Source organism: Flavobacterium chungbukense, assembly GCF_020805785.1.
GTDB classification, from domain to species: Bacteria; Bacteroidota; Bacteroidia; order Flavobacteriales; family Flavobacteriaceae; genus Flavobacterium; species Flavobacterium chungbukense.
Map to the genome: position 1 here is coordinate 1 of NZ_JAJGZV010000008.1, position 115,343 is coordinate 115,343.

Annotated in this window: 113 protein-coding genes, 4 tRNA genes, 1 pseudogene and 1 riboswitch (1 of these 119 running past the window's edge); of the genes and pseudogenes, 65 read left to right on the top strand and 53 right to left on the bottom strand. The window is 32.4% G+C overall.

The features are described 5' to 3' along the window. The first annotated feature begins 631 nt into the window (after positions 1-631). The 12 genes from thrS to LL966_RS18730 all read left to right on the top strand — a co-directional run bounded on the left by thrS (position 632) and on the right by LL966_RS18730 (position 12,518). Positions 632-2,578: a threonine--tRNA ligase gene (thrS, locus tag LL966_RS18675; RefSeq protein WP_229355325.1), complete on the top strand. Its 1,947-nt coding sequence runs from the start codon at positions 632-634 to the stop codon at positions 2,576-2,578. Positions 2,579-2,600: 22 nt separating this feature from the next. Beyond that, positions 2,601-3,152, top strand: coding sequence for a translation initiation factor IF-3 (gene infC / locus LL966_RS18680; RefSeq protein WP_317207159.1), 552 nt, complete (start codon positions 2,601-2,603; stop codon positions 3,150-3,152). A gap of 127 nt (positions 3,153-3,279) precedes the next feature. Further along, complete coding sequence (gene rpmI, locus LL966_RS18685) at positions 3,280-3,477, top strand: 50S ribosomal protein L35 (protein WP_026727505.1); 198 nt, start codon at positions 3,280-3,282, stop codon at positions 3,475-3,477. 176 nt (positions 3,478-3,653) lie between these two features. Continuing rightward, a complete protein-coding gene (gene rplT, locus LL966_RS18690) occupies positions 3,654-3,998 on the top strand; it encodes a 50S ribosomal protein L20 (RefSeq protein ID WP_035649542.1) in 345 nt (114 codons plus the stop codon). A gap of 139 nt (positions 3,999-4,137) precedes the next feature. Beyond that, positions 4,138-4,710 carry a Crp/Fnr family transcriptional regulator gene (locus LL966_RS18695; RefSeq protein WP_229355327.1) on the top strand — a complete coding sequence of 191 codons (573 nt, stop codon included), beginning with the start codon at positions 4,138-4,140 and terminating at the stop codon, positions 4,708-4,710. Between the two features lie 79 nt (positions 4,711-4,789). Beyond that, the gene (locus LL966_RS18700) at positions 4,790-5,224 is read left to right on the top strand and encodes a carboxymuconolactone decarboxylase family protein (protein ID WP_229355329.1); all 435 of its coding nucleotides are present in this window, start codon (positions 4,790-4,792) and stop codon (positions 5,222-5,224) included. A 167-nt stretch (positions 5,225-5,391) separates the two neighbouring features. Beyond that, positions 5,392-7,116, top strand: coding sequence for a tetratricopeptide repeat-containing sensor histidine kinase (locus LL966_RS18705; protein WP_229355331.1), 1,725 nt, complete (start codon positions 5,392-5,394; stop codon positions 7,114-7,116). A 66-nt stretch (positions 7,117-7,182) separates the two neighbouring features. Next, positions 7,183-8,883: a tetratricopeptide repeat-containing sensor histidine kinase gene (locus LL966_RS18710; RefSeq protein ID WP_229355332.1), complete on the top strand. Its 1,701-nt coding sequence runs from the start codon at positions 7,183-7,185 to the stop codon at positions 8,881-8,883. Positions 8,884-8,907: 24 nt separating this feature from the next. Then, positions 8,908-10,659 carry a tetratricopeptide repeat-containing sensor histidine kinase gene (locus tag LL966_RS18715; RefSeq protein ID WP_229355333.1) on the top strand — a complete coding sequence of 584 codons (1,752 nt, stop codon included), beginning with the start codon at positions 8,908-8,910 and terminating at the stop codon, positions 10,657-10,659. 9 nt (positions 10,660-10,668) lie between these two features. Beyond that, positions 10,669-11,337, top strand: a complete 669-nt coding sequence (locus LL966_RS18720; RefSeq protein ID WP_229355334.1) for a response regulator — start codon at positions 10,669-10,671, stop codon at positions 11,335-11,337. A gap of 141 nt (positions 11,338-11,478) precedes the next feature. Continuing rightward, entirely contained in the window at positions 11,479-11,646 is a 168-nt protein-coding gene (locus tag LL966_RS18725) for a hypothetical protein (RefSeq protein WP_229355335.1), read from the top strand. A 68-nt stretch (positions 11,647-11,714) separates the two neighbouring features. After that, complete coding sequence (locus LL966_RS18730) at positions 11,715-12,518, top strand: endonuclease/exonuclease/phosphatase family protein (RefSeq protein ID WP_229355336.1); 804 nt, start codon at positions 11,715-11,717, stop codon at positions 12,516-12,518. On the opposite strand, the gene LL966_RS18735 is transcribed toward LL966_RS18730, so the two are convergent. The 10 genes from LL966_RS18735 to tgt form a co-directional block, all read right to left on the bottom strand. Continuing rightward, complete coding sequence (locus tag LL966_RS18735) at positions 12,519-13,778, bottom strand: asparagine synthetase B (RefSeq protein WP_229355338.1); 1,260 nt, start codon at positions 13,776-13,778, stop codon at positions 12,519-12,521. Between the two features lie 350 nt (positions 13,779-14,128). Continuing rightward, positions 14,129-14,794, bottom strand: coding sequence for a response regulator transcription factor (locus LL966_RS18740; RefSeq protein ID WP_229355339.1), 666 nt, complete (start codon positions 14,792-14,794; stop codon positions 14,129-14,131). 118 nt (positions 14,795-14,912) lie between these two features. Next, positions 14,913-15,704: a sensor histidine kinase gene (locus LL966_RS18745; protein ID WP_229355340.1), complete on the bottom strand. Its 792-nt coding sequence runs from the start codon at positions 15,702-15,704 to the stop codon at positions 14,913-14,915. A 30-nt stretch (positions 15,705-15,734) separates the two neighbouring features. Next, positions 15,735-16,211, bottom strand: coding sequence for a hypothetical protein (locus LL966_RS18750; protein WP_229355341.1), 477 nt, complete (start codon positions 16,209-16,211; stop codon positions 15,735-15,737). Positions 16,212-16,354: 143 nt separating this feature from the next. After that, a complete protein-coding gene (locus tag LL966_RS18755) occupies positions 16,355-16,732 on the bottom strand; it encodes a hypothetical protein (RefSeq protein ID WP_229355342.1) in 378 nt (125 codons plus the stop codon). 133 nt (positions 16,733-16,865) lie between these two features. Beyond that, complete coding sequence (gene dnaB, locus LL966_RS18760; protein ID WP_229355343.1) at positions 16,866-18,410, bottom strand: replicative DNA helicase; 1,545 nt, start codon at positions 18,408-18,410, stop codon at positions 16,866-16,868. Positions 18,411-18,550: 140 nt separating this feature from the next. After that, positions 18,551-19,504: an acetyl-CoA carboxylase carboxyltransferase subunit alpha gene (locus LL966_RS18765; protein ID WP_229355344.1), complete on the bottom strand. Its 954-nt coding sequence runs from the start codon at positions 19,502-19,504 to the stop codon at positions 18,551-18,553. A gap of 112 nt (positions 19,505-19,616) precedes the next feature. Continuing rightward, entirely contained in the window at positions 19,617-20,507 is an 891-nt protein-coding gene (locus tag LL966_RS18770) for a DMT family transporter (RefSeq protein ID WP_229355346.1), read from the bottom strand. Continuing rightward, the gene (locus LL966_RS18775; protein ID WP_229355347.1) at positions 20,494-21,582 is read right to left on the bottom strand and encodes an LptF/LptG family permease; all 1,089 of its coding nucleotides are present in this window, start codon (positions 21,580-21,582) and stop codon (positions 20,494-20,496) included. The genes LL966_RS18770 and LL966_RS18775 overlap by 14 nt, the downstream gene beginning before the upstream one ends. A gap of 65 nt (positions 21,583-21,647) precedes the next feature. After that, positions 21,648-22,778, bottom strand: coding sequence for a tRNA guanosine(34) transglycosylase Tgt (gene tgt / locus LL966_RS18780; RefSeq protein WP_179006428.1), 1,131 nt, complete (start codon positions 22,776-22,778; stop codon positions 21,648-21,650). A gap of 234 nt (positions 22,779-23,012) precedes the next feature. Between tgt and LL966_RS18785 the strand changes: the two genes are divergently transcribed. From LL966_RS18785 to LL966_RS18795, 3 genes are all read left to right on the top strand, one after another. Beyond that, positions 23,013-23,318: a hypothetical protein gene (locus LL966_RS18785; RefSeq protein ID WP_229355349.1), complete on the top strand. Its 306-nt coding sequence runs from the start codon at positions 23,013-23,015 to the stop codon at positions 23,316-23,318. A gap of 228 nt (positions 23,319-23,546) precedes the next feature. Continuing rightward, positions 23,547-24,398, top strand: coding sequence for a transketolase (locus LL966_RS18790; protein ID WP_229355351.1), 852 nt, complete (start codon positions 23,547-23,549; stop codon positions 24,396-24,398). Between the two features lie 85 nt (positions 24,399-24,483). Then, entirely contained in the window at positions 24,484-25,437 is a 954-nt protein-coding gene (locus LL966_RS18795; RefSeq protein ID WP_229355353.1) for a transketolase family protein, read from the top strand. A 146-nt stretch (positions 25,438-25,583) separates the two neighbouring features. Here the strand turns inward: LL966_RS18795 and LL966_RS18800 are convergent, their stop codons facing one another. After that, positions 25,584-26,786, bottom strand: a complete 1,203-nt coding sequence (locus tag LL966_RS18800; RefSeq protein WP_229355354.1) for an FKBP-type peptidyl-prolyl cis-trans isomerase — start codon at positions 26,784-26,786, stop codon at positions 25,584-25,586. A gap of 80 nt (positions 26,787-26,866) precedes the next feature. On the opposite strand from LL966_RS18800, the gene LL966_RS18805 reads away from it, so the two are divergent. Both LL966_RS18805 and LL966_RS18810 read left to right on the top strand, forming a co-directional pair. After that, positions 26,867-27,256, top strand: a complete 390-nt coding sequence (locus tag LL966_RS18805) for an RNA-binding S4 domain-containing protein (RefSeq protein WP_229355356.1) — start codon at positions 26,867-26,869, stop codon at positions 27,254-27,256. Between the two features lie 149 nt (positions 27,257-27,405). Then, complete coding sequence (locus LL966_RS18810; RefSeq protein ID WP_229355358.1) at positions 27,406-27,906, top strand: phosphoribosyltransferase domain-containing protein; 501 nt, start codon at positions 27,406-27,408, stop codon at positions 27,904-27,906. Here LL966_RS18810 and LL966_RS18815 read toward each other — a convergent pair. Next, positions 27,898-28,416 (bottom strand): shikimate kinase, encoded by a 519-nt coding sequence (locus LL966_RS18815; protein ID WP_229355360.1) that lies wholly within the window; start codon positions 28,414-28,416, stop codon positions 27,898-27,900. The genes LL966_RS18810 and LL966_RS18815 overlap by 9 nt on opposite strands. 126 nt (positions 28,417-28,542) lie before the next feature. Here LL966_RS18815 and LL966_RS18820 point away from each other — a divergent pair. The 3 genes from LL966_RS18820 (at position 28,543) to LL966_RS18830 (ending at position 28,853) form a co-directional block, all read left to right on the top strand. Beyond that, positions 28,543-28,615, top strand: a tRNA-Lys gene (locus tag LL966_RS18820). 40 nt (positions 28,616-28,655) lie between these two features. Beyond that, a tRNA-Lys gene (locus tag LL966_RS18825) sits at positions 28,656-28,728 on the top strand. A 42-nt stretch (positions 28,729-28,770) separates the two neighbouring features. Beyond that, positions 28,771-28,853: transfer RNA gene (locus LL966_RS18830), tRNA-Leu, on the top strand. Positions 28,854-29,083: 230 nt separating this feature from the next. Here the strand turns inward: LL966_RS18830 and LL966_RS18835 are convergent. The 3 genes from LL966_RS18835 to LL966_RS18845 all read right to left on the bottom strand — a co-directional run bounded on the left by LL966_RS18835 (position 29,084) and on the right by LL966_RS18845 (position 31,086). Then, entirely contained in the window at positions 29,084-29,824 is a 741-nt protein-coding gene (locus LL966_RS18835; RefSeq protein WP_229355363.1) for a DUF2695 domain-containing protein, read from the bottom strand. A gap of 207 nt (positions 29,825-30,031) precedes the next feature. Further along, a complete protein-coding gene (locus tag LL966_RS18840) occupies positions 30,032-30,487 on the bottom strand; it encodes a DMP19 family protein (protein WP_229355365.1) in 456 nt (151 codons plus the stop codon). A 140-nt stretch (positions 30,488-30,627) separates the two neighbouring features. After that, positions 30,628-31,086: a DMP19 family protein gene (locus tag LL966_RS18845; protein ID WP_229355367.1), complete on the bottom strand. Its 459-nt coding sequence runs from the start codon at positions 31,084-31,086 to the stop codon at positions 30,628-30,630. 460 nt (positions 31,087-31,546) lie between these two features. On the opposite strand from LL966_RS18845, the gene LL966_RS18850 reads away from it, so the two are divergent. Together LL966_RS18850 and LL966_RS18855 are read left to right on the top strand one after the other, a co-directional pair. Beyond that, entirely contained in the window at positions 31,547-32,422 is an 876-nt protein-coding gene (locus tag LL966_RS18850) for a hypothetical protein (protein WP_229355369.1), read from the top strand. Between the two features lie 157 nt (positions 32,423-32,579). Beyond that, positions 32,580-32,652: transfer RNA gene (locus LL966_RS18855), tRNA-Lys, on the top strand. A 19-nt stretch (positions 32,653-32,671) separates the two neighbouring features. On the opposite strand, the gene LL966_RS18860 is transcribed toward LL966_RS18855, so the two are convergent. Together LL966_RS18860 and LL966_RS18865 are read right to left on the bottom strand one after the other, a co-directional pair. Then, positions 32,672-33,331, bottom strand: coding sequence for a hypothetical protein (locus LL966_RS18860; RefSeq protein WP_229355371.1), 660 nt, complete (start codon positions 33,329-33,331; stop codon positions 32,672-32,674). Between the two features lie 5 nt (positions 33,332-33,336). After that, the gene (locus LL966_RS18865) at positions 33,337-33,855 is read right to left on the bottom strand and encodes a nuclear transport factor 2 family protein (protein WP_229355373.1); all 519 of its coding nucleotides are present in this window, start codon (positions 33,853-33,855) and stop codon (positions 33,337-33,339) included. A 163-nt stretch (positions 33,856-34,018) separates the two neighbouring features. Between LL966_RS18865 and LL966_RS18870 the strand changes: the two genes are divergently transcribed. From LL966_RS18870 to LL966_RS18900, 7 genes are all read left to right on the top strand, one after another. Next, positions 34,019-34,519, top strand: a complete 501-nt coding sequence (locus LL966_RS18870; RefSeq protein ID WP_229355376.1) for a tetratricopeptide repeat protein — start codon at positions 34,019-34,021, stop codon at positions 34,517-34,519. 212 nt (positions 34,520-34,731) lie between these two features. Further along, positions 34,732-35,631, top strand: a complete 900-nt coding sequence (locus LL966_RS18875; RefSeq protein WP_229355378.1) for a MerR family transcriptional regulator — start codon at positions 34,732-34,734, stop codon at positions 35,629-35,631. A 39-nt stretch (positions 35,632-35,670) separates the two neighbouring features. After that, complete coding sequence (locus tag LL966_RS18880) at positions 35,671-37,137, top strand: phytoene desaturase family protein (protein ID WP_229355380.1); 1,467 nt, start codon at positions 35,671-35,673, stop codon at positions 37,135-37,137. Between the two features lie 3 nt (positions 37,138-37,140). Next, positions 37,141-37,980 carry a phytoene/squalene synthase family protein gene (locus tag LL966_RS18885; RefSeq protein WP_229355382.1) on the top strand — a complete coding sequence of 280 codons (840 nt, stop codon included), beginning with the start codon at positions 37,141-37,143 and terminating at the stop codon, positions 37,978-37,980. A gap of 204 nt (positions 37,981-38,184) precedes the next feature. After that, entirely contained in the window at positions 38,185-38,625 is a 441-nt protein-coding gene (locus tag LL966_RS18890; RefSeq protein WP_229355384.1) for a sterol desaturase family protein, read from the top strand. 38 nt (positions 38,626-38,663) lie between these two features. Further along, positions 38,664-39,131 carry an SRPBCC family protein gene (locus tag LL966_RS18895; protein WP_229355386.1) on the top strand — a complete coding sequence of 156 codons (468 nt, stop codon included), beginning with the start codon at positions 38,664-38,666 and terminating at the stop codon, positions 39,129-39,131. A gap of 252 nt (positions 39,132-39,383) precedes the next feature. Then, a complete protein-coding gene (locus LL966_RS18900; RefSeq protein WP_229355388.1) occupies positions 39,384-40,679 on the top strand; it encodes a cryptochrome/photolyase family protein in 1,296 nt (431 codons plus the stop codon). Between the two features lie 247 nt (positions 40,680-40,926). Here LL966_RS18900 and LL966_RS18905 read toward each other — a convergent pair whose 3' ends face one another. Beyond that, positions 40,927-42,231: an ABC1 kinase family protein gene (locus LL966_RS18905; RefSeq protein ID WP_229355390.1), complete on the bottom strand. Its 1,305-nt coding sequence runs from the start codon at positions 42,229-42,231 to the stop codon at positions 40,927-40,929. Next, the gene (locus LL966_RS18910) at positions 42,231-42,890 is read right to left on the bottom strand and encodes a TetR family transcriptional regulator C-terminal domain-containing protein (RefSeq protein WP_229355391.1); all 660 of its coding nucleotides are present in this window, start codon (positions 42,888-42,890) and stop codon (positions 42,231-42,233) included. Before LL966_RS18910 ends, LL966_RS18905 begins: the two co-directional genes overlap by 1 nt. 98 nt (positions 42,891-42,988) lie before the next feature. Here LL966_RS18910 and LL966_RS18915 point away from each other — a divergent pair, with 98 nt between their 5' ends. Then, positions 42,989-43,900: a TIGR01777 family oxidoreductase gene (locus LL966_RS18915; RefSeq protein ID WP_229355392.1), complete on the top strand. Its 912-nt coding sequence runs from the start codon at positions 42,989-42,991 to the stop codon at positions 43,898-43,900. Between the two features lie 2 nt (positions 43,901-43,902). Here LL966_RS18915 and LL966_RS18920 read toward each other — a convergent pair whose 3' ends face one another. From LL966_RS18920 to rmuC, 4 genes are all read right to left on the bottom strand, one after another. Then, on the bottom strand, positions 43,903-44,469 hold the full coding sequence (locus tag LL966_RS18920; RefSeq protein WP_229355393.1) for a YceI family protein: 567 nt from the start codon (positions 44,467-44,469) through the stop codon (positions 43,903-43,905). 240 nt (positions 44,470-44,709) lie between these two features. Continuing rightward, positions 44,710-45,105: a VOC family protein gene (locus tag LL966_RS18925; protein ID WP_229355394.1), complete on the bottom strand. Its 396-nt coding sequence runs from the start codon at positions 45,103-45,105 to the stop codon at positions 44,710-44,712. Positions 45,106-45,141: 36 nt separating this feature from the next. Then, entirely contained in the window at positions 45,142-45,690 is a 549-nt protein-coding gene (locus LL966_RS18930) for an acyl-CoA thioesterase (protein WP_229355395.1), read from the bottom strand. A gap of 193 nt (positions 45,691-45,883) precedes the next feature. Further along, positions 45,884-47,257 (bottom strand): DNA recombination protein RmuC, encoded by a 1,374-nt coding sequence (gene rmuC / locus LL966_RS18935; RefSeq protein WP_229355396.1) that lies wholly within the window; start codon positions 47,255-47,257, stop codon positions 45,884-45,886. A gap of 187 nt (positions 47,258-47,444) precedes the next feature. On the opposite strand from rmuC, the gene LL966_RS18940 reads away from it, so the two are divergent. From LL966_RS18940 to LL966_RS18960, 5 genes are read left to right on the top strand one after another with little or no spacing between them, the layout of a single operon-like run. Beyond that, entirely contained in the window at positions 47,445-48,320 is an 876-nt protein-coding gene (locus LL966_RS18940) for a protease complex subunit PrcB family protein (protein WP_229355397.1), read from the top strand. Between the two features lie 7 nt (positions 48,321-48,327). Continuing rightward, positions 48,328-48,726 (top strand): hypothetical protein, encoded by a 399-nt coding sequence (locus LL966_RS18945; protein ID WP_229355399.1) that lies wholly within the window; start codon positions 48,328-48,330, stop codon positions 48,724-48,726. A gap of 51 nt (positions 48,727-48,777) precedes the next feature. Continuing rightward, on the top strand, positions 48,778-49,329 hold the full coding sequence (locus tag LL966_RS18950) for an RNA polymerase sigma factor (RefSeq protein ID WP_317207157.1): 552 nt from the start codon (positions 48,778-48,780) through the stop codon (positions 49,327-49,329). Further along, entirely contained in the window at positions 49,326-50,957 is a 1,632-nt protein-coding gene (locus LL966_RS18955) for a hypothetical protein (protein ID WP_229355402.1), read from the top strand. The genes LL966_RS18950 and LL966_RS18955 overlap by 4 nt, the downstream gene beginning before the upstream one ends. A gap of 43 nt (positions 50,958-51,000) precedes the next feature. Continuing rightward, positions 51,001-51,528 carry a MepB family protein gene (locus tag LL966_RS18960; RefSeq protein WP_229355403.1) on the top strand — a complete coding sequence of 176 codons (528 nt, stop codon included), beginning with the start codon at positions 51,001-51,003 and terminating at the stop codon, positions 51,526-51,528. A gap of 49 nt (positions 51,529-51,577) precedes the next feature. On the opposite strand, the gene LL966_RS18965 is transcribed toward LL966_RS18960, so the two are convergent. From LL966_RS18965 to LL966_RS18975, 3 genes are all read right to left on the bottom strand, one after another. Next, positions 51,578-54,991 (bottom strand): T9SS type A sorting domain-containing protein, encoded by a 3,414-nt coding sequence (locus tag LL966_RS18965; protein ID WP_229355404.1) that lies wholly within the window; start codon positions 54,989-54,991, stop codon positions 51,578-51,580. A gap of 304 nt (positions 54,992-55,295) precedes the next feature. Beyond that, on the bottom strand, positions 55,296-56,048 hold the full coding sequence (locus LL966_RS18970; RefSeq protein WP_229355405.1) for an SDR family NAD(P)-dependent oxidoreductase: 753 nt from the start codon (positions 56,046-56,048) through the stop codon (positions 55,296-55,298). Between the two features lie 157 nt (positions 56,049-56,205). Beyond that, the gene (locus tag LL966_RS18975; protein WP_229355406.1) at positions 56,206-56,580 is read right to left on the bottom strand and encodes a hypothetical protein; all 375 of its coding nucleotides are present in this window, start codon (positions 56,578-56,580) and stop codon (positions 56,206-56,208) included. A 215-nt stretch (positions 56,581-56,795) separates the two neighbouring features. Between LL966_RS18975 and LL966_RS18980 the strand changes: the two genes are divergently transcribed. The 3 genes from LL966_RS18980 (at position 56,796) to LL966_RS18990 (ending at position 58,085) form a co-directional block, all read left to right on the top strand. Continuing rightward, a complete protein-coding gene (locus LL966_RS18980) occupies positions 56,796-56,939 on the top strand; it encodes a hypothetical protein (protein ID WP_229355407.1) in 144 nt (47 codons plus the stop codon). A gap of 46 nt (positions 56,940-56,985) precedes the next feature. Next, positions 56,986-57,567: a pseudouridine synthase gene (locus LL966_RS18985; RefSeq protein WP_229355408.1), complete on the top strand. Its 582-nt coding sequence runs from the start codon at positions 56,986-56,988 to the stop codon at positions 57,565-57,567. Positions 57,568-57,629: 62 nt separating this feature from the next. After that, positions 57,630-58,085, top strand: coding sequence for a tRNA (cytidine(34)-2'-O)-methyltransferase (locus tag LL966_RS18990; RefSeq protein WP_229355409.1), 456 nt, complete (start codon positions 57,630-57,632; stop codon positions 58,083-58,085). 111 nt (positions 58,086-58,196) lie between these two features. Here the strand turns inward: LL966_RS18990 and LL966_RS18995 are convergent, their stop codons facing one another. The 4 genes and pseudogenes from LL966_RS18995 to LL966_RS19010 form a co-directional block, all read right to left on the bottom strand. Beyond that, positions 58,197-58,973 (bottom strand): ABC transporter ATP-binding protein, encoded by a 777-nt coding sequence (locus tag LL966_RS18995; protein ID WP_229355411.1) that lies wholly within the window; start codon positions 58,971-58,973, stop codon positions 58,197-58,199. Positions 58,974-59,068: 95 nt separating this feature from the next. Then, a pseudogene (locus LL966_RS19000) lies at positions 59,069-59,482 on the bottom strand (GxxExxY protein). 144 nt (positions 59,483-59,626) lie between these two features. Next, positions 59,627-60,655 (bottom strand): iron chelate uptake ABC transporter family permease subunit, encoded by a 1,029-nt coding sequence (locus LL966_RS19005; protein WP_394799467.1) that lies wholly within the window; start codon positions 60,653-60,655, stop codon positions 59,627-59,629. Position 60,656: 1 nt separating this feature from the next. Beyond that, positions 60,657-61,799, bottom strand: a complete 1,143-nt coding sequence (locus LL966_RS19010; RefSeq protein WP_229355412.1) for an ABC transporter substrate-binding protein — start codon at positions 61,797-61,799, stop codon at positions 60,657-60,659. A gap of 93 nt (positions 61,800-61,892) precedes the next feature. Here LL966_RS19010 and LL966_RS19015 point away from each other — a divergent pair, with 93 nt between their 5' ends. The 7 genes from LL966_RS19015 (at position 61,893) to LL966_RS19045 (ending at position 69,258) form a co-directional block, all read left to right on the top strand. Continuing rightward, a complete protein-coding gene (locus LL966_RS19015; RefSeq protein WP_229355413.1) occupies positions 61,893-62,255 on the top strand; it encodes a DUF5522 domain-containing protein in 363 nt (120 codons plus the stop codon). Between the two features lie 73 nt (positions 62,256-62,328). Further along, positions 62,329-62,835 carry a bifunctional adenosylcobinamide kinase/adenosylcobinamide-phosphate guanylyltransferase gene (gene cobU, locus LL966_RS19020; protein ID WP_229355414.1) on the top strand — a complete coding sequence of 169 codons (507 nt, stop codon included), beginning with the start codon at positions 62,329-62,331 and terminating at the stop codon, positions 62,833-62,835. A gap of 117 nt (positions 62,836-62,952) precedes the next feature. Beyond that, a complete protein-coding gene (cobT, locus tag LL966_RS19025) occupies positions 62,953-64,632 on the top strand; it encodes a nicotinate-nucleotide--dimethylbenzimidazole phosphoribosyltransferase (protein ID WP_229355415.1) in 1,680 nt (559 codons plus the stop codon). 140 nt (positions 64,633-64,772) lie between these two features. After that, positions 64,773-65,570: an adenosylcobinamide-GDP ribazoletransferase gene (locus tag LL966_RS19030; RefSeq protein ID WP_229355416.1), complete on the top strand. Its 798-nt coding sequence runs from the start codon at positions 64,773-64,775 to the stop codon at positions 65,568-65,570. Next, positions 65,555-66,088, top strand: coding sequence for an alpha-ribazole phosphatase (gene cobC / locus LL966_RS19035; protein ID WP_229355417.1), 534 nt, complete (start codon positions 65,555-65,557; stop codon positions 66,086-66,088). Before LL966_RS19030 ends, cobC begins: the two co-directional genes overlap by 16 nt. A 69-nt stretch (positions 66,089-66,157) precedes the next feature. Then, positions 66,158-66,359, top strand: a riboswitch (cobalamin riboswitch). Between the two features lie 27 nt (positions 66,360-66,386). Then, positions 66,387-68,222 (top strand): TonB-dependent receptor plug domain-containing protein, encoded by a 1,836-nt coding sequence (locus LL966_RS19040; RefSeq protein WP_229355418.1) that lies wholly within the window; start codon positions 66,387-66,389, stop codon positions 68,220-68,222. 4 nt (positions 68,223-68,226) lie between these two features. Next, positions 68,227-69,258 (top strand): YncE family protein, encoded by a 1,032-nt coding sequence (locus tag LL966_RS19045; protein ID WP_229355419.1) that lies wholly within the window; start codon positions 68,227-68,229, stop codon positions 69,256-69,258. A gap of 66 nt (positions 69,259-69,324) precedes the next feature. Here LL966_RS19045 and LL966_RS19050 read toward each other — a convergent pair whose 3' ends face one another. Continuing rightward, complete coding sequence (locus tag LL966_RS19050; protein ID WP_229355421.1) at positions 69,325-70,770, bottom strand: S41 family peptidase; 1,446 nt, start codon at positions 70,768-70,770, stop codon at positions 69,325-69,327. Positions 70,771-70,935: 165 nt separating this feature from the next. On the opposite strand from LL966_RS19050, the gene LL966_RS19055 reads away from it, so the two are divergent. From LL966_RS19055 to LL966_RS19070, 4 genes are read left to right on the top strand one after another with little or no spacing between them, the layout of a single operon-like run. Continuing rightward, positions 70,936-71,445 (top strand): RNA polymerase sigma factor, encoded by a 510-nt coding sequence (locus LL966_RS19055; RefSeq protein WP_229355423.1) that lies wholly within the window; start codon positions 70,936-70,938, stop codon positions 71,443-71,445. Further along, entirely contained in the window at positions 71,432-71,905 is a 474-nt protein-coding gene (locus LL966_RS19060; RefSeq protein WP_229355424.1) for a hypothetical protein, read from the top strand. The genes LL966_RS19055 and LL966_RS19060 overlap by 14 nt, the downstream gene beginning before the upstream one ends. Before the next feature lie 18 nt (positions 71,906-71,923). After that, positions 71,924-72,451, top strand: a complete 528-nt coding sequence (locus tag LL966_RS19065) for a DUF4252 domain-containing protein (protein WP_229355425.1) — start codon at positions 71,924-71,926, stop codon at positions 72,449-72,451. Continuing rightward, a complete protein-coding gene (locus tag LL966_RS19070) occupies positions 72,452-72,991 on the top strand; it encodes a DUF4252 domain-containing protein (protein WP_229355426.1) in 540 nt (179 codons plus the stop codon). It begins immediately after the preceding gene. A gap of 455 nt (positions 72,992-73,446) precedes the next feature. On the opposite strand, the gene carB is transcribed toward LL966_RS19070, so the two are convergent. Together carB and rpmH are read right to left on the bottom strand one after the other, a co-directional pair. Next, a complete protein-coding gene (gene carB, locus LL966_RS19075; protein WP_229355428.1) occupies positions 73,447-76,302 on the bottom strand; it encodes a carbamoyl-phosphate synthase large subunit in 2,856 nt (951 codons plus the stop codon). Between the two features lie 145 nt (positions 76,303-76,447). Continuing rightward, positions 76,448-76,609 carry a 50S ribosomal protein L34 gene (gene rpmH, locus LL966_RS19080; RefSeq protein ID WP_008464848.1) on the bottom strand — a complete coding sequence of 54 codons (162 nt, stop codon included), beginning with the start codon at positions 76,607-76,609 and terminating at the stop codon, positions 76,448-76,450. Positions 76,610-76,777: 168 nt separating this feature from the next. Here rpmH and LL966_RS19085 point away from each other — a divergent pair, with 168 nt between their 5' ends. Continuing rightward, positions 76,778-77,293, top strand: a complete 516-nt coding sequence (locus tag LL966_RS19085) for a DUF2892 domain-containing protein (RefSeq protein ID WP_229355429.1) — start codon at positions 76,778-76,780, stop codon at positions 77,291-77,293. A gap of 221 nt (positions 77,294-77,514) precedes the next feature. On the opposite strand, the gene LL966_RS19090 is transcribed toward LL966_RS19085, so the two are convergent. Both LL966_RS19090 and LL966_RS19095 read right to left on the bottom strand, forming a co-directional pair. Continuing rightward, a complete protein-coding gene (locus tag LL966_RS19090; RefSeq protein WP_229355430.1) occupies positions 77,515-78,015 on the bottom strand; it encodes a hypothetical protein in 501 nt (166 codons plus the stop codon). 168 nt (positions 78,016-78,183) lie between these two features. Beyond that, on the bottom strand, positions 78,184-78,840 hold the full coding sequence (locus tag LL966_RS19095; RefSeq protein ID WP_229355431.1) for an alpha/beta hydrolase: 657 nt from the start codon (positions 78,838-78,840) through the stop codon (positions 78,184-78,186). 291 nt (positions 78,841-79,131) lie between these two features. On the opposite strand from LL966_RS19095, the gene LL966_RS19100 reads away from it, so the two are divergent. Continuing rightward, positions 79,132-79,434, top strand: a complete 303-nt coding sequence (locus LL966_RS19100; protein WP_229355432.1) for a GNAT family N-acetyltransferase — start codon at positions 79,132-79,134, stop codon at positions 79,432-79,434. Here the strand turns inward: LL966_RS19100 and LL966_RS19105 are convergent. The 3 genes from LL966_RS19105 to LL966_RS19115 form a co-directional block, all read right to left on the bottom strand. Continuing rightward, entirely contained in the window at positions 79,431-80,861 is a 1,431-nt protein-coding gene (locus LL966_RS19105) for an anion permease (protein WP_229355433.1), read from the bottom strand. The two genes, LL966_RS19100 and LL966_RS19105, sit on opposite strands and share 4 nt — an antisense overlap. A gap of 23 nt (positions 80,862-80,884) precedes the next feature. Further along, positions 80,885-82,033 carry a porin gene (locus tag LL966_RS19110; RefSeq protein WP_229355434.1) on the bottom strand — a complete coding sequence of 383 codons (1,149 nt, stop codon included), beginning with the start codon at positions 82,031-82,033 and terminating at the stop codon, positions 80,885-80,887. Between the two features lie 237 nt (positions 82,034-82,270). Beyond that, on the bottom strand, positions 82,271-83,905 hold the full coding sequence (locus LL966_RS19115; RefSeq protein WP_229355436.1) for an ABC-F family ATP-binding cassette domain-containing protein: 1,635 nt from the start codon (positions 83,903-83,905) through the stop codon (positions 82,271-82,273). A 231-nt stretch (positions 83,906-84,136) separates the two neighbouring features. On the opposite strand from LL966_RS19115, the gene LL966_RS19120 reads away from it, so the two are divergent. Next, positions 84,137-84,580 (top strand): PepSY-like domain-containing protein, encoded by a 444-nt coding sequence (locus LL966_RS19120; protein ID WP_229355438.1) that lies wholly within the window; start codon positions 84,137-84,139, stop codon positions 84,578-84,580. A 291-nt stretch (positions 84,581-84,871) separates the two neighbouring features. On the opposite strand, the gene LL966_RS19125 is transcribed toward LL966_RS19120, so the two are convergent. Together LL966_RS19125 and LL966_RS19130 are read right to left on the bottom strand one after the other, a co-directional pair. Beyond that, a complete protein-coding gene (locus LL966_RS19125) occupies positions 84,872-86,047 on the bottom strand; it encodes a GlmU family protein (protein WP_229355439.1) in 1,176 nt (391 codons plus the stop codon). A gap of 159 nt (positions 86,048-86,206) precedes the next feature. Continuing rightward, the gene (locus LL966_RS19130) at positions 86,207-86,461 is read right to left on the bottom strand and encodes a type B 50S ribosomal protein L31 (RefSeq protein WP_111363726.1); all 255 of its coding nucleotides are present in this window, start codon (positions 86,459-86,461) and stop codon (positions 86,207-86,209) included. A 246-nt stretch (positions 86,462-86,707) separates the two neighbouring features. On the opposite strand from LL966_RS19130, the gene LL966_RS19135 reads away from it, so the two are divergent. The 5 genes from LL966_RS19135 (at position 86,708) to LL966_RS19155 (ending at position 92,929) form a co-directional block, all read left to right on the top strand. Beyond that, entirely contained in the window at positions 86,708-87,241 is a 534-nt protein-coding gene (locus LL966_RS19135) for a DUF4199 domain-containing protein (RefSeq protein ID WP_229355441.1), read from the top strand. 26 nt (positions 87,242-87,267) lie between these two features. Next, a complete protein-coding gene (locus LL966_RS19140) occupies positions 87,268-88,224 on the top strand; it encodes a glycosyltransferase family 2 protein (RefSeq protein WP_229355442.1) in 957 nt (318 codons plus the stop codon). Positions 88,225-88,310: 86 nt separating this feature from the next. Next, positions 88,311-90,038 carry a phospho-sugar mutase gene (locus LL966_RS19145; RefSeq protein WP_229355444.1) on the top strand — a complete coding sequence of 576 codons (1,728 nt, stop codon included), beginning with the start codon at positions 88,311-88,313 and terminating at the stop codon, positions 90,036-90,038. A gap of 234 nt (positions 90,039-90,272) precedes the next feature. After that, positions 90,273-92,102 carry an ABC transporter ATP-binding protein gene (locus LL966_RS19150; protein ID WP_229355446.1) on the top strand — a complete coding sequence of 610 codons (1,830 nt, stop codon included), beginning with the start codon at positions 90,273-90,275 and terminating at the stop codon, positions 92,100-92,102. A gap of 125 nt (positions 92,103-92,227) precedes the next feature. Continuing rightward, a complete protein-coding gene (locus tag LL966_RS19155; RefSeq protein WP_229355448.1) occupies positions 92,228-92,929 on the top strand; it encodes a DUF2971 domain-containing protein in 702 nt (233 codons plus the stop codon). A 185-nt stretch (positions 92,930-93,114) separates the two neighbouring features. On the opposite strand, the gene LL966_RS19160 is transcribed toward LL966_RS19155, so the two are convergent. Genes LL966_RS19160 through LL966_RS19175 form a run of 4 tightly spaced genes read right to left on the bottom strand, consistent with a single transcriptional unit; the run spans position 93,115 to position 98,668 of the window. Further along, positions 93,115-93,834 carry a CREC-EF hand family protein gene (locus tag LL966_RS19160; protein ID WP_229355450.1) on the bottom strand — a complete coding sequence of 240 codons (720 nt, stop codon included), beginning with the start codon at positions 93,832-93,834 and terminating at the stop codon, positions 93,115-93,117. Positions 93,835-93,864: 30 nt separating this feature from the next. Then, positions 93,865-94,515, bottom strand: coding sequence for a hypothetical protein (locus LL966_RS19165; RefSeq protein WP_229355452.1), 651 nt, complete (start codon positions 94,513-94,515; stop codon positions 93,865-93,867). Beyond that, the gene (locus LL966_RS19170) at positions 94,512-96,977 is read right to left on the bottom strand and encodes a TonB-dependent receptor (RefSeq protein ID WP_229355453.1); all 2,466 of its coding nucleotides are present in this window, start codon (positions 96,975-96,977) and stop codon (positions 94,512-94,514) included. The genes LL966_RS19165 and LL966_RS19170 overlap by 4 nt, the downstream gene beginning before the upstream one ends. 11 nt (positions 96,978-96,988) lie before the next feature. Beyond that, positions 96,989-98,668: a M23 family metallopeptidase gene (locus tag LL966_RS19175; RefSeq protein ID WP_229355454.1), complete on the bottom strand. Its 1,680-nt coding sequence runs from the start codon at positions 98,666-98,668 to the stop codon at positions 96,989-96,991. 180 nt (positions 98,669-98,848) lie between these two features. Here LL966_RS19175 and LL966_RS19180 point away from each other — a divergent pair, with 180 nt between their 5' ends. The 3 genes from LL966_RS19180 to rny all read left to right on the top strand — a co-directional run bounded on the left by LL966_RS19180 (position 98,849) and on the right by rny (position 101,206). Continuing rightward, complete coding sequence (locus LL966_RS19180; RefSeq protein ID WP_229355455.1) at positions 98,849-99,139, top strand: hypothetical protein; 291 nt, start codon at positions 98,849-98,851, stop codon at positions 99,137-99,139. Between the two features lie 4 nt (positions 99,140-99,143). Beyond that, positions 99,144-99,437, top strand: coding sequence for a cell division protein ZapA (locus LL966_RS19185; protein ID WP_057117751.1), 294 nt, complete (start codon positions 99,144-99,146; stop codon positions 99,435-99,437). Between the two features lie 209 nt (positions 99,438-99,646). Continuing rightward, positions 99,647-101,206 carry a ribonuclease Y gene (gene rny / locus LL966_RS19190; protein WP_091497308.1) on the top strand — a complete coding sequence of 520 codons (1,560 nt, stop codon included), beginning with the start codon at positions 99,647-99,649 and terminating at the stop codon, positions 101,204-101,206. A 68-nt stretch (positions 101,207-101,274) separates the two neighbouring features. Here rny and LL966_RS19195 read toward each other — a convergent pair whose 3' ends face one another. The 5 genes from LL966_RS19195 to LL966_RS19215 all read right to left on the bottom strand — a co-directional run bounded on the left by LL966_RS19195 (position 101,275) and on the right by LL966_RS19215 (position 105,936). After that, positions 101,275-102,723: a PAS domain-containing sensor histidine kinase gene (locus tag LL966_RS19195; RefSeq protein ID WP_229355456.1), complete on the bottom strand. Its 1,449-nt coding sequence runs from the start codon at positions 102,721-102,723 to the stop codon at positions 101,275-101,277. Positions 102,724-102,945: 222 nt separating this feature from the next. Continuing rightward, a complete protein-coding gene (gene xerD / locus LL966_RS19200) occupies positions 102,946-103,842 on the bottom strand; it encodes a site-specific tyrosine recombinase XerD (RefSeq protein ID WP_229355457.1) in 897 nt (298 codons plus the stop codon). A gap of 101 nt (positions 103,843-103,943) precedes the next feature. Further along, positions 103,944-104,525 carry a porin family protein gene (locus tag LL966_RS19205; RefSeq protein WP_229355458.1) on the bottom strand — a complete coding sequence of 194 codons (582 nt, stop codon included), beginning with the start codon at positions 104,523-104,525 and terminating at the stop codon, positions 103,944-103,946. Positions 104,526-104,669: 144 nt separating this feature from the next. Next, on the bottom strand, positions 104,670-105,248 hold the full coding sequence (locus tag LL966_RS19210; protein WP_229355459.1) for a porin family protein: 579 nt from the start codon (positions 105,246-105,248) through the stop codon (positions 104,670-104,672). Positions 105,249-105,429: 181 nt separating this feature from the next. Next, entirely contained in the window at positions 105,430-105,936 is a 507-nt protein-coding gene (locus LL966_RS19215; RefSeq protein ID WP_229355461.1) for a porin family protein, read from the bottom strand. A 282-nt stretch (positions 105,937-106,218) separates the two neighbouring features. Here LL966_RS19215 and LL966_RS19220 point away from each other — a divergent pair, with 282 nt between their 5' ends. The 3 genes from LL966_RS19220 (at position 106,219) to LL966_RS19230 (ending at position 109,953) form a co-directional block, all read left to right on the top strand. Further along, positions 106,219-106,776: a porin family protein gene (locus LL966_RS19220; protein ID WP_229355463.1), complete on the top strand. Its 558-nt coding sequence runs from the start codon at positions 106,219-106,221 to the stop codon at positions 106,774-106,776. 125 nt (positions 106,777-106,901) lie between these two features. Further along, positions 106,902-107,315 carry a type II 3-dehydroquinate dehydratase gene (gene aroQ / locus LL966_RS19225; RefSeq protein WP_229355465.1) on the top strand — a complete coding sequence of 138 codons (414 nt, stop codon included), beginning with the start codon at positions 106,902-106,904 and terminating at the stop codon, positions 107,313-107,315. A gap of 148 nt (positions 107,316-107,463) precedes the next feature. Then, positions 107,464-109,953, top strand: coding sequence for a DUF5686 and carboxypeptidase regulatory-like domain-containing protein (locus LL966_RS19230; RefSeq protein ID WP_229355466.1), 2,490 nt, complete (start codon positions 107,464-107,466; stop codon positions 109,951-109,953). A 223-nt stretch (positions 109,954-110,176) separates the two neighbouring features. On the opposite strand, the gene LL966_RS19235 is transcribed toward LL966_RS19230, so the two are convergent. The 4 genes from LL966_RS19235 to LL966_RS19250 all read right to left on the bottom strand — a co-directional run bounded on the left by LL966_RS19235 (position 110,177) and on the right by LL966_RS19250 (position 113,634). Further along, the gene (locus LL966_RS19235; protein ID WP_229355467.1) at positions 110,177-111,055 is read right to left on the bottom strand and encodes a cation diffusion facilitator family transporter; all 879 of its coding nucleotides are present in this window, start codon (positions 111,053-111,055) and stop codon (positions 110,177-110,179) included. A gap of 148 nt (positions 111,056-111,203) precedes the next feature. Further along, complete coding sequence (murA, locus tag LL966_RS19240) at positions 111,204-112,517, bottom strand: UDP-N-acetylglucosamine 1-carboxyvinyltransferase (protein WP_229355468.1); 1,314 nt, start codon at positions 112,515-112,517, stop codon at positions 111,204-111,206. A 91-nt stretch (positions 112,518-112,608) separates the two neighbouring features. Next, the gene (locus LL966_RS19245) at positions 112,609-113,334 is read right to left on the bottom strand and encodes a DUF4290 domain-containing protein (RefSeq protein WP_229355470.1); all 726 of its coding nucleotides are present in this window, start codon (positions 113,332-113,334) and stop codon (positions 112,609-112,611) included. A 3-nt stretch (positions 113,335-113,337) separates the two neighbouring features. Then, the gene (locus tag LL966_RS19250; RefSeq protein WP_066033683.1) at positions 113,338-113,634 is read right to left on the bottom strand and encodes a DUF493 family protein; all 297 of its coding nucleotides are present in this window, start codon (positions 113,632-113,634) and stop codon (positions 113,338-113,340) included. Between the two features lie 387 nt (positions 113,635-114,021). Here LL966_RS19250 and LL966_RS19255 point away from each other — a divergent pair, with 387 nt between their 5' ends. Continuing rightward, a complete protein-coding gene (locus tag LL966_RS19255; protein WP_229355471.1) occupies positions 114,022-114,933 on the top strand; it encodes an alpha/beta hydrolase family protein in 912 nt (303 codons plus the stop codon). A gap of 246 nt (positions 114,934-115,179) precedes the next feature. Continuing rightward, positions 115,180-115,343, top strand: the 5' portion of a protein-coding gene (locus tag LL966_RS19260) for a hypothetical protein (protein ID WP_229355472.1). Its footprint extends 43 nt past the window's final position; the window shows 164 of its 207 coding nt (coding positions 1-164); the start codon lies at positions 115,180-115,182; its stop codon lies beyond the right edge, outside the window.

The window sequence follows — 115,343 nt, forward strand, 5'->3', positions numbered from 1 at the left end:
GCGGGTGCAAAAGTACCACCTTTATTTACATCTGCAAGCGTTTTCTTTCTATAATTTCCATATTTTTTAAAACTTTTTCCTAACTCACTGATAACAGATTATTTACAGAACCACTTTTTTTATGCATGTGTAAGATTTTTCATCATTGAAGTGCTTTTTCCTTATTTTTCGGTACTTTCCTGATGCAGTTTTTGAGGAATTTTTATTCTTAATGGCTGTTTTCTGCACAGATTCATCTTCTGAAAACAGACGCCATAGCCCCGATGGAAGCGGAAATCCTTTTTAAGGCGGGGTTCGCCGCAAAAAGATTACCTCGTCAGTTCGCTATTGCTCGTGTGCAGCGGATAGCGGGAAACAGCTCCTTACAATTGCAATAATGAAATTTCAAATTCCACATGCATCACAAAAAGGGCCTCAACTTCGATTAGCCTCATAACCGAAATGCTCATACTTATATCGCTATAGAATGTTTTCACTATATATATGTACAAACCTGCCAGGCTAAACAATGAAAATCACACCTATTATAATAATACGGAAACTACTCTTATATATAATAGAGTAAACTTCTACATATATATTGTATGTATTTTTGTAATCATGTATATTTGCATTCACAAAATTATAAACAATGATCAAGATTACTTTACCCGATGGGTCAATTAGAGAGTTCGCTTCGGGCGTAACTCCAATGGAGGTCGCTAAAAACATTAGCGAAGGTTTTGCAAGAAATGTTATTTCTGCATCTTTTAATGGTACAACTATTGAAACCGAAACTCCATTGACGACCGATGGTAATCTTATATTATATACTTGGAATGATGCTGAAGGCAAGAAAGCTTTCTGGCATTCGACTTCGCACGTAATGGCACAAGCTCTTGAAGAATTGTACCCTGGAATTAAATTAACTCTTGGACCTGCAATTGCTAACGGTTTCTATTATGATGTTGATTTTGAAGATCAGAAAATTTCTGAGGCTGATTTTAAAAAGATTGAAGAGCGCATCCTTGAAATTTCAAGAGGAAAATACGATTTTAAAATGCGTCCCGTAACTAAAACAGAAGCTTTAGAAATGTATAAAGACAACGTTTACAAAACTGAATTGATTTCTAATCTTGAAGACGGAACAATTACTTTTTGTGATCATGCTACTTTTACTGATTTATGCCGTGGTGGACATATTCCGAATACTGGAATCATCAAAGCAGTAAAAATCATGAGTGTAGCTGGTGCTTACTGGAGAGGCGATGAAAAAAACAAACAGTTGACTCGCGTTTACGGAACTTCTTTCCCTAAACAAAAAGATTTAACTGAATATCTTGAACTTCTTGAAGAAGCAAAACGTCGTGATCACCGTAAATTAGGAAAGGAACTAGAATTGTTTGCTTTCTCTCAAAAAGTAGGTCAAGGTTTACCTTTATGGTTACCAAAAGGCGCTGCGCTTAGAGAGCGTTTAGAACAATTTTTAAAGAGAGCTCAAAAGAAAGCTGGTTACGAACAAGTTGTGAGTCCACATATTGGGCAAAAAGAACTTTACGTAACTTCTGGACATTACGCTAAATACGGTGCTGATAGTTTTCAGCCAATTCATACTCCTGCGGAAGGTGAAGAGTTTTTATTAAAACCAATGAACTGCCCTCACCACTGTGAGATTTACAATGTTCGTCCTTGGTCGTATAAAGATTTACCAAAGCGTTATGCTGAATTTGGTACTGTATATAGATATGAACAATCTGGCGAATTACACGGTTTAACTCGTGTTAGAGGATTTACTCAGGATGACGCACATATTTTCTGTACTCCAGAACAATTAGACGAAGAGTTTAAAAAAGTAATTGATCTTGTACTATATGTATTTTGTTCATTAGGTTTCGAAAACTTTACAGCTCAAATTTCTCTGAGAGATCAGGAAAATAGAGAAAAATATATTGGTACAGACGAAAACTGGGAAAAAGCAGAGAATGCTATCATCAACGCAGCTAAAGACAAAGGCCTTAATACTGTTGTTGAATATGGTGAAGCCGCATTTTATGGTCCGAAACTTGATTTCATGGTAAAAGATGCATTAGGAAGACAGTGGCAGTTAGGAACAATTCAGGTAGATTACAATTTGCCTGAGCGTTTTGATTTGACTTACAAAGGTGCTGATAATGAATTACATCGACCTGTAATGATTCACAGAGCTCCTTTTGGATCTATGGAACGTTTTATAGCAATTTTACTTGAACATACAGCAGGAAATTTCCCACTTTGGCTAATGCCAGAACAGGCTATAATCTTGTCTTTGAGCGAGAAATACGAAAATTATGCTAAAAAAGTTTTAGATTTGCTAGAAAATCACGAAATTCGCGCCCTAATTGACAATCGAAACGAAACAATCGGCAAGAAAATTAGAGATGCAGAAATGCAGAAAATTCCATTTATGCTGATTGTAGGTGAGGAAGAAGAGAAAAATGGCACAATTTCTATTCGTCGTCACGGACAAGAAGGAAAAGGTAATATTACCGTTTCTATCGAAGAATTTGCTTCGATTGTAGACGAAGAAATAAAAAAGACATTAAAAGTATTTACAGTTTAACTTAAATTAGAAAGTCATAGCAATAAGAAGCAACAGAGGTTTTCAACCTCGAGTAGAAAAAAAAGATGCACACAGAATAAATAACCTTATTCGTGGCGTACAAGAAGTAAGATTAGTAGGTGAAAACATCGAACCAGGTGTTTTTAAGCTTGCTGATGCTTTACGATTGGCAGATCAATTTGAATTGGATTTGGTTGAAATTTCACCAAATGCTGAGCCGCCAGTTTGTAAAATCATGGATTACAAGAAATTTGTTTACGAACAAAAGAAAAGAGACAAAGCTTTAAAGGCTAAATCTTCTCAGGTTGTTGTAAAAGAAATTCGATTTGGTCCTCAGACTGACGAGCACGATTACGAATTTAAAAGAAAGAACGCCGAAAAATTCTTAAAAGAAGGAGCTAAATTAAAAGCTTTCGTATTCTTTAAAGGTCGTTCTATTATTTATAAAGATCAAGGTCAAATTTTATTGTTGCGTCTTGCTCAAGATTTAGAAGAACACGGTAAAGTTGAAGCTATGCCTGTTTTAGAAGGGAAGAGAATGATTATGTTCATTGCTCCGAAGAAAAAAAAATAATTATTTGCTATAAGCAGTAAGCTTTAAGCTTTATGCAAAACATTAAAAATTTGCCTAAAGCTTAAAGCCTAAAGCCTAAAGCTTAGAAAAAATAAGTAAGTAAGAATAAATTAAAACACTAGGAAAAATGCCTAAAATGAAAACAAAATCTAGCGCTAAGAAACGTTTTAAAGTTACTGGCTCTGGAAAGATTAAAAGAAAGCATGCTTTTAAAAGTCACATCTTGACTAAAAAATCTAAAAAACGTAAATTAGCTTTGACACACTCAGCGCTAGTTCACCAAACAGATATGAAAAGCATCAAACAACAATTAAGAATTATCTAATAAGCCTAAAGTTAGAAAGTCTTAAAGTCAAAAGTAATTTTTCTTTCGACATTTGACCTTCGACATTAGACTAAAGATTTTCTTTAGGTTAAAAAATTATTTATATAACCTTGGAGTATGGCTTTAAGTTCCTTTGATTTAATTCAGGACGCCTGCTACAAAAACACATTAAAATTATGCCAAGATCGGTAAATTCAGTTGCTAAAAGAGCAAGAAGAAAAAAAATAATGAAGCAAGCCAAAGGTTTCTTTGGAAGACGTAAAAACGTTTGGACAGTTGCTAAGAATGCAGTAGAGAAAGCAATGTGCTACGCTTACCGCGATAGAAAACAAAACAAAAGAAATTTCCGTTCTTTATGGATTCAACGTATTAACGCTGGAGCTAGATTAGAGGGAATGTCTTATTCTCAATTCATGGGGAAAGTTAAAGCTAACGGAATCGAATTGAACCGTAAAGTTCTTGCAGATTTAGCTATGAACCACCCAGAAGCTTTCAAAGCTATTCTTAATAAAGTAAAATAAACGTTTTATAAACTCAATTTAAGATTACTTACTTATATAGAAAAACCATCCGTTAACACGGATGGTTTTTTGTTTTTATTAAATATCAAAATAACCATAACATCAAAAAGAACTACATTTACAAAAAGTAAACAAACCCATGCAAGACGCCGTAATAAAACACATTCAAAAGTTTATTAATCTTGAACCTTCAGAAATTGCTTTATTGGAATCAAGTTTAACTACTTCACAAATTAAGAAGAAAGACCATGTTTTAGAAGAAGGTCAAATCTGCAATACAATGTATTTTATTGTAAAAGGCTGTATGCGCCAATATATTATTAATTCTAGAGGAACAGAGCAAACACTTCAATTTGGTGTAGAAAATTGGTGGATAACAGATTATTTAAGTTACCACAACCATACAACTTCTCATTTCTATATTCAAGCAGTCGAAACAACTGAGGTAATTGCACTGGAAAAAACAGTCTTAGAATCCATCCTAATTAAAATTCCAAGTCTTGAAAAATACTTTAGAATTGTCGCTCAAAAGGCATTCGGCGCTGCTCAGATGAGAATTAAATTTTTGTTTACCATGTCAGCTGAAGAGCGATATAATCATTTCAAAAATCAGCAACCTGATTTTGTACAACGTGTTCCGCAATATATGCTTGCCTCCTATTTGGATTTTTCTGCAGAATTTATGAGCAAAATAAGAGCTGGAAAAGTCTAATTTGTATTTCTTGAAGTAGTTCAAGTTTTTAAAAGTATTGATTACTGACCTTTGTAATGAACTTTTAAAACATATAAAAATGAAATCAAGAATTATTATCCCGAATGTTGCCCCAGAGGCTTATAATGCATTATTAAGTTTAGAAAAGTATATTTCCTCAACTTCATTAACTCCAGTTCATAAAGAATTAATCAAAATCCGTGCTTCTCAAATTAATGGTTGTGCATTTTGTATCAATATGCATACTTCAGATGCGAGAAAACATGGTATTTCTGAACAAAGAATTTACCTAACAAGTGCGTGGCGTGAAGCAGATGTTTACACTGAAGATGAAAAAGCAATCTTAGCCCTAACAGAGCAAGTAACTTTAATTGGCAATCACGTTTCTGATGAAGTTTACCAAAATGCAGCACAATTATTTGATGACAAATACCTCGCTGAAATTATTCTTGCCATCATTACGATTAACTCTTGGAACAGACTTGCAATTACAACTGGATTGAGAGCTGTATAATTTTATAAGGATAAATTTACAACTTAAAAATACTCTAAAGCCCTCGTTTACAAAGGGCTTTTTGTATTTATCTCTAAATGAGAATCAAAAAAATCCTGTTTTAAAAATAATTAAAAATACCGTATTTATACTCTTTTGAGATTTCTAGAAATATTTATTTTTGGCGCATGATACCAAAAAGAATACCTTTTTCCTTTTACCTACTAGTCGCATTTTTAATACTTTTCTCTTGTCAGAAGAAAAAAAATATTTCAGAAATAAAGACTAACAACAAAGCTGAAATTGACAGGTTAATAGCTATTGCAGATACTTTATTTGATAAAAATAAATTTGATAGTGCTTTTTATTATTACAACGAAGCTACAACCATAAGTTCACCTTCAAGAAATGCTGAAGATTATATAAGTTCTCTAAACCGAATGGCAATTATCCAAGAAACGCATGGAGATTATACCGGAAGTGAGACTACCATTAGCAAAGCACTGCCCTACACCAACTTGGTCAAAAACCAACTTCATATCTGGAATGTATATACAACATTAGGACATAATTACTTAAATACATTTGATTATAAAAATGCCCTTTTATACCATAAAAAAGCATTGAATTTGAATGTAAAACCATGGGAAAAATTAGTCTCAAAAAATAACATTGCAGTTACATTAATTCAGAGTAAAAAATATAATGAAGCTCTTGATCTTCTGTTGCCTTTAGAAAGTAAAGAAGAAGTTACTAAAAATCAAGAATTTTATGGTGCTTTATTAGACAACATTGGAATGTGTTATCTACATATGAACAACTATGAAATTGCTTTAGATTACATGCAAAGAGGTTTAGAAGTTAGAAAAAAGCTCCAAACTCCTTTTGGTATAGGAAAAAGCTATATCCATCTTTCAGAATTATATGAATTTAAAAATCCATCTCTCGCAAAGAAATATATGATTTTGAGCTACAAGGAATTCAGCAAAATAAATCATATTGAAGGACGATTATCAGCTTTAAAAATGATAATTAAAAATAGTTCTAGTACTGAACTTAAAACGAACTCCGATATTTATATCAAATTAATTGATAGCACATCTGAAATTACTCAAAAAGCTAAAAATCTATTTGCCAGAATAAAGTATGACTCTAAAAAAGAAAAAGAAGAAAATCTTAGATTAAAAACTTATAAAGCAGAGAATGAATTAAAACTTGAAAGACAAAAAAACAGAAATATTATTTCATACATCATCATTGTTATTAGTCTATGCTTAATTTTAATTTTATATTATTATCTGACTTCTAAAGCAAACCGCGAGAAAATTGAAGCTGCATACAATAGCGAAACTCGAATTTCTAAAAAATTACATGACGAATTAGCAAACGACATTTACCATACAATGGCTTTCGTCGAAAATAAGAACTTATCAGTAGCAGAAAACAAAGAACAACTATTAAATAATTTAGATGCTATTTATTCTAGAACGCGAGATATTTCGAAAGAAAGCTGCACCATTATAACTGATCAGAACTATATTTCATCTTTAAAAGAGATGATTTCTGGCTTCAGCACTTTAAATATTAATTTAATTCTAAATGGACTTGACAGCATTTCATGGGACAAAGTCAACAAACATAAAAAAATTACGATTTACAGAGTTTTACAGGAACTTCTTGTAAATATGCGAAAATACAGTGAAGCTTCATTGGTAGGCATTAGCTTTAAACAAACCGAAAAAAACATTTTAATTAATTATACTGACAATGGAAAAGGTATTAATACCGAAAAAATTATATTCAAAAATGGGCTTTATAATGTAGAACATCGAATTCATAAAATAAAAGGATCACTAGATATTACTTCAAGTCCAAATGAAGGATTTAAAGTATTTATCAAACTTCCTATATAATCACAGAATTACTTTTCAAAATCCCAAATGAAAATTTCTCCTTTAACCAAAATTTTGTTCTTTTTAATGACTTTACTTTTTCTTATCGCTTCTTGCGAAAAGAAAAAACAGGTCTATTCTAAAAAAACAGAAAATACAGCTGAAATATATCAATGGGTAAAAAAAGGCGAACAATTAAGCAGTTCTTTTCAGGACGATAGTGCCGTTTTTTGTTTTAATAAAGCACTTTCGCTTTGTGTTCCTAAAAAAGATTATGCCAATCAATACGTTTATATTTTAAGACAGAAAGGAAGTATTTATAATAGAATCGAAGACTTTTACACAAGTGAAAGTATTGCTTCGAAAGCACTTCCGTATTTAAAGTACACTTCAAGGCCTCGATTTTCGCAGATGATTTACAAATTAATAGCCGATAATTATTATGGAATGTACGATTATGACAATTCGTTAATATATCATCAAAAGGCATTAAAAACTGCTATTTCTCAATTTAGAAAAGCACAAATAAAATGCGACATAGCGTTTATTTATCTGCAACAAAAAAAATATTCAGAGGCAATAAATCTGTTAGAAGAGCTGGCGAAGAAAAAAGCGGAAGACAAAACCGATTCTTTAAATACTGAGTATCAACATGCTTTTGTATTATATAATTTAGGACTTTGCTACCTGCGAACTGATAACCCCAAAAAAGCTTTAGATAATCTCAATAAAAGCTTAAATATAAATCTGAAGGCGAATGATGAATCTTACGTTGTTGGTAATTATCATTCACTTTATTTGTACTACAAAAAATACAACAATCCTACACTCAAAAAATTTTATGCGCAGAAAGGATATTTTGCTGCGACCAAAGCAAAGTCATACGAATTAAATGCTTTAGGAGAATTAATAGAAGCAGAAGAAGGCAAAAACCTAAAAAAATATATAGATCTGTACATCAAACATACCGACAGCTTAATTATAAGTAAGAAAAAGGCAAAAAACCAATTTGCGACTAAAATATATGATTCGCAAAAAGATAAAGAAGAAAATTTAGAACTTAAATCACGAAAAGCTGAAAATGAAGTGCAACTTCAAAGACAAAAAAACAGAAGTTTCATCTCCTATATTGTAATTTCTGCAAGTATTGTCAGCTTAATGTATTTAGCTTTTTACATAACTACAAAAGGAAAAAGAGAAAAAAACGATATTGTTTTAAAAAGTGAAATGCGAATTTCAGGCAAATTACAAGATGAGCTTTCCAAAAAAGTGTATCAAACTTTTCTTTTCGCGCAAAATAATGACTTGGATCATTTAGATAATAAGGAAAAACTGCTTTCTAGTTTAAATGATATTTATACCAAGACTAGAAATATATCTAAAGAAAACAGCCCAATCTTGACAAACGAAAGATATGTTTTTGGCTTGAAAGATATGATTTCTGAATATAAAACTGAAAACATAAACATTTTATTGAATGGATTTGATTCGATTCTATGGAATACAATCGACAAAAATACAAAGATAGTTCTTTATAGAATTTTGCAAGAACTATTTCAGAACATGAAAAATCATAGTAATGCGAATCTTATTAGTGTGGCTCTTAAATCGCAGAATAAAACTTTAAATCTAACTTATACAGATAATGGCGAAGGAATAAGAACTAACAAAATCATTTTTAAAAAGGGATTACAAAATGTAGAAGACCGAATCAAATCTGTAAAAGGACAAGTTGATATTTTATCTTTAGATCATGGTTTTAAAGTAATTATAAAACTACCAATATAAATTTCAAAATTGCTTTAAATCAAAATGAAAATTTCTCGAGTTATTAAAATTTTATTTATAATTTTTACTTTCCTTCTTATCACTTCTTGTGAAAAGAAAAGGGAAAAAATTGTATCTAAAATCGACAATACCGCAGAAATAAAAAGACTAACTGCTATTGCTGATGAAGATTTTGACAGAAATGAATATGCAAAAGCTTATAAAAACTATCAAATCATATTACAACTTTCTGATCCAGAAAAAAACAGAATTGATTATGTAGATGCATTAGTTTCTATTGCGCTCATACAGCAATTTGAAGGTAATTATTTAAAAAGTGAAATCACAGCAACGAAGATTCTTCCTCATCTTAAACACCTAAAAAAACCAAGGTTTGCATGGGAAACTTATAAAATTTTTTCAGACAATTATTTAGCAACAAAAGATTATGAAAATGCACTTATTTATGCAAAAAAAGCATACGATTTAAATGCTAGCCCAAGAAGAGAAGCAAATGCTTTGGCCAATATAGCATTGGTTTACATGCATACAGGAGAGCACAAAAAAGCTATAAAAATTTACAATAAAATCACCACTAGCGGCTATTATGCAGAAAAGAAAAAAGCTAACACTTTAGAAGGTTATGAATTGATTGATTATGGAATAATGATAAGCAATATAGGCATTTCGTATTTTCAATTGCAAGATCCAAGAGCTATAGATTATTTTAATCAAGCCCTAAAGATCAGGCTTAAAACCAATGATCGACAAAATCTGCCAGATAGTTATTGCAATCTCTCTGATTATTATCTGGACAAAAATCCTCGTTTAGCAAAAAAAAATGCTGAAACTGCTTATAAAATAGCTTGTGAAACAAATACTTACAGCGAAAAAAAATATGCTTTGGTATGCTTGGTACGAACAAGCAACGGAAGTGATTTAAAGAAATACACCAATCTTTATATCAAATTTACCGATAGCATGAATAAATCAAGATTGACAGAAAAAAATCAATTTGCCAATATAAAATACAATTTTAAAAAAGATATAGATGAGAATTTACAGCTCAAAACTCAGAAAACTCAAAATGAGCTACAATTAGAAAGGCAGAAAAATAGAAGTTACATTTTATATGTTATCATATTCATAAGTGTTTTTAGCTTAGTTTTTTTAGTTTTTCACATCACTATAAAAGGAAAAAGAGAAAAAGACCACATTGCCTTTAAGAGTGAACTGCGTATTTCTCAAAAACTTCATACGGAATTAACCAATGAAGTTTTTAAATTGTTTAGTAAAGTTCAGAATTCTGACATTGAAACAGCGGGCAATAAAGAAGAAATACTAAATAGTTTAGATCATATTTACGCCAAAACACGAAAGATTTCTAAAGAAAATAGTACCATACTAACCAATCAAAACTATGTTGACGGCTTTAAAGAAATGATTTCTGAATATGCTAATAGTAATTTGAGCATAATCATAAATGGCATTAATAGCTTTTCATGGTCTTCAATTGATCGAATTAAAAAAATTACGGTCTTTAGAATTTTCCAGGAATTATTTGAAAATGTTCAAAAGAACAATAATGCCTCTTTAGTGAGTATTAGTTTTAAAAAAGATAAAAAAAACATTCAAATAACCTACATCGATAACAGTACAGAAATCAAGGAAGAGTCTGTCAATTTAAAAAAAAGACTACAAAATGTGGAAAACCGTATTAAAACAATAAAAGGAACTCTTAATTTTGAATCAAATCAAGAAAGTGGTTTTAAAATAAGTTTCACATTCCCATTATAAAACGACAATATGTTTAAGAAAGTTTTAGTTGCAGAAGATTTAGACAGTATAAGTATTGCAGTGGTACAAGTACTAGAAGACCTAAAAGTTCCAGTAATACACCATGTAAAATACTGTGACGAAGGTTTGCTTAAAATAAAAAAAGCAGTACTCGAGAATGAACCTTACGATCTATTAATTACTGATTTATCATTTAAATTAGATCATAGAAAAGCAAATCTTACCTGCGGAGATGACCTTATTGAGGCTGCCAATAAAGTGCAACCCAACCTAAAAAAAATTGTTTTTTCTATCGAAGACAAAAGTTACCGCATTAAATCTCTTTTTAATGATTTGGGTATTAATGCTTATGTTTCTAAAGGAAGAAATAGTATTACGGAATTAAAAAATGCTATTGAATCGACATTCAATAATGAGGAAAAAATACTTTCTTCAGATTTGTCTTTTTCATTTAATGATAAAACTTTAATAGAAATAGAATCTTATGATATCTCTATCTTAAAACTTTTATCGCAAGGATACATTTTAGAAAGCATTTCAAAAGAATTTAAAAATTTATCTATTACCCCAAATGGTACAAGCAGTATAGAAAAAAGAATCAATAAGTTAAAAATATATTTTAAGGCTAATAATAATGTCCATTTAATTGCAATTGCAAAAGATTTTGGGCTAGTATAATACTATTTCCTTACGGTTTCCCGTAAGGAAATACCACTTAATGAATTTAAATTTGTTACATCTATTGACCTACAAATGAGACCAAAAAATAAAACGGCAACGCTTTTGTCAAAAATTAACACAACTCAAAATAAAATCGTTATGAAAACAATGTTTCTTTGTCTTTTTTTATCTATCAGTTTTGCTTTTATTTCAGAAAAAACAGGCTGGCTCGAAATTGATTGGAAAATAATATTTATTCCGGCATTACTAGTTCTGCAAATTATTATAATTGGAACTGCCTTAAAAAATAGATATAAAAAACACTAATTAATCTTTATAAGACTGAAATTACAGGAACGAAAAATGCCTATATTTGATTTTATTTAAATTTTTGCATGAAAAACGTTCTCAGCCTTTTCTTTCTATTAATTACTTTTTTATCTTTTGCACAAACCAAAATTCTGTCTTGGAATTTGGAAAACTTAGGCAAATCAAAAACAGAATCTACCTTAAATTATATTGCAAAAAAAGCTTCGGCTTATGATATAATTGCAATACAGGAAGTAGTTGCTGGAAATGGAGGTGCTCAAACAGTTGCTAAACTTGCGCAAGTATTAAATGAAAAGGGATTTAAATGGGAATATAAAATTAGTGACCCTACCACAAGCAGCAGTTATAAGACTGAACGCTACGCCTTTATTTGGAAAACAAGTAAAGTTAAACTAAAAAGCCAACCTTGGCTGGAGAGAATATACCATTTAGAAATTGATCGAGAACCTTATTTTGCAACGTTTGAAATCAATAAAAAGAGTTTTACGCTGGTCAATTTTCATGCTATTACCAAAAAGAGACAACCAGAAACCGAAATCAAATATTTTAAATTTCTGCCTGCAGCATATCCAAATTTAAATCTAGTTTTCTTAGGAGATTTTAATTGTCCTGAAACACATTCCGTTTTTAATCCACTAAAAAAAATGGGATACGACTCTGTTTTAAAAAATCAAAAAACTACTTTAAAACAAAAATGTAAAAACAATATTTGTCTAGCATCTGAATTTGATAATATATTTTACAAAACCTCTACTCTAAAAGTACTTAATTACGGCGTAATTAAATTTTATGAAGATTTTGAATCCCTTCAAGAAGCTCGAAAAGTTTCAGATCATATTCCGATCTGGTTTGAGTTTACTTTAAATTAATTATGTTTTAAGTTTCTTTTTTCTAGCTGCTGGAAATAAAACGTTATTCAAAATCAATCGATAACCTGGTGAATTAGGATGTAAATCTAAAACAGTCGGCGGATCTCCAACTTGATGCTGAAAATCTTCTGGATCATGTCCTCCAAAAAAAGTAAACATCCCTTTTCCTTTTTCTCCATGAATATAACGAGACTCGCCATTTAATTCGCAGGTTCCCATAATCAGGACATTAGATTTTATCAGCGAAGTATCAAATGAAGTAGTTTGCCCCATAAAGCCTTTGACCAATTGCGTATGGTTCTGGCAAAGCATACTCGGAATCGGATCCCATTTGGCAGAAAATTCCATTAATGTAAAATAATCTTTCTCCATTGCGATACGTCTTTTAGTCGTCATATCGATATCTGAGAACTCATACACTTCAGGCCTTCTTTCTAAGGTAAAATTTTTAAACGCAAATGAGTTATTGAAATTTAGTTTTGACTGATAATTAGATTCGCTAGGATCTCCATCAAACATTGTCTCGCAAATATCAACTCCATCTGCCGCAAGCGATATATCAAAGCTATCTGTAGCAGAGCACATTGCAAACATAAAACCTCCTCCAATTACAAAATCTCTAATTTTTTTTGCTACAGCACCTTTTTCTTGAGAAACTTTAGCATATCCTAATTTTGCGGCTAATGCTTCAGAATCTCTTTTTTGATCAATGTACCAAGGTGTGTTTTTATAAGCCGCGTAAAATTTTCCATATTGCCCTGTAAAATCTTCATGATGCAAATGCAGCCAATCGTACATAAGCAATTGATCACTTAAAACTTCCTCATCGTATATTGGAGTAAATGGAATTTCAGCATAAGTCAAAACCAAAGTTACAGCATCGTCCCAGGGCTGTTTTCCTTTTGGCGTATAGACTGCAATTTTAGGAGCTTTTTCCAAAATTACTGATTCCATATTTTGAGAAGGACTCGAAATTTCATTTAGAATTTCGGTTTGTTCACTATCTGAAATAACTTCAAAACTAACACCGCGTATTTTACATTCTTTTCTAATTTCTTCGACATCTGGAAGTAAAAAAGAACCTCCGCGATAGTTTAAAAGCCAGCTTGCTTTATAATCATGACTTAAACACCAATATGTTATGCCGTAAGCTTTTAAATGATTTTGCTGTGTTGATTCGTCCATCGGAAGCAAAATATATGATGCACGAAGATTAAATGTAATTAAAAGTATAAAAATGTAGAATAAACTCTTACTCATCCTGAAAATTATTTTAGTAAAGATATAAAGGAAGAATTTAAAAAAAGAATTGCAAGAATCTTTTCTGTTATTATAGAATGTTAAATCTAAAAACAGGGGTAAATACCTGATTTACAATACCTGAAAAAACAGGTAAAAACACCTATAGTGTCATTAAATATTCTATATACATTTGCTATCCCAAGTCATCAAACTAATCAATGTAAAAAACAAACCACCATGAAGTTTAATGATAATAACAATCAAGAAAAGGGTATGAATGTAATTCAAAAAATAGGTCTATGCGTTTTAGTATTAACAATTATAGTGTATTATGTACTGTCAATCCAGTTTTTGACAGCATAAATTCTTTAAATTGTTAAATCTGCTAATTCGTTTTGAATGGCATAGACAACTAAGCCCGCAATATTGCGCGATTCTGTTTTAAGCAGAAGATTATTTCTGTGCCCTTCAATAGTTCTAGGACTTAAAAAAAGCTGTTCTGCAATTTCAGCAGTGGTTTTCTGCTGGCAGATTAACTGAAGAATTTCTATTTCACGAGGTGAAAGAAAATTAGTTTCTAACCCACCTCTCGAGTTTTTAGGAGAAACTATAGTATCCTGAATTGTTTTTAGAACATTTTCATTGTAATAAAAACCTTTTGAAGCTACTTCATTAATAGTAAGAATCAAATCTTTTGGAGTAGTATTTTTTATTAAATAAGCAACGGCACCAACCTGAATCATATTGGCTACAAAAGACTTCGTATCATAGCTTGTCAATGCAATAATCTTAATCTCCGGAAACGATTTCCTGATAATTTTTGTGGCCTCGACACCATTTAGAACAGGCATCTTCAAATCCATAATAATTATATCGGGTTTAATTTCGTTATTACCTAGTTGAGTAATAAGTTCATCTCCATTCGAAGATTCAAAGAGAACATCTATATTGTCTTCTCTTTGCAATAAAAAAGAAATTCCTTTTCTAAACAAAATTTCATCATCGACTAGAGCAATTTTAATAGCGGGATTCATCTTATTTTGATTTTGATCGTTTGTTTTGGTCTGCCGAATTTACAAAATTATGCTATACAAAAAACTTGATTGGCTTATTTTATTGACTAAACACTTGTTAAAAATCGTTTGATTGATATTAGAAGGTAAAATTGACCGCTATTCCATTATCAATTTCTGATGTAATTTTAATAGTACCTTCCAAAAACGATATACGGCTGTCAATATTTTTCATTCCAAGACCTTTTTGATTTTCTGCATTTGTACTATCAAATCCAACTCCATTGTCCTCATAATTACAAGTATTTACTCCATCTTTTTGAGTGAATGAAATCCATAATTCTGTTGCTTTTCCGTGACGAAGAGAATTGTTCATCAATTCTTGTAAAATTCTAAAAACATGCAAATGCCTGTCAATATCTTTATCATCAAAATCGATATCATTTTTATAATGCGTCTTAACCGATTTACTGGTTTCAAATTCTTCGCATAGTTCTTCTATCCCAGCATTTAATCCAAATTTCTCAAAAACTGGAGGTAACAAGTTATGCGCTATTTTTCTAGAATTATCTAATGCTTTTGTTGTTAAATTGATTATGTTCTCTGTTATTTCTGCTGTTTCTGATTCAGTAAGATTTGGAGCAGTAAGCAAATGACTGTTTAGTGAAACGATATTTAACTTTGAACTAATATCATCATGCAGATCTTGTGCAATTCTTTTACGTTCTTCTTCTTGTGTAAAAATAATGGCATGCAATTGTTCTTTCTGATATTGTAATATTAAATCTTTCTTTTCTAATTCTTTCTGAATAATTTTCTTTCTAGAAAAATAAAAGAACACAATTAAGACTACCGACAAAATCATTAAAAAAAGTGAAGTGTACAAAATAATTGCAACAATTTCTTTTTCTGGTAATGAATGTACATCCATATGTTTGTGAAATAATTCTAAGTATTCGGTTTATTTTGAGAAACTCTTTTTCCATTCATACAAAATGAAAAAATAATAAATGATAATTAAAAAAGCATTAAGCTCCCAACTCAAAAATTTAAATTCGTTACTCAAATTATGAGTTAAATTACCAATAAAATAAAGCACTGTACTTGCCAACAAGTAAAATACCACCCCGATACTTGCGTAATAATAGCTTTTACTTTCGGTTAGCATATTGTAGAAATGAATTAGCGCATAAACCACAATAAGCAATGATGTCAATGCAATTGCAAACAGATTAAAACGTAAAAATTGGCTCCAATCCATCATAAATTGTACCGCCAACACAAGCAATGCAACAATAAGACTAATTCCGACAAATCTTTTTTGGCTTTTTAATGCAAATAGCGAATTATAAAACAATCCTAATAAGATTAGCTGACCAATAATAAATACATTCGACAAAAATAAATTACTCATGTGCAGGTGATACATTATCTCCATTGAATATTGCATTAAAGCAGAAAATGCAAGATAACATACAAATAGACCATTTACATTTTTCTTTCTAAAAAAACTAAATGAATAGAAAATCAGGTTAATTAATAAAATTAAATAACCTGAATATATCAAAAAATCAGACATTCTTATGGATTTAAAGGACTTTCTGGATCTCCATAAGGTGGAACTGGACGAGTACCGTCATAAACCAATGGTACGCCACCTTCAACACCTTCTCCTTTTTCTTCTTTGAATACGTCAACATAGATTTGTTTTTCAGCGTCCCATTTTGCTCCAACAAGTATTAAAGTTTGTTCTCCAGCTTTATTGATTCCTTTGTAAGCACGAACAGCCTGAATATCCTGATTCATAACTAACTTTAAAGATTCTAAAGGAATTAAATAACCATCAACTTGTTTTTTTCTTCCTTCTTCAGTCTGAATGGATTTACGGTATTTGTCTGCCCACACAATACCTTCTGACAACGGGATTTCAACACTTCCTAAATCTAATTTTTCACTCATAATTTAATTTGTTATTGGTTAATAATTTAAAAATTCGTTGGTTCAAAATTTGGTTACGCTAAACTAGTCATTTTTATTAAAGAATTAACTTTCGAGCAAAAAAAAAGCCCTAAAATAAGGCTTTTAAATTTTATTAGAATGGAACATCACTGTCGTCATCATCGTCGTTTAGATTGCTTCCAAAAGCTTCATTTGCGGAAGGCAGATTATTGGTAATAAACGGATTATCATCATGATTCATTTTTGAAGGCAAATCATCATAGTTACCCGAAAATTCGTCAAGATTATCAAATTTTCCTAAGTGTCCCAAAAATTTCAAACGAATATTTTCAATACCACCATTACGGTGTTTTGCAATCATAATTTCGGCCTGACCAGCAGTTGGCGAAGCTTCTTCATCATCCCATTCTTCAATTTTGTAATATTCTGGTCGGTATAAAAACGAAACGATATCGGCATCCTGCTCAATTGCTCCAGATTCACGAAGATCCGATAGTAAAGGACGTTTACTAGAACCACGCGTTTCTACAGCACGCGATAACTGAGAAAGTGCAATAACCGGAACGTTAAGTTCTTTTGCCAAAGCTTTTAAGTTTCGGGAAATGGTTGAGATTTCCTGCTCACGATTTCCTCCACCTTTACCATTTCCTCCAGCAGTCATTAACTGCAAATAATCGATAATAATAATTTTAATACCATGTTGCGATGCTAAACGACGGCATTTTGCTCTTAAATCGAAAATAGAAAGTGAAGGTGTATCATCAATAAATAAAGGTGCTTTCTCTAAATCTTTTACTTTAGTACTCAGCATTGTCCATTCATGAGCCTCTAATTTACCCGTACGCAATTTTTCTGAAGACAATCCTGTTTCAGAAGAAATAAGCCTTGTAATTAACTGAACAGATGCCATCTCCAAAGAGAATAATGCTACTCCATGCCCATATTGGATAGCAATATTTCTTGCCATAGAAAGTACAAATGCTGTCTTTCCCATCGCCGGTCTTGCCGCAATAATAATTAAATCACTTGGCTGCCATCCAGAAGTAAGCTTATCCAGATTATGAAAACCAGTTTCTACACCACTTAATCCCTCTTTTTTAGAAATTTCTTCAATTTTCTTTTTAGCTTGTAAAACTAAACTTTGTGCCGTTTCGGAGCTACGCTTGATATTTCCTTGTGTAACTTCGTATAATTTAGATTCTGCCTGATCCAATAAATCAAAAACGTCTGCACTATCATCATATGATGCTTCAATAATTTCTGAAGAAATGCGGATTAAACTTCTTTGAATAAATTTTTGAAGAATGATACGCGAGTGAAATTCGATATGCGCCGAAGAAGCAATTTTCTGCGTAAGCTGAATTAAATAAAAATCTCCTCCCGCTAAATCCAACTTTCCGTTTTTCTTTAACTGAGTCGAAACTGTTAAGATATCAATTGGCTGAGTTTCGGTAAAAAGTTGTAAAATCGCTTCAAAAATATGTTTGTGTCCGTCTTTGTAAAAAGCATCGGGTTGCAAAATATCAATTACATCATCTACCCCTTTTTTATCAATCATCATTGCACCAAGCACAGCTTCCTCCAAATCAAGAGCTTGTGGTGGCAATTTTCCTTTTTCTAAATTGATAATTGTGGTTTTGTCGACCTTTACAGGACTAAAGTTTTTGAAATTTTCCATAAAGCGAAAGTAGCAAAATTTAAAAAAAATATGCTATCGAGTTATAACTAATAATTGTTTATAAATATATTTTTTTTGTTCATAACCAAAAAAAAATCCGAAACGGTAAGGCTTCGGATTGTAAGTTGTTTTTTATGAATTTACTCCTTATACTCGCCCATATTACTGTATTTGTCCATTCTCTGGGCAATTAAGTCAGCTGTTGATAAGTCTTTCAATTCATTATATCCTTTAGTGATGTATTCTGCTACTGTTTTAAAAGTAGTTTCTCTGTCATAGTGCGCTCCACCTAGTGGTTCAGGAATAACATCATCAACTAATTTTTGTTTTTTCATGTCAGAAGAAGTCAATTTTAAAGCATCTGCTGCACGTTCTTTATATTCCCAGCTTTTCCATAAGATAGAAGAGCAAGATTCTGGAGAAATTACAGAATACCAAGTATTTTCTAACATATAAACTTTGTCTCCAACACCAATTCCTAAAGCTCCTCCCGAAGCACCTTCACCTACAATGATAGTGATAATTGGCACTTGCAGACGAACCATTTCGAAAATATTTCTAGCAATTGCTTCACCTTGTCCTCTTTCTTCCGCTTCTAAACCTGGATATGCACCCGGAGTGTCTACTAAAGTTAAAACTGGAATCCCAAATTTCTCTGCCATTTTCATCAAACGCAAAGCTTTACGATATCCTTCTGGATTAGCCATACCAAAATTACGGTATTGACGTGTTTTGGTATTAAAACCTTTTTGCTGACCTACAATCATAAACGATTGACCGTTTATTTTACCAAGACCGCCAACCATCGCTTTATCATCTTTAAAACCTCTGTCTCCATGAAGTTCTAAAAAAGTATCTCCACAAATTGCTTTGATATAATCTAAAGTGTAAGGTCTATTTGGATGTCTTGACAATTGAACTCGTTGCCAAGCCGTAAGGTTTTTATAGATATCTTTCTTCGTTTGCTCTAATTTTTTGTTGATTTCCTGACAAGTAGGCGTTACATCAACATTAGATTCTTTCCCAATAACAACACACTTTTCTAACTGTTCTTCAAGTTCTTTAATGGGAAGCTCAAAATCTAAATATTCCATGGATTTTTGAATTTTGTTTGTAAATCGAACCGCAAATATAAAAATATTATATCATTGGTATAAATTATTTGTTCTTAAAATAGAATAATGTAAAATAAAAATAAGGAAACTATTACAAGTTTTCTTTCTTATTCTGATAATGTTTAAAAACACCATTTAGAATAACTGTGATAATAATTATGACTGCTCCTATATAAAATTCAACACTCATTTTCTCTTTTCCGCCTAAGATAAAATACGCCAAAACGATTCCGTAAACTGGCTCTAAATTAGTGGTTAACATCACTGTATATGGAGTCAATCGCTGCATTACCTTTACCGAAGCGGTAAACGCGTATGCGGTACAAACTGAGGCTAAAATCAATAATAAAATCCAGTTGTTTAATGACATTTGGAAGAATTCTGGAGTAAATTTTCCTTGAAATAAAAAATAAACAGAAATAAATGCCACACCAGCACCAAACTCGTAAAATGTAATCACAGAAGGCTCATGATCTGAAATCAATTTTCCATTCATTAGCGTAAACAAAACTCCTAGAATTATCGCTGCCAAAGCATAATATACACCTGTCAGGTATTTAATTTCGACTTGTAGAATCAGGCCTAAACCGGCAATAATGACCAATCCGAAAAAGACTTCATACCATAATACTTTACGTCCGTAGAATAAAGGTTCTAATAACGAGGCAAAAAAAGCGCCTAAAGAAAATATGGAAAGTGTAATAGAAACGTTGGAGACATGAATTGCTTTGAAAAAGAAAATCCAATGCAAAGCAATTAGCAAACCAACAAAAATCAATTTAAAAAGTTCTTTTATAGGAACCTGAAAAGATTGTTTTTTATAAATAATGAATCCGCCCAGAAAAATTAAAGCAAGAAGCATTCTAAACCAAACCAGATTATCGGCGTCAATAGTAATTAAAGCGCCTAAAATGGCTGTGAAACCCCAGATAAAAACAATTAAATGAAGATTTAAATAACTTTTTAAATTATCGTTTCGCATTACGTAATAAGTAAACTGCTAAAATTCCGAAAACAATATTCGGAAACCAAACAGCTAATAAAGGTGAAAAGGTAGATTTTTCGGCAAGTGTACCAAATATTTTATCGAAAAACACGAATGAGAAAGCAATTGCAATACCAATTGCCAAGTTCGTTCCCATTCCGCCACGGCGTTTCATAGAAGAAACGGCAACAGCAATTATGGTTAAAATAAATGCAGAAACCGGTACACTGTATTTTTTGTAAAGAACAACCAAATATGTGTTTATATTTCCCGAACCTCTTTTTCTTTCTTTTTCAATAAAATCAATTAATTTGCCTAAAGTCAAAGTTTCGGCTATGTAGACTACTGGAGTCAAATCGGCAAGCTCAAATTTAAAGGCAACGTTTTTTTCAGGAACTTTTTCAATTACATCATTTAATTCACCAAGAGTTCTCTTTGTGTAATCGTATAAAACGTAGACTTTTTTCTTAGGATCCCATTTAATGCGGCTTGCAGTAATTTTATACGTTAATTTTTCTTTCTCAAAATGTTCTAATGAAAAATTAAAAGCCGTTTTTGATTCCTCATTAAAACTATTTACAAAAATAAAATCATTATCATTAATTTGCCTGTAAACATTGGTATTCTCACCGCGCATGAGCTCCTTTCCGTTTCCTTTCAAATAAGTATATCGAAAATTATTATATCCTTCACTAGCAGCAGGAACGATAAAAAATCCCATTAATAGCACAAAAACAGAAACAATTGTCGCTCCAATTATATAAGGGCGTAAGAATCGAGTATACGAAATTCCAGAACTTAATACTGCAATAATTTCAGTATTATTAGCCAATTTTGAAGTAAACCAAATTACCGATAAAAACAAAAATATCGGAAAAAGCGAATTGATAAAATAGATTGTAAAATTATAATAATAGAACGCAATATCTCCAAACGGAATCTTGTTTTCCAGCATTTTATTCACTTTTTCAGAAACATCAATTACGATTCCGATTGGTGCAAACAAAAGCAACATCACAGAAAAAGTTCCGAGATATCTTTTTAAGATGTATTTATCTATTATTGACAACATAAAGTTTAACCGTTTATTTTGTTTAATCGTTTAACCGAATAAACGATTAAACAATTAAACCTATTTTATAGTCTTTGACTCATATTTTTAACCATCATTTCTTTCCATGGTCTAAAATCTCCGGCTAAGATATGTTTTCTAGCTTCACGAACCAACCACATGTAAAAACCAAGATTATGTATCGTAGCAATTTGTTTTCCTAAATATTCGTTAGCAGCAAATAAATGACGCAAATACGCTTTAGAATACTCGGTATCTACAAAAGTATGTGCCATTTCATCTATCGGAGAAAAATCAGCTTCCCACTTTTTATTTTTGATATTGATTGTTCCGTTTGCTGTAAACAACATTCCGTTTCTCGCGTTACGCGTTGGCATAACACAGTCAAACATATCAATTCCTAACGCGATATTTTCTAAAATATTAATAGGAGTTCCAACACCCATTAAATAACGAGGTTTATCTTCTGGAAGAATTTCGCAAACAACCTCTGTCATTGCATACATTTCTTCAGCTGGTTCACCAACAGAAAGTCCTCCGATTGCATTTCCTTGCTGACCTGAGTTGGCAATATATTCAGCCGACTGACGACGAAGATCTTTATAAGTACTTCCTTGAACAATCGGGAAAAACGTTTGCTCATAACCGTATTTATAAGGAACTTTTTCTAAATGATTGATACAACGATCCAACCAACGATGCGTCATATGCATTGAACGCTGCGCATATCTGTAATCACAAGGATAAGGCGTACATTCATCAAAAGCCATAATAATATCGGCTCCAATGGTACGCTGAATTTCCATTACATTTTCTGGAGTAAAAAAATGATAAGAACCATCAATATGCGATTTGAACTTTACTCCTTCTTCTTTAATTTTTCTGTTTGAAGAAAGGGAATAAACTTGGTATCCACCAGAATCAGTCAAAATATTACGATCCCAATTCATAAATTTATGCAATCCTCCCGCTTTTTCAAGAATTTCCGTTTGCGGACGTAAATACAAATGATAGGTATTTCCAAGAATAATATCTGGATTAATCTCTTCTTTCAATTCACGCTGATGCACACCTTTTACAGAAGCAACAGTTCCAACGGGCATAAAAATAGGAGTCTCTATAACTCCGTGATCTGTAGTAATACTACCCGCTCTAGCTTTAGACTGCGGATCTTTTTGTAATAAATCAAACTTCATCTGTTTCTTTTTTCAGTCGGCAAAGATAGTTTAATTTCAGGGAAATTTTATTAATTAGAAAATTTGTGAATGAGAAAATTAGCTAATATTTTCTTAATTTAAAATTCTTCGATTTCCAATTAAATGTAAAAACTACAATATCAAACCAACAAAATGTAACATTGCAAAATTCTGTAATTCGTAATTTTAGATAAATAAAAACAATACATTCTCACAACTAAAAGTATAGAAATCATGATAAACGCTGACGAAAAATTAGACCAAATTAAAGATGATCAAATCGAAAGAAATATAGAAAAAATGGATTATCCAGCTAACGAAGATATTTATAACCAAGAAGATAAATTAGAAGATATTGATCCCGAAGGTATTTCTGGCGAAAGAATCATCAATGAAGACAATAATCACGAATGGAAACAAAACAGTGATAAAATCGGAAACGATCTTGATGTCCCAGGTTCTGAACTAGATGACGAACAAGAAGATATCGGATCTGAAGACGAAGAAAATAATTTCTATAGCGAAAGCGATACGAAATAAATCAGTGTTACTTCTACAAATAAAATACAAGTCCTTCTTATCGAAGGACTTTTTTATTTTTAAACTAAATCGCTTTTATTCAAAAAAGGCTCATTTAAAATTATTTTTCTCATTTCAGCAAAAAAACAGTAAAAAATTTAACAATTGAAGCAAACTAAAGCAAAAAATGATTTGTCTTCCCGCAAAATAACCTTTACTTTTGCTTCAGTTTAAACTTTTACATATAAAATGAAGCCTAACACACAACAATTAAGCGATTTAACGATCCAAGTAAGAAGAGATATTCTTAGAATGGTACATGCTGTAAACTCTGGACACCCAGGTGGTTCATTAGGTTGTACTGAATTTTTGGTAACACTATATCAAAATATTATGGACCGTAAAGAAGGTTTTGATATGGACGGAATTGGAGAAGATTTATTCTTCCTTTCAAACGGACACATCTCACCTGTATTCTATAGCGTTTTAGCAAGAAGCGGTTATTTTCCAGTTTCAGAATTGGCTACTTTTAGATTATTAAACTCTCGTTTACAAGGACATCCAACAACTCACGAAGGTTTACCTGGAGTTCGTATTGCCTCTGGTTCATTAGGACAAGGTTTATCTGTAGCTCTTGGAGCAGCGCAAGCTAAAAAATTAAACGGAGACAATCACTTAATCTACACATTACACGGAGACGGAGAATTGCAAGAAGGTCAAAACTGGGAAGCAATTATGTACGCATCTGCTAAAAAAGTAGACAATATTATTTCAACAATTGACCTTAACGGAAAACAAATTGATGGTACAACTGACGAAGTTTTACCAATGGGAAGTATTCGTGCTAAATTTGAAGCTTTTGGCTGGGATGTTATCGATATAGAAAAAGGAAACGATATTGACGCAATTCTTGCAGGTTTAAATGATGCTAAATCTAGAACAGGTAAAGGTAAGCCAGTTTGCGTTTTATTACATACTGAAATGGGTAACGGAGTAGACTTTATGATGCACACACATGCTTGGCATGGTAAAGCTCCAAACAACGATCAGTTGGCAGCTGCTTTAGCACAAAACGTTTCTCCAGATCAAATCGACTATTAAAAAAGCATTAAGTTTCAGTAATCAGTTTCCAGTTTAAAAAACTCAGAAACTCAGCACCTTAAACTTAGCATCTCAAAAGAAAACAATGAAAAAATACGAAAATACAGGAAGTAAAGATACCCGTTCAGGTTTTGGAGCGGGAATGACTGAATTAGGTCAGAAAAATGAAAATGTTGTAGCATTATGTGCTGATTTAATTGGATCATTAAAATTTGATGAATTCAAAAAAAATCACCCAGAGCGTTTTTTCCAAATCGGAATTGCAGAAGCTAACATGATCGGAATTGCCGCAGGTTTAACAATCGGAGGAAAAATTCCTTTTACAGGAACTTTCGCTAACTTCTCTACAGGAAGAGTTTACGACCAAATTCGTCAATCTGTTGCTTATTCAGATAAAAACGTAAAAATTTGTGCTTCTCACGCTGGTTTAACTTTAGGAGAAGATGGAGCAACTCACCAAATTTTAGAAGATATTGGTTTAATGAAAATGCTTCCAGGAATGACTGTAATTAATACTTGCGATTACAATCAAACTAAAGCTGCAACTTTGGCATTAGCAGATCATCACGGTCCTGCTTATTTACGTTTTGGACGTCCAGTTGTACCTAACTTCACTCCTGCAGACGAGCCATTCGTAATCGGAAAAGCAATCTTATTAAACGAAGGAACAGATGTAACAATCGTTGCAACTGGTCACTTAGTTTGGGAAGCTTTAATCGCTGCTGAAGCTTTAGAAGCAAAAGGAATTTCTGCAGAAGTAATCAACATCCATACAATTAAACCTCTAGATGAAGAAGCTATTCTAAAATCGGTAGCTAAAACCAGATGTGTAGTTACTGCAGAAGAGCACAACTATCTTGGAGGTCTTGGAGAAAGCATTTCAGGAGTATTAGCATTAAACAATCCAACTCCACAAGAATTTGTAGCAGTACAAGATAGCTTTGGTGAATCTGGAACTCCTGAGCAATTAATGGAAAAATACAAATTAAACAATCAAGCAATTGTTGAAGCTGTAGAAAGAGTAATCAAAAGAAAATAATTTTTACATTTTCCTACTTATAAAAAAACCTCGAAAAGCAATTTTCGAGGTTTTTTATTTGGATTAAAATCAATCCAACAAAAATTCAAGACATAAAAAAAACCTCGAAGTTTTAATTCGAGGTTTTCTTTATAAAATATCTGAAATTATTTCTTTTGATATGGATAAGTGTTATCCAAATAAATTCTTTTTCTGCCTGGTGTTGTATAGTCTTCAGGAACAAATGAACGAGGATTCGTAATTGATTCTTCAAGTTTATCATTCTTAAGTGGACCTGTTGGCCTTCTAGGAACACCCCAAATTTCAGTTTCGTCATAATTTGGAGTAGCAGGATTATCTCCAATTGGGTCGTACGGATAATATTTACTTAAACCTGAAAAAGCGGCATCTGCTGGCTTTGTAACTTCGTAACGCGTTAAGAAACCATCATTATCATCATCATGATCTAAGAAATCCGGAATACCATCTCCATCGCTGTCATCTGGATTTGTTGGCGCATTAGGATACAAAGTGGTATTTCTAAAATCACGAACATAACCATCTCCATTGATATCTTCTTGGTAATCATAAATACCATCTGGATTTTCTAATAATTGACCATTAGAATAACCATTATTTTCATGATCCATTCTTTTGAAGTCGTACAATTTAATACTAAAAATTAAAGGCGAATATGCCGGAATTGTACTTGCAGATGGCGGTGAAGAATAATACCCTAAACCTGAAGGAATAAACAACACTCCAGCACCAAAATCTTTATAGCTTGCCGTACCATCAGCATTGTATGTTGTTGTTCCGGTTTTAAATTGAGGAAAAATTTCACTCCAACCCATAATTGTGCCATATAAATCTAAACTTCCTTTAGGAAACACCACTTGTTCAAAAAACGTAGTAGTTAAATGAGACGGCTCTGTATCTGTTTTTTCAACACGTTTTAAATACTGCCCATAATATGAAGTTACAACTCCATCTGTATTCATTGGCGAAGTACCAACACCTTCTCTTATAACCAAATAGTACATTTTATATAAGATTCCATGATAATCAACATTTCTAACCAATAACTTAGGAAATGAAGCGTTGTTTAAATAAGACATTATAGGAGTTTGTGTCGCAGGATCGGTAATTTTAGTAAAAGTAACATCCTGATCGGTTTGCCCTCCTGGATTCTGAGTTACTGTTATATAATTAGTGTTTAAATATTCTTCAATATCTGCATTATCTGTATTAAATTGTTCTTGGTAATCCCTTAAAGGAACTACTACTGCTTCGTCATCATCCTTTTTATTACAAGAAACGATGGCAATACCAGCAAGTAATAAAACAAAATAATATTTAAATTTATTCATTATTATCTTTTTTTTTAGGTGCGCAAGATACAATATTGATTTATTTTTGTAAAGAATTTAACTTCTATTTTAGAAAAATTATGAGAATCGATAAATACTTATGGTGCGTTCGATATTACAAGACCAGAAACATGGTTACAGAAGCTTGTAAAAAGAATCACATCACTGTAAATGGGCAGGTTGCAAAACCGTCAAAAGAAGTTTTTCCTACAGACAGAATTACTTTTAGAAAAGATCAGATTACACAAATAATTACAGTTTTGGATATTCCGGAAAGTCGCGTTGGCGCAAAACTTGTAGACATCTATCGCAAAAACGAAACTCCGCCGGAAGCGTATGCTCATTTAGAATTATTAAAGCTATCTAAAGAACATTACCGTAAAAGTGGAACTGGTCGCCCAACGAAGAAAGACAGAAGAGATATTGACGAATACGGAAATGAAATTTTTGATGAAGATGATGAAAATTAAATTTCAACATTTAAATTTCAAATTCCATCAATCAAAACCCTAAAATTCGAATTCACAATTTAAAAATTGAAAATTTCATCATTAAAATTGAAATTTGGTTTTTATATATTGGAATTTAAATTAATTATATTAGCAAAAAAAAATCCACCATGAGCAGTAATATTATCTTAACACATCAGGAAATCGAACATAAAATAAAACGTATCGCTTACCAAATTTACGAGACTTTTGTAGACGAAGATGAAGTTGTTATTGCCGGAATTGCTACTAACGGCTTTGTTTTTGCCGAAAAAATTGCTTCGGCACTTAGCAGCATCTCAACTTTAAAAGTTTCAATCTGCGAAGTAACTGTAAACAAACAGAATCCACAAGACGCTATACAAACCTCATTGACTACCGATGAATATAAAAACAAAGGACTTGTTCTGGTAGACGATGTTTTAAACTCAGGAACTACTTTAATATATGCTGTGCGTCATTTTTTAGATGTTCCGCTTAAAAAATTCAAAACAGCGGTACTGGTTGACCGAAACCATAAAAAATACCCTGTAAAAGCAGATTTTAAAGGAATCTCTCTTTCGACATCATTATTAGAACACGTACAAGTTGTTTTTAATTCTGAAAATGGCGATTACGCTTCTTTAAGCTAAAATTTCTAAAATATCCTGAACCGTTTCTTCGACAGACCTATCGTCTACTACAACTTTATGCTGTGCCTGATTATAGTAATAACTTCTGTCGAATAAATGTTTCGCAATAAACTCCTTCATTTCCTCCTCATTCATATGAGCAATTAAAGGACGTTTGCTTTTATTATAAACCAGTCTATTATACAAAGTATCAATTGATGCCTTTAAATATACAGAAGCAACATTATCTCCTTTTAGTAATTCATGATTATTAGCATAACATGGCGTTCCTCCACCTAACCCAATAATTATGTTTTCTGGAGAGTTTAGTAATTCTACAAACATTTCGTGTTCTAATTTTCTAAAATACACCTCTCCATGTTGAGAAAAAATCTCGTTTATAGATAAATTTGCTCTTTTTTCGATGCATTCATCCAAATCTAAAAACGGAATTTTGGTAATTTTTGACAAATTTTGGGCGATTGTAGACTTTCCGCAACCCATATAACCTAACAAGACAATTTTTCTCATATTAATAAAACCTTACAAACTAAGCAATTGGAGATTTTTCCAAAAAAAAGACAAATTTATGATAAAATTGCTTGGAAACTTCAAAAAAAACTCCTTATATTTGCACCCGCATTCAAGAAATTAAATGACTCGATAGCTCAGTCGGTAGAGCACATCACTTTTAATGATGGGGTCCTGGGTTCGAGCCCCAGTCGGGTCACAAATTTTGTGATTAACAAATTAAATTTCTTGAACGCAATGACTCGATAGCTCAGTCGGTAGAGCACATCACTTTTAATGATGGGGTCCTGGGTTCGAGCCCCAGTCGGGTCACAAAAAGGTCGAGTAATTTATTACTTGACCTTTTTTATTTTAGGCCATGTGGAGAAACGGTAGACTCGCCATCTTGAGGGGGTGGTGCTCGCAAGGGCGTGAGGGTTCAAATCCCTCCATGGTCACATAAAAAAAGAAAAGCCTGAGAATATAGATTCTCAGGCTTTTTTTATGGTTCGAAAATTTTTAAGATTTTCTTCTAGTTTTGAAAACACCTATGTTTAAAGGAGATTTTGGTTCGAACCCCATCATGGATCTATTACGTTTTACGATTCTATTTCAGGTTATAAAGTTAAGGTTTAGTTTCCAGCCTATTATCCAAATCCGTTGCAGTAGCTGTTAGCGGTAGTTATTTTCATTCAGTCTTTATGTGACTTATCAATTTTTCAAGTTCTTTTATGTCACCCTTGTGTCTGCTCAATTCAGTAGTCATTTTTAAGAACCATTTTTCAGTAGATTTTCTAATGCACCAAATTTTCACCGGTGTCCAGTCTTTTGTTTTTACTAAAATAGCAAAATAGTTTTCAAATTCCATTCGTTCAACTGTTAGGTGGTCAAGATTGTAACTTAATTCCGTTTCTCTTATCCATAGGTCTGTCCAAAATTTATCATTGTCCAATTGAGTAATAGGAAAATCACAAGCTAAACCTGCAACGCAACTATCGCTTTTACCAATCTGAAAATTATAAATTTTGCTGTTTCCTAAAATTGTCTCTGTCAAAGTCCAAGGTGATGGAATTTTGTCGATAGAAAAACCAAAATCAGTTTTCAAACCATTTAGTTTTTGCTTCTTAATTTGGTTTGTTGGATAAGTTTTTTTTATCGGCAGATTTAGATAGTCAAATAAATCTTCCACGTTTGCTAAAACTTCACAGTCGCAACCACCTCCGTTGTCCTCCAACCAGTCAATTACATCAATTGCATTCACAACAACATTTTTGTCTAAAAACTTCTTTGTCAATATAGTTGTGTGGTCACAACCATATTGGCTTAATTCAACATCTAAAAAGTCAAACAGTTGAGAGAATATGTTTTCGTCAATTGGTAATCTTTTTTTAAACTCGACTAATTCTTTTTCAGCAAGTTGATTCTGCATTTCTTTGTGTTTCGCTTTGTCCATTGTTGGTTCTGTATAATTACCGCTAGCGTTCTGGCGCTAGGCTAGGTTGGGGAATAAAGAAGCGAGATTTTTCGGTTAAACACAAATTTTCCAAATACAAAACCATCTTTAAATTTAACCTAAAACCCCAATCTCGCCAAACGGCTGTTAGCTGTAGTGGCTTTTGTGCGTTCAGTTCTGTATTCACTTTATTATTTCGTCTAGATGCGCTTTAACATAGTTAATCCTTAATTCACCGTAATGATTCAATTCATAAAACCTGTCATCGAGAGTATCAAAATGAGGATTTCGGTTATGTGCATAAAGCCCTTTGTCTCTTAAATAAATTTCTTTTGATCTAATCGCAAGTTCAAGAAATTCGGTTGCCCCAAATTCACGTAATCCATCAATTGCGTCGTCAATATATTCATCTTCGTTATTCAAGTAAAATTGGTCAAAACCGCCATTGAAAACTTCATTATCAAGAATATTAGTCGATACAACTCGCTTTTGCATTTGATTAAGAGCCTTTTCGTCAAATTTGATTGTGAACAAATAGTCAGCTACTTCAAAGTCAAAATCGTCGCCAGATAGAGTTTTAAGTTTTTCCTTCAGGTGTAATAAATTAATCTTCATATGTTGGTTTTTCTGCGATGCCATTACAGCTAACGTTCTGGTACTACAGCGGGTTTAGTACTAAATTAATCCCTATTTTCGGATTTGCCAAATCATCCCAAATACAAAACCATCTTTCCATTAAGCCAAATGCCCAAATCCGTTGTAGTGGCTGTTATGCAACGTTATTCTTCTGTTAGATTTCCGTCTTTATATTTGTAAAACTGGGTGTCAAGTTTGTTTAGTTTGGCGCTTATTTTGTCGTCATATAATTCTTCAACTTCTCTTCTTCTTAGCTTTTCTATAAAATCATTTTCAGATATATGATTCGGATTGATTAGGTTAATTGCACTTTCAAGAAGTTTAGCAGTTTCAACTTTTCCGTTTTTCTTTAACGCTTTTAAAGTTTCATAACAATTTTGACCTGAATTTATAAAGTATTGATTAAAGCCTCCATTATTAACTTCCATTTCTAATTCTTCAATGTTTGCTTTTGGATTTAGTTTTTCAACTTCTGTTCCTTTTAGTTGATTTTTTACATTTTCATAAGTGTCAACTTTTCCGCTTTCAGAAGAATTCTTTTGTGCGCAACTTGAGAAAGTCAATAGTAACATTAAAAATTGAATTTTAATCAAATGTTTCATAAAAGCAGTTTTTTATAATGTTGCCACTAACTAGTATATACTACTGACAACATCAGACTTATCATCCCAAAATTGGTAGATATGTCTGACAAGGGTCAGGGTTAATTTATTATCAAATATATAATAATAAACTTATAAATAATCAAGAGAACTTTTAATTCGTTGAATGCTTTTTAGTACTACCATGGATATAAAATTCAGTGGACTTGGTTCTTTATTGAATCAACGTAAACATGTCTAACAAAAAGTAATTTTAACTTCAAATCACAAAATTAGGCATCATTTAAATTTTTTATATCCTCTAATAAATGGTTCGAATTCTGTACCGTCAAGGTCACATCATTAAGTCTTTTAAAAGAAAAACGCCTTTACAATAGGGCGTTTTTTTTATTAATTTAGTTTCCCAGATTTCTACTCTATTCCCACATCGGTAATTACTCTAAAAACTAAGCTTAATAATATGAACAAAGCGATAAAACGAATAATTTCAATCTTAATATTTGCTATTATTCCTTTGAAACTTTTTGCAAGTCCGCAAATGCCTGACTTTATAATTTATAAAAAAGACACTATTGCAACTTACAACCTTATACTCGAAAAATATCTCCAAAAGATAGACAGCGCAAATACCAACACCTTATTCGGATTAAGTTTTCGAAATAATTCTTCTTTTAATTGCTGGAGAGGTTATCAAGCCATTTATAAAATAGAAAAGGATAGTTTATTTATTGTAGACATAATTAATTGCGGTGAATTAATTAATAAAAAAATTGATAAGACCCAATCTTTAGAAAAACTCAAATCCATCTTTGGTGAAAAATTAAGAAATAACAAAGTCTATATTGATTGGTTTGATGGCATTTTAAATTTTCCACAAACAAATGACATATTGAGATGGGATGGTGTTTTTTATAAAATATTTGAAAAAGAAAAACTTATTACCATTTCAAACGGAATTATTTTAAAAACCGAAGATGTCAGCAATTATATTGATGACCCAAAAAAATTAGACAGAAGAGACAAGATAAAGCTTTCTGATATTTTATTTGAAAAACTTAAAAAAGAAAAATGGAATAATAAAAATGGTTTTGACTGTGGAAGTAAATATTTTGTAACAATTGATCAAAATGGAACTATTTCAAAAGTACGAATGGCCTACACAGATAAAGAACTTGAAGAATTTTTTGAAAAAGATGAAATAAACTTTTGCACAAACAAAATACGCAATGCTTTAAAATCTTTAAAATTTGACATCATAAAAGACAAAGGAAAACCAATATCGGAGGATATATTTATCGAAATTTTAATAAAAGACAACGGTATTATTGAAAATTGAACTCATTAAAAAACGTATTTCAAAAAAAACACAAACTTTATCACGCTGTAAAATAGACGCTTATAATTTTTATTGAAATTTATTATAAAATCATTTCAAAAAAGGGCTTACAAGCTAAATAAAGTCCTTATATTTGCACCCTCATTGAAGAAATGAAGACTCGATAGCTCAGTTGGTAGAGCACATCACTTTTAATGATGGGGTCCTGGGTTCGAGCCCCAGTCGGGTCACAAAAGGTCAAGTATTAATTTACTTGACCTTTTTTATTTTTTCATGATCGTTGTTTGATAACGAATTTTTCGTTTCTGCAAATTTCATTATTCTGTTTCGGCAATACGCTTCAATTTCGAAAGCATACGGAATACTTCCGATATTTATCTTCGTATTAGAAAACACCTTTTTACCATTACGAGTAATGTAGACACCAGTTTTTAGTTTAAAAATCAAGTTGCCATCTTGTTCATCTCCAAAGGCCTCAATATCCTCTGTAAAATCTTCCCATAGAAAAGATGTCACTTTTTTCCAACTGTAACGGATCATTCTGCTTTCTGTTCCAATATAATATCCACCTGATTTAAATAAACCGAAAAAACCCAACAGTCCAGTCACTATTCCTGGCAATAAAAAAACACAAAACATGATAAACAAATTTTTCAATGGAGACAAATCATCAGGACAAACTTCTGTCTGAATCCCGTCTATAGAAATTGTACTACATTCTCCGCTAAATAACTCCCAGACAAAACCTGAAAATATCAAACAAATAACCAAAATCCAAAAAACACCAAAACCAATAACCGACAAACAATTTCTAATGGGTTGCTCCTTTTTCGCTTTTACAAGAAACACTATTTTTTCATTTCCAATTGCATCTTTCAACACATCTGGAACGGTAATATTTTCAATCATATCTTTTAACTCTTATGATCAAAACTTAAAACTTCTTTTAAAATCCAATCATTGTTCAGCAAAAGATATACATGTGTAAATTTCGCTTCACTGGTAAAAATATCTTCTTTATTGGCTTCTCTTAAATAAAAATCATGAATTCCAGTCTGAACAACACCATAAAGTTTGCCGTTATTATAGAGTGGATAAACCTCTAAACTCTCTGATTTTACTTTTCGAATTGGCTTTTGAGAACCGCCTGAACAAATATTTCTTTTCACATTTTCTAAAAAAGTTTTCTTATCCTGAATACCTCCTTGATCATGATAAAAAACCAAATCTGAATGAATTGCTTTTTGTAGAAAAGCAATATCACAATCATTAAAACTTTTAGCAAAAAAAATGCTATCGTGTTTTTTCATAGTCAAAAACAATTCAGAATCTTTTGACACTTGCGCCAATAGACCAACCGGAATAGCAAGTAAAAATAATAAGAGTAGTTTTTTCATTTCAATTTCTATTAGTGATTGGTTTTCAATTATCACAAATCCTTTTTAAAAGTAACATAATTATATATTCCATTTACAAAAACAGCATTCCTCTTTTTTTCAATTTACTAACTTTAATTTTATCGAGAAGATACTCCTACAAAACAAAACTTTCTTAAATTCGTCTGGAAATAATTAATCACTAATCCCAAATTAGTTTATGAAAAACCTACTATTATTGTCATTTCTAATGATGACATGCTCAATCTGGGCACAATCTGCCACTGCTTATTTTGATAAAGCCATGAAAAAAGCGGAAGCAGGAAACACCAAAGGCGCCATCGCTGATTACACCAAAGCGATCAATATGAACACCAAATTTGCGGAAGCCTATTACAATAGAGGTGTGGCAAAATTCAAATTAAACGATTTAAAAGGTGCGCAAACCGATTTTAGCAAAACTATCGAGTTAGACAGCATGAATGCAGATGCCTTTACAGGAAGAGCTAATGTCAATTACAAATTACAAAATTTTCAAGGTGCAATTGAAGACTGCACTTCTTCTTTAGGCCTAAATCCGAAAGATTATATTGCTTACAATTTAAGAGGTCTTGCTTACAACAACATAGGAGACAAAAAGAATTCTTGTAAAGATTTTTCTAAAGCAATAGAACTAGGCAGTCAAAGTGCTATTAAAAATAAAGCAACTTTCTGTAAATAATTTCATTAAAGATAAACAGTCTGTACAGTTTTTTTTAACTTACAGATTGTTTATTTTTTACCAAAGTAATAATTTTCTTAAAAAAAAGTATACTTATATTATCTTAAAAATATATTTTAAGTACTAAAACCGCCGAATCTCTATCTTTTTAATTTAGTTTTAAGGTGACATCTAAGATTTTGTTTTACATTTGTTGACCTTAATTGCGAAAAATGATAAACAATATTAAAACTGTTTTCAGTATTAAAGACCTAGAGAACTTATCTGGAATTAAAGCACATACCATTCGTATCTGGGAAAAGAGATATAATGTTCTTGAGCCAATGCGTACTGACACCAATATCAGATTTTACAATCTACAGAATCTACAGAAGCTGCTAAATATTACGTTATTACACGAATATGGTTACAAGATTTCTAAAATAGCAACTTATCCAGAAGAAAAAATACCGCAACTAGTACGTGAAATAATTTCAAAGAAAAATTCGCAAAACTATGCCATTACCTCTTTTAAAATGGCAATGATGAATTTTGACCAAGAACTTTTCTTCAACACTTTTGACTGGCTTATTTCAGAAAAGACTTTTAAAGAAGTTTTCAAAGAGCATTTCTTGCCTCTTTTAAAAGAACTTGGTTTATTGTGGCAGTCAGAAACAATCACGCCGGCAAATGAACATTTTATGAGTCATTTGATCAAGCAGAAAATATTGATTTACACTGAAGCTCTTCAAATTAGAAAGCCTACCAAAACAGATCGAATTTTTGTATTATCGCTTCCGTTAAATGAAATTCATCAAATTGGATTATTGTACCTGCAATACGAAATTCTAGATAAAGGATACAAAACTATTTATTTGGGAGAAAGTATGCCAATTGAGAATTTACAAGACTTGACCAAACAATTTGAGAACATAACATTCGTTTCCTTCATGACAATTCAGCCTGATAGAAGCGTAATCAATCAATATGTAAAATCGATGGGGCAGAAATTATTGCAAAAGAACAATGAAATCTGGCTTATGGGTCAAATGGTTGAACATATCGATCAAAAAGGTTTAAACGAGAGAATTCGAATTTTTGATTCTATGGAAGAAACTATTAACATGATCTAATTTTATTTTGTTTAAGTTTTTTCTATATTTGTTAAACAAATGAGAAAAACTATCCAAATAATAGGTTCTGGCTTCTCTTCATTGGCAGCCGCATGTTACCTTGCCAAACAAGGAAACGATGTTACTATTTACGAAAAAAACCAAACTATAGGAGGCCGCGCCCGACAATTTAAAAAAGACGGTTTTACTTTTGACATGGGTCCGAGCTGGTATTGGATGCCAGATGTTTTTGAACGTTTTTTTCAGGATTTTAATAAAAAACCTTCCGATTATTATGAGCTTATAAAATTAAATCCTGCTTATAGAGTATATTTTGGGATCAATGATTTTATTAGCATTTATGATAATTTAGAAGAAATAAAATACACCTTTGAGACCATAGAAAAAGGAAGCAGTCAAAAACTTCAAAATTTTATTGATCAAGCCAAAAGCAATTATGATATCGCGATTAAAGATCTAGTATATCGTCCTGGAATTTCTCCTCTCGAATTAATTACAAAGGAAACAGCATTAAAACTCAATCAATTTTTTAATAATGTAAGTTCCGATATCAGAAAGAATTTTAAAAACGAACGCCTGATTCAAATTTTAGAATTCCCTGTTTTATTTCTAGGAGCAAAACCAACCAAAACTCCTTCATTTTATAATTTCATGAATTACGCCGATTTTGGTTTAGGAACCTGGCATCCGAAAACTGGAATGTTTGATGTAGTTCGAGGAATCGAGAAATTAGCTTTGGAGCTTGGCGTAACGATTAAAACCAATTCATTAATTGAAAAAATAATAGTTGAAAACAAAACCGCAAAAGGTATTGTAGTTAATGGCGAAACTATCGAAGCAGATATTGTTTTAAGCGGCGCCGATTATCAGCATTCTGAAACTTTGCTTGAAAAAGAGCATCGTATGTATGCTGAAAAATATTGGGAAAGCAGAATTTTTGCCCCTTCTTCTCTCCTATTTTTTGTTGGTTTTGATAAAAAAATAGAAAACATCTCGCATCACGCTTTATTCTTTGACGTCGATTTTAATCAGCATGCAGCTGATATTTACGATAATCCTAAATGGCCTGATGCTCCATTATTTTATGCCAATTTCCCTTCTAAAACTGATAAAACTGCAGCTCCAGACGGAATGGAATCAGGCTTTTTCTTAATTCCGCTTGCCCCTGGAATTGAAGATAATGAAACCATAAGAGAAGACTATTTTGAAAAGATAATCACTCGTTTTGAAGAACTTACGCAACAAAAAATAAAAAATAATATTATCTTTAAGAGAACATTCTGTAAAAATGATTTTGTAACAGATTATAATGCCTACAAAGGAAATGCTTACGGAATGGCGAATACATTATTGCAAACGGCTTTTTTAAGACCAAAATTAAAAAGCAAAAAAGTCAAGAATCTGTTTTTTACAGGACAGTTAACTGTTCCTGGCCCAGGTGTTCCTCCAGCTTTAATTTCAGGAAAACTAGCAGCTGAATTAATTCAAAAATCATTAAGATCTTAAAAAATGAAATCATTATTCGACGCCGTTTCTTTCAAATGCAGCAAATTAGTAACTAAAAGTTACAGTACATCTTTTTCGCTTGCTGTAAAAATGCTTTCACCAAGCATTCGCGATGCCATTTACAGCATTTACGGATTTGTTCGTTTTGCTGACGAAATCGTAGATTCATTTCATGAATATGAAAAAGAATATCTCATCGATGATTTCGAAAAAGAGTATTATAAAGCGATGGAATTAGGTATTAGCTTAAATCCGATTCTAAATTCGTTCCAACACACTGTAAAAGAATATAATATAACTGATGATCTAATTCAAGCATTTTTAAAAAGCATGAAAATGGATCTGATAAAATCCAATTATCAAACACAAACAGAATACATTGACTACATCTATGGTTCTGCTGATGTTGTTGGATTAATGTGCCTTAAAGTTTTTGTTTCAGGAAAAGAACACAAATACGAACAATTGAAAAACGAAGCCATGCGTTTGGGTTCTGCTTTCCAGAAGGTCAATTTCTTAAGAGATTTAAAAGACGATAATCTGATTTTAAACCGAACTTATTTTCCGGGAATCAATTTGAATAATTTCAGTGAAGATTCTAAAACACAAATTATTAAAGAAATTGAAGAAGATTTCAGAATTGCGTATCAAGGAATTGTAAAACTCCCGATGGAAGCTAAATTCGGCGTTTACACGGCTTATGTTTATTATAGAAAATTACTCAAAAAATTGAAAAACACTCCGTATTATGAAATTGGAAATTCAAGAATCCGCGTTTCTAATTACACCAAAGCCGGACTTTTAGCACAATCTTTTGTGACTTACAAGTTAAAGCTTGTATAAAATCAACATATAGTTTGTCATTTCGACCGAAGGGAGAAATCACACTAGTTAATCACCAAAAATTGGTTATTCACATTGTGGAGTTCCGTGTGCAATTTCTCCCTTCGGTCGAAATGACAAAAATGTTTTGAGTCAATCTTTTATAATCTAAAGCTAAACTTAAATACAATTAAATAATACTTTTAATAATTCAATCTTTTAAGAATGATTTCTTTTTTAATATTTCTAGGCGTTTTTCTATTCATGGAGTGTGTTACGTGGCTTACGCACAAATATGTTATGCACGGATTTATGTGGTATTTTCACGCCGATCACCATCAGCCGAAATATGAAAATACGTTTGAACGTAATGATATTTTCTTTGTCATTTTTGCGATTCCGAGTATTGTCTTATTTTATTTTGGCGTTCAAGGCGGATTCAATTATTTATTTTTCGTTGCCTGTGGCATCACTCTTTATGGTGTTTGCTATTTCTTGATTCACGATGTTCTAATTCATCAGCGTTTTAAATGGTTTAAAAACACTAAAAATAAATACCTCATCGGACTTCGAAAAGCACACAAAATCCATCATAAACATTTACAAAAAGAAAAAGGAGAATGCTTCGGAATGCTGTTCGTTCCTTTTAAATATTATAAGATGTAAAACTCTTTAGTTTTTCTTCTAAAAAAGACTTTAAGAACATGAAATTATACAAGATAGTAACTGTACAAAATATAAATGCAAGTGTAGAAGATTGCTGGGATTTTTTCTCAAGTCCAAAAAATCTGCAGACTATTACGCTCGATAATATGAATTTTGAAATTCAGGATTACGATAACAAACGCATGTATCAGGGACAGATTATTACCTACACTTTAAAACCGCTTCTCGGAATAAAAGTTTCATGGGTTACCGAAATTACAGCTTGCCAAGAAAATGAGTATTTTGTAGACATTCAACAATTTGGCCCTTATAAATTATGGCATCACAAACACTTTTTTGAGCGTACTGAAGATGGCGGAACTAAAATGACAGACATTGTTCATTATGCGCTTCCATTCGGAATCTTAGGCCGAATCATGAACAGCTTGGTCGTAAAAAACAAACTCAAAAGCATTTTCGATTACCGATACAACAAAATCGAGGAATTATTTAATTCTAAAAAATAAGCCACAGATTTCAGAGATTAACACAGATTAAAATAAAAATTTAAACATATAGAAACATAGATTTTAAGTCCACAAAAAGGCGTTTCACTTGCATAAATACATCCCGAAGCTTCGGGACTATGTGTTAGAAACTAGTTTCTTTTTAAATTCTTCAAAAGAAAAAGAAATCTATGTTTCTATGTGTTAAGAAAAATAGACCAGAGAATAAAAAATCATTTAAATCCCAATAATCTGTGGCAAAAAAAACAAACAATGACAAAACAAAAAGTTAGCCTTTTCTGGTTCAGACGCGATTTGCGTTTAGAAGATAATACAGGATTATTTCATGCCCTGCAATCTGATTTTCCAGTAATTCCATTATTCATTTTTGATGAAGATATTTTGGAGCATCTCCCAGAAAACGATGCAAGAGTAACTTTTATTTACGATTCACTCCAAAAAATAAATTCAGAATTAAAGAAACTTGATTCTTCTATCTTAATCAAAAAAGGAAAAACAAAAGACGTTTGGAAATCGCTTATTGACGAATTTGATATTCAAAATGTATTTTTCAATAAAGATTATGAGCCTTTTGCTATAAAACGTGATACATTAATTTCTTCCTTATTGAAGGAAAATAAGATCGAAAGTTTTTCATACAAAGATCACGTAATCTTTGAAGAAAAAGAAATCACGAAAGCAGACGGACTTCCATACACCGTTTACACACCATATAAAAACAAATGGCTGGAGAAATATCGCCTTTCAGGTTCGGCTCCAGAATATGATTCAGTTCCGTTTCAATCTAATTTTGCAAAAAAGCAATTCAATTTTCCTGATTTGTCTGAAATTGGTTTTGAAAAAAGCACAATTGAAGTACTTCCTCACAACTTAACACAAATTGCCCATTATAAAGAAACAAGAGATTTTCCAGCATTAGACAGTACTTCTTATCTTTCGCCGCACTTGCGTTTTGGAACAGTTAGTATTCGAAAATTAGTGAATTGGGCCAACAGAAAAAATCAGACCTTTTTAAGCGAATTGATTTGGAGGGAATTTTTTATTCAAATTTTATTCAACTTTCCAAATTGTGTCAATCATAATTTTAAACCAGCTTACGACGGCATTCAATGGCGAAATAATGAAGAAGATTTCAAGCGTTGGTGTTCTGGAACGACGGGATATCCAATGGTCGATGCAGGAATGCGTCAATTAAACGAAACTGGTTATATGCATAATCGTGTACGAATGGTGGTGGCAAGTTTTTTATGCAAACATTTACTAATTAACTGGCAATGGGGAGAAGCGTATTTTGCTGAAAAATTATTAGATTTTGAATTGGCATCTAATGTCGGAAATTGGCAATGGGCAGCCGGAACAGGTTGCGATGCCGCGCCGTATTTCAGAGTTTTTAATCCGGAAATTCAGCAAAAGAAATTTGACGAAAAAGGAGCCTACATCCGTAAATGGATTCCTGAATTTGATTTTGGTTATAATGAACCAATGGTTGATCATGCTTTTGCAAGAGATCGTGCAATTGCGACTTATAAAGCAGGGATTTTGAAATAGGTAATTTTGGTTCAGGTTTCAGGTTGAACACAACTTTTGTCTTCCTGAGCGAAGTCGAAGGATCGCATGCTTTGTCCATACCGTGTGTCTTCAATTTACTGTCCTTCGACTTCGCTCAGGATGACAAATTAGGCAAAAAAAAACTTTGTCAAAGTTTAAAAATTTGACAAAGTTCTATACGTAAAGTTCATCAACTTGCAAACTTTACCCGAGAGCTATGCTCTAGGCGAAGCAAACAAATAAGCCTTTAATATTTCAAATAATTATCAACTACGATTTTAGCTTTCAAATCGAACATTAAATTGTACAAACCAAAGAAAGTACGGTTCATATAGATGAAATGCTTAGAACCACGGTTTCCGTTCATTTTTTTCAAGTTTGTATCTGCTGAGAAACGTTTTCCTAATTCGGCGATTGCGTTAAAGAATTCTTCGTCGGCAAAATCGAAAGTTTCATTTTGAAAAGGTTTCGTAAAAAGCGATAACAATTCATGAAACATTTCGGTGAAATATTCAATTTCAGCAGGTGTATCGTCTGGTCGAAGAATTTCCAATTCAAACAATTTATCATTAAAAAGTTTTGCGTCGGTAATTACATTTTTATTAATTAATTCGAAATAAGGCGTGTAAAATTCTTCTGGAATCTGTTTCATACAGCCAAAATCTAAAGCGATTAGTTGGTTTTGTTCGTCAACCAAAAAATTTCCTGGATGCGGATCTGCGTGTACTTTTCGTAAAACATGAATTTGGTACATATAAAAATCCCAAAGTGCCTGCCCTATTTTATCGCCAACTTCTTGATCTACGGTTTTTGCTGTAAATTCAGAAAGATGAATTCCAGTCATCCAATCCATTGTGATGATTTTCTCTGATGAAAACTCCGGATAGTAATTTGGGAAAGTGATATTCTCTATTTTATTACATGCTTCTACAACTTCCTGACTTTGTTTTAATTCTAACAAATAGTTGGTTTCTTCAATTAGTTTATCCTCAACTTCTTTAAAGTATTTATCAGAGTCTTTTCCCTGCAGATTAAACATTCTAATCGCAATTGGTTTTACCAAAGCCAAATCTGACGAAATACTATTGGCAACGCCTGGATATTGAATTTTAACAGCTAGCTTTTTGTCATTTTTCTTTGCCAAATGCACTTGTCCAATACTTGCCGCATTTACTGAATTAGGATTGAATTCATCAAAAATTTCATAAGGCGTTTTACCAAAATTGGTTTTGAATGTTTTTAAAACCAAAGGAGCTGAAAGCGGCGGAACAGAAAACTGTGAAAGTGAAAATTTCTCCACATAAGCCTGCGGTAGAAAGTTTTTATCCATACTCAACATTTGCGCCACTTTTAATGCGCTTCCTTTTAAGCTTTTTAGACCGTCATAAATATCCTCAGCATTGTTTTCGTTCAATTTATCACGGCTCAAATCTGGATTAACTATTTTTTCGGCATAATGCTTCACATAATTGACTCCGATTTTAGCCCCCGTTTGAACCAATTTCCCCGCTCTTTCAATTTTTGAGGTCGGAATATAGTCGATTGTTTTCATTATCTGCTGTGTACTTTTTCTTTAAACAAAAATTTTCCAAAATCAATCAGATGATTCATGGGTGCGACATTCATTAATTCAAATGAAGCGTTAACCGATTTCTCGATAAAAATATCTGTTTTTTCAAAAGCAGCAGATTCATCTTCCATCCAGAATTTTATCGTTAACATTAATTGCAACCATGAAGATTCTTGAATGGCTTTTTCTTGAAATTTTTGAAATTTTTCCTGTTCCAGCCTGTAATCGTCCGTTAGGATTTCGGCAACATATTCTTTAAAACTATTTCTAAGTGTTGTTAGCTGGACTAAGTTTTTTAATGGGTTTCTATCGATTTTAAGCGATTGTAAAACGTAACTTCTGTTCGCTGTTAGGATTTCGAAGAAAGTAAAATAGAAACTCAACATTTTGTTTTTCATATCATACTCTTGATATTCTTCATTTTTGTGGAGCAAATTAACTGTGTTTTCAAAAAACAGTCGGAATATTTCTTTTTCTAAACCTTCCAATGTTCCGAAAAAGGCATAAAATTCAGCTTCTGTAAAATCATTTTCTTTTGCAAAATGATAAACTGATTTTGGCTTTTGACCTTTTTCTAAAACCTCATCCATATATTTTGAAACGATATCATCTTTGGTAATTACCTTTTTTTTAGTCGTCATCTTATTAAAATTTAGAATTTGGTATAAAGGTAAACATTGTTTAACTACCTTTACTACTAACCTATCGCGATACACTGTTAAATAAATTATAAACTATTATGGCTCAAAACGTTCTACTAACTGGAGGAAGCGGCTTCATTGGAAAACATTTAACCGATGTTTTAATTGAAGCTGGATTTTCTGTATCAGTTTTGAGTCGTTCTGACAAAGAAGACACCCTAAGAATAAAGTACTATAAATGGGATTTAAAAAAGAATTCTATTGATGAAAATGCCGTTTTAAATGCTGATTATATTATTCATCTTGCAGGCGAAGGAATTGTAGATAAAAGATGGACAGATAAGAGAAAAAAAGCAATTTTAGAAAGCCGCACAAAGCCGGTAGATTTAATTTTTTCAGTTTTAGAAAAAAACAATAAAAAACTGGAAGCTTTTGTTTCAGCTTCTGCTGTTGGAATTTACGGAGCGGTAACCAGTCATAAAATCTGCAAAGAAGAAACCACTCCTGCTAATGATTTTCTTGGAACAGTTTGCCAAAAATGGGAAAGTGCCGCAGATAAAATTGGTTCTTTAAACATTCGCACCGTTAAAATAAGAACAGGAATTGTTTTAGGTAAAGATGAAGGATTCTTAAAAAAAATGACTCCAAGCTTTAAATCTGGTTTTGGAGCAATTTTAGGTTCTGGCAAACAATATCTGCCTTGGATTCATGTTGAAGATTTGTGTCATATCTATTTAAAAAGCCTCCAAGACACACAACTCGAAGGCCCTTATAATGCTTGTATTACAGATAACACTACAAATTCTAGACTTTCTAAAATTATAGCCAAAATATATGGCTATTCTATTTGGCTGCCTAAAGTGCCTCCTTTTGTATTAAAAATTTTATTAGGAGAAATGAGCATTGTTATCCTTACCGGGCAAAGAGTATCTTCAGAAAAAATTCAGAAAACTGGCTTTGAATTTCAATTTAATGATCTCGAGAAAACTTTACTAAATTGCCTAAAATAAACTTACTTCAATGTCAGTAGCATTTCTTCTGTACGAATTATAGCAGTCAGTTCTGTATTGGCTGTTTGCGAAATTTTAGAAGCGATTGCTCCAGGAATTTTGATATTAAAATCGGAAACTAAGATTGGAAAATCTGAAATAATCTGAATTCCGTTATCCACTTTTTTGATTAAAGCGTTTACGACAATTTCTTTCGCCTTTCCGCGTACATAAAGTTTTCCTTTAATCTCATATTTCTTTTCGGTCTCATCGACATCTTTCAAATCGAACTTTTGTATTTTTCCTTTAAATACAGCTTTAGGATAACGATCACTTTCCATATAATTTTCGTTAAAATGCTGTTGCATTAAATCCAGCTTAAAACGAAAGTCTTTGATGGGAACAGTACAGATAAAAGTACTGGATTTAGGCTCTAAAATAATGGCAACCTGTCTGTTTACAGCTTTTATCTCTTCAAACAAAGGAACAGAAGCCTCAAAATTTACAGTTCCTGAATTGGTAAAAAATTTGTCTTGGGCAAGGACAGAAATAACATTAAAAAATAAAAGTAATAAGGTAGTTGTTTTCATAATCGTCTACAGTTAAACAATTATGTCATTCTATTTATTCAGATTTACAGAAAGTAAAATCAGATTCTAAACAATCTGAAAAAATCGAACGGCAGTACTCAGTGAAAAAATTCCGTAACCCAATTGTTATACTTAAAGTTACGGAATTTTCGCTTGCAAAGTTTTTCTAATACTGCTAAATATTTGTGAATTTTTATGACAAAAAAAGAAAGTCATTTAGAAGGTAATCTCTTTTAAAAATTAACCTTTTATCTCTGTGCAGATCTCAATTAAAAATCCATTTAAATCTCTTGCATAAGCTACAATTTGTCCCCAAGGTTTTTCGACAGGCTCCGAAACAATAACGGCTCCAAAAGAAGTAGCTTTCTGCAAAACTTCAGGAACATTTTCTACTATAAATCCGATTTCTATTGCAAAAGGTTTATCTTCTAAACTGCTTTCTATAAAACCATCTTTTAAATTACTTTCTGCTAGTTTTTTAGAAGCAAATGAAAGTGTTGTTTCGCCTGTTATCAATTCGCCATAATCATTGTCGGGCGAGACAAATTTTCTTGAAAAACCAAAAGCATTTTCATAAAATGAAATTGATTCTTCAACATCTTCGACGTATAAAATTGTATATCCAAACTTTACCATAATTTCTATTTTTTTAATGTATTAAATATAAGAAATTTAGCTGATTTCTAGAAGGACATTGTATTTTTCTAAACTCGCTAAGTCTTCAATTGAATTAATACCAGCTAATTTTTCGTGTTCTGCTACTTCTTTTCGAACTTCGATATGTTTGATTGCTTTTCTAAAACGACGAACTTCTTGCAAATTAGATAAAATTAATCCAGGAACAGTAACACTTTTTCCTTCTTTGTCTTTAGCGACCATCGTAAAGTAAGATGAATTACAATGTTTAATTACACCTGTTTGAATGTTTTCTGCTTCAACACGAATTCCGACAACCATAGAACTTCTTCCGACATAATTTACAGAAGCCTTCATCGTTACTAATTCTCCAACTTCAATTGGTTTTAAAAAGTTTACCGTATCTACAGAAGCTGTTACACAATAATTGCCGCTAAATTTTGATGCCGAAGCAAAAGCAATTTGATCTAATAACTGTAAAATGTAACCTCCGTGAATTTTACCGCTAAAATTGGTATGCGATGGCAGCATTAGTTCTGATATACTCACTTTTGAAGATGAAACGGGTTTAAAATCTGTACTCATGTTTTTGTTTTTTTTTGGTATGTGTAGTTATTTTTTAAACACATAGTATCATAGCTTTTCAATGTCGTTAAAGGCGTTTCACTTGCATCAACAAATGCCGAAGCTTCGGGACTATGTGTTAGAAACTAGTTTCTTTTTTTAGTTCTTTCAAAGAAAAATAAAATCTATGTTCCTATGTGTTTAGATATTTTTATCAATTCAATAATTCATTGTCATCAGAATTTATTGCTCTTGCAATAATATTTTCAGGAAGCGATTTTTTTGCCTTTGCTCCCATTTTTTTCAATCTTTCCACGCTCGAAATCAGATTTCCTTTTCCGTCAACCAATTTGTTCATCGCGCTTTCGTATTCTGTTTTGGTGTCTTTAATTTTATTCCCGATTCGGACTAAATCAGAAACAAAACCTTCAAACTTATCGTATAACGCGCCCGCTTGTCTTGCAATTTCAAAAGCATTTTCCTGCTGCTTTTGATTGGTCCACATACTATCAATAGTTCTTAAAGTGGCTAAAAGTGTACTTGGCGTTACAATTACAATATTTCTATCAAAAGCTTTAGTATATAAAGCTGGATCTTCGTTTAAAGCAATGGCAAATGCAGGTTCCATCGGAATAAAAAGCAACACAAAATCGGGACTTTCAATTTGATATAAATCGTGATAATTTTTGTTTCCAAGCTGTTCTACATGTCTTTTTATAGAAATAACATGTTCTTTTAACAATTCTACTTTTAACAAATCTGATTCTTCATTTACCCATTTTTCATAGGCAACAAGTGAAACTTTCGAATCTACAATCATCTTTTTTCCGTCAGGAAGATTAATCACAACATCTGGAAAAACACGATTTCCGTCAGCGTTAGTAAAACTTTGCTGTACTTCATATTCTCTTCCTTTTTCTAAACCTGATTTTTCAAGAACACGTTCCAAAACCAATTCTCCCCAATTTCCCTGCATTTTGCTGTCACCTTTTAATGCTTTGGTTAGGTTTAAGGTTTCTTTGCTCATTTGGGCGTTCATTTCACTAAGACCAATAATCTGTTGGCGAAGTGCCGCATGATAATCTATGCTTTCTTTATGAGTCTGATCTACTTTTTGCTCGAAAATGTGAATTTTATCTTGAAGCGGCAGCAGAATATTCTTCATGTTCTCGCTATTTTGCTCGGTGAACTTTGCCGATTTTTCCTCTAGAATTTTATTTGCTAGATTTTCAAATTCTTTGGTAAATTTTTCCTGAAGTTCGTTGATTTCACTTTTTTGCTCTTTATGTCGTTCCCATAAATTTTCAAAATCGACTTCTTTCTTAGAAAGCTGGATGGCTAAACTGTCTTTTTCTGTTCGAATACTTTCTTTCTCTGCATTACTGAATTGCAATTGTTTCTGAAAATTATTTTTTTCATTCTCAAATTGTTCTTTCTGCATTAGCAATTGATTGTTTACTGCTTGTAATCTTTCTTCAGCAATTGCCTTTTCTGATTGGTTTTTAGACGCAGAAAGCAATTTTCCTAGATAAATACCAAGGAATAACGCTATTATAAAACCCAACAAAAACGGTAGATAATCTAACATAACTAAGTTTATTTTACGTAAAAGTACGCAATAATACGTAGTACTTAGTTTTTAAAATAGAAATTTCACGAATTAAGAATTAATCCAAACTAAATCAACATTTTATTTTTTTTGAAAAAAATTATGCTCCAACGCAACCTTTTTTCAAAATGCTTATCTACAAGATATAACCTATTACAAAATATTCATGAAAAAATTAATGCTTGGCTTATTTGTAGCCTTCGGAATTAGTGCTTGCTCATTAGGAGATGATGCCAAATATGCAGATTGCGGCGCTAATACAATTGTAGAATTTACAGGATTTCCTTTATTGTGCAACTATAGCGTAAAAACGCCTCCACCTGCGCCTGCAGTAACTGTAGTGGGAAGTCAGACCAAAATGGATGATTTATTTACTAAACATGCAAATAGCTGTAATGTTGCAAGTGATCCAAACATTGATTTCACAAAAAATTATCTAGTAGGAGTTTTTGCTGGACCTAAACCTAGTACAGGTTATGCTCTAAAAATTACATCTATAGTAGAAAATGATTGTCAAATAATTGTAAATTATTACGAAAAAGCACCTGGAGCTAATGAAAGCGTATTTCAAACACCAACCAGTCCGTTTGACGTAGTTTTAATTCCAAAAACATCAAAACCATTTATTTTCTTTAAAACAGAAGAAAGTCCGAATAATATAATTGTGGGAAGTTATTCAAATCAATGTACTGGTGCAGATTGTCAAAAATTCTTCCAAATCAATGATTACAATACTTTAAAATTCTTAAATGTTGCAGCTGGACAATACGATTTTAACCAATACAAATATGTGCCAACTATTAAAAGAGGAGAATATACTTTATTGTTAAAAGATGTTCCAGCAGAGATTTTAGCTCTTAAGGGACAAACTAAAACATATGGTACTCCAAACGAATCTGCTCAAGGCGGTGTTTATTTTGAATTGAACCTAAATGCTGTTATTACTAAAGTTTATATTGATAACGCAGATACTGCAGATCAAAGTGCTGCTATTAAAGCTTTCAAAAAAATAATTCAAGATAAAATTACTAGCTTAAAATAATCCAATTATGAAAAAACTTTTTATATCATTTATCGTCTGTTTTCTTTTTACGACAGTTTATTCTTTAGATGCTTCTAAAGTGGCTTCTGGATCAATTGTAAATACTTGGACTTGGGAAAAATCTATTGGTGGAAATGAAAATCCGTATTTGGCAACTCCAAAAACGATTGGATTTAATAAGAAAATCATCTTTACTCCTAACGGAAGAGTAATTACTTATAAAAATAATGTTGAAATTAGAAATAGTGCTTATCAGGTAGAAAAAGGAATTGGTATTTTAGATCAGTCAGAACATGACCTAATTTCTTTCGAGGGTAAAACTTACATCATAGAAAACCTTGACAATCAAAACCTAACGATTGTAGCCAACGATCAAGATGGTGCTCGAACTATATTTAAAAGATAGTTTTGTAAACTATTATAAACTATTTTTGCAAAATCAAATTTGAACCATTTCTTGAAAGACGACGTAGAAAAATATATCAAACTGTGCATGAAAAATGACAGAGAGGGACAACTGAAAATATATCAGTTGTTCTCTCCTGTTTTGTATGGAATATGTTTGAAATACATGAAAAATGAAGACGACGCCAAAGACGTTTTTCAGGAAGCTTTTGTGATTGTTTTTCAGAAAATAAGCCAATATAAATTTGAAGGAAGTTTTGAAGGATGGATGAAACGGATTTTCATTAACAAACTCATCGAAACTTTAAATAAAAAGAAAAAAGAAAGTTTTTTTCTCGATGTATTTGATCCCGACACTGATTTTGTCGAAGAGGAAGAACTAGATATCATTCCGATAGAACAGGAAAAGTTACTGGAATATATACGGGATTTGCCAGATCAATATCGAACGGTTTTTAACTTGTATGTTTTTGAAAAAATGAAACACAAAGAAATAGCCGAATTACTGAAAATATCCGAAGGAACATCAAAATCAAATTTAAACCGCGCCAAACACATTTTACAAAAGCGAATTTTGAGTATCAAAAATTTTAAGACAGCATGAAGAAGCACAAAATAGAAGATATTTTTTCATCAATGGAAGACTTTTCGAGTGTTCCGCCTCCTGAATTATGGGGTCAGATTGAAGAAAAATTAGACAAACCTAAAAAGAAGAAGAAGAGAGCTATTCTTTGGTGGTCGGCTGCTGCATGCTTATTATTGGGGCTGCTTCTGCCTACAATTTTACATTTTTCTGGTTCACCTCAAAATAACAACTTAAACAATGGCGGTTCTGACAATAATAGTGTAGTTCTTGAAAATAATACAAACAATAAGAATAAAAATAATTCTGTTAACGAAAATGAAGAGAAAACTTTAGACACAATAAATAATGTTTTGTCTCCCAAAAATTCATTAACAAATCAACAACCGAATCCAAATCAAGAAACTGCTGTTGCTAATTCTGATTCGAAAAATAAATCAAATAAAAACAATAATAATTCTAAATATGAAGAGCAAATCAATAGAAATGCTCCAAATCAAAATATTGGAAATCAAAGTTTAATTGCTTCTGAAGAAAAATCTAGCGGGAGATCTTCAGCGAAATCATCTTTTGTAAACAACAAAAAAGCTTCTAACAAAGGAATTTCTGAAGAAAGAATTGCTTTTGGAAAACCTAGCAAATTTAATTCGACGCCACAAAAACAGCTTTCAAATTCGATTTTTGAAGAACAGTTACTTCCAAAAAACAATAAAAATTTTGCTGCTAATAACAATAATGCTTTTGCCAACAATAACACTTTCAAACAAAATTTGAATAATCCTAAAAACAATGCTACTGACAAAACTGCAAACGGTATTACAAAAGAAAATTCAAAATTTGGAATGCCTTTAACCAAACAAGATTCGGTACAACTTGCAGAGCTTCAAAACTTAGAAAAAGGAATTTTGCCTTTGGAAGAGAAAAAAGACAAGAAAGAGAAAAAGGACAAAAAACTGGATTTGAATGAAAGATGGGCTGTGGCTGTTTTTGCAGGTGTTGCAAGTTCGGAAAACACTAAAAACGATAAAACACTAGGCAACGTAAACGATTCTAAACAATCCAATTCGTACGGAGTTAAAACAAAATATAACATTAGTAATAAATGGGCTGTAAGTTCTGGAGTTAAATTTAATGAGCTTGGGCAAAAAGTTGCCAACGTATCTTATGTAAGTGCTAAAGGCAATACTCTTTTTGTTCCTGGAGTCAGCGCTACAGATTATAATAGCCCCGCACCAGTCGGAAATTCAGAATATATTTTAATCTCAAACACTACTAAAGAAGCTTTAAAAAGCGAAAATGTCCAAAGTGGAAAATTGGATCAGAACTTAAGATATATCGAAATGCCTCTAGAAGTTTCTTACTCTATTTTTAATAGAAATAAAGCCAGTATAAATTTAAATACTGGAGGTTTTGTTGGTAAGTTAATCTCAAACAATGTTGCTTTAGACGGCCATAATATTGGGCAAAATACAACTGCAAATGATTATGTTTATGGTTCTACTTTGAGCAGTACGGTTCAATATCGTGTGTATAAAAAAACGAATGTGTTTGTTGAACCTGCGATGAATTATTATATTAATCCGTTAAACAATCAGTCCTTTAACCAGTTTCAGTGGGGATTAAATTTTGGTTTAAATGTTTCTTTCTAAGTTGAATTTGATGTAATTTTAAGAAAAAATAATTTCATTTTTGATGAACTTTACAATTTCCACAATAGATTCAAAATCAATTGCAACTGATTTATTTAGTGCAAAAGAAATCATTTTTGATAAAGCTGGTTTAGAATTGACTGATCTTCAGAAAGAAAATGAAAGTGGAGAATATAGTGCTTTTCGCTTTTCATTAGACAATAAAAACATTTGTTATAGAGAAGCCAAAATAACGCCAACTAAAACAGGACAGTTTGTTACGTTATGGAAACGAAACGATAACGGAATTATTGAACCTTTTGATGCTAATGATTCTATAGACTTTGTTATTGTTAGCGTTCGAAAAGATCAAAATTGGGGACAATTTATTTTTCCGAAAAAAACTTTACTTGAAAAGGGTGTTTTTTCTACTGAAAAGAAAGAAGGAATTAGAGCAACGCGCGTTTACCCGCCTTGGGATGAAACCAAAAGCAAACAAGCTCAAAAAACGCAAAAGTGGCAATTGGACTATTTCTTCCATTTCACAAACAACCAAATTGATTTCGATCAACTAAAAAAAATATTCTCATAAAAAAAGGCAGTCTTAAAATGACTGCCTTTCTTTTTATCCTGAAGATTTATTATTTTTTGATAATCTTATCTTTAAAAATTACTTTATTATTTTCTGTAACGGTGTAAATATAAAATCCAGAAACTAGATTATGAACAGACATAACAGCTGTACTGATTTCAGATTCGCTTTTTACACTAATCGTATTTCCAATTACATGTCCGTTGATATCATACAGTTTGATTTTTAAATCTCTTCCTTGCGTCGTTTGCAAATCAAAATTGACAACATCTGTTGCAGGATTTGGATATGCACGAACTAGAGATTTATTTTTACCTCCAAAATCAGGAACAGCCAGAACATCCTGTTTCAATTCAAAACGAGCAATTACAGGTCCGTGATCAGACGTGGTAGTCGTATAACTTGCAATATCATTACGGGGATCATAAACTGCAGTTGAATTTGCAATATAATCATCTAATAATTCATTAGAAATTGTAATGTGATCTAAGAATCCGCCTGAGCTTAAAAAACTGTATGCACCAGCCTGGCTAATTTCTAAAGTAAGCGCTTTATAGTTATTAGTATCATTTACAAAAACCTCATAAGAAGAAGGCTGGCCAGCAATAACTGAAGCTTTTACATCATCATTATAATCTCCTAAAAGAATAATATTTGAATTTGCATAATGTGCATCTAAACTATCTTTAAGAACTTGAGTATCATATTTACGCATATTGTAGCGAGAAATATCTGTTCCGCTGTTGGCACGCGCGTGAAGGTCAATTAACTGAATTTCATTTTTAACTCCGTTAAGATTTGTTTCTAAAGTTACCATGTAAGGCAAACGTCCAGAAGAGAAAAAACTGCTGTTTGTACCTCCAGGATAATTAGCCAGCGTTTTTGTAGCAGCGCGTAATTCATCGTAAAACTCTTTAAACATTACACGAGTTTTCTTCAATGTTGTTGTTTTGGTATTATAAAGCACAACTAATTTTTGAGGTGGAAAAGTTGGATCTGAAGTTGGATCCCATGAATAAGACCAAGAAGTTGAAACTGTTTTTTCGAATGTTTTACCGTTTACATTTATTTTGGCAATTAAAGCATCAATTTGTGCGTCGCTAGAAACCTCTTGAACAACATATACATCTGCATCTAATTTATTCATAACTTTTGATACATTTTCCAACTGTAATGTTTTGTCGGCTGGACCGTAAGCAGCAGTTGGCGCTCCAAAAAATTCTAAATTATAAGTAACCACATCAAAAGTATCTGCTTTTGGTAAAGAAGAACCTGTTAGTGAACCAATCTGCTTGCTTAAAGAAGTTCCTGTCACTGTAAGTGTTCCAGAAATTTTTAATTCTTTTGTTGTTGGAATAAATCTTGCATAAAGTGTTGTTCCAGCCGCTGCAACAGCAGAAGAAATTGCAATACTTGAAGCAAAAGAAGTATTATCTAACGATAGTTGGTACGAAGCTGGAGCTGTCAACGTTAAATTACCATATCCGTCTGCTTTAAAAGCAAAAGATTGACTTGCAGAAACTGCATTTTGAGCTACATCTCCAAAATCTAAAACTGGGTTTGAAGCCACATAACCCGATTCGTTTGTAATAGCAAAATCATCAAAAGACCATTCTGCCGCATTATTGTTTCCGCCAGCTGTAGTTTCGTAAACCCATGCCAAATAAGTGTGATCTGTTTTAAAATCTCCTAAATTAATGTATTGAGATTGTACATAAGTTCCTGTAGCAGTTGGAAAATTTCCATCAATTTCTGTCCAAGTTGCTAAAGTAGGATCGCTAACACCATCATAATTTGTAGAAACCATTAATTTTAAAGATGGTCCAGCATAAAATTTACGAGAATAGAAAGACAATAATGGAAATTGCCCAAAACTGTCTAAACGTAATTTTGGAGAAATCAGCCAGTCTTTACTTGGTATGTTTGTATCTGAAAAACCATTCACCAAAACAGCACCAGTTCCAGAATTTACATTTCGTGCCACAGTAGTGTGAGCCCATTTATTTAAAGGCCCTGAAACATTATATTGTGTCCATCCGCTGTTTGAAAGCACATTTGGATCATCAAAATTTTGAATGTAAGGATTGGTTCCGATTCCTGAAACTGAAATCGTTTTGCTTAAAGCACCTGTACTTTCATGCGTTATTGTTCCAGATAAAATACCAGAAGCACTTGGTGTAAAACGTACATAAACCGTTGGCGTTGCATTTGAAGCAAAATCTGCTGCATCAAAACTTATAGAAGTTTGGAAAGCAGTATTGTCTTTTGAAACTGTATAGTTAGCCGTTGCCGTTACAGTTACCGGAGCAGTAAGATTTGTTCCTTTAATTTGATAATTTAAACTAGCCGATTCTAAATTTTGTTCTACGCTTCCAAAATTAAGCGTTGTACTTGTAGTTCGTATAGATGGAATTAATGTACTAGAAGTTGTAACATCTAATTTATTAACTGTTGCTTGAAGGTTTTCAGAAGCATCTTCAGAAACAGAATAAACAATGTAAGCGGTATTTAAAGGTAAACCTGTAAAGATTTTAGAATACTCTAAAGCTTTGTCTGTAATATTTAAAGATCCTGACTGTAAAGCTGCAGCTCCAGTTGCATCCAAACCAGCTTTTACTTGTGCTGCAGTTGGTTGTGTACTTCCAGCAGCAGTTAAAACGAAATAGGTTTTACCTGTTTCATTTAATTTACTAACAAAGTCAAAACCGTCAGATAAAACCTCAACAATTTTTGGGTAACCAGATTCATTAACTGGAGCAGTTGTATCTCCTCCAACTTTTATATTATCAATTGCAAAAGACGGTCTAGAACCTGAACCTCCATTTTGTTTACTAATCCATCTAATTTGCACTTCAGGCTGATTGTCGCAATCAGCAGGCAAAGTAACATTTATAGTTTGCGGATTCTGTGGAGTTGTTACTCCAGTACCTGTTTGCAAAGTAGTTCCACTAATATAAGACGTTGATGGCAAAGTTGTAAAAACTCCTGTTTGCCCCACTCTATATTGCAGAACCATTTCGTTTATACGAGTATTACTAGCAGTCACATCATAAGGATTACGAATAACCATTGCATCATACTGAACAATAACAGCTGTCTGACCAGATGTATTAAATGCCAAAGCAATAGTCAAATCTAAAGATCCGCTATTTAAGAAACCTATTTTTCCATTATAATTATGAAAATTACCACTAGTAATTGATGCCGAACTACTCGCAACAAGAGGTCTATCAGCAACTACTGTTGCAGCAGTATTAAATGCGGATCCAGGGACAAGAGAAGCTGTCCATCCTCTTAATCCAACTGGAAAAGCTGTAGCCGTCGCTTGCAGTCCAGTAAAGTTTTGAGAATAAGGTAATGTTTGAACTTCTGGCATCGTTCCCTGGGCAAAAATATTTCCAGAAAAGCAACCTATCAAACATAAAAAAGCCATTAGCTGGCGTGAAAAGTAAAGTTTTTTCATACTGTTTAAGAATAGAGTTTTTAGAAGTCAAATTTATCGCCTTTAAAGTTAAGCCAATATTATAAAACCTTAAACTTAATGCTTACAGTTTTATCAATATAATTCAATAAAGCACAACACAATATTAAAGATACTAAAATAAAAACAATTAAAAAGCTCAAACACCAAACATTATTCAAAATAGCACAACCTTTAAAGCGTTTAAAAAAACTCCACATTTCTTACAAACAAAGGGATTATAAACAAAAAAAAAGCAGTAAACTTTTGCTTACTGCCTTCTCACTTTGTTATGTAGTCTAAAAAATTATACTGCTGTATAACCGCCATCGGCTATGATATAACTTCCTGTTGTGAATGATGATTTATCTGAATTTAAGAAAACTACCAATTCTGCAATTTCTTCTGCAGTTCCTAAACGGTTCATTGCCGATTTAGCTGCCACAGCATTCATCATATCTTTATTTAAATTATCTTTTAAAAGTGCTGTCTCAATATAACCAGGCCCAACGGCATTGCAACGAATATTTTTCTGTGCATACTCAACAGCTATATTTTTTGTTAAACCTACAACAGCATGTTTAGAAGCCGTATACGCTGGACTAAGTGGCGCGGCAACCTGTCCGTGGATAGAAGCGATATTAACAATGCTTCCACCGCCGTTTTTCTCCATTTGTTCCAATTGATAACGGCAGGCATAAAAAACACCATTTAGATTAAGTGCTATAACTCTATCCCAATCCGCTGGTTCGTATTCTCCGGTTGGCTTTGCTGGTCCGCCCATTCCGGCGTTGTTGCACGCAATGTCAAGTCTACCGTATTTAGAAACCGTAACCTCAACCATGTGTTTATTATCACTGGCACTCGACGAATCTCCTTTTACAAAAAAAGCTTCGCCTCCCTTATCTTTTATGATTTTTACGGTTTCTTCACCGTGCTCTACATTAATATCTGATACTACAACTTTTGCTCCTTCTCGAGCGTACGCTTCTGCTACTGCGCGTCCAATTCCTGAACCGCCTCCAGATACAAAAGCTACTTTATTTTCTAAAAGTGCCATTTTATATATATTTAAAATTTGATACCTCTAATTTACGAAGAACTTCAATGATGACAGTACTTTGAAGCGAGTTTACAATAAGATTAACGATTACCGCTAATGTTATGTTATTTGATATTAAAATGACCCTATTCTGATGAAAATTTCGTATTGTAAATTAATTCTCTTCATCCAATTTCATGTTGCCTCGATCTTTATGATTGTCTGGATGTGAATTCGGATATCGATTCGGAGTGATATCAGAATTACGATCTTTGTTTTCTACTGTTTTATTGGCTTCGTCTTCAGTGGAGACACCACGATTGGCATTTGCATTTTTAGAATCGGTTTTTGAAATTTTGGTCTTAATATCTTCGTTTTCGTTTCTTGCTCTTTCTACAATCTTTTTATCTCCATCGGCATCTGTTACCAATTCTTTATTGAGTTTTGCATCTTTTAACTCTTTGTCGTGCGAAACGTCTTTTCCTTTGGATTCCTCAATATTTTTTTGCGTTCCGTTTATCTTTTTTGTTCCTAAATTATTCGTTCCCATGGCATTTTTCTTTTGAGTTTCTTACCTAATATTACGAATTTAAAATTTTAAAACTAAGAGGTTTAACATTGCTTTTAGTTTATAACACCTTATTTTTCATAATTCACTATCTTTATTTACAACATTTTACGATTCAACCTAAATCTTAACTTATGAATTTCTTCAAAATCAAAACCAGTTGGTCTAATGCGGAATTTATTTTAATCAAAATTTGCATGGCTTCAATCTATATATTTATCGGAAGTTATTTTCACGAATTTTTTCAAAATTATTATTGGGCTTTAATCGAAATTTTTGCCTTTACTGCAATTTGGTTTTTATATCAATGGATAAAGAAAATGAAATCTCAAGAGCAGTAATTCGTTTTAATTTTAAGAAAGCCACTATCTTTGCAAAAAATTAAAAATGCACAGACACTTCATTCTTTTTAAACCTTACGGCTACTTAAGCCAATTTATTTACGAATTAAAAAGAAAGAAAAAGCTTTTGGGCGAATTGCATGATTTTCCTGAAGGAACAATGGCAATCGGAAGATTGGATGAAGATTCTGAAGGTTTGCTCTTCCTAACTACAGATGGAAATATGAGCGAATTGGTTCGAAGCAAAAAAGTCGACAAAGAATATTATGTTCAGGTGGACGGCATTATTACTCCCGAAGCAATTGAACAATTGCAAAAAGGTGTACAAATTGGACTTGACGGAGGCAAATACAAAACAAAACCCTGCAAGGCCTTTATTGTAACGGAAATTCCTGATTTTGGAGCAAGAGCCAAAAAAATTAGAGACGAACGTCATGGGCCAACTTCTTGGGCTTCGATTACAGTTAGAGAAGGAAAATTTCGTCAAGTTAGAAAAATGACTGCTGCAGTAGGTTTTCCAACTTTACGTTTGGTTCGAGTACGGATAGGAAATGTATATTTGCAAAACTTAAAAGCGGGAGAAGTTTGTGAAGTGAAAGATTTTAAATTAGAAAATTTGCCCATTTGATAATTAGAAAATTTAAAAACTCAAACTCATAACTTATAATTTATAACTCATAATTAAAAAAAATGCTAAACGTAGTTCTTGTAGAACCTGAAATACCTAATAATACTGGAAACATTGGAAGATTGTGTGTTGGTACAGAAAGCCGATTGCATTTAATTCATCCTTTTGGTTTTGTAATTAACGATAAAAACCTAAAACGTTCGGGATTGGATTATTGGGTTCATCTTGATGTAACCGAATATCAAAATATTGAAGAATGGATGCAGCAGATTCCTGATAAATCTCGTGTCTTTTTAATGAGTTCGCATTCTGAAAAATCGTATTTGCAAAATGAGTTTCAAGATGGAGATTGGTTAGTTTTTGGAAAAGAAAGTGTTGGCTTGAGTAAGGAGTTTATGGAAAGGTTCGAAAATCATTTGACGATTCCGATGTCTCCGCTAATTCGTTCTTTTAATATTGCTAATTCAGTTGCTTTTGTTATTGGTGAAGCGAAGAGACAAATTGGATTAAAAAAATAATTTTTACGATTTCCTGCAAGGTTTTTAAAACCTTGTAGGTATTTATAATTTCAATCACAATCTAATTTTAAACCTACAAGGTTTTAAAAACCTTGCAGGAAGAGTCGAAAATCAATTCACAATAAACTTCCCTTTTTCAGCATCAAAAATAATATTTTCATCCTTAAATAAATTGCTGAAACTTCCATTCGAAATTAAATTACAAGGCTGATCTTGCGTTATGTTTTCTGGCGTCATCATAATCATTTCGTCACTTAATTGGATCGCCAAATCAATGTCGTGAGTAGAAAACAAAATACATTTTTGAGTTTCTTGAGTCAATTTTTTCAATAATTTGAATAAGGAAACTTTATGCAATAAATCTAAATGCGTTGTCGGTTCATCTAAAATAATCAACGGTGTATCTTGTGCCAAAGCTCTTGCAATTAGCACTTTTTGTAATTGTCCGTCACTAATCTGAAAATGTTTCTTTGAAGCTAAATGCTCTATTTGCGTCAGGCTCATTGCTTCATGAACTTTTGAAATATCTTCATCAGATAATTTATCAACCCAATTGGTATAGGGCTGTCGGCCTAGCGCCACCAATTCAAAAACAGTAAGATTACTTGGCGGCAGTTTTTCGGTCAAAACCAAACTTAGATTCTGCGCTAATTCTGAAGGTTTATAATCTGAAATACTTTTTTCATTTAAATAAACATTTCCAGATAATGGTTTTTGGATTCCAGTAATTGTTCGCAACAAAGTAGACTTTCCAATTCCGTTTGCTCCGATTAATGTAATTAATTTTCCTGAAGCTAAATTTAGATTCAGATTCTCAGCAATAGTCGTAACACCTTTCTTGGATTTATACCCAATATTTAGATTTGATGTGGAAAGAATTGCTTTCATTTTGAGTTATTTTTTAAACACATAGAAACATAGGTTTTTCTTTTTACTGAGAGTTTATTGAAAATTTACTTGTAAATTAACACATAGCATTGAACTTAAAACTTTGGTAATAATTTGAAGTATTCATTTACAAACGTTTTTTGGCCTTCTTTGAAAATATTAAAACAGTTAAAATTAATTAGAATGCCTTTTGGAGCTTTTAAAAGTTTCATATAAGTCATTAACTGTGCTTCATATATTGGATTTTATTCTGATGTCGCTTTTAATTCTACAACTAAACAATTCTCAACTAATAAATCACATTTTAAATCTGCATTTAATTCTTTGCCTTTATAAATCAAAGGCACTTTCATTTCAGTAAAAAAATTTATGTTTCGAAATCTTAATTCTTCTTTTAAACATTGATGATAAACATTTTCAAGCAAACCTTTTCCAACTGCTTTATGAACTTCTATACAAGCGCCAATAACATTAAAAGTTAATTCATCTAGATATTTTTGAGTTACCATTTAAAAATTAGTTTTATAAAATAGAAAACCAGTTTTAATTCACTAAAGCTATGATTGTTTAAAATAGTGAAACGCCTTTAATCGGCTTTTAAAACTATGTATCTATGTGTTTAAAAAACTAAGATATTAAATATTTGTAAGTTTTTACGTAAAATTTCTTTTTCTAACTAAAAGCCAAATTACCACGGGCGCACCAATAATAGACGTTATAGCATTTATTGGAAGCGTAACATCGAAACCTGGCATTTGTGAAACAATATCGCAAAACAGCATAATAATTGATCCGAAAAATAAAGTGCTCCAAAACAATATAGTATGATTACTAGTCTGAAAAGTCAGTTTTGCAATATGCGGAACTGCTAATCCGATAAAAGCAATTGGACCTGCAAATGCCGTTATGGCTCCCGATAATATGCTGGTTGCAAATATGATGATTAAACGTGCTTGTTTAAAATTCAATCCCATACTTTTTGCATAGTTTTCTCCTAACAATAAAGCATTTAATGGTTTGATACTTTTGGCGCTCAAAAGTAATCCGATTATAACACAAGATGTCAAAATTCCGATTGTGGACCAAGAGAGATTTCCTAAGCTTCCCATTGACCAAAAAGTAAATTTCTGCAATTGTTCTGCTGTACTAAAGTACGTTAGAACACTTACAATTGCTGTTGTAAAACTTCCGAACATTAATCCAACAATCAAAATTGCCATTGTATCTCGTAATCTTTGGGAAACAACAAGAACCAAAAGTAAAACCAAAGTACTTCCGAATGTTGAAGCAATCACAATTCCGTATGACGACAATGCAATTACGCTTAAAAACGAAGGCAGAAATCCAGCACCTAAAATGACAAAAGCAACTCCCAAACTCGCGCCAGAACTTAGTCCCAAAACATAAGGTCCTGCAAGCGGATTTCGAAACAAAGTCTGCATTAAAAGTCCGCTAATTGAAAGTCCGCTTCCAACTAAAACAGCCGTAATCGCTTTTGGCAGACGGTAATTAATGATAATATATTCCCAAGTTGACTTTGCTGCATGACCACCAATTAAGCTTGCGAAAACATCTTTTAACGGAATTGTTACCGATCCTAAACTAATGCTCGCAAAAAACATTAATAAAAGACCTAAAGTCAGAACTAGAAATAAAATGGTATTTCGTTTTTTATTGGCCAAATTAGTTCAGTTTTGATGCAAAAGTAAATTCGTAACTTGACAATAAATCAGGATGGAAGATTTTAATATAATCTTTCAAAACTAAATCTGGACGGCTTGGTGCTAATTCATAATAAACCGTTCCGCCAGTTGCTCCCAATTTACCTTCAAAATTATAAACGCTTTTATTTTTAAAAGCATCAAATTCTCCATAATGAGGATTTGCTTTTTGCAATTCGTCTAAACTTTTAAATGAACCAGAAGCAATCCACACATTGGCAGTTTTGGCTTTGTCTAACACTTTTTCAAAAGATAAACCTTCGCTCCCGCTTCCTTTTAAATCTGCCCATAAATAAGTTGCTTGAGCATCTTTCATAAATTGCGCTACCCAGCTGTTTCCTTTAGCAACATACCAAACATCTTCATACATCGAACCGTATAATACTTTTGAAGTCGCAGGTTTATCAGCAACTAATTTTTTCGCCTGATTGTAACTTTCTACAATTTTATCAAAAAGCTCTTTTGCTTTGTCTTCTTTAGCGAATAAAGCACCGTACAGTTTTATCCATTCTGCTTTTCCAAGCGGAGACTGTTCCATCCAATCGCCTTGAATTAAAACATTTAAACCGCTTTTTTTCAGGTTATCCAACATCGGATTGTTATTATCAACTCCAAAAGTCACGATTAAATTTGGTGCTAACTCTATTAATTGCTCGATATTTAGTTTTTCATTTTGTCCAACGTTTTTAACCGAACCTTTATCAATTAAAGCTCTTGTCTTTTCTGAGGAAATATAATCGGTATGCGGAAAACCAACTAATTTGTTTTCTACTTCCAACATTTCTAAAAATGGAATATTAGTAGTTGAAGTAACCACAACTGACTCCAAAGGAACCTGAATTGAGGTATAAGACTGAAGACTATCTGGAACTTTTGCGTCTTTTTCTTTTAAGATATATTTGAAATCTTTATCTGCATTAGGCCATGGATTTGAAACAGTTACAATAGAATAATCCTCATATTTTACGATTGAAAGTCCTGATGCATATTCAATACTATTTTGAGCATTTACCATTTTTACTGCTTCTATTTTTTCATTCTTCTTACAACCTATAAGAATAAAAAAAGCTGCAGTAATAATCATTTTAGGGAATATTTGTCTCATGGTTTAGGTTTTGTATGGCACAAAGGTAAAGTATTTTCTATTTTTTTTGTTTACCTTTATTCTTACAAATTTAAACAATTGTATCTTTACAACATGAATACCACAAAAATGAAAATTTGCTCAAGCTGTGAATCTGAATTCAGCTGTGGAGATATATCTTTAGAAAATAAATGCTGGTGCAATGATTTTCCACCAATTTTCAATCTTTCTGAAGGTGGAGATTGTCTTTGCCCAGTCTGTTTCAAAGAAGCCTGCGAAGATAAAATCGATGCTTACACTGAAACTATTACTCCATTAAATGCTCCTAAAAATAAAGCGATATCTTTACCCAAAACAGAAAAACTAATAGAAGGAATTGACTATTATTTAGAAAATGGCAACATGGTTTTTAAAACATGGTATCATCTCAAAAGAGGAACTTGCTGCGGAAACGATTGCCGACATTGCCCGTATTAATTGTTAATTATAAATTGTTAGTTGTTAATTATTAACTTGGCTGACACAATTTAATACTTAATAACAAATTAATATGCTTTATTTAATAACCGGCGGCGAACGTTCTGGAAAAAGCAGTTATGCTCAAAAAATTGCTTTAGAACTTTCCAATTCTCCATTGTATGTTGCAACGGCTCGAAAATGGGATTCGGATTTTCAGAGTAGAATTGATCGTCACCAAAACGAACGCGACGAACGCTGGACCAATATCGAAGAAGAAAAATATTTAAGCAAAATTGATTTTACCGAAAAAACAGCTTTAATTGACTGCGTTACACTTTGGCTTACCAACTTTTTTGTGGATAATAAGAATGATGTTGCTTTAAGTCTGGAAGAAGCTAAAAAAGAATTTCTTTCTATTGCCAATCAAAAAAACACCAACATTATTATTGTAACAAACGAAATCGGAATGGGCGTTCATGCCGAAACTCATATCGGGAGAAAATTTGTTGAACTGCAAGGTTGGATGAATCAATTTCTTGCTGAAAATGCCAATGAAGTTGTTTTGATGGTTTCAGGAATTCCAGTTAAAATCAAATAAAAATATCCAAATTCTAAATTCCAAATTCCAAAACTATACTAAGCTTTGGAATTTGGAATTTTCTTTTTTTAGAGTTTGACCTTGGAATTTGGTATTTAAAAATTGTAATTTTATAGCATGAGCAATCTAGACGATATATTAAAATCACGCCGTGACACCCGACACTTTACAGCCGATGAAGTTCCTGATGAAGTAATTCAAAAAGCTTTGCAGGCTGGACATTGGGCACCTTCAGTTGGGTTGACCGATGCTACAAGATATTATCTCATTAAATCTAATGAAGTTAAAAATTCAATTAAAGAGCTGTTTTTAGATTACAACAAAAAAGCAGCTGAGCTTACCGACAACGAAGAACAAAAAAAACTTTATAATTCGCTTAAACTTGAAGCCATTGAAGAAGCGCCAATTGGACTTATAATTGCTTATGATCGCTCGGTTTTAAATCAATTTACAATTGGGACAATTGGCAGCAATGAAGCGGTGAAATTCAGTTCGGTTTGTTCGGCACAAAACATCTGGCTTTCGCTGACAGAACAAGGTTACGGAATGGGCTGGGTTTCTATTTTAAATTATTATCAGTTTAAAAAAATCCTAGATTTACCCGAAAATATAGAACCGCTTGGTTATTTCTGTATCGGAAAACCGGCTACCAATTATAACAATCAGCCGATGTTGCAGCAATTGCATTGGAAACAAAAATCGGAAGCTCCAATTTGTACTGAAATCAATGAAATCCATAAAATAGACATTCCCGATTCTGAATTAAAATCAAAAAATGAAACCGAAGACCAACACGACTTCTGCAAATTGCTGCAAGAAAAAATAGATTCCAAAACAAAACCTGTTGGTTCATTGGGAACTTTAGAAACTTTGGCTTTTCAAATGGCAAATGTTTTGGAAACTTTAAATCCGAAAATAGAAAAGCCCAATATTGTGGTCTTTGCAGCCGATCATGGAATTGCAAATCATGGCGTAAGTGATTATCCGCAAGATGTTACGCGACAAATGGTGACTAATTTCTTGGAAAATGGAGCAGCAATAAACGTTTTCTGCAATCAAAATAATATAGAATTATCCATTGTTGATTCTGGGGTTAATTATGATTTTGCTACCAATACAAAATTGATTGATGCTAAAATTGCGAAAGGGACACAATCTTTTCTTCACCTTCCCGCAATGAGCGAAACCGAAGTACAATTGTGTTTGGGTAAAGGAAAATCTATTGTTGAAACTATTGCAAAATCAGGTTCAAACTGTATTGGTTTTGGCGAAATGGGAATTGGAAATACTTCTACAGCTTCTGTTTTGATGAGTCTTTTAACTGGTTTTTCGATTGAAGAATGTATCGGAAAAGGAACGGGAGTTTCTGACGAAAAATTAATTCAAAAAAATAATATTCTAAAAAAAGCACTCGAAAATTATTCTGGTCAAACCGATTTAATTTCGCAGCTTTCCTATTTCGGAGGTTTTGAAATTATCCAAATGGCGGGCGGAATGTTAGCTGCTTTTGAAAACAAAATGCTGATTTTAGTTGATGGCTTTATTTGTACTACAGCTTTTTTAATTGCTTTTAAAATCAATCCGAGCATAAAACAAAATGCAATTTTCTGTCATTGTTCTGCTGAAAAAGCACATCAGAAATTATTAGAATATTTAGATGTCAAACCAATTTTAAATTTAGATTTGCGCTTGGGCGAAGGAACTGGTTGCGCAATTACTTTTCCAATTTTAAAATCGGCGGAGGCTTTTTTGAATGAAATGGCAAGTTTTGAAAGTGCGGGAATAAGTCGAAAGTAAGCTCTCTATTTGTCATTTCGACTGAAAGGAGAAATCACACGCGGGATTCGACAAAGATTGTCGACGTTATGTTCGGAGTTTCTAGTGTGATTTCTCCTTTCAGTCGAAATGACAAAACTCAACTAAAAATAAATTTCTAAATGAAAAAAGAACTACATATTTTCTTCACTTGCTTAATGTTCTACACCAGAATTCCATGTCCCAAAAACATAACACATCATCCAGATTATTTAAATAAAGCCACAAGATATTTTCCTTTTATCGGATGGATTGTTGGAAGTATTTCTTTTTTGGCATTTTATATTTTCTCACTTTTTCTTTCTACAGAAATTGCTGTTATTTTCTCAATTGTCATTTCAGTTTTAACAACTGGCGCTTTTCATGAAGACGGTTTTGCAGATGTCTGTGATGGTTTTGGCGGAGGCTGGACCAAAGAAAAAATCTTGATGATAATGAAAGACAGTGCCATAGGTGCTTATGGAGCAATTGGATTGGTTTTGCTTTTTTTATTAAAATTCAGATTGCTTTCAGAATCTATTTTGTTATTTCATGTTCATGATTCGATGGCAGTCTTTAAAACATTTCTCCTATTTATTTCTGCGCATTCCTTAAGTAGATTGGCAGCAATCAGTATTATTTTTACCCATGAATATTCTCGCGAAGATGCTTCAAGCAAAAGCAAACCAATTGCCAAACAATTTAGCTGGAAAGAAGTTTTCGGATCTTTCTTTTTTGGTCTAGTACCTTTAATTGTATTTTCACTTTTTGATTTTAGATTAATTCTAGCCGTAATTCCTGTTTTTATTACACGATATTTCTTAGCAAGATATTTTCAAAAATGGATTGATGGCTATACCGGAGATTGTCTTGGTGCAACACAACAAGTCTGTGAAGTTATATTCTACCTAAGTATTTTATTTTTATGGAAATTTATCTAGTTCGTCATACCGAAACCATTTGCGAAAAAGGAATCTGTTACGGACAATCGGACGTAAATATTGCGGAACCTTTTGATGAAATTTTTAATAGAATTGTTTCCGAATTACCAGAAGAAGCTTTGATTTTCTCGAGTCCTTTAAAACGTTGTGTCATTCTAGCAAAACACATTCAGCAAAACATAAAAGTTATTTCTTATCAAGAAGACGAACGTTTAAAAGAAATGAATTTTGGAGATTGGGAATTGAAAAACTGGAACGAAATTCCGAACGAAGAACTCAATCCTTGGATGGAAGATTTTGTAAATATTAGCGCTTTAAATGGTGAATCTTTTATAGAACTTCATGAAAGAGTTGGTGATTTTTTAGCTAATGAAATTTCAAAAATAAAAAAAACCATTATTATCGTTGCTCATGCAGGAATAATTAGAAGCATTTTATGTCATCAAACCTCACTTCCTTTAAAAGATGCATTTAATAATAAAGTCGATTTTGGAGAAGTCATCAGAATTGAATTATAAATTTTCAGTTTGTTTGATTATTAAGCCTTAAAAGTGAAACAAATTTGAATATTCAATATTTTTAACTTTATCTTTGCAGCAAATTAAGGTTGTGTTTAAATAAACACATTAAAAGGGAATCAAGTCATTTCTTGAGCTGTACCCGCAACTGTAAGCTAAGTTCTAAAACGAATGCTTGTTGTAAACTGCAAAACCACTGTCCCGCCATGCGGGACGGGAAGGTAAACAACAAGACGCAAGCCAGGAGACCTGCCTTTGTAACTAATATCGAGCTCTCGGGAAAAAGAGTGTAGAAATTATGACTATAAAACTAAGGTTTGCTTTTTGTTTACTTTTGTTGTGCCAGAGTATTTTGGCGCAAAACGATTCTATTAATAAACTGAAAGAAGTTGTTGTTTCTGACAATAATCTTAAGAATTTCTCTAATACGCAGTCTATACAAAGGTTAAGCGATTCCATCATAAGCAAAAACCAATCCTCACTAACTTCTCTTTTAAATTATAATACTGTAATCTATTTTAAAGAAAATGGATTAGGAATGACTTCTTCGCCTTCGTTTAGAGGAACTACTTCTCAACAGACTGTAGTAGTCTGGAATGGAATAAATATCAACTCTCAGTTATTAGGACAAGCAGATTTCAATACTATTTCAACACGAGGATTCAATTCTATAGATGTAAAAGCAGGCGGCGGAAGTGTTGTTTACGGAAGCGGTGCAATTGGAGGAACAATCCATTTAAATAATGATTTGAAATTTACAGATACATTCAAAAATGACTTTCAAATTTATTACGGAGAATTCAATACTTTAAGTGCAATTTATGGAATCACCGCAGCAACCAAAAAATGGAGTTTTGATGCCAGTTTTACTAGAAATAGCTCTGACAACGATTTCAAATTTGTTGGCCAAGAAGTTTGGAATAAAAACGGACAATACTACAACAATACATTGGATGCAGCGATTGGCTACAAGATAAATGACAAAAATAGCATCAAATTTTATAGTGAAATATATGATGGCGAACGTCACTTTTCTCTAACATCGCCAAATGCAACCAAAACAAAATACCAAGATTACAACACTCGTAATTTATTAACGTGGAGTAGTTCTTTTAGCAGTTTCAATTCAAATGTGAGACTTGCTTACATAACAGAACATTACAATTATTTTGAAGACATCAATCTAGACGGATATACTTCTGGTGGAGTAAAAAGTTTCATCGGAAAATATGATCTTGATTACACGATCTCTTCTACTATGAAGATAAGCACCATTTTAGATTACACAAAAAATGATGGACAGGGTTCTGGCATTGGCAAAAGTACGCGTCAAATTGGTGGCGCAAGTTTATTATGGAAACATTCGCTTACAGAAAAATGGAATTATGAAATGAGCGCCAGAAAAGAAGTTTCAGATGTTTACAAAAGTCCTGTTCTTTTTTCTGTTGGTTCACGCTATAATTTTTCAGATTTCTACAAGCTTAAATTTAACTTCTCGAGAAATTTCAGAATTCCAACCTTTAATGATTTGTATTGGGAAGGAAGCGGAAATCCGGATTTAAAACCAGAAAGTTCGTTTCAAGCAGAAATTGGAAATGAATTTACTTATAAAGATTTTCGAATGACCGTTACGGCATACGGAATGAAGATTAAAGACATGATTCGTTGGCTGCCAAACAACAACGGAAATTGGTCTCCAGAAAATACCGACAGAGTTACTATTTATGGTGCTGAAGCACTTTTAGGATGGAAAAAAAGTTTTGGCAAAAACACCTTCGATTTTAGCGGCACTTATGCCTACAACGTTTCATTAGACGACAGAACAGATAAACAACTTTTTTACGTGCCTTATCATAAACTAACTGGCTCTTTATCCTACTATTACAAAAAACTTTCTGCCTATTACCAAATTATGTATACAGGCGAAATTTTTACAACATCAGATAATAATCCAAAATACATACTTGACGCTTACAATGTTTCAAACGTTGGCGTGGATTACAATTTTAGCAAGAAAAACATTTTCAAATTAGGCGTTAAAGCTGCTAACCTTTGGAATGAAAAATACGAAGCTCTCCCTAGCCGATTTATGCCTGGGAGGAATTTAACTATTTATTTAAACCTTAATTATTAAAAACATGAAATTAAAAAATCTTTATTTAGGAATTATTGCCTCTGCATTTTTATTTGCTTCTTGTAGCAGCGATAATGATGACAACGACGTTGCGTTAGGTGTTTATGACAATGGTGTGCTTATTTTAAATGAAGGAAATTTTGGAACTCCTAATGGATCAGTTTCTTACGTTTCGAATGATTTGGCTACTTTTCAAAATGATATTTTCAAATTGGTTAATACTCCAATGGTTTTAGGAGATGTTGCTCAATCAATGTCTTTTAGCAATGAAAAAGCTTTCATTGTAGTAAACAATTCTAACGAAGTGGAAGTAGTAAACCGTTATACTTTTAAAAGTCTTGGTACAATTACTGAAAAACTTCAAAATCCACGTTACAGTGTGGTTGTAAATGACAAATTGTATGTAACAAATTCAATTTCTCAAGCTGTTACCGTTTATGATGCAAAAACTTATGCTTACATAACTTCAATTGCATTAGGAAAAACTGCTGAAAAAATTATTACTGCAAACGGAAAAATTTATGTAACAAATGCAGCTTACGGAAACGGAAGTGAAGTTACTGTTATTAGCCCTTCAGCAAATGCTGTGACTAAAACCATCACATTAGAAAATGGTATTAATTCGATTGAAGAAAACAATGGAACTGTTTATGTATTAGCAGGAACTAGCGCTAAAAGTAAATTATTTAAAATTAATACTTCTACCGATACTGCAACATCTTTCGAATCGACTACAGTAAAAAATGCTATAAACATGGACATTGACGGAGATAAAATCTATTATACTCAAGGAACTGGTGTTTACGAAATGAACTTATCTGCAACAGCATTTTCAGACAAAGCTTTATTCTCTGTAAAAGACAGCAGCTGGTCTACTTTTTATGGTTTTGGTGTAATCGATGGCAGAATTTATTCTGGTGATGCAAACGCATTTACTTCAGACGGAACGGTTACTGTATACTCTTCTACTGGAACAGTATTAAAAACATTAACTGTTGGCGTAGGACCAAATGGTTTTTATTCTAACAATAATTAGAATTTATTTTTTTGGAATAAAAAAGGCTTTCATTTCTGAAAGCCTTTTTTTTATATCTAAATTTTCTTAAAATGCTTTTGGAGCAGTTTTAAGATACATTCCGTGTCTTAATCCGTTTAAGATTTTAGAATCTGTTACATAAGGACGTAAAGGCTCAGAATCTGTTTGGATTTTCTTAGCAGCATTTCCAGTAATTTTCGAAATTGCATTACTAAGCAAAGGTTCTGTAGTTTCTCCTAAAACACCATAATTAAGAACCGATTCATATTGTTGGTAAGTTGGCACTAAACCTTGCGTATAATCTCCAAAATTAGCAGAATTTGTAATTTTAAGAACCAAAGGTTGCATCGCATATTTATGATTTGGATTGATTCCTTTTTTCGTTGTCAACGTTTCTGAATCATAAACTGTAAATGATCCAACATTTTTTCCAACTGTAGTTTCTCCGATTTGAACAACATTAATGTACGGTTTTAATCCGTTAATGATTAATTCACTTGCAGAAGCTGTACTTGCAGTTGTAATAACGTAAACAGTTGTCATATTCAAGCTGTTTAAATTTTTAACAAATCTTACATTTAAATCTTCCAAATCAGCTGTACTAAGACCTTGCATTTGTTTGCTATTGAAAGTCATTTTTGAGAAGATTTGCGTATCGAATTGTCCCGTAATCATACTAGCCAATTTCGCAGATGTTGCAATAGATCCTCCTCCATTGTAACGAAGATCTAAAATGAAATCTGTAACTCCTTGTCCTTTTAATGTACCAAAAGCTTGATTCAATCTATCGTCATATTCAGAATAGAAACCGTTGTACATTAAATAACCAATTTTATGACTTCCAGAAGTGATTACTTTATTGATAAAAATTGGATTTTCTTCTAAAACTGTTTTCGTTAAAGTAACCGATTTTCCATTCGAAACAAATGCGCTTCCATTGTAATCAGCTAGATTTAAGGTGTAACTATCTTTACCTATTAATTCTTGATAATTAGAAACAGTAAGTTTGGTTCCGTTAATGCTGGTAAACAAATCCCCACGTTTGATTGCTTTAGTTGAAGCATCTGAATTTGGAATAATATATCGAACGTAACCCACCAAATCATTTGATCCGGAAGCCACTCGGCTTAATCTGAAATCAACACCATTATTTTTTGAAATTCCGCTTAATTCTTGTTCTAAAACGGTATAATCGTCGACAATCCAGCTAAAACGGTCAATTGCATCTCCGTTTGGATATTTACTTTCTGGTTTATTCAATAAATCTTCAAATAAATCTTCTGGTTTTGCATAACCTTTTAAGAAATTATTAAAGTCATTTTCAGTTGCAAAACGATTGTCTGCTAAATTTGGAACATCTGCCTGCCATAAATAAACTTCGTTTAGTCCTTTCCAGATAAAACTATTAATCTGTACATCTGCTGGCGCGGCAACATCGTCATTATCCTCACATGACTGTAAAGAAAAAGCGAATAAAAAAAGAAAAAGAGCACTCTTTAAAATTGTTTTCATATCATTTAAGTATCTTAGTAGTATACTGTAAAAGTAGCATCTTTAGTATTAGCTTGGTCACAAAAGCAGTATTTTTTTTACATATAAAAAAAAATATTTTTTTGTTGTAACAAATCTAATTGTGCCTCGTCTTGAATATATAAGCTAACGATTAACCATCAGACAATGAACCAAGTTGTATTTATAGAATTAATAAATCCTTTTAAAGACAAAGTTTTTCGTCTGGCAAAAAGATTGCTTACAAGTACTGAAGAGGCCGAAGATGCCACTCAGGAAGTAATGGTTAAATTATGGAATAAAAAGGATAATCTGGAAAGTTACAATAGTATTGAAGCACTCGCCATGACGATGACCAAAAACTATTGTTTAGATCAGTTAAAATCTAAAAGAGCCAGTAATCTTCAAATCGTTCATAACAATTTTACAGACCGCGAGCCTCAATTAGACAAAAAGCTTGAAGATGAAAATAGTTTAGAATGGGTTGAAAAAATAATAAACGAACTGCCCGAACAAATGCAGTTATTAATTCAGCTTCGAGATGTAGAACAATATGAATTTGAGGAAATTGCAAAAATTGTCAATATGAATGAAACGGCAATACGAGTTGCACTTTCGAGAGCGAGAAAAAAAATTAGAGAATCAATGACAAATACACACCTTTATGGAACCAAATAAAATAGAAGATATATTAGAAAAATACTTTCAGGGAGAAACTTCTATTGCTGAAGAAAATCAATTAAAAGAATACTTTTCTTCGCCAAATGTTGCGCAGCATTTGGAGCAATACAAGCCAATGTTTGGCTATTTCTCTCAGGCAAAAGAACAGAAGTCGACGTATGAGATTCCACTACTCCCGAAGTCTCGGGATAAAAAACGCAACGTAGCGTGGTTATCGATTGCAGCTTCAGCTGTTGTTTTGCTCGGAATTGGAACTTACTTTTTTGTGAGCGAACAAAAAGATACAACTGCAGTAGCTTCGCAAACAGAATTAGGAACCTACCAAGATCCCGAAGAAGCGCTAAAAGCAACTCAAAAAGCTTTAGCATTATTATCCAACAATGTTAATGTAGGTATTGAAAGTGTACAGTACATTAAAGAATATGAACAATCAAAAAACAAAGTCTTTAAACAGTAATTAAAAAATAAAACAATCATGAAAAATTTCATCATAACTTTAGTATTCGCATTCGTTACAAACGTTTTTTATGCACAAGGTGCTTTTGACAAATTTGACGGTCTAGACGACGTAACATCTGTAATTGTAAACAAGAAAATGTTCGATTTAATGAGCAAAGTAAAAGCTGATAATCAGGACAAAGAAACACAGCAATATATTAACCTGATTAAAAAATTAGATTACTTAAAAGTATTTACCACAAAAAATCCTAAGATCGAAGCAGACATGAAAGCTTCTGCAGACAAATACATCAAATCTGCCGGTTTAGAAGAATTAATGCGAGTAAATGATAGTGGTAAAAATGTCAAAATAATGGTAAAATCGGGCGCAAGCGACACACAAATTAAAGAATTATTAATGTTTGTAGATGGCGCTAAAAACGACGAGACGGTTTTACTATCTTTAACTGGTAATTTTGATTTGAATGAAATTTCAGTTTTAACAGATAAAATGAATCTTCCTGGAGGTCCAGACCTAAAGAAAGCTTCTAAAGGCAAAAAATAAATGAAAGCAAAAATTTTCACCTTAGCACTTATAGCTTTACTAACTTTAGGAAGCTGTAATTCTGAACCAACACTGCAAAAATATTTTGTTGAGAATTCGGAGAAAAAAGACTTTATTGCTTTGGATGTTTCTCCAAACATCCTGAATGTTGACAAAGCAAAATTATCTGCAGAACAAAACGAAGCGTTAAATTCGTTTGATAAAATGAATATTATCGCTTTTAAAGCAGATAAAAGTAATCAAGCGCAGTTTGAAACAGAAAGAACCAAAGTAAAAGCCATTTTAAAAGATCCGAAATATCAGGAATTAATGAAGTTTGGTTCTGGCAAAGATGGTGCTTCTGTAAGCTATGTTGGAAATGACGATAATATAAAAGAGTTTGTCATTTTCGCCAACAGAAAAGAAAACGGTTTTGCAGTAGTTCGTGTTTTAGGCGAAGATATGAATCCAAACAATATTATAACTCTAATGTCTGTTTTACAGAAATCAAAAATTGATATGGAGCAATTAAAACCTTTAGAACAATTGCTTAAAAAATAATACATCTTACTTTTATACGTGAAAAAGCTCCAATCTTTATTGGAGCTTTTTTTTTGATATTTACCTTACATGAATTGTAAGATTTTTTTTGTATTTTTAAATCGCCAATTATAAAATATTAAATAGATATGGAAAAAACATTTTATGACTTCGATACAAGCTTTTTAATATGGCAGATTATAAACATTGTCTTTTGGATTTTCGTAATTTATTTGCTTTATAAAGTTTATAAAAAGAATAGCTCAAAAAGTTAATTCACTTTTTTTAAATTTCATCACACACAACATATATGTAGAGACGCACCGCAGTGCGTCTTATGCGCAACAGAAATGAATATTGGACGTAGACGCACTGCAGTGCGCCTCTACAGATAATCGGGCTGAATTTTAAAATTGTACAAAACGAAAAAAGCTCCAATTTTCATTGGAGCTTTTATTTTATAATAGAATCTGAGATTATTTACTCAAATACATTTTTCTTCTAGAATACAATTCGTAGAATTGATCGTCTTTTAAGTCATCAATAAACAAGATACTTTCTCCGGTTGATTTCATTTCTGGCCCTAACGCTTTGTTTACGTTCGGAAATTTACTGAAAGAGAAAACTGGTTGTTTGATTGCATAACCATTTAATTGCGGGTTGAAATCAAAATCAGTTACTTTATTGTGACCTAACATTACTTTTGTAGCGTAGTTTACATAAGGTTCTCCGTAAGCTTTTGCAATAAACGGAACAGTTCTAGAAGCTCTTGGGTTTGCCTCGATGATGTAAACTGTATCGTCTTTAATCGCAAACTGAATATTGATCAAACCAACCGTTTTTAAAGCTCTTGCAATTTTATGCGTATGATCTTTAATTTGCTGCATTACGAATTCTCCTAAGTTGAAAGGAGGCAATGTTGCGTTACTATCTCCAGAGTGAACTCCACAAGGTTCGATGTGCTCCATAATTCCGATGATGTAAACATTTCCATCAGCATCACAGATTGCATCAGCTTCTGCTTCGATTGCTCCAGCTAAATAGTGATCCAGTAATAATTTGTTTCCTGGAATTGCTTTCAACAAATCGATAACGTGCTCTTCAAGCTCTTTTTTGTTGATTACAATTTTCATTCCCTGACCTCCTAATACATAAGAAGGACGAATTAAAAGTGGAAAATCTAAAGTATCTGCTAATTTTGAAGCTTCATCAGCCGTTTCAGCGATTCCGAATCTTGGGAAAGGAATGTTTAATTCCGTCAACAAGTCTGAGAATCTTCCTCTATCTTCTGCCAAGTCAAGCGCATCAAAACTAGTTCCGATGATTTTTACACCGTATTTAGATAATTTGTCGGCTAATTTAAGAGCTGTTTGACCTCCCAACTGAACGATTACACCTTCTGGTTTTTCGTGTTGAATGATGTCATAAATATGCTCCCAGAAAACTGGTTCGAAGTATAATTTATCTGCTGTATCAAAGTCTGTAGAAACCGTTTCAGGATTACAGTTAATCATAATTGTTTCGTAACCGCATTCTTTAGCAGCTAAAACTCCGTGTACACAAGAGTAATCAAATTCGATTCCTTGTCCAATTCTGTTTGGTCCAGAACCTAAAACGATAACTTTCTTTCTATCTGTAACAACACTTTCATTATCTACATAACGTTCTCCGTTTGCTTTTTCAATTTCCGCTTCAAAAGTAGAGTAGTAATAAGGTGTTTTTGCTTTAAACTCAGCCGCACAGGTATCAACCAATTTAAATACACGGTTGATTTTTTGATCCATACGTAAAGTGTGCACTTCACTTTCCAAACAACTCATCATATGCGCTAATTGTCTGTCTGCAAAACCTTTTTGTTTCGCTTCAAGCAATAATTCTTTCGGAAGATTTGAAACTTTATAGTTTGAAATTTCTTTCTCTAAAGTATAAAGCTCTTCATATTGCTTTAAGAACCACATGTCGATTCTTGTAATTTCGTGAATTGTGCTCAACGGAATTCCCATTGCGATTGCATCGTAGATTACAAAAACACGATCCCAGCTTGCGAAAGTCAGTTTCTCAATAATCTGTTCGTAATCATTGTATCCTTTTCCGTCAGCACCTAAACCGTTTCTCTTAATTTCTAGAGATTGTGTTGCTTTATGAAGCGCTTCTTGAAAAGAACGTCCGATTCCCATAACCTCACCTACAGATTTCATCTGAAGACCTAAAGTTCTGTCAGATCCTTCAAATTTATCAAAGTTCCAACGTGGTATTTTTACGATAACATAATCTAAAGTAGGTTCGAAAAGAGCCGAAGTAGATTTTGTAATTTGATTTTGTAATTCATCTAAGTTGTATCCTAAAGCTAGTTTAGAAGCGATCTTAGCAATTGGATATCCAGTTGCTTTTGATGCCAAAGCAGAAGAACGAGATACACGAGGATTAATCTCGATTGCTACGATATCTTCTTTTTCGTCTGGCGAAACTGCGAATTGTACGTTACATCCTCCAGCAAAATTTCCGATACTTCTCATCATTAAGATAGCGTAGTCACGTAATTTTTGGAAAGTAGTATCAGATAAAGTCATTGCCGGTGCAACTGTAATCGAATCTCCAGTGTGGATTCCCATTGGATCCATGTTTTCGATAGAACAGATAATTACAACGTTATCATTTTTATCTCTTAAAAGTTCCAACTCGTATTCTTTCCATCCCATTAAAGCTTTATCTATTAAAACTTCGTGAATTGGAGAAGCTTCTAGTCCGCGAGTTAAAAGCTCATCAAAATCTTCTTTTTTGTAAACCACTGCAGCTCCAGTTCCTCCAAGTGTAAACGAAGGACGAATTACAAGCGGGAAACCAAATTCTTGTGCAATTTCTTTTCCTTCTAAGTAAGAAGTAGCCGTTTTTGCAGGTGCAGTTGGCACATTTATTCTTTCTAAAAGCTGCTTAAACTGCTCTCTATCTTCAGTAATATTAATTGCATTAACGTCAACACCGATTAATCTTACTCCGAAATCTTGCCAGATTCCTTTTTCTTCAGCTTCCAAACACAAGTTTAAAGCAGTCTGACCTCCCATTGTTGGTAAAACCGCATCAATTTGTGGATGTTCCTTAAGAATTTCAATAATCGATTTTGTAGTTAAAGGTTTCAAATAAATATGATCGGCCATAGATGGGTCGGTCATAATAGTCGCTGGATTGGAGTTAATCAAGATAACCTCAATTCCTTCTTCGCGAATAGAACGAGCAGATTGAGATCCTGCATAGTCAAATTCGCAAGCTTGGCCAATAACGATAGGTCCTGAACCTATAATTAAAACTGATTTTATTGATGTGTCTTTAGGCATTTTATATGTATTGTGTAGTTATTTAAGATTTTAAAAAACTGTTCTAGTGTGCTATAAACTAGAAAGTTGAGAAAATTTTTACCGACAAGGTATAAAAAAAGGCGATACTAAAAAAGTAATCGCCTTATGTATGTTTATACAAACATTATTTTTTGTGTCTAGGTTCGCTAGAAACAGTTAATTTATGTCTTCCTTTTGCTCTTCTACGCGCTAGAACTTTTCTTCCATTCGCAGAAGCCATTCTGTCCATAAATCCGTGCTTATTTCTTCTTTTTCTTTTCGATGGTTGAAATGTTCTTTTGCTCATTGCTTTGTATCTTTAAAAATGGTATCTAATTAACTCTTTCTTGGTTTTGAATATCGTTGCTCAAAAACCGAGTGCAAATATACAAAGACTTTTTTTTCTGGCAAGCACTTTAATAAAAATATTTTTAATTCATTTTACTATATTTGCAATCACAAATTTACATTAATTATGTTTCACAAAAATATTAAACTAATTTTAGCCGGACTTCTTGTAGTTGCTGGCATTTGGCAATTTACAGAAAGTAATATCGGAAATGGTATTTTCCTTATTTTACTTACTGCTATTCCAATTTTTCTTTACTTTAAAAACGAATTTATCCTTTTAGCTTTCCTAAAATTAAGAAAACAAGACTTTGAAGGCGCTAAAAAATGGTTATCATATATTAAAAATCCAGAAGGAGCATTAGTTAGAAAACAACAAGGTTACCTAAATTACTTACAAGGCATCATGTTATCTCAGACTAACATCAACCAAGCTGAGAAACATTTCAAAAAAGCTATCGAACTTGGACTATCAATGGATATGGATTTAGCTGTAGCTAAATTAAACCTTGCAGGAGTTGCAATGTCACGCAGAAGAAAACTGGAAGCGACTAATTTACTTAATGAAGCTAAGAAATTAGACAAGCAAGGAATGCTGAAAGAGCAAATCACGATGATGAAAGAACAAATGAAAAAAATCTAACGATTTTAATTTTCAATTTTTAAAATCCCAAATTCCAAAAGAGTTTGGGATTTTTTTATTTTAGATTGTTGAGTTTAGATTTTAGATTTTGCTCATTTTATGTCTTCCTGACCGAAGTCGAAGGAGACGCAAAGTAAAGAAAACACTGAATGGATTTAGCCTGTGATCCTTCGACTTCGCTCAGGAGGAAAAAACTTTGTGGTTACTTTGTGTAAATCTATTTATTTTAGAGAATCTTTCTTACGGGGCACAAATTTCACTTCAGAAATAACCATTTTATTAATTTCTTTTAAATCTATTTTCTTATTTGTTTTGGTAAATTCATGACTATTCTTAATGTTATCTAATGATTTACCAAAAAGTCTAAATAAAATTGGCCCATTGTGTCCGTGGATTTTAAGCTTTTTTAATTGATTTTTATTTTTCAGCACGAAAGCATTTGTTTCTCCGTCATCAACTTGACTTTCATAAGCTTCAATTTCAGGAAAAGTTATAGTATCAAGCATACTTTGAATCCTTTCTTTCTCATTTTTGTTTAAAATCGTAAAAGACGTTTGTTCTTTAAATCCATAATTATCGACACAATAGACTGTATCAGAAGAATTAAACTTCAAATAATAAGATTCATGGATGTTCCATTTAAAAAAAGTAAAATCATAATCTTTCTTCGGAGATTTACATCCGACTAAAATTAACATCAAAGCTATTATACTGATTCTCATATTTTTTTTTCGAATTACTTTGTGGAGTTACTTGCGAAGATTTCTCCCTACGGTCGAAATGACAAGATTGCATGCAAATTTTAAATACATCTTTGTCAAGGTTTAAAACTTTGACAAAGATTACAAATCCTCTAAGTATTGGAATTTGGAATTTTTAAAATTGGAATTTCACTCAAGTATAATAGAAGGCAGATTCTCATTCAGCCATTTGTATTTATTCAAAATCATGATATGTGAACCTCCTTTTACAATAATACATTTATCGATGTATTTAATTGGAAAAACATCATCTTTATCTCCGTGAATATGAACTACATTTTCGTCGATTTTATCTCTTTCCCACAGAATTACACTTTCTACGGCCCATTGTAAATATCCTAAATCGCGAACGGATAAAAATTTCTCATATAATTTAATTCGTTTGTTGACTTTCTCTCCAAATGAAAATTTAGCCAATTTCTCCACATTTAAAATCAGCTGCATCGGAATTAATTTATAAGCTTTTGTTTTCTTCCCTATTTTCATTCTTCTTGGGAATTCCAAATTACTTTTAACACTTGAAATTACAATTACTTTTCGTGTTTTTATATGTTTGGAAATTTCCTGCACCAGAATTCCACCAAAAGAAACGCCAATTAAAACTGGATTTTCATCTTTTATTTTTTCACTAATTCGAAAGGCATAATCAGATAAGGATTCTTTTTGTTTTGGGATTTCCCATTCTAAAAGATGCGTTTCAAAAATTGTTTCATCCAATTTTATTCTTTCAAAAATAGATGAACTTGCTGCCAGACCTGGCATAAAATAAACTGGAATTTTACTCATAATATTCAAATGAAATTACCATTGCGATATTTATTTAAAAAAATAAAGTTACTTTTTTTAACCTCATGATAATCAAATTTCAGACCGAATTATTACACCAAATCAAAAAAAATCAAATCAGAAACAATTGCTTAAAGTTTATAGCTGCAAAAAATAATTCAATATTGAAAATCAAATGATTACCTTTGTATTTCGGGATTTTTCTGTTTTTAAAATGTTATAAAGAATTTTCTTTCAGAATCATTTCGTTTCCCAAATTCACTATTCACCCAATGTTCTAACAAATAAATTATGGAAGCTTCTGCAATTATGGAAATAAAAGACAATACTTTTGCACGCCAATTTGAAACTGTGATTCCTGAAGGAATGCTAGCAGTTGAATATTCATTTCAAGAAAAGAAAATCTTTTTGACAAAAATCAATAAACCAGAATCATACGAAAACGAAGAAACGATAAACACTTTACTTAAAAATATTTTAGATTTAAGCGCTGAGAAAAACTACAGAGTTGTTCCGATACACCCAAAAATTGTTTCGTTTTTCAAAAAAAATCCAAGATATAAAGAACTTCTTCCTCCAGGAATCAGAATCTAAAAATCTCCTATAATGCGGAGCCACAATCCGCCGATTACCATATAAATAAGAAGCATGGTCAAACCTGTCACAAGTCCTTTGACCCACCAGCTCTTTAAATCAACGTAGCCGCTCCCAAAAAACACAGGTGCCGGACCATGACCATAATGCGTTAAAGTTCCGTATAGCGAACCAATAAAACCAAGCATAAAAGCCAGTAGCAGACCGGGAATTCCTAGTGAAACTCCAACCCCAAGCAAAGCTGCATACATAGCTGCCACATGCGCGGTCGCACTTGCAAAAAGGTAATGGCTAAAGAAATAAACCAGAATAATTATGGGAAAAGCCATCTGCCAGCTTAATCCACCGATTTGTGCTTTTACAAGATCGCTAAACCAAGCAATAAAACCTAATTCATTGAGTGAACTTGCCATCATTACTAAAACCGAAAACCATACAATAGTATCCCAAGCACCTTTTTCGGCTTTCACGTCATCCCAAGTTAAAACTGAAGTTAAAAGTAAAATTACCAATCCGATAAATGCTGTAGTTGTAGCATCGATAGAAAACAAATCTCCCGTCATCCAAAGAAAAAGCAAAATGAAAAACGTCAAAAGCATCATCCATTCGTTTCTGGTTATAGCACCCATTTCTTTTAATTTCTGACTAGCAATCTGTGGAGCATCGCCTGTTTTTTTCAATTCTGGCGGATAGATTTTATACAACACAAACGGAATTACAAAAAAAGCACATAATCCTGGAACAATCGCTGCAGCTGCCCAAGACATCCAAGTAATTTTTATTCCCAAATTCAATGCAAACTTTTGACACATCGGATTACTTGCTGTTCCTGTTAAAAACATAGAAGATGCAATTAAATTCATATTGTAACAATTCAAAGTCAAATAAGAACCCAACTTTCTGTGTGTATCAGGCTGATCTGGCATTGAGCCAAAACTCATCGACATTGATTTCATAATCGGATAGATAATTCCTCCTCCTCTAGCCGTATTACTTGGAACTGCCGGGGCCAGAACCAAATCCGCCAACCCTAACCCGTATGCTAGTCCTAACGAACTTTTACCGAATATTCTAATAAATAAAAATGCGATTCTATTTCCTAAACCCGTTTTTATAAAACCTCTTGCAATAAAGAATGAAATTCCGATAAGCCAGATTACTTTATCTCCAAATCCTTTTAATGCCAATGTAATTGATTTTCCAGGATCTCCTGGTGCCAAAACTTGTGTAAAAGCTGTTAAAGCGATAGCGATCATACACATGGTTCCCATTGGTGCCGCTTTTAAAATAATCCCTAAAATCGTTGCCACAAAAATGGCAAACAAATGCCAAGCTTCAGCAACAACGCCATTTGGAGCTGGAATAAACCAAATTGCAATTCCGACAGCAAGCGTAATCAAGGTTTGAGGAATCTGTACTTCTTTCATAATAAAAGGGTTTTTATATTAAACTAAAGTCGAAGCTGCAACTGAATTAAAAACAATTCATCATTATAGGTAGATGTATCGGGAATGTTTCTGTCAAATCGGTCAATCTCAAATCCCATCTCAATTCGGCCTGTATAAGCTTTTCCAAATTCTAAACTTATCATGGGCGTATAAGTCTGTCTCACATTTGAATTTACTTTATAACTCGGATCAAAAGTTTCGTATCGGCAAGACAATTCAAATGCTGTTAGCTTTTTATAGTTTACCACATATCTTAAATTAGGCAGAAAATAAACGCCTCGCATTTGATAATTAGAAACATCTCCGACCCTATTTTCTGCTGGTAAAGAAAAATATAAGTTATGATTTGTTCCCTGTTTGTATTCTATTTGAAGATCAAAAGTAACTCGATCTGTTAATTTAAAATCACTAGTAATATCGGCTCCAATGGCAAAAACATCTTCTTTAAAGACTTTTCCGAAACCACCATTTAAACCTAGATTTATCTTATGTTCTTTAGACAGTTCAAAAACCCATCTTGTAGAATACTGTTTTCCATTGTCTTTATCCATTTCTACATTCTTTCCGTTTCCATTTAAAACAGAAACCGCATAATTGACAGGAATTTTTCCAATATCAAAAGATCCTGTTGCTGAAGCCCCGATTTGAAAACTCGTCCAGCCATTTTTTCCAAACTCATAATATTGATTAGAGAAATCGAAAGATTTAATAATATCAACCGGCACAAGCTCCTCAAGACCAAATGCAGGTCGAAATTGTCCTCCTGTTAAAGCAATGTATTTACTAAAAGTATATTTCCCGTACGCATTTTCAAGAACTTTGCCTTTGGTATCGGATTTAAAATCGGCTAAGTTGACCAAGATTACAACTTCTGTAGCTTCGCTTAATTTGGTATTTAAACCGACCCGCATTCTTTTTATGTCAAAAGATTGTTGCGTGACATCTCCTGTAGAATGATGAACTCCTAAAACATCGACATTATCACCAAAGCTTTCCAAATATCTAGCCTGTAAAAGACCTTTTAGCTGGTATTGTGGATATTTTACTTCTGGCTCATTTTTTTCACCATCATTTACATCACCTTGAGCATGTAAATAATTTGAAGAAATAAAAAAGAAGATAACTATAGGAAATAGTAGAATTTTACTCATAGACTTCAAATAGATAAAATATTAGTTTTTATTTAACTGAATTCAAAAATCAGCACGATCCTTTTTGGAAAAATCAAAAAGTTAACTATTATAGTCAATACGAATTGGGATTACTAAAGTAGCAAAAAAACTTTTGTTGTAAAAAAAATTGCATTAAAATAATGTTATAGAAATTACCAAAACAAAAAAAGGCATAAGAATTAACTTATGCCTTTTTAAAACTTTATATATCTTAACTTATTTTTCGATTTCTCTCATAGAATCCATTTTTTTATGTGCAAGGAATCCAGCAACATCTTCAAAATGTTCTTTAACTCTTTTGTTTCCAAATTCAAAAACTTTAGTTGCAAGTCCGTCAAGGAAATCACGGTCGTGAGAAACCAGAATTAAAGTTCCGTCAAAATCACGAAGCGCATCTTTAATAATATCCTTAGTTTTCATATCCAAGTGATTCGAAGGCTCATCGAGAATTAACAAGTTAACTGGCTCCAACAGCAGTTTAATCATTGCCAAACGAGTTTTTTCTCCTCCAGAAAGCACTTTTACTTTTTTAGTGATATCATCTCCTTGGAACATGAAAGCTCCTAAAATATTTTTGATTTGTGTTCTAATATCTCCAACAGCAATATTGTCAATAGTTTCAAAAATAGTAGCATTTTCATCTAATAAAGCCGCCTGATTTTGAGCAAAATATCCAATTTGAGAATTATGTCCAATTTCAACACTTCCTTCATCAATGCCAATTTCTTTCATAATAGCTTTGATCATCGTAGACTTTCCTTCCCCATTTTTCCCAACAAATGCCACTTTTTGTCCTCTTTCGATTACGATGTTTGCATCTTTAAAAACAACGTGATCACCGTAAGATTTAGATAGATCTTTTACCACAACAGGATATTGTCCTGAGCGAGCTGCCGGCGGAAACTTTAATTTTAATGCCGATGTATCTACTTCATCAACCTGAACAATAACAAGTTTTTCTAACATTTTTACACGAGATTGCACAGCATCTGTTTTAGAAAATGTTCCTTTGAAACGATCAATAAAAGCTCTGTTATCTGCAATCATTTTTTGTTGTTCGTCATACGCTTTTTGCTGGTGAATACGACGATCTTTTCTCAATTCTAAATAATGCGTGTATTTTGCTTTGTAATCGTAGATTCTTCCCATTGTAACTTCAATAGTACGATTGGTAATATTATCTACAAACGCTCTATCGTGCGAGATTACCACAACCGCTTTGGCTTGATTCAACAAGAAATCTTCTAACCATTGAATACTTTCGATATCCATGTGGTTTGTTGGCTCATCCAGCAAAATCAAATCTGGTTTTCTTAATAGAATTTTAGCTAATTCGATACGCATTCTCCATCCTCCAGAAAATTCAGAAGTCTGACGTGTAAAATCTTCACGCTCAAAACCTAAACCAACTAATATTTTTTCAACTTCAGCTTCGTAATTTACTTCCTCAATAGCATAAAATTTCTCGCTTAAGTCAGAAACTCTTTCAATCAATTTCATGTATTCATCACTTTCATAATCAGTACGAACCGTCAATTGTTCATTGATTTCGTCTATTTCAGATTTCATTTTAAAAATCTCACTAAAAGCTTTAGACGCTTCTTCCATAACAGTTGCGCCATCTTCGGTCAGCAAATGCTGTGGCAAGTAAGCAATTACAGCTTCTTTTGGAGCAGAAACATTTCCAGTTGAAGGTTTGTTTACACCCGCAATTATTTTTAAAAGTGTCGATTTTCCCGCACCATTCTTACCCATAAGGGCAATTTTATCATTTTCGTTGATAGCAAAAGAAACATCGCTAAAAAGTGTAGTTCCACCAAACTGAACCGAAATATCGTTAACTGTAATCATTTGTTTTTGTGAATTTTGTTTAATCGGTTAATCGTTTATCTGACTACCCATTTTTTTCGTGCTGCAAAGATAGATTTAATTAGATAATGTGCCAATTTGAAAATTAGATAATTTTGAGAATCTGTTAATTAGACAATTATCTTAACCTATAGTTAAATGAAACACGAACGTTTAATCCTAATTTTAAATTTTTAGTGCTATCTTGTATATTAATTTTAAAATCAGCAAAATATGAGATCGAAATTAAAACTGACCGTTTGCTTACTTGCAGGATTAGCCTTTGGACTTTCTGCAAATGCTCAAAAAACTGTAATAAAAAAAGAAGCTTTACCTGCAAATGCACAAACTTTTTTGAAAACCCATTTTGGATCGAAAAAACCAAGTTATATATTGCAAGACAAAGAAATCCTTTCTACAGAATACAAAGTGAAATTTGATAACGAAATCGAAATTGAATTTGATAAGAAAGGAAACTGGAAAGAAGTGGACGGCAAAAATGCTAAAATTCCAAAATCTATTGTTCCTAAAAAAATAGCTTCTTATATAAAAACAAATTTTCCAAAAGAAAAAGTAACCAAAATAGAAATTGAAAGTTCAGGTTATGAGACAAAACTTAGTAACGGTTTAGAATTGAAATTCAACTTAAAAGAAGATTTTATAAAGATTGACAAATAAGTAAAATTAGAAAATGTGTCAATTTGAGAATTAAATAATTTTGAGAATGTGACCATTAGATAATTTCTAAATCTTTAAAAAAATCAATCTATTGCTAAACTGGACTGAAGTCCAGCTCTACAATACAATAAGTTCCTTCGGAACAAACAAAAGAGCCTTCGGCTCAGGCTATTTTGTAGAGCTGGACTTCGGTCCAGTTTAAAGATAAGTATAAAAAACAAAACCCTACAGGTTTTAAAAACCTGTAGGGTTACAAAAATTATCTAATTTTCAAATTGACTAATTATCTAATTAATCTTTTCTCCACTTTTTAGTTTCTTCAAAAATGTGTTCTAAGATTGCTTGTTCGGTTTCGTCAAAATCAATATTTCTTCTTGATAAAACTAAACGCGCTGTTTCAAAAGCTTTTTTAGTTACATAGGTTGTAAATCCTGCAGCGCCGCCCCAAGAAAAACTAGGGACAAAATTTCTTGGAAATCCAGAACCGAAAATATTGGCACTAACTCCGACAACAGTTCCAGTATTAAACATCGTGTTGATTCCGCATTTACTGTGATCTCCCATCATTAAGCCGCAAAACTGAAGTCCTGTTTTTGCAAAACCTTCTGTTTCATAACTCCATAATTTTACTTCTTCGTAATTGTTTTTTAGGTTCGAATTATTAGAATCGGCTCCAATATTGCACCATTCTCCTAAAACAGAATCTCCTAAAAATCCTTCATGTCCTTTATTCGAATTAGCAAAAAGCACTGAGTTTTTAACCTCACCACCTATTCGAGATCCAGGCCCAACAGTTGTTGCACCATAAACTTTAGCAGACATTTTTACCATAGCATTTTCGCATAAAGCAAAAGGTCCACGAATTACAGTTCCCTCCATTATCTCGGTATTCTTACCTATATATATAGGACCGTTTGAGGCATTTAAAGTTACAAACTCTAATTTTGCACCTTCTTCGATAAATATATTTTCAGGAGCAATTACATTAACGCTTTTTGGAATTGGCTGTGATTTTCTGTCTTCAGTTAAATAAGCAAAATCCTGACGGATTGCTGCATCGTTTTTAGAAAAAATATCCCACGTATGTTCAATCGTTATACAATCTTCATTGTAAGGGATAATCTCATAAGAATCAAAATCGACTTCTTCTTGGTTTTCGCTCGTAAAAAATGCTATTACATCTTCCCCTTTAAAGATCGCCTGATTTTCGGTCAAATTGGAAACCATCTCTACAAGAGTATCATTTGGCAAATACGCTGCATTGATCATTACATTTTCTTCCATTTCAACCATTGGAAATTTCTCCGATAAATATTCTTCGGTTATAGTGGTAATTGTAGAACCTAGACGTTTTTCCCATTTTTGACGAATGGTCATTATTCCGACCAAAATATCAGCCACAGGCCTTGTAAAGGTAAAGGGTAATAAAGCATTCCGAACGGGGCCGTCGAAAAGAATGTAGTTCATAAATAATTGAGTGTTTGTTAAAATATTGATTTGGTTACCTGGCTCAAAGTTACAAATATTTATCTGGTTCGGAAAAAGCCATTTTAATGATAAGCATAATTTAACGCATAAAAAAAGCCTTCCAAATCTGGAAGGCTTTTGTATATTTTTAAACAGCTATTATTTTTTAGCGTGTTTAGCATATTTAGTTTTGAATTTATCAATACGTCCTGCAGTATCGATAAGTTTAGATTTACCAGTATAAAAAGGGTGAGATGTTCTAGAAATCTCCATTTTTACAACTGGATACTCAACTCCGTCAACTTCAATTGTTTCTCTTGTATCTGCAGTAGATTTAGTGATAAAAACTTCGTCATTTGACATGTCTTTAAATGCAACTAATCTGTAATTTTCTGGGTGAATTCCTTTTTTCATCTTTATCTTTTATTTATTGTTTGGAGCATCTTTATTTTGAAGCTTTTTCATGGCTAGAAAAAGGTGTAAACAAATGATACTCTTTTTGTTTAAAAACTTTTAATTATTTTTGAGTGTGCAAATTTACAATTCTTTTTTAATAAACAAACAGTTAGCCTGCTTTTTTTTAGTTTATTTCGAAAAGCTTTTTTTATATCCGATTATACAGGGAATTACTATATTTGTGAACTAATTAAATATAACTTTATGGATGTAAAAATATCTCCTGCTAAGTCAGGAACCCCTTACGGTGTTTTATTCGGTGTTATAATGATTCTAGAATTTGTCGTTATGTATGTAATTGGCATGAAATCTCTAGTTAATTCAAGCTTTGGAATAATTGTCAATCTGGCTAATTATTTGGTTTTACCAGTATTGTTTATTTTCTTAGGATGTAATCAATACAAAAAAAAGATTAACAATGGCTTTATTTCTCTTTCAGAATGCCTAAAAACGGGAGTTTCCATAACTGTTTTAGCAGCTTTGATTTATGCTGCATTCAACGTTATTTTTAATTTGATATTTCCTGATTTTGTCAACGAAATGCTTGATATAACAAAAAGCGAAATGATTGCAAAAAACCCACAGATGACTGCAAAGGAATTAGAAATGGGACTTGGCATGGTTAAGAAATTCATGAATCCTTTTATTGTATTTCCAGTAACTCTTGTGATGTATGCATTAATCGGATTAATATATTCCTTAATAATAGGAGCAATCGTTAAAAACGAGAAACCGTAATAAAAAAAGTCTACAATAAAATATAAATGAATTTATCTATACTAATACCGCTTCTAAACGAGGAGGAATCACTTAAAGAACTCTACACTTGGATTATTAAAGTGATGCAATCGCACAATTACTCTTATGAAATCATTTTTGTAGATGATGGTAGTACAGATAATTCTTGGCAGATTATTGAAGGTTTTTCTAATGAAAATCCGAATGTAAAAGGCATTCGTTTTATGAAAAACTTCGGAAAATCTCAAGCCCTTCATGCTGGTTTTGCAAAAGCAAAAGGCGATGTTATTATCACAATGGATGCCGATTTACAGGACAGTCCTGATGAAATTCCAGAATTATACGAAATGATTACAGCTCAGAAATACGATTTGGTTTCTGGCTGGAAAAAGAAACGTTATGATTCTGTTGTAGCCAAAAATCTTCCTTCTAAATTATTTAACTGGGCAGCTAGAAAAACTTCTGGTGTTGAATTAAATGATTTCAATTGCGGATTAAAAGCTTACAAAAATGTTGTGGTTAAAAACATTGAAGTATCTGGTGAAATGCACCGTTATATCCCGGTCTTAGCTAAAAATGCCGGATTCGGAAAAATTGGCGAAAAAGTGGTTATTCACCAAGCTAGAAAATATGGCGAAACTAAATTCGGAATGGAACGTTTTATAAACGGATTTCTGGATTTAATAACTATCTGGTTTTTATCTAGATTCGGAAAAAGACCTATGCACTTGTTTGGCGCAATGGGTTCTATCATGTTTATCATCGGATTTTTATCTGCCGGTTACATTGGAGTTTCAAAACTATACCATATGTATAACGGAATGAAATATAGTCTGGTTACAAACAATCCTTGGTTTTATATCGCTTTAACCACTATGATTTTAGGAACTCAGCTTTTCTTAGCTGGTTTTTTAGGCGAAATCATTTTAAGAACTAAGAATAACGAAGAAAGATATAAAGTAGCACGTGAAGTGAATTTTTGATACAAATCAGGAAAAAAAAATCTTTTTGAATCAAATTAACTTTTGAAGAAAAACTATCTTTATTTAAAATATAAAAGAAAATTTACATGAACATTGCACCTAATATTTTAAACGCAGTAAATGAATGGCTGACTCCTACGTTTGACCAAGAAACGCAGGCAGCAGTAAAAGAATTAATGACGACTTCCCCAAAAGAACTTGAAGAAAGTTTTTACAAAAACCTAGAGTTTGGAACTGGCGGTATGCGCGGCGTAATGGGCGTAGGAAACAACAGAATCAACAAATACACACTTGGAAAAAACACTCAGGGATTATCTGACTATCTTCATCAAGTTTTTCCAAATGAGCCTTTAAAAGTAGTTATCGCTTATGATTGCCGTCATAATAGTAACACTTTAGCAAAAGTAGTTGCAGATGTTTTCTCTGCAAACGGAATCCAGGTTTATTTGTTTTCTGATTTAAGACCAACTCCAGAATTATCTTTTGCTTTAAAGCATTTAAAATGCCAATGCGGAATTGTTTTAACAGCATCTCATAATCCGCCAGAATATAACGGTTACAAAGTATATTGGCAAGACGGAGGCCAGATTGTTCCTCCTCAAGATAAAGAAATTGTCAATGTAATTGAAAGTTTAAGCTACGACAAAATCAAATTCAATGCAAATGAAAGTTTAATTCAATATATTGATACTGAAATTGACAAAGAATTTGTAAAATCATCTATAGAAAACGCAAGTTTCAACACTCCTACTGAGGCAAAAGACGATCTTCATATTGTCTTTACTTCATTGCACGGAACTTCTATAAAATCAATTCCGGATGTTTTATCGCAAGCTGGCTACAAAAACGTTCATATTGTTCCGGAACAAGCTGTCCCAGACGGAAATTTCCCAACGGTAAAATCTCCAAATCCAGAAGAACCAGAAGCTTTAACTATGGCTTTGGCTTTGGCTGATAAAACAGATTCTGATATTGTAGTAGGAACAGATCCTGATTGCGACCGTTTAGGAGTTGCCGTTCGTAATAACGATGGCAAAATGATTTTACTTAACGGAAACCAAACTATGGTTTTAATGACTTCTTTCTTATTGAAACAATGGAAAAAAGCGGGTAAAATTAACGGAAAACAATTTGTAGGCTCAACAATCGTTTCAACTCCAATGATGATGGAACTGGCTTCAAGCTACGGTGTTGAATGCAAAGTTGGATTAACAGGATTTAAATGGATTGCTAAAATGATCGTAGATTTTCCTGAACTTGAATTTATCGGAGGTGGTGAAGAAAGTTTCGGATTTATGGTTGGTGATGCCGTGAGAGATAAAGATGCAGTTGCTGCTACTTTATTAATTTGTGAAGTTGCCGCACAAGCTAAAGCTGCTGGAAGCTCTGTTTATAAAGAACTTTTACAACTTTATGTTGAAAATGGTTTCTACAAAGAATTCTTAGTTTCTTTAACTAAAAAAGGAATGGAAGGTTTAGAAGAAATTAATCAGATGATGATTAACTTACGCGAAAATCCTTTGAAAGAAATTAACGGGCAAAGAGTTATTATGGTTGAAGATTATCAATCATCAAAAGCTTTAAACTTGTTGACAAATGAAGAAACTTCAATGGATATGCCAAAATCTAACGTATTGATTTATTACACAGAAGATGGTTCTAAAATTTGTGCAAGACCAAGCGGAACTGAACCAAAAATCAAATTTTATATCAGTGTGAATGCTGCCATAGAATCTGTTTTAGAGTTTGACGAAGCAGAAAAATTCTTAGACGACAAAATCAAAAATATCATTGCAGATATGCAATTGAATTAAAACTTCAATATATTTTCGATTGCACACAGTTTGTGCACAATTGAAAATTAGATTATAACAAACTCTGATTTACATTCTTGAAATGCAAGTCAGAGTTTTTTTTATAAAAAAAAGCAAAAAGAAATTGAAAACTCCTCAATTGGATTAATTTTGTGCATTGAAAATTGCTTTATCAAATAGTTAAATATTAGAAAAGCTATCCAAACAAAAAGAAAACAACATCAAAAAAAATAAATGAGTAATTTCAAAAAAATAGTTCCTTTTATATATCCCTATAAAAGGTATGCCTATCTAAACATATTTTTTAATGTTTTATACGCACTTTTCAGTACACTTTCTTTTATGTCATTAATTCCTATGATTCAGGTTTTATTTGACCAAACCAAAAGAAATACAGTAAAGCCAGTTTACGAAGGACTATTACACATTAAAACTTATGCCGAGAATTATTTAAGTTATTATGTAACACACACTACAGATCAATACGGCGTAGGACGAACGTTATCTATAATGGTTGCCGGAATTATCACTATCTTTTTATTGAAAAATCTAGTAGATTATCTTGCTATGTTTTTTATCAATTTCTTACGTAATGGAGTTTTAAGAGATATGCGTAATGCGATGTATAAAAAAACATTAGAACTGCCATTATCATTTTATTCTGAGAAAAGAAAAGGAGACGTAATCTCTAGAATTTCTGCAGATGTTAACGAATTACAAACTTCTTTTCTCGCCATTTTGGAACTTATAGTAAAAGAACCATTAACGATTGTTTTTACTATTGCAGCGATGCTTTTTATTAGTCCTAAACTAACTTTGTTTGTATTTATTTTTATTCCAGTTTCAGGCTATATAATTTCTTTGATTGGAAAACAGCTTAAAAAACAATCTTCTAAAGCACAACAAGAACAAGGACATTTTTTATCTACTATTGAAGAAACTATTGGAGGATTAAAAGTGGTTAAAGGTTATAATTCTGAAAACTATTTTAACACTGTTTTTCAAAATTCAACAGAGCGTTTTTTCAAATTATCAAACAGCATTGGTAATCGCCAAAATTTAGCATCTCCTGCAAGTGAATTTATGGGAATCACCGTAATTGCAATTTTACTTTGGTACGGCGGTCAAATGGTTTTAATTGACAAAACTCTTGACGGCGCTTCTTTTATTGCATATATGGGACTAGCTTATAACATTCTTACACCTGCAAAAGCGATTTCTAAAGCTTCTTATGGAGTAAAAAGAGGAAATGCCGCTGCAGATCGTGTTCTTGAAATTTTAGAACAAGAAAACACAATTGTCTCTAATGAAAATGCAATTGAAAAAACTTCTTTTGAAAGCGAAATAAACATTCAAAATATCAACTTTAAATACGAAGAAACCAACGTTCTAAAAGACTTTTCTCTTCAAATTAAAAAGGGACAAACTGTTGCTTTGGTTGGACAATCTGGAAGTGGAAAAAGTACTATTGCTAATTTATTAACTCGTTTTTACGATGTAAATGAAGGAAGCATCTTTATTGATGGAATTGACATCAAAGACATGACATTAGACTCACTTAGAGATTTGATGGCATTAGTTACACAGGACATTATTTTATTTAATGACACCATTAAAGCAAATATTGCATTAGGAAAACTTGACGCAACTGATGACGAAATCATTGAAGCATTAAAGATCGCTAATGCCTACGAGTTTGTAAAAGATTTACCAAAAGGAATTTACACCAATATTGGAGACAGCGGAAGCAAAATTTCGGGCGGACAAAAGCAACGTTTATCAATTGCTCGTGCGGTTTTGAAAAACCCTCCGATTATGATTTTAGATGAAGCTACATCTGCTCTGGATACAGAAAGCGAAAAATTTGTTCAGATTGCTCTAGAAAACATGATGCAGAACAGAACTTCAATTGTTATTGCGCACCGTCTTTCTACCATTCAAAAAGCAGATTTGATTGTGGTCATGCAAAAAGGGAAAATTGTGGAACAAGGAACTCACGAAGAATTAATTGCTAAAAACGGAACTTATAATAAATTGGTTACCATGCAGTCTTTAGAATCGTAAAAAATCAATTGAAATTTTACTCTACACAGATTAAGGAAATATTAAAACTCAGTTTAATTTCTTTAATCTGTGTTTATTTTTATAACTTTAGGTGAGTTAAAGGATAATCATTTAATTCTCTCCAAATGTATCTTAACAACCCTAACATTACATTACCTGCAGATCCTAACACCATAGTTTGGAAATACCTTGACTTATCTAAATTTCTTGATTTATTACTTTCCAAGAAATTATTCATGTCGCGCTCTGACAAGTTTGAAGATCAATACGAAGGTACATTTAGCGAACCTACTTACGAAGAAATCAAAAAACTCGCGATTGACAATCCAGACTTTTTAAAACACTATAAAACACAACGCGAACAGGTAGCCATTAGCAGCTGGCATATTAATGAATACGAATCGTTTGCCATGTGGCAGATTTTTACTCAAAATAGCGAAGGTCTTGCCATTCAATCTACTATCGGAAGATTACAGAAAGCTTTAAAACCTGAAAATAATTTTGATCAGTATATTGGCGAAGTAAATTACATTGATTACAGAAAAGAATACATTCCGTTTGATGATTTTTTCTTTCCTTTTTTATTCAAAAGGAAGAGTTTTCAATACGAGCGAGAAGTGCGCATTCTTACTGACACTTCTAAAAGCGACATCCGATTAAATGACGGATTAAAGATTAACGTTGATATCAATCAATTAATTGAAAAAATATACATTCATCCCAAATCTGAAAACTGGTACAAAAAACTCGTTATTGAATTGGTAGAACGCTTAGATTTTGGTTTCGAAATCGAAAAATCAGATTTAGAAAGTGACATATTGATTTGAAGGCGCTAAGAGGCTAAGGTTCTGAGGTTCTAAGGTTTTTAGCCACAGATTAAAAGAATTAAAAAGATTTTTAAAAATATAATATAATGGTAAAGCCTGCTAAAAATTATATTTTAGCAGGCTTTTAATTTTATATTCAAAGATTGAAAAACCTTAGCACCTCAGAACCTTATATCTTAGAACCTTTAAATAGGTTTATAAGCTTTAACCTCCCATTTTTTAGAAGCTAAGTCAATATAATTGTAGTGAAGCACGTCGTTTTTATCAAATTGACCGTTTTGATTGGTGTCTTCAATAGTTCTAAAATACAAACGATTTTTAGATTCAACTAAGCTCCAATCTACCAATTCTTCTAAATCGGCAGAAACTTTGGTGAAGTTTTCTCCGCTAATATCACTCAAATACAAAGTTTTAATATCACTGGTATCTATTTTGCCGTCTTTATTAGTATCAGAATCGGTTAAAGTATACACCATAACTTTATTCTGAGTTTTGTCTGCTACAGGTTTTAAATAAGTTGCCGTTAAAATCAAAATTGGCTTATCAGACAAAGCATGAATCGAATCTGAATCTATTGCTTGAAACTTTAAATTCTGTAAATAACCTGTTATCTCATATTCTCCTAAATTAGAAATCGTAAAACTTACATCGTTTACACTAGAAGATCCGTAACGCGCTTTAGAACCTCTTTCGTACACTCTCAAATCTCCAACTGGATGAATTAAGTAATTCGTTCCTTCCATTTGAATTGGCAAATCTGCGATTTCAATTTGCGATGAATCTGCTTTCGTAATACTTACTTTATTCGAAACATCATAACTTACTTTTGGCTTTTTAACATCTTCTCGGCAACTAATTACAGTTCCGACAATGATTAAGGCGATATATTTAAAATATTTTTTCATCTACAAGATTATATACGATTATCAAATATACTATTTTTGATTGTATTTTTTGTTTTTATTGAATTTTACTAAAGTCAAGACGCTAATTAAAACAATGCCAAAATAGCCTAAAAAAATAAGCCATTGCTGTTTTAAAAATTTCGTTTGAAAAATACGCAGTTCTTTTTGCTTGTTTTCTTCTTCTGTTAAACGCGAATTTCTTAATGAATATTCTGCTGTTCCACAAAAAAATGGACGTTTTACACCTTGTTTTGGTTTTGCACTTGCAATTACATAAATATTATCTTCAAATAAAGCCCAAGTTGGAACTTTCTCTTCATTCATAATATTCAATATATCAACAAAAGTATCATAATCTGTTTTTGGACCTAAATAAACTTTAGCTCCATTAATGGTATCAAAACTTTTAACCAAACTACGAGCAAAAAGTCGCAATTCTCCTAGCTTTTGCTCTTCTTTTGATTTCTTATTATTAAAATAAAATGACTTATATTTTCTGATTTCTCCAATTTTATACTTTTCAAAATCTTCTTTATTTGAAAGCGACAAATCTACAGAACCATAAACTTTAAAAGCATCTACTTTATAAAAATGATAAATGCATAGTAAAGGAATTAAAACCAAAGAAATCATTCCTGGAACGTAAAAAATCTTTTTCCTTTTTTCACGTTTTTCGATCATAACCTCGCATTAATCTTAACGTTAAAAACTCTTGAAGTCATATAATTCGGAATCGCGTATTGATTTTTAGAATACACATCGCGAACCCAAGTATTTGTAATCGCGTTTTGATTATTAAAAAGATTAAAAATCTCCAAACCAACTGCCAATTCTTTAAAGTTTTTCAGCCAACCTGTTTTTGTATTCTGCGTACTGCTGTCAACAAAAACCTTTGCAAAACCTATATCTGCTCTTCTATAATCATTTAATCTGTTCTGGTATAAGTACGGATCTGAATAAGCAGGCGCACCTCCAGGCAATCCGGTATTATAAACTAAATTTAAATATACTTTTACACTCGGAATATTTGGCATATAATCCTGAAACAACATTGCAAATTTTAAACGTTGATCTGTCGGACGAGCAATATAACCTTTGTTCTCGTAATTTTCTTCTGTTTTTAAATACCCAAAACTCACCCAAGATTCTGTTCCTGGCACAAATTCTCCATTCAATCTAAAATCAAGACCTTGTGCGTAGGCTTTCGCATTATTATTGGCAACATAACGAATACGTACATTGTCAATCGAATACACATTTACATCTGAAAGCGATTTATAATAAATTTCGGTAACCCATTTAAAAGGACGGTTCCACATTTTAAAATTATAATCATTTCCTAAAACAACATGAACTGCTTCCTGTGCTTTCACATTCGGATTAACCTCTCCTTCTAAATCACGAAGCTCCCTATAAAATGGCGGCTGATGATATAATCCTCCAGAAATTCTGAAAACCATATCACGATCCCAATCTGGTTTTATAGCAAATTGCCCTCGCGGACTTACAACAAATTGTGTTTTTCCTTCTTCTAAAGCTCCCTCAACATTCCAACCTTGAAAACGCGCTCCTAAATGATACCAAATCTGACTTGAACCAATCTCAGATTGCTTATTCCATTGCGCATAACCTGAGAAACGATTTATAGTATTGAAATTTGTTGCCCGAATATCGTTATAAGGCAAAAGCGGCCCCGTGTAAGGCGTATAAGGCTGATTGTTCTCTGGCAAAATATTTAATGGCGGATTTATAGAAAATCCCGCAGAATCAATCATTTCCCATTCTACAATTCTATCTCGAATAGATTCTCTCGTGTATTTTAAACCAAATTCTAATTGGCTTTCTTTCCATTCTTTCGTTCCTTTCAGTTCAATGTTAGCAATCAAAGCATCCAAATCATTTCGTGCATGATTTAATTGCGAACCAATTCCGCGAGTAAAATCAATTGCTGAACTGTTTGTCGGATCTTCAGCATCTACATTTCCTAAACGATATTGTGCTAAAATATCAAAATGTTCTTTTTCTGTTGTATGAAATAAAGAACCAATTAACTTTAAAGTCAGCGTTGGAGAAGCTTTAAAAGTAGTTTTTAAAGCGCCAAAATAAGTATCATACTGGTCTTTTTCCTGACCATCATAATAAACGGAAAGCGCCATTGGCTGATCAATTGTTCCAAATTTTGTCTGGCGAACCAAAGGCTGATACAAATATTTATTCTGAGAAATGTTTCCTAAAAAACTCATTTGCCATTTCGAAGAAATATCATAATTAATATTGGTTTGAATATCGGCAAAAGTTGGCGTATAATTAGTTTGCGTATCCTGACTATTAACAAGCAAACTATTGTTTCTATAACGAACTCCTGTAACGGCAGACCATTTTTTATTTTTAGAAACTAAATCGACAGAGGCACTTCCTCCCAAAAAACTAGCTTCAAACGAAGCGCCAAATTGTGTAGGTTTTCTATATGTAATATCTAAAACAGAAGATAATTTATCTCCAAATTTAGCTTGAAATCCACCTGCCGAAAAATCCACATTCTGAACCAAGTCTGTATTGGTAAAACTCAAACCTTCTTGCTGTCCTGAGCGAATTAAAAACGGACGATAAACTTCAACTTCATTTACATAAACTAAATTTTCATCAAAATTTCCGCCTCGAACCATGTATTGTGTGCTCAATTCGTTGTTTGAATTTACTCCCGGAAGTGTTTTCAAGATATTTTCAATTCCCGCATTTGCTCCTGGAATTTTTTTGATTGTCTCTGTCTCGATTGTAGCAATTCCCTGAATTCGTTTTCTATTTTTAGAAGAAACAAAAACCTCGCCCATTTGTTCTTGAGAATTATTCATAATTGGATTAAAAATAAAAACTTCATTTGTTTTTAAATTAACCGTCAAACTGATCATTTTTAAAGAAACGTGAGTAAATATCAGTGAAACTTTTTTATTTGCTGGAACGATGATTTCAAAAAAACCATTTGAATCTGATTGCACAACATTTCCCTGCACAGCAATATTTACACTTGGAACCACATGTTTATCTGCATCTAAAATCACTCCTTTTATACGAGCGTTTTGAGCCAAAGCAATACAGCTAAAAAATAAAAAAAGAAAAGCGAATATAAACCTATTGTTATTCAAAGATTTGGATTTTATTTTTGACTTCTAAAAAAATGAGTTTCAAAGATAGTAGTATTTCCTACATTATCTACTACTTCCATTTTTAAAAAGTTTTCTCCTTCAACCAAATATTGAGGATCAAAGGTATGCGTAATTCTTCTCGCTTTATTTTCATATTCAAACAAAACCCAGCTACCATTCAAATAGCCATTATACGATTTTATTCCTGACAGAGAATCACCAATTGTAAAATCAATTTTCTTTTGGTCGCTAATCCATTTTCCTTCAATTGGTTTTGCAATTTTTATAACGGGAGCAATTGTATCTAAAACCAAACCGTAAGCACCTAATATTTTGGATTTTGCAGTAAAAACATCACCTTTTCTAATCGTTCCGTTAAAGCTAGTTCCTTTTCCTATATAAAGTTTATCTCGTAAAGATTCCGAATAAATAGTATCTTTTATTGTAATTGTAAAATTAGAATGCACTGGAACAGTATCATCATGAATATAAATTTTATTATTTCTAACATCAAAATTCATATTAAAATCTTCGTAGAAAGTTCCAGCAGGAAAGAAAACCGACATATTGCCTTTTTCAAAATTGGTATCTTTATTATACCTCACAAAGTATTTAGACGTAACTGGTTCTGGCTGAACAAGCGCTGTAGCACTGTCATATTCAATTGGAACTGTAATTGAATTTAAATTTCCGAAGTAATCAGAAACTTCAATTTTATAATTAGAAGTTAAATTGGGCTCTGCTTTCACAATTCCACGCAAAGAATCTGTTTTTATAATGCTTAAAGCGAAAGGCGTTTTCATAAAAAGTTTCTGCACACGCTGGCTCGTTTTTTTATATCTCGAATAATCTATAAAAGCATTGATATACCGCATTTCATCAAAAGAATACGTATTGAATTGGTAATTATAATTTTGATTTCCGTTTAAAAAAGTAGTAACATTAAAAACGCCGTTTTTATTAAAAGAAACATTATCGGTATCGGTCGCATTAATTCCAAAACCCATTTTTCCGTTAGTTTTAACTTTGCTCGCCAGATAAGTTCCATCTTTTTGAAGCGTCATATTTACTAGTAACGGCTGTTTGGACTGGTTTACAGTCGCATTATCTATAGGATAAACATACAAACTAGACAAAGTTGGTTTTTTAGTATCTTTTATATTTTGGTCAAAGCCAAAGAAAATCGGATTGATAACAAACTCCGTTTTACTATCTCGGATTTCAAAATGAAGATGAGGTCCTTCAGACGAACCTGTATTTCCAGAAAGTCCAATTATATCCCCTTTTGCAACAGGAAGTTCTCCAGGTTTTGGAAACATTTCGATTTCATAGGCTTTTTCTTTGTAATGCGTTGCTTTTACATAATCGAGAATGGCGCCAACTGGAGTTTGCAAATGCCCATAAACAGAAGTATATCCGTTTGGATGCGTAATGTAAATGCATTTTCCGTTTCCAAACGTCGAAATTTTAATTCTAGACACATAACCGTCAGCAATTGCATGTACACTTAATCCTTCTCTTTGATTGGTTTTCAAATCAAAACCTGCATGAAAATGGTTGGGTCTTAACTCTCCGAAATTACCAGAAAGTTGCATTGGAATATCAAGTGGAGGTCGGAAATAATCTTTAGGATATTGCGTTTGGGCAAATACAGAATTACAAATTAAAAGGGCAAGTAAATATAATCTCATAAACAACATTTTTGCTAAGATAAGCAAAAATAAGCCAATAAAAGCAAGTAAAAAGCTACAAAAACACAATTAATTGAATTACATCTATTTATCAATTTTAATGCAAAAAAATCGATAAAAAATTGCATTAATAAAAAGGAATATTAACTTTGTAGGATTAAGTAATGAATAGGATGTATAATGAGTGTAATTGCCGAAATAATTGATACTCTTGAATATAAAGTCGAAAAGCTTTTTGAAAAATCAAAAGGTTTGGAGAAAAACAATCAAGTATTACGATTAGAATTAGCCAAAGCTGCGCAAATTATCCAGAAACAATCTGAGGAAATAGAGGCTTTGAAAAAGCAACAGGAAACACTCAAGATAGCCAATTCTTTGCTTGGCAGCGACAATAACAAGAGAGAGACAAAGCTTAAAATAAATTCATTAATTCGCGAAATTGATTACTGTATAGCACAGTTATCAGATTAATAATATGGACGGAAAGCTTAAAATAAAAATATCAATTGCAGACCGCGTTTACCCATTAACGGTTGAACCCGCTCAAGAAGAAGGACTTAGAAGTGCTTCTAAAAAAATTGATGCCATGATAAAGCAATTCGAAGAAAATTATGCCGTTCGCGACAAACAAGATGTATTAGCCATGTGCGCATTGCAATTCGCATCGCAAGTGGAACAAAAACAAATTGATAACGCAATCGATGGAGAGGAAACCATTGAGCGAATTAAAAAATTAAACCTGCTTTTAGATCAATATCTCGAAAATTAAACGTTCTTTACAGAAACTAAGATACTGCCTACATTAGTTCACAATTGGTAAACTCAACACTAACAATTTAGAATGAGCAAATCGTCGCTACTATAGTATGCCCTCCTTTTGGCTGGGAAACTTGAACAGTGAGTTAGCTCAAAACTTGTCTTTACGAGTTTATACAAGCAATTAATGTAGGCTTTTTTTATATATAAACCCTAACAAACATGGACATCATAACGATCATCATTGGTATTGTAGGTATTGCAGCAGGATTTGCAATAGCTAAAATTATCGAGAAAAGTAATATTTCAAACCTAATCAAAAACGCTAAAAAAGAAGCAGCTTCAATCTTAAAAGACGCTAATTTAGAAGCCGAAAATATCAAAAAAGATAAAATCCTTCAAGCAAAAGAGCGTTTTATCGAATTGAAATCAGAGCACGAACAAGTTATTTTAGCAAGAGACAAAAAAGTTGCCGAAGTAGAAAAACGTGTACGAGATAAAGAATCTCAAGTTTCTAACGAACTTTCTAAAGCTAAAAAAGTTAATGACGATTTTGAAGCTAAAACTGCTGAATACAACAATAAAATTGAAGTTTTAGACAAGAAGCAAGCTGAAGTTGACAAACTTCATAAAAGTCAATTACAACAATTAGAAGTAATATCTGGTCTTTCTGCTGAAGAAGCAAAAGAGCAATTAGTTGAGGGTTTAAAAGCGGAAGCTAAAACCAAAGCCATGTCTCACATTCAAGAAACTATTGAAGAGGCAAAATTGACTGCACAGCAAGAAGCTAAAAAAATCATCATAAATACAATTCAAAGAGTTGGAACAGAAGAAGCAGTTGAAAATTGCGTATCTGTATTCAACATCGAATCTGACGATGTAAAAGGTAGAATTATTGGTCGTGAAGGTCGTAATATTAGAGCTCTTGAAGCTGCAACTGGAGTTGAAATCATTGTAGATGATACACCAGAAGCAATCATTCTTTCTTGTTTTGATCCTGTTCGTAGAGAAATTGCTCGTTTATCTTTACACAAATTAGTAACAGACGGACGTATTCACCCTGCAAGAATTGAAGAAGTTGTTGCTAAAACTGCCAAACAAATTGACGACGAAATTATCGAAGTTGGAAAACGTACCGTTATCGACTTAGGAATTCACGGTTTACACCCAGAATTAATTAAAGTGGTGGGTAGAATGAAATACCGTTCTTCTTACGGACAAAATTTATTACAGCACTCAAGAGAAGTTTCTAAGCTTTGCGGTATTATGGCTGCAGAATTAGGATTGAATGTAAAATTAGCTAAAAGAGCAGGTTTATTACACGATATCGGAAAAGTGCCAGATACAGAAAGTGATTTACCACACGCACTTTTAGGTATGCAATGGGCCGAAAAATATGGCGAAAAAGAAGAAGTTTGCAATGCTATTGGAGCACACCACGACGAGATCGAAATGAAATCATTACTTTCTCCGATTATCCAAGTTTGTGATGCAATTTCTGGAGCTAGACCTGGAGCTAGACGTCAGGTTTTAGATTCTTATATCCAGCGTTTAAAAGATCTTGAAGATGTTGCTTACGGATTTAGCGGTGTAAAAAATGCTTATGCAATTCAAGCCGGTAGAGAACTTCGTGTAATTGTAGAAAGTGAAAAAGTTTCTGATGACAATGCAGCAAACTTATCTTTTGAGATTTCGCAAAAAATTCAAACAGAAATGACTTACCCTGGTCAAGTGAAAGTAACAGTTATTAGAGAAACTAGAGCTGTTAATATTGCTAAATAATCAGGATATATATAAAAAGAAAAGGCTGTCAATTGACAGCCTTTTCTTTTTATATGCTATTTTAAGTTTTACATATCATTAAAAACGATTTTAAAGCTCGTCCCTACTCCTACTTCGCTTTCTACCAAAACAGTTCCCTTCATCGCTTCAATTTGATTTCTGGTAATATAAAGCCCAATTCCGCGAGCTTCTTCATGTTTATGAAACGTTTTATACATTCCGAATAACAACTCACCATACGTCTTTAAATCAATCCCTAAGCCATTGTCAGTAATCTTAAGTGACTTAAATCCTTCTGGCTCGATGGCAAAATCGAAGATAATGATCGGATCTCTATCTGGATGCGCATATTTTATTGCATTTGTTGTAAAGTTCAACAAAACACTTTCCATATAAGCCGGATTAAAATTAACCGTCAAATACTTTGGCACATTGTTCACAATAGTCACTTTGCGTTGTTTATCATATCCTTTAATCGTCGAAATGGTTTTTTCTATATACTCGCAAAGCATCAACGGAACAACAGCAATATTAATATTACTCTGCGTTTTTACAATCTGCGTAAGATTTGAAATGGTTTCATTCAAATCATTAGAAACAGTTCTTAAATGCTCCAACATTTCTGCAACGGTCTGCTTGTCTACATCGGCATCAATAAAATCCAAAATTGATTTTATATTACCTGCCTGAGTATTTAAATTATGCGAAACGATATGCGAGAAATTCAACAAACGACTATTTTGATCGCTGTATAATTTCATTGTTTTTATAAGCTCTAATTCTTTTTCTTTTTGAGCAGAAACATCTGTATGCGTACCAATTACTCTTAAAGGTTTTCCGTTTTCATCACGTTTAATAACTTTTCCACGATCTAAAATCCATTTGTAATTGCCGCTAGAGGTCATTACACGATGGTAATTTTCGTAATACGGAATCTTATTATCAAAATGCTCTTGAATATCAGAATAATATTTTGGCAAATCATCAGGATGCACAATTTTATCCCAACGCTCTGGATCGTCAAAAACATCGGTTGATTCTAATTCTAAAATTTTAAGAGACAAAGAGGAATAAAAAACACTGTTTGTAACCATATCCCAATCCCAAACGCCAGCTGTAGAGGCATCAAGCGCAAATTGAAAGCGTTCTTCCGATATACGCAGCTTCTCTTCCTTGTCTTTTAATTCTGTAATATCCGAAACATGACCATAAAAAATCACATTTCCATCAAACGCCGACTCCGTTTTTGATGAAATTTTAAACCAACGAACTCCTTTCTTAGGAAGAACTGCTCTAAACTCAACATCCCAAGGTTTGATATTCTTCCTTGCAGCTACTAATGATTGGAAAAACAAATCACGATCCTGTGGTAAAATTCGATCGTAAATCACAAATTTTATGTCATTAGTAAAGTCTTTTGCGGTAAGTTCAAATATTTCATCGGCCGATTTACTCACAAGGGGAAATGAATAATTATTATCAGCATCAATAACAAATTGAAAAAGTAAGTCAGGCATTTCGGCCAACAATTTTTTATAAAAATTATTTACCTCCAAGCAGTCGTCATTCCCATATAAATCAAAAACCATATAATACTTTTTTATGTAAATAAAACATTTAGAATTTTTCTTTTAAAACAAAGAGAAAAATCACAACTTTTTATTCTTTTGTTTTTATTACAACAAAATTTTAACACAATATATAAATTTTTGCAATATTACATATAAAATTGCTAAAAATTATTTTCTGGGATGAAAAGAATGCATAACTTCTTTTAAAAAACTTCTGTCTAAATGAACATAAATCTCTGTAGTTGTGATTGATTCATGTCCGAGCATTAGCTGAATAGATCGTAAATCTGCTCCGTTTTCTAATAAATGTGTAGCAAAAGAATGGCGTAAAGTATGGGGACTGATGCTTTTTTTTAATCCAATTTCCTGTGCAAGGTTCTTAATTATAGTAAATATCATGGCGCGCGTTAGCTGACTGCCTCTTCTATTCAAAAATAAAGTATCTTCTGCACCTTTTTTAATATTTAAATGAGTACGAATTTTTGTTCTATATAAGTCAATATATTTCTGGGTAAGCGGACCAATGGGCACAAATCGTTCTTTATTTCCTTTTCCAGTAATTTTGATAAAACCTTCATCAAAAAACAAATCTGAGATTTTGAGTGTAATTAGTTCAGAAACACGAAGACCACAGCCATATAAAGTTTCTAACATCGCACGGTTGCGCTCTCCTTCATTAGTACTTAAATCAATATTCTCTATGAGTGCGTCAATTTCGTCAAGAGATAAAGTATCCGGCAGCTTTCGTCCTGTTTTTGGAGCTTCTATCAACTCTAACGGATTATCATTTCTATAATCTTCGAAAATCAGATAATTAAAAAAACTTTTAAGTCCAGAAATAATTCTCGCCTGCGATCTTGGGTTTACCTCTTTAGCGATAGCATAAATAAATTGCTGTAAAGTTTCATCTGAAATTTTTATTGGAGAAACATCAATTTGATTGCTTTCTAAAAAAAGACACAAACGTTCGATATCGAAGCCGTAGTTTTCAATCGTATTTTTAGACAAACCTCTTTCTATCCTTAAATACGATTGATAATCTTTTATATATCGAGTCCAATTCATATTTACAAAGTAAGGGATTTTTTGGAATAAAGTGTCTTACGTAACGTGATAAAAAAACCTTTCTCTTTGAGAAAGGTTTTTAAAAATAGTAATTATTGAATTTACAATTTATATCCAATAGCCAAAGAAAACATACTGCTTTTAATTTTATAATTAACATCTTCAACATGAAAATCTAAGGCATTTGACAAACCTAAGTTATAACGAAGATCTACCGAACAATCCTCCAGAAAATTAAAGCCGATACCAAAATTTAAACCAAAATCGATAGTTTTAACATGATCCGTAATATTTACACCATTTTCCTCAGCTTTCATTAAAAAACCAACTTGCGGACCTGCCTGAAGAGTTAATCCCTGAGTGACAAAATATTTAGCCAAAATAGGCAAATTTAAATAGCTCAATTTAACCTCATTATCGTACGATATACCATCGCTTACAAATTTATTTTTAACTCCGTGAGTTGAGTATAGCAGTTCAGGTTGAATACCAAAATTTTCATCTGTTTTTATTTCCGAAAAAATACCCACCTGATATCCCATTAAAGTTTCATTTTCATGGAAATCACTAGAACTATTTGGAAAATTAACACCTGCTTTAATTCCAAATCTACTTCCAGTTCCTTGAGCATTTGCAAAACCAACTGTCATGATTGCAATGGCAAATAAAATAATTCTTTTCATTTCTTGTATAAAATCAAATTTGTTGGGCAAATATAAAAACATACTTAGAATATATTGACTTTTATTTTAATAATAAAAATACTATTTAAACAAAAAAAAGCCTTTCTAAAAGAAAGGCTTTTAATATATTTTTTTTAAAAAAACTTAAAATTTATAAGCTAAAGAAAGCTGTAAATTGCTGTTTTTTGCACTATTGTAATAATCATCAGAATTATCAATATCATTATCTGAAATTGGAGATAAACCGATAGTGTAACGTAAACCAACTGAAAGATTATCTGTAAAACTATAGCCAGCTCCAATATTAAATCCAAAATCAACAGATCTTGTGAAATCTTTAATATCTTCACCTTCTGCCTTAGCAGATAATAAAACACCTAATTGTGGCCCCGCTTCAACATTGAATTTTTTGTCAACAATGTAATATTTTGCTACAACAGGAATATTCAAATAATTCAATTTGACATCTCCATCTTCAAAAGGTCCGTCAAATTTAGTTCCTTGAGCAGAGAATAAAAGCTCTGGTTGAATATAGAACTTTTCAACTATATGAATTTCAGCGAAACCTCCAACATGAAATCCAACTAAGGATTTAGTATTTTCCACATCTCCTCCAACTACAGTTGAAAGGTTTAAACCTCCTTTTACTCCAAATCTTGTTTCCTGAGCATTAGAAAATGCAAAAGCCATAATTGCAATGGCAGATAAAATTATTTTTTTCATTCTAATTTGTTTAGGGTTAAAATTAATTTTCGATGTCAAATATAAAACTATACTTATTAAAAAATAATTTGCAATTTAACAAAAAAAGTAGTAAAATATACAATCAGAACTTATTCAAAACAAAAGAGCCTTTCCCAAAAAGGAAAGGCTCTCGAAAAAAACACTTTATTAACCAAATTTATTAGAAGTGTAAAGCAAATCCAACATTTAATTGAAATGCACTTTTGTAGTAATCGTCATTTAAAGATACATTATAGCGAACTCCTGGCTCAACTGAAACATTTTTCCCAATAAACCAAGCATATCCACCTTGTAATCCAAGGTAAGAAGGATTTTCGTCAGCGCCTTTGTAGCTAACTCCATTATAAGAAAGTTCGAATGGGAATTTATTAGCCACATAATATTTAGCTCCAACTTTGTATGCAAAAGTACTTGAATCATTACCAGCATCACCATAGCCTAAACCAACTTTTACAGCTAAATTATCAGCTACAAAATAACCTCCTTCAGCTCCAACATTCCATGCAGTATCTCCATCAGATGACCATAATCCGAAAGATGTACTTCCTACACTGTTACCAAAACCCGTATTAGCTTCAATTAACCATTTTCCTTTTGCTGTTTGTTCTTGTGCACTTGCAAAACCAAATGTCATTACTGCAATAGCAGCTAAAATTACTTTTTTCATGTTTTATTTTTTAATTACGAATGCCAAAAATAAGATTAGACTTACAAATAATAGTTCGTTATAAGTTTAAAAAGTATTAAAATAAGACAGAAAAAAGTTACCAAAAAGAGGCCTGATACTCAGATTAGTAAAAGTATTTTAGAGGTTTCTAAACATTAAATTTCACATTTGAGTGGGAATTTTAGTAATTATTTAATCGAAAATATAATGCAATAAAATGCTAAATATGTAGTTTTGAACTTTAGATAACATTTAAAATACCAAATTTTAAAAAACCTATTTATGAAAAAAATACTTTTAGCAGCTGTTTTGTTCATTGCAACATCAGCAGCAGTACAAGCGCAATTATTGAAAATCGGAGTTAAAGCCGGAGTTAACTTTGCAAGTCAAACAGGAGATTTTCCAGATCAAATTAACAAGGACGGAATTACTAGCTACCATGCAGGTTTAGTTGCAGAAGTAAAATTATTAGATAAATTTTCCATCCAACCTGAGCTTTTATATTCTACCGTAGGAGCGTCATATAAATTTAACGATGTAAGTGAAGATATTAAAAACGAATTGGGATATATCTCAATTCCTGTAATGGCTAAATTTTATTTAAATAACACTTTTAGCATCGAAGCTGGTCCACAAGCATCTTTCCTTGTAAGTGAGAGAAATGACTTTGATGTAAAAAATGGCGAAACTTTTGAATTTGGCCTAAATGCTGGATTAGGAGTAAAACTTACTGAAAGCATCTTTTTACAAGGAAGATATGGCATAGGATTAACGGAAGCTTCTAAAAATGCTGACGTTAAAAACTCAGTATTCCAGATTTCTGCTGGATTCATGTTCTAAAAAATATATCACATACTTTTATAAAAACCGCTCTAATTATTAGCGCGGTTTTTTTATTTTTACAACATTCAATGACAATTGCAAAAATCAATTGCAATGTCACTATTTCAAAATAAAATATAAATATGAAAATTTGCATCATCAACGGACCCAATTTGAATCTTTTAGGAAAACGTGAACCAGAAGTTTACGGAAGCCAAACTTTTGAAGATTATTTTGAAACGTTGAAAGCGAAATTTCCGCAAGTTGAACTTTCTTATTATCAAAGTAATATTGAAGGCGAATTGATTGGTAAAATTCAGGAAGTTGGTTTTACTTTTGACGGAATTATTTTGAATGCCGGCGCCTACACTCATACTTCAATTGGTTTAGGAGATGCCATGAAAGCGGTTACAACTCCAGTAATCGAAGTTCATATTTCCAATACTTACGCACGCGAAAGCTTTAGACATCAGTCTTATTTGTCTGGAAATGCAAAAGGCGTTATTTTAGGTTTCGGCCTTCAAAGCTACGAACTGGCCATTCAATCTTTTTTGTAAAAATTGTCGACTTTAACGAAGTCTGATAGCTTATTACTTTCATGGACATCAACTCCATTTAGCCCGACAAACAACATTTTGTAATTTAACAAATTATTAATAGGCTCGCTTTTAAGTTATTTTATTTTTGTAAGAGAAAACCACTTACATGAAAAACTTTACGCTAGTTGCCTTTTTAATTTTTTCAATTTCCAATTTTGCCCAAATTAAAGGGACGATAACCGACGAAAAAGGAAATCCCCTTCCTTTTGTTTCTGTTTTTGAAGAGAATACCTATACGGGAACAACTTCAAACGAACAAGGAAAATACCAGCTAAATGTAAAAGAGATTGGAAAAAATAAAATCGTTTTTCAATATCTAGGTTTTAAAACTCAAAAATTAACCATTAATTCTGGTTCGAAAACAGTGATTTTAGATGTAAAACTTCAAGAAGAAAGTTTTGCATTAAATGAAGTCGTTATTGATCCTAAAAACAATCCTGCGAATGCTATTATTAGAAGTGCAATTGCAAACAAAAAAGAAAACTCCGACAAAACAGCGCGTTATACGGCAGATTTTTATTCGAAAGGAATGTTTAAGGTAAAAGATCTTCCTAAAAAAATTCTCGGGCAAAAAGTAGATCTAGGTCCAGACATGGCTTCCAATTTAGACTCCACTGGAACAGGAATTTTATATTTGTCTGAAACGATTTCGAAAGTTACTTTCGAAAAACCTTTCAAATTAAAAGAGAAAATCATTGCTTCAAAAATTTCTGGAAATAATCGAGGCTATAGCTATAATACCGCAGCTTTATCTACTTACGATTTCTATGATAATAACTTGGATTTTGATGTAAAAATGATTTCTCCCATTGCCGACAATGCTTTCAATTATTACAAATATAAATTGGAAAGCACTTTTTACGATGACAATAATCAGCAGATTAATAAAATTAAAGTAATTCCGCGACGCGATAAAGAACCTGTTTTTGAAGGTTATATTTATATTGTAGACGATAGTTTTGCAATCTATGCCGTAGACTTAGACATAAAAGGGTATAGAATGAAAAATGAATTTACGGAAACAATGAGCTTAAAACAAAGTTTTAGTTACAATGCCAAAAACAAAATCTGGTCTAAAAATGCACAGACACTTTCGTTTAATGCTGGCTTATTTGGAATAAAATTTTCTGGAAACTTCAATTATGTTTATACTAATTATGAATTTCCTGATTCTTTTGAAAAGAAAACTTTTGGAAACGAAATTGTTGCTTTTGAACCAAATGCCAATAAAAAAGACGATGCTTTTTGGAATGAAATCCGCCCTATTCCTTTAACTCTCGAGGAAAGCAATGATTACGCTAAAAAAGATAGTCTTCAAACCATTAGAAAGTCAAGAAAATATACCGATTCGATAGACGCTAAAAACAATAAGTTTAAGATTTGGGATATTTTAATGGGTTATGATTACAAAAACACTTTCGAAAAATATTCTATTGATTATAAAGGGTTGCTGAATATCTCTTCATTAAGTTTCAATACTGTCCAGGGATTTAATCTAGATTCTGGCTTTTCATTTAAAAAATGGAACGAAGAGAATGGAAAAAGCACTTCTGCAAGCACAACTTTCAATTATGGATTTTCTGATGAACGATTTCGTGTAACTGGCGAATTCAGTCATCGTTTTAATAATGTCAATTATGCAACAATTTGGGCTTCTGGAGGAACGAAAACAGCGCAATTTAACAATGCAGAACCCATTACCAAATTTGTAAACTCAATTAGTTCTTTATTTTTTAAAGACAATTATATGAAGCTTTATAATTTAGAGTTTGCTCAAATTAACTATGGGCAAGATATTGCGAACGGCGTAAATCTAACAGGAAGAATTGGTTACGAACAACGAAAACCATTATTTAACACTACCGATTATTCTTTCTTTAAAAGAGATGATCTTTATTCTTCAAATAACCCTTTAGCACCAGATGATTTTACCACTCCGGCGTTCAATCAGCATCATGTATTCAAAGCACTTATAACAACGAGAATAAACTTTGGCAATAAATATATTTCTAGACCAGACGGAAGATATAATTTCAAAAACGATAAATATCCAACCATTTATTTAGCGTTCGAAAAAGCTTTCGCGGCAAGCGAAAAGAAATATGAATTTGAAAGAATCGGCGCTTCGGTACAATACGATTTGTCTTTAAATAATAAAGGTGTTCTAGGCACTAATTTCAGAGCCGGAAAATTCTTTAATGCAAAAAATATTTCGTTTATCGATTACAGACATTTTAACGGAAACCAAACTCATATCGGAACAAGCGATCGTTATTTAAATGTTTTTAATTTAATGCCTTATTACGCGAACAGCACCAACGACAGTTATTTCGAATTGCATTCTGAATACAACGATACGGGTTTTATTATGAATAAAATTCCGTTGTTAAACCTTTTAAAATCGACTATGAACATTGGTTTTCACGCTTTAGCAATTCCAGATCGAAAACCGTATTCTGAATTTACCGTTGGTTTGGACAATTTAGGTTTCGGGAAATTTAAATTATTCCGAGTTGATTATGTACATTCTTATCAAGGCGGAATACAGCAAAATGGCGTTGTATTTGGATTGAAGATTTTGAATGTGTTGGATTAAGGTGCTAAGGTTCTGAGATGCTAAGATTCTAAGGTTTTTCCATCTTTTGAACATTAAAAAAATTTATAAAATAGAAGAAAAAACCGCTTACACGCAGATTGCTTGTAAGCGTTTTTTTTATTTTAGTTTGAAAATCTTTGCGGGCTTAGGCTTCGCTCAGCCTGACAAAAATTAGCTTTAATCCTAAATAGAAAAATCTTAGAATCTTAGCATCTTAGAAACTCTAACAATGATAATCATCTGGCTCAATGTGTATCAAAACATTTCCTAACTGTGGAATTTGTTCTTTTAAAGTATCTTGCAATTTATGAGATAAATCATGACCTTCTTTTACCGAAATTTTTGCCGAAACAATCGCGTGTAAATCTACATGATAACGCATTCCCGCTTTTCGGATAAAACATTTTTCGGTTCCCAAAATTCCAGGGACTTTTAAGGAAACAACACGAATTTCTTCTACTAAATCATCGTTTAGATTTTCGTCCATAATTTCGCCAAGCGCAGGTCTGAAAATTTTATAACTATTATATAAAATAAAAAATGCGGCAAAAAGGGCAGCCCAATCATCTGCAGATTCGTAACCTTTCCCCATAATCAAGGCTATCGAAATTCCGATAAAAGCAGCCACAGAAGTTATAGCATCACTTCTATGATGCCAAGCATCAGCAGCCAGAGATGAACTGTTAGTTTGTTTGCTTCTTTTCATTACCAATCGAAAAGAATATTCTTTCCAAATAATAATCGCGCCTAAAACATACAAAGTCCAAGATTTTGGCAAATCATGCGAAGTTCCAATGTTAGCAATACTTTCGTATCCTATAATGGTTGCCGAAGTAATTAAAAATCCGACAACTAAAAAAGTAATTAAAGGTTCTGCACGTCCGTGACCATAAGGATGATTTTCATCGGCAGGTTTATTAGAATATTTAATTCCGAATAAAACCAGACATGACGAAAATATATCCGTGGTCGATTCTATCGCATCTGCAATCAAGGCATATGAATTGCCAAAAAAACCTGCGAGACCTTTTATAAGGGCCAGGCAGGTATTTCCTATTATACTAAAAATAGTAGCTTTTACAGCTTTTTGTTCGTTTGTCATTTAGACTATTGTTTTTCGCCCCGAATTACACAAATTACACGAAGACTAACATTGTCTTTTATTACACTAATTAAAAAGTTAATTTGTGTAATTGAATTTCAAAAATTAAAAATTAGTGTAATTTGTGAAATTCGTGGCTAACTCTTATTTAAGCTCTCACGATTTTTGCTCCGATTGCTCTTAAACGCTCGTCGATACGCTCATATCCACGATCGATTTGCTCGATATTTTGGATTGTACTTGTTCCTTTTGCAGAAAGCGCCGCAATCAACAATGAAATTCCCGCACGAATATCAGGAGAAGACATTGTAGTAGCTTTTAATTGAGATTCGAAATTATGTCCCATAACCACAGCTCTGTGCGGATCACATAGCATAATTTTTGCCCCCATATCAATTAGCTTATCCACGAAGAATAAACGGCTTTCGAACATTTTTTGGTGAATTAAAACATCTCCTTTTGCTTGAGTTGCTACAACCAAAACAATACTTAATAAGTCAGGTGTAAATCCTGGCCAAGGTGCATCGGCAATTGTTAAAATAGAACCGTCGATATCAGTTTTTACTTCATATCCGTCTTTGTGAGCCGGAATGTAAATATCGTCGTTACGTTTTTCAATTGTAATACCTAATTTTCTAAAAGTATTTGGAATCAAACCTAGGTTTTCCCAGCTAACATTTTTAATTGTAATTTCACTCTTTGTCATAGCCGCAAGACCAATCCAAGAACCAATTTCAATCATATCAGGAAGAATTCTGTGCTCACAACCTCCAAGACTTTCAACACCTTCGATAGTCAATAAGTTAGAACCAACTCCAGTGATTTTTGCCCCCATAGAGTTCAACATTTTGCATAACTGTTGTAAGTAAGGCTCACATGCAGCGTTGTAAACTGTTGTTTGTCCTTTTGCTAAAACTGCAGCCATTACAATGTTTGCTGTTCCCGTTACAGAAGCTTCGTCTAAAAGCATATCTGTCCCTTGCAATCCTTCTTCTGGAGATTCTACTCCATAAAAATGATCTTCTCTATTGTATCTAAATTTTGCTCCAAGGTTAATAAAACCTTCAAAGTGTGTATCTAATCTGCGACGACCAATTTTATCTCCTCCTGGTTTTGGAATATATCCTTTTCCGAAACGAGCTAAAAGCGGTCCAACAATCATAATAGAACCACGAAGCGCCCCGCCTTCTTTTTTAAAAGCTTCTGTTTCTAAATATCCAACATTAACTTCATCAGCTTGAAAAGTAATCGAACCTGGCTCGTTACGTTGAATTTTAACACCTAAATTACCCAACAAAGTGATTAATTTGTTGATGTCAATAATATCGGGAATATTATTAATTTTTACTTTATCCCCCGTTAGAAGCACGGCACATAAAATTTGTAATGCCTCGTTTTTTGCTCCTTGCGGAGTGATTTCTCCTTTTAAAGGAGTTCCTCCTTCGATTTTAAAAATTCCCATAGATCTTGTTTAGGTTCTAAGGTTCTGAGATTCTGAGGTTCTAAGGTAAAATTCTTAGTATCTTAGTTCCTTAGCATCTTAGTACCTTTTTTTATTTTTGATTATTGTTTTTTTGAAATGTCTTTTTTTGTTGACCCCCTTTAATGTTTTTGTTGTTATTCTGGTTTTTTGGCGGCACTCCAGAAGCTGTTTTGTTAGACATGCGTTTATTGGTACGCATCAAATCTGTCGTATTTAAAAGTTCTTCTGTGCTTTGCAATAAATTAATCTTTCCTCCAGACAATTCATATAAATGTTCAAAAATAACATCGTCTTTTACGGTGTCTTTGTTCCAGCTTAAGAAAGATTTTTTCATATGATTGGCAATAACCATCACCAAAGCTGTTTTCATTTCGCCCTCTTCCCATTTATTAGCAACATCAATCATATATTTGATGTTGTTACCATAAAATCTGTATTTTGGAAAGTTCTGCGGATACTGCAACACATCTGGTTTTAACTCCAAAACTTCTCTTGAAGGAATCGGATAAGGTGATTCTACATTCAATTTAAAATCAGACATAATAAAAAGCTGATCCCAAAGTTTATGCTGAAAATCTGGCACATCACGCAAATGCGGATTCAAGCTTCCCATAACCTGAATGATATATTTCGCCGCTTTGTTGCGCGTTTCATCATCTTCTATTGAAGTTGCCTGATCAATCAATTTTTGTAAATGACGACCATACTCTGGAATAATCAAACGTTGTCTTTCAGAATTATATTCTAAATTAAAAACTACGTCGCTTGCGGCTTCTCTTTTATATTTTTCGATCATAAGTTATAATGAAACTATACCTTCTATTGTAGAAACTTCTTTGTATTTACTAATCACATCGTCTGAGCTGTGCATCGTAACGTCTACAGAAACACTGGTAAATTTACCTGTTTTAGATTTTGTTGTTTTAATAACCGCTCCCATTCGATCAAAAGCTTTTTCGACACGTTCCACATTATCGGCTACAGAAGGCACAATGAATTTATATAAATATTCTGCTGGCCAAGTGTTTGCGTTGTCAAGCTCTACTTTTAATCTTTCGTAAAATTCGGCGGTATTTTTTTCTTTATCGTTCTCCATTCGTAATTAAAAATAAACGCAAATATACGGTTTTTGATTTTAGATTTTTTATATTTTCTCTTCGAAAAAAGGTTCAAAGTTACAAAGTTACAAAGGTGCAGAGAAAAAAGCTTTAGAAGATTATTTCATTGTACTTTTTCGCTTATATTTGAGAAAATAATCTGCTGAAATCTCTCGCAAAGTCGCAGAGTGCAAAGTTTTATTTTATTGAAATTATAAAACATAATTTTTGTCATTTCGACGAAGGAGAAATCACACGCGGGATTCGACCAAACTTGAAAACCATACTTTGTCGAGCTTCTATTGTGATTTCTCCTTCGTCGAAATGACAATATTGCGAAAAAACTTTGCGTCTTAGCGCATTTGCGAGATTAAAAAAATACTACAATGAAAAAACTCCTTTTACTTTTTATCGTTCTTACACTAAATTCAGTTCAAGCGCAGGAAGTTAAAACCCTAACTTATTTCCAAAATGACACTTTAAAACTGGATTTAGATTTATATCTGCCAAAGAAAAAAGCAGGCGAAAAAATTCCGTTGATTATGTTCGCTTTCGGTGGAGGATTTTCTGGTGGAGAACGTACAAGTGAAAAAGATTTCGGAAAATTTATGTCTCAAAATGGTTATGCGGTTGCGAGTATTTCGTACAGTTTATACATGAAAGGAAAAGATTTTGGCTGTAAAGGAACTTTAACCGAAAAAATAAAAGCGATCCAAATTGGCGTGAGCGATATGTGGCAGGCAACGGCTTTCTTAATTGAGAATGCTGATAAATATAACTTAGACACTTCAAAAATCTTCATTTCTGGAATTAGTGCTGGTGCAGAAATTGGTTTTCATGCTTCTTTTTGGGATTATAAATTGATGAATTTATACAAAAGCAATCTTCCAGAAAATTTCAAATACAAAGGTTTTATTGGAGGTTCGGGAGCGATTCAGGATATTAATTTGATTACTAAAGAAAAAGCAATTCCGATGTTGTTGGCGCACGGAAGTAATGATGATACGGTTCCGTACGCTGCAGGTTCGCATCGTTCTTGCCCAACAAATGCTTCTGGCTGGCTGATTCTTTTTGGTTCTTATGCAGTTTACAATCAAATGAAAGATTTACATAAAGATATTGAATTGATTACTTTTTGCGGCGGCGGACATGAATTCTCTGGCTATCTTTTTCACGAAGGACAACAATATGTTTTAGATTTTGTGAATGATGTTTTGAAAGAAAAAAAGTTTGAATCGCATTTGATTCAGCCTCCTAAAAAAGGGAAAGGTTCTGGAGGATATTTATTTTGCGAATAAATTTTAAAAATATGCTTAGAACATTACTAATCATTATACTAACTGTAAATACTGTCTTTAGTCAGAAATTAGATGAAACTCCTCAAAGTAAATATTATAATTTTTGCAGAAATGATTTAACTAAAATAGAACGAATTCCACAATTTCCTTTTTTTTTCAACCGAAGAATTATGTTCGATAAAAAAGTGTTTTCGAAATATTTCTTATAAAGAAATCAATGAAGTCATCTATAATCGTTTAATTGAAATGGCTCAAAAAAATTATCGTGATGGAATATTCCTCTTTCTAGTAGAAGGTGTTGGAAGCATAGAAGAAGCTGATAAAAAAAATGAAAAACTAAATAACAGTAAATTTATTTATGTTAGTGTAGATGATTTTATAAATTCAAAAGAAATTTCAAAAGCGAAAGA

Bases quoted from the DNA above. Each gene is read 5' to 3' on its own strand.
- thrS (WP_229355325.1), top strand. From the start codon at position 632: ATGATCAAGATTACTTTACCCGATGGGTCAATTAGAGAGTTCGCTTCG.
- rpmI (WP_026727505.1), top strand. From the start codon at position 3,280: ATGCCTAAAATGAAAACAAAATCTAGCGCTAAGAAACGTTTTAAAGTT.
- rplT (WP_035649542.1), top strand. From the start codon at position 3,654: ATGCCAAGATCGGTAAATTCAGTTGCTAAAAGAGCAAGAAGAAAAAAA.
- LL966_RS18695 (WP_229355327.1), top strand. From the start codon at position 4,138: ATGCAAGACGCCGTAATAAAACACATTCAAAAGTTTATTAATCTTGAA.
- LL966_RS18700 (WP_229355329.1), top strand. From the start codon at position 4,790: ATGAAATCAAGAATTATTATCCCGAATGTTGCCCCAGAGGCTTATAAT.
- LL966_RS18705 (WP_229355331.1), top strand. From the start codon at position 5,392: ATGATACCAAAAAGAATACCTTTTTCCTTTTACCTACTAGTCGCATTT.
- LL966_RS18710 (WP_229355332.1), top strand. From the start codon at position 7,183: ATGACTTTACTTTTTCTTATCGCTTCTTGCGAAAAGAAAAAACAGGTC.
- LL966_RS18715 (WP_229355333.1), top strand. From the start codon at position 8,908: ATGAAAATTTCTCGAGTTATTAAAATTTTATTTATAATTTTTACTTTC.
- LL966_RS18720 (WP_229355334.1), top strand. From the start codon at position 10,669: ATGTTTAAGAAAGTTTTAGTTGCAGAAGATTTAGACAGTATAAGTATT.
- LL966_RS18725 (WP_229355335.1), top strand. From the start codon at position 11,479: ATGAAAACAATGTTTCTTTGTCTTTTTTTATCTATCAGTTTTGCTTTT.
- LL966_RS18730 (WP_229355336.1), top strand. From the start codon at position 11,715: ATGAAAAACGTTCTCAGCCTTTTCTTTCTATTAATTACTTTTTTATCT.
- LL966_RS18735 (WP_229355338.1), bottom strand. From the start codon at position 13,778: ATGAGTAAGAGTTTATTCTACATTTTTATACTTTTAATTACATTTAAT.
- LL966_RS18740 (WP_229355339.1), bottom strand. From the start codon at position 14,794: ATGAATCCCGCTATTAAAATTGCTCTAGTCGATGATGAAATTTTGTTT.
- LL966_RS18745 (WP_229355340.1), bottom strand. From the start codon at position 15,704: ATGGATGTACATTCATTACCAGAAAAAGAAATTGTTGCAATTATTTTG.
- LL966_RS18750 (WP_229355341.1), bottom strand. From the start codon at position 16,211: ATGGAGATAATGTATCACCTGCACATGAGTAATTTATTTTTGTCGAAT.
- LL966_RS18755 (WP_229355342.1), bottom strand. From the start codon at position 16,732: ATGAGTGAAAAATTAGATTTAGGAAGTGTTGAAATCCCGTTGTCAGAA.
- dnaB (WP_229355343.1), bottom strand. From the start codon at position 18,410: ATGGAAAATTTCAAAAACTTTAGTCCTGTAAAGGTCGACAAAACCACA.
- LL966_RS18765 (WP_229355344.1), bottom strand. From the start codon at position 19,504: ATGGAATATTTAGATTTTGAGCTTCCCATTAAAGAACTTGAAGAACAG.
- LL966_RS18770 (WP_229355346.1), bottom strand. From the start codon at position 20,507: ATGCGAAACGATAATTTAAAAAGTTATTTAAATCTTCATTTAATTGTT.
- LL966_RS18775 (WP_229355347.1), bottom strand. From the start codon at position 21,582: ATGTTGTCAATAATAGATAAATACATCTTAAAAAGATATCTCGGAACT.
- tgt (WP_179006428.1), bottom strand. From the start codon at position 22,778: ATGAAGTTTGATTTATTACAAAAAGATCCGCAGTCTAAAGCTAGAGCG.
- LL966_RS18785 (WP_229355349.1), top strand. From the start codon at position 23,013: ATGATAAACGCTGACGAAAAATTAGACCAAATTAAAGATGATCAAATC.
- LL966_RS18790 (WP_229355351.1), top strand. From the start codon at position 23,547: ATGAAGCCTAACACACAACAATTAAGCGATTTAACGATCCAAGTAAGA.
- LL966_RS18795 (WP_229355353.1), top strand. From the start codon at position 24,484: ATGAAAAAATACGAAAATACAGGAAGTAAAGATACCCGTTCAGGTTTT.
- LL966_RS18800 (WP_229355354.1), bottom strand. From the start codon at position 26,786: ATGAATAAATTTAAATATTATTTTGTTTTATTACTTGCTGGTATTGCC.
- LL966_RS18805 (WP_229355356.1), top strand. From the start codon at position 26,867: ATGAGAATCGATAAATACTTATGGTGCGTTCGATATTACAAGACCAGA.
- LL966_RS18810 (WP_229355358.1), top strand. From the start codon at position 27,406: ATGAGCAGTAATATTATCTTAACACATCAGGAAATCGAACATAAAATA.
- LL966_RS18815 (WP_229355360.1), bottom strand. From the start codon at position 28,416: ATGAGAAAAATTGTCTTGTTAGGTTATATGGGTTGCGGAAAGTCTACA.
- LL966_RS18835 (WP_229355363.1), bottom strand. From the start codon at position 29,824: ATGCAGAATCAACTTGCTGAAAAAGAATTAGTCGAGTTTAAAAAAAGA.
- LL966_RS18840 (WP_229355365.1), bottom strand. From the start codon at position 30,487: ATGGCATCGCAGAAAAACCAACATATGAAGATTAATTTATTACACCTG.
- LL966_RS18845 (WP_229355367.1), bottom strand. From the start codon at position 31,086: ATGAAACATTTGATTAAAATTCAATTTTTAATGTTACTATTGACTTTC.
- LL966_RS18850 (WP_229355369.1), top strand. From the start codon at position 31,547: ATGAACAAAGCGATAAAACGAATAATTTCAATCTTAATATTTGCTATT.
- LL966_RS18860 (WP_229355371.1), bottom strand. From the start codon at position 33,331: ATGATTGAAAATATTACCGTTCCAGATGTGTTGAAAGATGCAATTGGA.
- LL966_RS18870 (WP_229355376.1), top strand. From the start codon at position 34,019: ATGAAAAACCTACTATTATTGTCATTTCTAATGATGACATGCTCAATC.
- LL966_RS18875 (WP_229355378.1), top strand. From the start codon at position 34,732: ATGATAAACAATATTAAAACTGTTTTCAGTATTAAAGACCTAGAGAAC.
- LL966_RS18880 (WP_229355380.1), top strand. From the start codon at position 35,671: ATGAGAAAAACTATCCAAATAATAGGTTCTGGCTTCTCTTCATTGGCA.
- LL966_RS18885 (WP_229355382.1), top strand. From the start codon at position 37,141: ATGAAATCATTATTCGACGCCGTTTCTTTCAAATGCAGCAAATTAGTA.
- LL966_RS18890 (WP_229355384.1), top strand. From the start codon at position 38,185: ATGATTTCTTTTTTAATATTTCTAGGCGTTTTTCTATTCATGGAGTGT.
- LL966_RS18895 (WP_229355386.1), top strand. From the start codon at position 38,664: ATGAAATTATACAAGATAGTAACTGTACAAAATATAAATGCAAGTGTA.
- LL966_RS18900 (WP_229355388.1), top strand. From the start codon at position 39,384: ATGACAAAACAAAAAGTTAGCCTTTTCTGGTTCAGACGCGATTTGCGT.
- LL966_RS18905 (WP_229355390.1), bottom strand. From the start codon at position 42,231: ATGAAAACAATCGACTATATTCCGACCTCAAAAATTGAAAGAGCGGGG.
- LL966_RS18910 (WP_229355391.1), bottom strand. From the start codon at position 42,890: ATGACGACTAAAAAAAAGGTAATTACCAAAGATGATATCGTTTCAAAA.
- LL966_RS18915 (WP_229355392.1), top strand. From the start codon at position 42,989: ATGGCTCAAAACGTTCTACTAACTGGAGGAAGCGGCTTCATTGGAAAA.
- LL966_RS18920 (WP_229355393.1), bottom strand. From the start codon at position 44,469: ATGAAAACAACTACCTTATTACTTTTATTTTTTAATGTTATTTCTGTC.
- LL966_RS18925 (WP_229355394.1), bottom strand. From the start codon at position 45,105: ATGGTAAAGTTTGGATATACAATTTTATACGTCGAAGATGTTGAAGAA.
- LL966_RS18930 (WP_229355395.1), bottom strand. From the start codon at position 45,690: ATGAGTACAGATTTTAAACCCGTTTCATCTTCAAAAGTGAGTATATCA.
- rmuC (WP_229355396.1), bottom strand. From the start codon at position 47,257: ATGTTAGATTATCTACCGTTTTTGTTGGGTTTTATAATAGCGTTATTC.
- LL966_RS18940 (WP_229355397.1), top strand. From the start codon at position 47,445: ATGAAAAAATTAATGCTTGGCTTATTTGTAGCCTTCGGAATTAGTGCT.
- LL966_RS18945 (WP_229355399.1), top strand. From the start codon at position 48,328: ATGAAAAAACTTTTTATATCATTTATCGTCTGTTTTCTTTTTACGACA.
- LL966_RS18955 (WP_229355402.1), top strand. From the start codon at position 49,326: ATGAAGAAGCACAAAATAGAAGATATTTTTTCATCAATGGAAGACTTT.
- LL966_RS18960 (WP_229355403.1), top strand. From the start codon at position 51,001: ATGAACTTTACAATTTCCACAATAGATTCAAAATCAATTGCAACTGAT.
- LL966_RS18965 (WP_229355404.1), bottom strand. From the start codon at position 54,991: ATGAAAAAACTTTACTTTTCACGCCAGCTAATGGCTTTTTTATGTTTG.
- LL966_RS18970 (WP_229355405.1), bottom strand. From the start codon at position 56,048: ATGGCACTTTTAGAAAATAAAGTAGCTTTTGTATCTGGAGGCGGTTCA.
- LL966_RS18975 (WP_229355406.1), bottom strand. From the start codon at position 56,580: ATGGGAACGAATAATTTAGGAACAAAAAAGATAAACGGAACGCAAAAA.
- LL966_RS18980 (WP_229355407.1), top strand. From the start codon at position 56,796: ATGGCTTCAATCTATATATTTATCGGAAGTTATTTTCACGAATTTTTT.
- LL966_RS18985 (WP_229355408.1), top strand. From the start codon at position 56,986: ATGCACAGACACTTCATTCTTTTTAAACCTTACGGCTACTTAAGCCAA.
- LL966_RS18990 (WP_229355409.1), top strand. From the start codon at position 57,630: ATGCTAAACGTAGTTCTTGTAGAACCTGAAATACCTAATAATACTGGA.
- LL966_RS18995 (WP_229355411.1), bottom strand. From the start codon at position 58,973: ATGAAAGCAATTCTTTCCACATCAAATCTAAATATTGGGTATAAATCC.
- LL966_RS19010 (WP_229355412.1), bottom strand. From the start codon at position 61,799: ATGAGACAAATATTCCCTAAAATGATTATTACTGCAGCTTTTTTTATT.
- LL966_RS19015 (WP_229355413.1), top strand. From the start codon at position 61,893: ATGAATACCACAAAAATGAAAATTTGCTCAAGCTGTGAATCTGAATTC.
- cobU (WP_229355414.1), top strand. From the start codon at position 62,329: ATGCTTTATTTAATAACCGGCGGCGAACGTTCTGGAAAAAGCAGTTAT.
- cobT (WP_229355415.1), top strand. From the start codon at position 62,953: ATGAGCAATCTAGACGATATATTAAAATCACGCCGTGACACCCGACAC.
- LL966_RS19030 (WP_229355416.1), top strand. From the start codon at position 64,773: ATGAAAAAAGAACTACATATTTTCTTCACTTGCTTAATGTTCTACACC.
- cobC (WP_229355417.1), top strand. From the start codon at position 65,555: ATGGAAATTTATCTAGTTCGTCATACCGAAACCATTTGCGAAAAAGGA.
- LL966_RS19040 (WP_229355418.1), top strand. From the start codon at position 66,387: ATGACTATAAAACTAAGGTTTGCTTTTTGTTTACTTTTGTTGTGCCAG.
- LL966_RS19045 (WP_229355419.1), top strand. From the start codon at position 68,227: ATGAAATTAAAAAATCTTTATTTAGGAATTATTGCCTCTGCATTTTTA.
- LL966_RS19050 (WP_229355421.1), bottom strand. From the start codon at position 70,770: ATGAAAACAATTTTAAAGAGTGCTCTTTTTCTTTTTTTATTCGCTTTT.
- LL966_RS19055 (WP_229355423.1), top strand. From the start codon at position 70,936: ATGAACCAAGTTGTATTTATAGAATTAATAAATCCTTTTAAAGACAAA.
- LL966_RS19060 (WP_229355424.1), top strand. From the start codon at position 71,432: ATGGAACCAAATAAAATAGAAGATATATTAGAAAAATACTTTCAGGGA.
- LL966_RS19065 (WP_229355425.1), top strand. From the start codon at position 71,924: ATGAAAAATTTCATCATAACTTTAGTATTCGCATTCGTTACAAACGTT.
- LL966_RS19070 (WP_229355426.1), top strand. From the start codon at position 72,452: ATGAAAGCAAAAATTTTCACCTTAGCACTTATAGCTTTACTAACTTTA.
- carB (WP_229355428.1), bottom strand. From the start codon at position 76,302: ATGCCTAAAGACACATCAATAAAATCAGTTTTAATTATAGGTTCAGGA.
- rpmH (WP_008464848.1), bottom strand. From the start codon at position 76,609: ATGAGCAAAAGAACATTTCAACCATCGAAAAGAAAAAGAAGAAATAAG.
- LL966_RS19085 (WP_229355429.1), top strand. From the start codon at position 76,778: ATGTTTCACAAAAATATTAAACTAATTTTAGCCGGACTTCTTGTAGTT.
- LL966_RS19090 (WP_229355430.1), bottom strand. From the start codon at position 78,015: ATGAGAATCAGTATAATAGCTTTGATGTTAATTTTAGTCGGATGTAAA.
- LL966_RS19095 (WP_229355431.1), bottom strand. From the start codon at position 78,840: ATGAGTAAAATTCCAGTTTATTTTATGCCAGGTCTGGCAGCAAGTTCA.
- LL966_RS19100 (WP_229355432.1), top strand. From the start codon at position 79,132: ATGGAAGCTTCTGCAATTATGGAAATAAAAGACAATACTTTTGCACGC.
- LL966_RS19105 (WP_229355433.1), bottom strand. From the start codon at position 80,861: ATGAAAGAAGTACAGATTCCTCAAACCTTGATTACGCTTGCTGTCGGA.
- LL966_RS19110 (WP_229355434.1), bottom strand. From the start codon at position 82,033: ATGAGTAAAATTCTACTATTTCCTATAGTTATCTTCTTTTTTATTTCT.
- LL966_RS19115 (WP_229355436.1), bottom strand. From the start codon at position 83,905: ATGATTACAGTTAACGATATTTCGGTTCAGTTTGGTGGAACTACACTT.
- LL966_RS19120 (WP_229355438.1), top strand. From the start codon at position 84,137: ATGAGATCGAAATTAAAACTGACCGTTTGCTTACTTGCAGGATTAGCC.
- LL966_RS19125 (WP_229355439.1), bottom strand. From the start codon at position 86,047: ATGAACTACATTCTTTTCGACGGCCCCGTTCGGAATGCTTTATTACCC.
- LL966_RS19130 (WP_111363726.1), bottom strand. From the start codon at position 86,461: ATGAAAAAAGGAATTCACCCAGAAAATTACAGATTAGTTGCATTTAAA.
- LL966_RS19135 (WP_229355441.1), top strand. From the start codon at position 86,708: ATGGATGTAAAAATATCTCCTGCTAAGTCAGGAACCCCTTACGGTGTT.
- LL966_RS19140 (WP_229355442.1), top strand. From the start codon at position 87,268: ATGAATTTATCTATACTAATACCGCTTCTAAACGAGGAGGAATCACTT.
- LL966_RS19145 (WP_229355444.1), top strand. From the start codon at position 88,311: ATGAACATTGCACCTAATATTTTAAACGCAGTAAATGAATGGCTGACT.
- LL966_RS19150 (WP_229355446.1), top strand. From the start codon at position 90,273: ATGAGTAATTTCAAAAAAATAGTTCCTTTTATATATCCCTATAAAAGG.
- LL966_RS19155 (WP_229355448.1), top strand. From the start codon at position 92,228: ATGTATCTTAACAACCCTAACATTACATTACCTGCAGATCCTAACACC.
- LL966_RS19160 (WP_229355450.1), bottom strand. From the start codon at position 93,834: ATGAAAAAATATTTTAAATATATCGCCTTAATCATTGTCGGAACTGTA.
- LL966_RS19165 (WP_229355452.1), bottom strand. From the start codon at position 94,515: ATGATCGAAAAACGTGAAAAAAGGAAAAAGATTTTTTACGTTCCAGGA.
- LL966_RS19175 (WP_229355454.1), bottom strand. From the start codon at position 98,668: ATGAGATTATATTTACTTGCCCTTTTAATTTGTAATTCTGTATTTGCC.
- LL966_RS19180 (WP_229355455.1), top strand. From the start codon at position 98,849: ATGAGTGTAATTGCCGAAATAATTGATACTCTTGAATATAAAGTCGAA.
- LL966_RS19185 (WP_057117751.1), top strand. From the start codon at position 99,144: ATGGACGGAAAGCTTAAAATAAAAATATCAATTGCAGACCGCGTTTAC.
- rny (WP_091497308.1), top strand. From the start codon at position 99,647: ATGGACATCATAACGATCATCATTGGTATTGTAGGTATTGCAGCAGGA.
- LL966_RS19195 (WP_229355456.1), bottom strand. From the start codon at position 102,723: ATGCCTGACTTACTTTTTCAATTTGTTATTGATGCTGATAATAATTAT.
- xerD (WP_229355457.1), bottom strand. From the start codon at position 103,842: ATGAATTGGACTCGATATATAAAAGATTATCAATCGTATTTAAGGATA.
- LL966_RS19205 (WP_229355458.1), bottom strand. From the start codon at position 104,525: ATGAAAAGAATTATTTTATTTGCCATTGCAATCATGACAGTTGGTTTT.
- LL966_RS19210 (WP_229355459.1), bottom strand. From the start codon at position 105,248: ATGAAAAAAATAATTTTATCTGCCATTGCAATTATGGCTTTTGCATTT.
- LL966_RS19215 (WP_229355461.1), bottom strand. From the start codon at position 105,936: ATGAAAAAAGTAATTTTAGCTGCTATTGCAGTAATGACATTTGGTTTT.
- LL966_RS19220 (WP_229355463.1), top strand. From the start codon at position 106,219: ATGAAAAAAATACTTTTAGCAGCTGTTTTGTTCATTGCAACATCAGCA.
- aroQ (WP_229355465.1), top strand. From the start codon at position 106,902: ATGAAAATTTGCATCATCAACGGACCCAATTTGAATCTTTTAGGAAAA.
- LL966_RS19230 (WP_229355466.1), top strand. From the start codon at position 107,464: ATGAAAAACTTTACGCTAGTTGCCTTTTTAATTTTTTCAATTTCCAAT.
- LL966_RS19235 (WP_229355467.1), bottom strand. From the start codon at position 111,055: ATGACAAACGAACAAAAAGCTGTAAAAGCTACTATTTTTAGTATAATA.
- murA (WP_229355468.1), bottom strand. From the start codon at position 112,517: ATGGGAATTTTTAAAATCGAAGGAGGAACTCCTTTAAAAGGAGAAATC.
- LL966_RS19245 (WP_229355470.1), bottom strand. From the start codon at position 113,334: ATGATCGAAAAATATAAAAGAGAAGCCGCAAGCGACGTAGTTTTTAAT.
- LL966_RS19250 (WP_066033683.1), bottom strand. From the start codon at position 113,634: ATGGAGAACGATAAAGAAAAAAATACCGCCGAATTTTACGAAAGATTA.
- LL966_RS19255 (WP_229355471.1), top strand. From the start codon at position 114,022: ATGAAAAAACTCCTTTTACTTTTTATCGTTCTTACACTAAATTCAGTT.